Origin of the sequence: Paracoccus shanxieyensis (assembly GCF_009711265.1) — a bacterium.
In the GTDB taxonomy this organism is placed as follows: Bacteria; Pseudomonadota; Alphaproteobacteria; order Rhodobacterales; family Rhodobacteraceae; genus Paracoccus; species Paracoccus shanxieyensis.
In genome coordinates this window covers 115,344-222,299 of record NZ_WMII01000006.1, presented here as the reverse complement: position 1 = coordinate 222,299, position 106,956 = coordinate 115,344, and the positions used below count along the sequence as shown (strand labels likewise).

The 106,956-nt window shown below is 65.8% G+C and carries 105 protein-coding genes and 1 pseudogene (1 of these 106 cut by a window edge); 62 read left to right on the top strand and 44 right to left on the bottom strand.

From position 1 onward, the window contains the following. Positions 1 to 119, top strand: a pseudogene (gene purU, locus GL284_RS08560) (formyltetrahydrofolate deformylase); the annotation flags it as partial. A 903-nt stretch (positions 120 to 1,022) separates the two neighbouring features. On the opposite strand, the gene GL284_RS08555 reads toward purU, so the two are convergent. Then, on the bottom strand, positions 1,023 to 2,237 hold the full coding sequence (locus GL284_RS08555; RefSeq protein WP_155044181.1) for a Hint domain-containing protein: 1,215 nt from the start codon (positions 2,235 to 2,237) through the stop codon (positions 1,023 to 1,025). Positions 2,238 to 2,447: 210 nt separating this feature from the next. Further along, positions 2,448 to 5,858, bottom strand: a complete 3,411-nt coding sequence (putA, locus tag GL284_RS08550) for a bifunctional proline dehydrogenase/L-glutamate gamma-semialdehyde dehydrogenase PutA (RefSeq protein ID WP_155044180.1) — start codon at positions 5,856 to 5,858, stop codon at positions 2,448 to 2,450. Between the two features lie 109 nt (positions 5,859 to 5,967). Here putA and GL284_RS08545 point away from each other — a divergent pair, with 109 nt between their 5' ends. After that, positions 5,968 to 6,432: an Lrp/AsnC family transcriptional regulator gene (locus tag GL284_RS08545; protein WP_155044179.1), complete on the top strand. Its 465-nt coding sequence runs from the start codon at positions 5,968 to 5,970 to the stop codon at positions 6,430 to 6,432. Between the two features lie 197 nt (positions 6,433 to 6,629). Further along, a complete protein-coding gene (locus tag GL284_RS08540; RefSeq protein WP_155044178.1) occupies positions 6,630 to 7,586 on the top strand; it encodes an aldo/keto reductase in 957 nt (318 codons plus the stop codon). 60 nt (positions 7,587 to 7,646) lie between these two features. Here GL284_RS08540 and GL284_RS08535 read toward each other — a convergent pair whose 3' ends face one another. The 5 genes from GL284_RS08535 to GL284_RS08515 all read right to left on the bottom strand — a co-directional run bounded on the left by GL284_RS08535 (position 7,647) and on the right by GL284_RS08515 (position 12,720). Next, the gene (locus tag GL284_RS08535) at positions 7,647 to 8,576 is read right to left on the bottom strand and encodes an MYG1 family protein (protein ID WP_155044177.1); all 930 of its coding nucleotides are present in this window, start codon (positions 8,574 to 8,576) and stop codon (positions 7,647 to 7,649) included. Between the two features lie 85 nt (positions 8,577 to 8,661). After that, positions 8,662 to 8,889, bottom strand: a complete 228-nt coding sequence (locus GL284_RS08530; protein WP_155097796.1) for a hypothetical protein — start codon at positions 8,887 to 8,889, stop codon at positions 8,662 to 8,664. 271 nt (positions 8,890 to 9,160) lie between these two features. After that, positions 9,161 to 11,356 (bottom strand): catalase/peroxidase HPI, encoded by a 2,196-nt coding sequence (gene katG / locus GL284_RS08525; RefSeq protein WP_155044175.1) that lies wholly within the window; start codon positions 11,354 to 11,356, stop codon positions 9,161 to 9,163. Between the two features lie 138 nt (positions 11,357 to 11,494). Further along, the gene (locus GL284_RS08520; RefSeq protein WP_230382988.1) at positions 11,495 to 11,983 is read right to left on the bottom strand and encodes a DUF3016 domain-containing protein; all 489 of its coding nucleotides are present in this window, start codon (positions 11,981 to 11,983) and stop codon (positions 11,495 to 11,497) included. 104 nt (positions 11,984 to 12,087) lie between these two features. Further along, positions 12,088 to 12,720: a TetR/AcrR family transcriptional regulator gene (locus GL284_RS08515; protein ID WP_155044173.1), complete on the bottom strand. Its 633-nt coding sequence runs from the start codon at positions 12,718 to 12,720 to the stop codon at positions 12,088 to 12,090. A 114-nt stretch (positions 12,721 to 12,834) separates the two neighbouring features. On the opposite strand from GL284_RS08515, the gene GL284_RS08510 reads away from it, so the two are divergent. Both GL284_RS08510 and GL284_RS08505 read left to right on the top strand, forming a co-directional pair. Then, the gene (locus GL284_RS08510) at positions 12,835 to 14,025 is read left to right on the top strand and encodes an HlyD family secretion protein (protein ID WP_155044172.1); all 1,191 of its coding nucleotides are present in this window, start codon (positions 12,835 to 12,837) and stop codon (positions 14,023 to 14,025) included. A 4-nt stretch (positions 14,026 to 14,029) separates the two neighbouring features. Continuing rightward, positions 14,030 to 15,613: a DHA2 family efflux MFS transporter permease subunit gene (locus GL284_RS08505; RefSeq protein WP_155044171.1), complete on the top strand. Its 1,584-nt coding sequence runs from the start codon at positions 14,030 to 14,032 to the stop codon at positions 15,611 to 15,613. Here the strand turns inward: GL284_RS08505 and GL284_RS08500 are convergent. Further along, entirely contained in the window at positions 15,610 to 16,161 is a 552-nt protein-coding gene (locus GL284_RS08500; protein ID WP_155044170.1) for a cytochrome b, read from the bottom strand. The two genes, GL284_RS08505 and GL284_RS08500, sit on opposite strands and share 4 nt — an antisense overlap. Positions 16,162 to 16,290: 129 nt before the next feature. Between GL284_RS08500 and GL284_RS08495 the strand changes: the two genes are divergently transcribed. The 7 genes from GL284_RS08495 (at position 16,291) to GL284_RS08465 (ending at position 23,870) form a co-directional block, all read left to right on the top strand. Next, positions 16,291 to 17,028, top strand: a complete 738-nt coding sequence (locus tag GL284_RS08495; RefSeq protein ID WP_155044169.1) for a CDP-alcohol phosphatidyltransferase family protein — start codon at positions 16,291 to 16,293, stop codon at positions 17,026 to 17,028. After that, positions 17,025 to 18,521, top strand: coding sequence for a sulfatase-like hydrolase/transferase (locus tag GL284_RS08490; RefSeq protein ID WP_155044168.1), 1,497 nt, complete (start codon positions 17,025 to 17,027; stop codon positions 18,519 to 18,521). The genes GL284_RS08495 and GL284_RS08490 overlap by 4 nt, the downstream gene beginning before the upstream one ends. 73 nt (positions 18,522 to 18,594) lie before the next feature. Next, positions 18,595 to 19,584 carry an ABC transporter substrate-binding protein gene (locus GL284_RS08485; RefSeq protein WP_155044167.1) on the top strand — a complete coding sequence of 330 codons (990 nt, stop codon included), beginning with the start codon at positions 18,595 to 18,597 and terminating at the stop codon, positions 19,582 to 19,584. Beyond that, positions 19,574 to 20,332 carry an ABC transporter ATP-binding protein gene (locus GL284_RS08480; protein ID WP_155044166.1) on the top strand — a complete coding sequence of 253 codons (759 nt, stop codon included), beginning with the start codon at positions 19,574 to 19,576 and terminating at the stop codon, positions 20,330 to 20,332. Before GL284_RS08485 ends, GL284_RS08480 begins: the two co-directional genes overlap by 11 nt. Further along, positions 20,329 to 21,867 (top strand): ABC transporter permease, encoded by a 1,539-nt coding sequence (locus GL284_RS08475; protein ID WP_155044165.1) that lies wholly within the window; start codon positions 20,329 to 20,331, stop codon positions 21,865 to 21,867. The genes GL284_RS08480 and GL284_RS08475 overlap by 4 nt, the downstream gene beginning before the upstream one ends. Further along, on the top strand, positions 21,864 to 22,904 hold the full coding sequence (locus GL284_RS08470) for a glycosyltransferase family 4 protein (protein WP_155044164.1): 1,041 nt from the start codon (positions 21,864 to 21,866) through the stop codon (positions 22,902 to 22,904). The genes GL284_RS08475 and GL284_RS08470 overlap by 4 nt, the downstream gene beginning before the upstream one ends. Before the next feature lie 66 nt (positions 22,905 to 22,970). Beyond that, positions 22,971 to 23,870, top strand: a complete 900-nt coding sequence (locus GL284_RS08465) for a LysR family transcriptional regulator (protein ID WP_155044163.1) — start codon at positions 22,971 to 22,973, stop codon at positions 23,868 to 23,870. A gap of 2 nt (positions 23,871 to 23,872) precedes the next feature. Here GL284_RS08465 and GL284_RS08460 read toward each other — a convergent pair whose 3' ends face one another. Both GL284_RS08460 and GL284_RS08455 read right to left on the bottom strand, forming a co-directional pair. Then, entirely contained in the window at positions 23,873 to 24,817 is a 945-nt protein-coding gene (locus GL284_RS08460; protein ID WP_155044162.1) for a LysR substrate-binding domain-containing protein, read from the bottom strand. Then, the gene (locus tag GL284_RS08455) at positions 24,817 to 25,020 is read right to left on the bottom strand and encodes a hypothetical protein (RefSeq protein ID WP_155044161.1); all 204 of its coding nucleotides are present in this window, start codon (positions 25,018 to 25,020) and stop codon (positions 24,817 to 24,819) included. Before GL284_RS08455 ends, GL284_RS08460 begins: the two co-directional genes overlap by 1 nt. Here GL284_RS08455 and GL284_RS08450 point away from each other — a divergent pair. The 14 genes from GL284_RS08450 to GL284_RS08385 all read left to right on the top strand — a co-directional run bounded on the left by GL284_RS08450 (position 25,019) and on the right by GL284_RS08385 (position 39,152). After that, the gene (locus GL284_RS08450; protein WP_155044160.1) at positions 25,019 to 26,107 is read left to right on the top strand and encodes an ABC transporter ATP-binding protein; all 1,089 of its coding nucleotides are present in this window, start codon (positions 25,019 to 25,021) and stop codon (positions 26,105 to 26,107) included. The genes GL284_RS08455 and GL284_RS08450 overlap by 2 nt on opposite strands. Before the next feature lie 42 nt (positions 26,108 to 26,149). Then, positions 26,150 to 26,878 (top strand): HAD-IA family hydrolase, encoded by a 729-nt coding sequence (locus tag GL284_RS08445; RefSeq protein ID WP_155044159.1) that lies wholly within the window; start codon positions 26,150 to 26,152, stop codon positions 26,876 to 26,878. Beyond that, positions 26,879 to 28,177, top strand: a complete 1,299-nt coding sequence (locus GL284_RS08440; RefSeq protein ID WP_155044158.1) for an NAD(P)/FAD-dependent oxidoreductase — start codon at positions 26,879 to 26,881, stop codon at positions 28,175 to 28,177. A 34-nt stretch (positions 28,178 to 28,211) separates the two neighbouring features. After that, positions 28,212 to 29,249: an ABC transporter substrate-binding protein gene (locus tag GL284_RS08435; protein WP_155044157.1), complete on the top strand. Its 1,038-nt coding sequence runs from the start codon at positions 28,212 to 28,214 to the stop codon at positions 29,247 to 29,249. Positions 29,250 to 29,306: 57 nt separating this feature from the next. Beyond that, positions 29,307 to 30,167, top strand: coding sequence for an ABC transporter permease (locus GL284_RS08430; protein WP_155044156.1), 861 nt, complete (start codon positions 29,307 to 29,309; stop codon positions 30,165 to 30,167). A gap of 4 nt (positions 30,168 to 30,171) precedes the next feature. Continuing rightward, positions 30,172 to 30,954, top strand: a complete 783-nt coding sequence (locus tag GL284_RS08425) for an ABC transporter permease (protein ID WP_155044155.1) — start codon at positions 30,172 to 30,174, stop codon at positions 30,952 to 30,954. Then, entirely contained in the window at positions 30,954 to 32,600 is a 1,647-nt protein-coding gene (locus GL284_RS08420) for a GMC family oxidoreductase (RefSeq protein ID WP_155044154.1), read from the top strand. Before GL284_RS08425 ends, GL284_RS08420 begins: the two co-directional genes overlap by 1 nt. A gap of 4 nt (positions 32,601 to 32,604) precedes the next feature. Next, the gene (locus tag GL284_RS08415; RefSeq protein ID WP_155044153.1) at positions 32,605 to 33,639 is read left to right on the top strand and encodes a tartrate dehydrogenase; all 1,035 of its coding nucleotides are present in this window, start codon (positions 32,605 to 32,607) and stop codon (positions 33,637 to 33,639) included. Positions 33,640 to 33,641: 2 nt separating this feature from the next. Then, the gene (locus GL284_RS08410; protein WP_230382984.1) at positions 33,642 to 35,090 is read left to right on the top strand and encodes an NAD-dependent succinate-semialdehyde dehydrogenase; all 1,449 of its coding nucleotides are present in this window, start codon (positions 33,642 to 33,644) and stop codon (positions 35,088 to 35,090) included. Positions 35,091 to 35,096: 6 nt separating this feature from the next. After that, positions 35,097 to 35,900, top strand: coding sequence for a GNAT family N-acetyltransferase (locus GL284_RS08405; RefSeq protein ID WP_155044151.1), 804 nt, complete (start codon positions 35,097 to 35,099; stop codon positions 35,898 to 35,900). A 17-nt stretch (positions 35,901 to 35,917) separates the two neighbouring features. Next, positions 35,918 to 37,291, top strand: coding sequence for an aminotransferase class III-fold pyridoxal phosphate-dependent enzyme (locus tag GL284_RS08400; RefSeq protein ID WP_155044150.1), 1,374 nt, complete (start codon positions 35,918 to 35,920; stop codon positions 37,289 to 37,291). After that, complete coding sequence (locus tag GL284_RS08395; protein WP_155044149.1) at positions 37,291 to 38,199, top strand: 2-hydroxyacid dehydrogenase; 909 nt, start codon at positions 37,291 to 37,293, stop codon at positions 38,197 to 38,199. The genes GL284_RS08400 and GL284_RS08395 overlap by 1 nt, the downstream gene beginning before the upstream one ends. A gap of 81 nt (positions 38,200 to 38,280) precedes the next feature. Beyond that, positions 38,281 to 38,625: an ArsR/SmtB family transcription factor gene (locus GL284_RS08390; RefSeq protein WP_230382982.1), complete on the top strand. Its 345-nt coding sequence runs from the start codon at positions 38,281 to 38,283 to the stop codon at positions 38,623 to 38,625. Next, positions 38,622 to 39,152, top strand: a complete 531-nt coding sequence (locus GL284_RS08385) for an SRPBCC family protein (RefSeq protein ID WP_155044147.1) — start codon at positions 38,622 to 38,624, stop codon at positions 39,150 to 39,152. Before GL284_RS08390 ends, GL284_RS08385 begins: the two co-directional genes overlap by 4 nt. 11 nt (positions 39,153 to 39,163) lie before the next feature. On the opposite strand, the gene GL284_RS08380 is transcribed toward GL284_RS08385, so the two are convergent. After that, positions 39,164 to 39,739, bottom strand: a complete 576-nt coding sequence (locus GL284_RS08380) for a rhodanese-like domain-containing protein (RefSeq protein ID WP_196216745.1) — start codon at positions 39,737 to 39,739, stop codon at positions 39,164 to 39,166. Between the two features lie 127 nt (positions 39,740 to 39,866). On the opposite strand from GL284_RS08380, the gene GL284_RS08375 reads away from it, so the two are divergent. From GL284_RS08375 to GL284_RS08335, 9 genes are all read left to right on the top strand, one after another. Then, complete coding sequence (locus tag GL284_RS08375) at positions 39,867 to 40,643, top strand: quinoprotein dehydrogenase-associated SoxYZ-like carrier (RefSeq protein ID WP_155044145.1); 777 nt, start codon at positions 39,867 to 39,869, stop codon at positions 40,641 to 40,643. Next, complete coding sequence (locus GL284_RS08370; RefSeq protein ID WP_155044144.1) at positions 40,640 to 41,596, top strand: quinoprotein relay system zinc metallohydrolase 1; 957 nt, start codon at positions 40,640 to 40,642, stop codon at positions 41,594 to 41,596. The genes GL284_RS08375 and GL284_RS08370 overlap by 4 nt, the downstream gene beginning before the upstream one ends. Positions 41,597 to 41,810: 214 nt before the next feature. Beyond that, positions 41,811 to 42,488, top strand: a complete 678-nt coding sequence (pedF, locus tag GL284_RS08365) for a cytochrome c-550 PedF (protein WP_230382981.1) — start codon at positions 41,811 to 41,813, stop codon at positions 42,486 to 42,488. Positions 42,489 to 42,578: 90 nt separating this feature from the next. Beyond that, on the top strand, positions 42,579 to 44,432 hold the full coding sequence (locus GL284_RS08360; protein WP_155044142.1) for a PQQ-dependent methanol/ethanol family dehydrogenase: 1,854 nt from the start codon (positions 42,579 to 42,581) through the stop codon (positions 44,430 to 44,432). A 53-nt stretch (positions 44,433 to 44,485) separates the two neighbouring features. Continuing rightward, positions 44,486 to 45,106: a pentapeptide repeat-containing protein gene (locus GL284_RS08355; RefSeq protein WP_155044141.1), complete on the top strand. Its 621-nt coding sequence runs from the start codon at positions 44,486 to 44,488 to the stop codon at positions 45,104 to 45,106. Further along, positions 45,088 to 45,537 (top strand): hypothetical protein, encoded by a 450-nt coding sequence (locus GL284_RS08350; RefSeq protein ID WP_155044140.1) that lies wholly within the window; start codon positions 45,088 to 45,090, stop codon positions 45,535 to 45,537. The genes GL284_RS08355 and GL284_RS08350 overlap by 19 nt, the downstream gene beginning before the upstream one ends. 79 nt (positions 45,538 to 45,616) lie before the next feature. Next, on the top strand, positions 45,617 to 46,303 hold the full coding sequence (locus GL284_RS08345; RefSeq protein WP_155044139.1) for a response regulator transcription factor: 687 nt from the start codon (positions 45,617 to 45,619) through the stop codon (positions 46,301 to 46,303). 6 nt (positions 46,304 to 46,309) lie between these two features. Then, positions 46,310 to 47,467, top strand: a complete 1,158-nt coding sequence (locus GL284_RS08340; protein WP_155044138.1) for an FIST signal transduction protein — start codon at positions 46,310 to 46,312, stop codon at positions 47,465 to 47,467. Beyond that, positions 47,464 to 49,665 carry a hybrid sensor histidine kinase/response regulator gene (locus GL284_RS08335; RefSeq protein ID WP_155044137.1) on the top strand — a complete coding sequence of 734 codons (2,202 nt, stop codon included), beginning with the start codon at positions 47,464 to 47,466 and terminating at the stop codon, positions 49,663 to 49,665. Before GL284_RS08340 ends, GL284_RS08335 begins: the two co-directional genes overlap by 4 nt. A gap of 47 nt (positions 49,666 to 49,712) precedes the next feature. Here GL284_RS08335 and GL284_RS08330 read toward each other — a convergent pair whose 3' ends face one another. The 6 genes from GL284_RS08330 to GL284_RS08305 are packed head-to-tail and all read right to left on the bottom strand — an operon-like array spanning position 49,713 to position 54,170. Then, positions 49,713 to 51,263 carry a TerC family protein gene (locus tag GL284_RS08330; protein WP_341870332.1) on the bottom strand — a complete coding sequence of 517 codons (1,551 nt, stop codon included), beginning with the start codon at positions 51,261 to 51,263 and terminating at the stop codon, positions 49,713 to 49,715. A 13-nt stretch (positions 51,264 to 51,276) separates the two neighbouring features. Further along, positions 51,277 to 51,945, bottom strand: a complete 669-nt coding sequence (locus tag GL284_RS08325; RefSeq protein WP_155044135.1) for an exopolysaccharide biosynthesis protein — start codon at positions 51,943 to 51,945, stop codon at positions 51,277 to 51,279. Continuing rightward, positions 51,945 to 52,472: a DUF2076 domain-containing protein gene (locus tag GL284_RS08320; RefSeq protein WP_155044134.1), complete on the bottom strand. Its 528-nt coding sequence runs from the start codon at positions 52,470 to 52,472 to the stop codon at positions 51,945 to 51,947. Before GL284_RS08320 ends, GL284_RS08325 begins: the two co-directional genes overlap by 1 nt. A gap of 14 nt (positions 52,473 to 52,486) precedes the next feature. Further along, positions 52,487 to 53,233 (bottom strand): anti-sigma factor family protein, encoded by a 747-nt coding sequence (locus GL284_RS08315; RefSeq protein ID WP_155044133.1) that lies wholly within the window; start codon positions 53,231 to 53,233, stop codon positions 52,487 to 52,489. Next, positions 53,223 to 53,750 carry a sigma-70 family RNA polymerase sigma factor gene (locus GL284_RS08310; protein ID WP_230382980.1) on the bottom strand — a complete coding sequence of 176 codons (528 nt, stop codon included), beginning with the start codon at positions 53,748 to 53,750 and terminating at the stop codon, positions 53,223 to 53,225. Before GL284_RS08310 ends, GL284_RS08315 begins: the two co-directional genes overlap by 11 nt. 30 nt (positions 53,751 to 53,780) lie before the next feature. Continuing rightward, complete coding sequence (locus GL284_RS08305) at positions 53,781 to 54,170, bottom strand: winged helix-turn-helix transcriptional regulator (RefSeq protein ID WP_155044131.1); 390 nt, start codon at positions 54,168 to 54,170, stop codon at positions 53,781 to 53,783. Positions 54,171 to 54,269: 99 nt separating this feature from the next. Between GL284_RS08305 and GL284_RS08300 the strand changes: the two genes are divergently transcribed. Beyond that, complete coding sequence (locus tag GL284_RS08300; protein WP_155044130.1) at positions 54,270 to 55,364, top strand: NADH:flavin oxidoreductase; 1,095 nt, start codon at positions 54,270 to 54,272, stop codon at positions 55,362 to 55,364. 151 nt (positions 55,365 to 55,515) lie between these two features. Next, entirely contained in the window at positions 55,516 to 55,695 is a 180-nt protein-coding gene (locus tag GL284_RS08295; RefSeq protein WP_155044129.1) for a hypothetical protein, read from the top strand. Between the two features lie 15 nt (positions 55,696 to 55,710). On the opposite strand, the gene GL284_RS08290 is transcribed toward GL284_RS08295, so the two are convergent. Further along, positions 55,711 to 56,313 carry an autoinducer binding domain-containing protein gene (locus GL284_RS08290; protein ID WP_155044128.1) on the bottom strand — a complete coding sequence of 201 codons (603 nt, stop codon included), beginning with the start codon at positions 56,311 to 56,313 and terminating at the stop codon, positions 55,711 to 55,713. A gap of 386 nt (positions 56,314 to 56,699) precedes the next feature. Here GL284_RS08290 and GL284_RS08285 point away from each other — a divergent pair, with 386 nt between their 5' ends. Further along, the gene (locus GL284_RS08285) at positions 56,700 to 57,146 is read left to right on the top strand and encodes an NUDIX hydrolase (RefSeq protein WP_341870331.1); all 447 of its coding nucleotides are present in this window, start codon (positions 56,700 to 56,702) and stop codon (positions 57,144 to 57,146) included. Between the two features lie 49 nt (positions 57,147 to 57,195). On the opposite strand, the gene GL284_RS08280 is transcribed toward GL284_RS08285, so the two are convergent. Further along, positions 57,196 to 57,939, bottom strand: a complete 744-nt coding sequence (locus GL284_RS08280; protein WP_196216744.1) for a calcium-binding protein — start codon at positions 57,937 to 57,939, stop codon at positions 57,196 to 57,198. Positions 57,940 to 58,101: 162 nt separating this feature from the next. On the opposite strand from GL284_RS08280, the gene GL284_RS08275 reads away from it, so the two are divergent. From GL284_RS08275 to GL284_RS08265, 3 genes are read left to right on the top strand one after another with little or no spacing between them, the layout of a single operon-like run. Next, entirely contained in the window at positions 58,102 to 58,413 is a 312-nt protein-coding gene (locus GL284_RS08275) for a PepSY domain-containing protein (RefSeq protein WP_155044125.1), read from the top strand. Continuing rightward, positions 58,413 to 59,075, top strand: coding sequence for a response regulator transcription factor (locus tag GL284_RS08270; RefSeq protein WP_155044124.1), 663 nt, complete (start codon positions 58,413 to 58,415; stop codon positions 59,073 to 59,075). Before GL284_RS08275 ends, GL284_RS08270 begins: the two co-directional genes overlap by 1 nt. Beyond that, on the top strand, positions 59,072 to 60,415 hold the full coding sequence (locus GL284_RS08265) for a sensor histidine kinase (RefSeq protein WP_341870330.1): 1,344 nt from the start codon (positions 59,072 to 59,074) through the stop codon (positions 60,413 to 60,415). The genes GL284_RS08270 and GL284_RS08265 overlap by 4 nt, the downstream gene beginning before the upstream one ends. Here the strand turns inward: GL284_RS08265 and GL284_RS08260 are convergent, their stop codons facing one another. Then, a complete protein-coding gene (locus GL284_RS08260; protein WP_155044123.1) occupies positions 60,416 to 61,345 on the bottom strand; it encodes a LysR family transcriptional regulator in 930 nt (309 codons plus the stop codon). Positions 61,346 to 61,525: 180 nt separating this feature from the next. Between GL284_RS08260 and GL284_RS08255 the strand changes: the two genes are divergently transcribed. Genes GL284_RS08255 through GL284_RS08225 form a run of 7 tightly spaced genes read left to right on the top strand, consistent with a single transcriptional unit; the run spans position 61,526 to position 69,452 of the window. Further along, on the top strand, positions 61,526 to 62,305 hold the full coding sequence (locus tag GL284_RS08255; RefSeq protein WP_341870329.1) for an ABC transporter ATP-binding protein: 780 nt from the start codon (positions 61,526 to 61,528) through the stop codon (positions 62,303 to 62,305). Continuing rightward, the gene (locus GL284_RS08250) at positions 62,295 to 64,235 is read left to right on the top strand and encodes an AMP-dependent synthetase/ligase (RefSeq protein WP_155044122.1); all 1,941 of its coding nucleotides are present in this window, start codon (positions 62,295 to 62,297) and stop codon (positions 64,233 to 64,235) included. The genes GL284_RS08255 and GL284_RS08250 overlap by 11 nt, the downstream gene beginning before the upstream one ends. Further along, a complete protein-coding gene (locus GL284_RS08245) occupies positions 64,236 to 65,114 on the top strand; it encodes a branched-chain amino acid ABC transporter permease (RefSeq protein WP_155044121.1) in 879 nt (292 codons plus the stop codon). A gap of 3 nt (positions 65,115 to 65,117) precedes the next feature. Continuing rightward, on the top strand, positions 65,118 to 66,191 hold the full coding sequence (locus GL284_RS08240; protein ID WP_155044120.1) for a branched-chain amino acid ABC transporter permease: 1,074 nt from the start codon (positions 65,118 to 65,120) through the stop codon (positions 66,189 to 66,191). A 20-nt stretch (positions 66,192 to 66,211) separates the two neighbouring features. Beyond that, complete coding sequence (locus GL284_RS08235; RefSeq protein ID WP_230382979.1) at positions 66,212 to 67,447, top strand: ABC transporter substrate-binding protein; 1,236 nt, start codon at positions 66,212 to 66,214, stop codon at positions 67,445 to 67,447. A 4-nt stretch (positions 67,448 to 67,451) separates the two neighbouring features. Next, the gene (locus GL284_RS08230) at positions 67,452 to 68,240 is read left to right on the top strand and encodes an ABC transporter ATP-binding protein (RefSeq protein ID WP_155044119.1); all 789 of its coding nucleotides are present in this window, start codon (positions 67,452 to 67,454) and stop codon (positions 68,238 to 68,240) included. Between the two features lie 9 nt (positions 68,241 to 68,249). Then, the gene (locus GL284_RS08225) at positions 68,250 to 69,452 is read left to right on the top strand and encodes a phenylacetate--CoA ligase family protein (protein WP_155044118.1); all 1,203 of its coding nucleotides are present in this window, start codon (positions 68,250 to 68,252) and stop codon (positions 69,450 to 69,452) included. Positions 69,453 to 69,457: 5 nt separating this feature from the next. Here GL284_RS08225 and GL284_RS08220 read toward each other — a convergent pair whose 3' ends face one another. Continuing rightward, positions 69,458 to 70,216 carry an aspartate dehydrogenase domain-containing protein gene (locus GL284_RS08220; RefSeq protein WP_155044117.1) on the bottom strand — a complete coding sequence of 253 codons (759 nt, stop codon included), beginning with the start codon at positions 70,214 to 70,216 and terminating at the stop codon, positions 69,458 to 69,460. Next, the gene (locus GL284_RS08215) at positions 70,213 to 71,424 is read right to left on the bottom strand and encodes a pyridoxal phosphate-dependent aminotransferase (protein WP_155044116.1); all 1,212 of its coding nucleotides are present in this window, start codon (positions 71,422 to 71,424) and stop codon (positions 70,213 to 70,215) included. The genes GL284_RS08220 and GL284_RS08215 overlap by 4 nt, the downstream gene beginning before the upstream one ends. 96 nt (positions 71,425 to 71,520) lie before the next feature. Here GL284_RS08215 and GL284_RS08210 point away from each other — a divergent pair, with 96 nt between their 5' ends. Continuing rightward, entirely contained in the window at positions 71,521 to 72,387 is an 867-nt protein-coding gene (locus GL284_RS08210; protein WP_155044115.1) for a LysR family transcriptional regulator, read from the top strand. Positions 72,388 to 72,403: 16 nt separating this feature from the next. Here GL284_RS08210 and GL284_RS08205 read toward each other — a convergent pair whose 3' ends face one another. Further along, a complete protein-coding gene (locus GL284_RS08205) occupies positions 72,404 to 75,382 on the bottom strand; it encodes an NAD(P)-dependent oxidoreductase (protein WP_155044114.1) in 2,979 nt (992 codons plus the stop codon). Between the two features lie 218 nt (positions 75,383 to 75,600). Between GL284_RS08205 and GL284_RS08200 the strand changes: the two genes are divergently transcribed. Beyond that, a complete protein-coding gene (locus GL284_RS08200) occupies positions 75,601 to 76,542 on the top strand; it encodes an ornithine cyclodeaminase family protein (protein WP_155044113.1) in 942 nt (313 codons plus the stop codon). On the opposite strand, the gene GL284_RS08195 is transcribed toward GL284_RS08200, so the two are convergent. The 4 genes from GL284_RS08195 to GL284_RS08180 are packed head-to-tail and all read right to left on the bottom strand — an operon-like array spanning position 76,539 to position 80,383. Then, on the bottom strand, positions 76,539 to 77,339 hold the full coding sequence (locus tag GL284_RS08195) for an ABC transporter ATP-binding protein (protein ID WP_155044112.1): 801 nt from the start codon (positions 77,337 to 77,339) through the stop codon (positions 76,539 to 76,541). The genes GL284_RS08200 and GL284_RS08195 overlap by 4 nt on opposite strands. Before the next feature lie 2 nt (positions 77,340 to 77,341). Then, positions 77,342 to 78,370, bottom strand: a complete 1,029-nt coding sequence (locus tag GL284_RS08190; protein ID WP_155044111.1) for a FecCD family ABC transporter permease — start codon at positions 78,368 to 78,370, stop codon at positions 77,342 to 77,344. Then, positions 78,367 to 79,398: a FecCD family ABC transporter permease gene (locus GL284_RS08185; RefSeq protein ID WP_155044110.1), complete on the bottom strand. Its 1,032-nt coding sequence runs from the start codon at positions 79,396 to 79,398 to the stop codon at positions 78,367 to 78,369. The genes GL284_RS08190 and GL284_RS08185 overlap by 4 nt, the downstream gene beginning before the upstream one ends. Continuing rightward, positions 79,388 to 80,383, bottom strand: a complete 996-nt coding sequence (locus tag GL284_RS08180; protein ID WP_155044109.1) for an iron-siderophore ABC transporter substrate-binding protein — start codon at positions 80,381 to 80,383, stop codon at positions 79,388 to 79,390. Before GL284_RS08180 ends, GL284_RS08185 begins: the two co-directional genes overlap by 11 nt. A gap of 244 nt (positions 80,384 to 80,627) precedes the next feature. On the opposite strand from GL284_RS08180, the gene GL284_RS08175 reads away from it, so the two are divergent. Then, positions 80,628 to 82,733 (top strand): TonB-dependent siderophore receptor, encoded by a 2,106-nt coding sequence (locus GL284_RS08175; RefSeq protein ID WP_155044193.1) that lies wholly within the window; start codon positions 80,628 to 80,630, stop codon positions 82,731 to 82,733. A gap of 45 nt (positions 82,734 to 82,778) precedes the next feature. Here the strand turns inward: GL284_RS08175 and GL284_RS08170 are convergent, their stop codons facing one another. The 8 genes from GL284_RS08170 to uxaC form a co-directional block, all read right to left on the bottom strand. Next, the gene (locus tag GL284_RS08170; RefSeq protein ID WP_196216743.1) at positions 82,779 to 83,669 is read right to left on the bottom strand and encodes a helix-turn-helix transcriptional regulator; all 891 of its coding nucleotides are present in this window, start codon (positions 83,667 to 83,669) and stop codon (positions 82,779 to 82,781) included. A 165-nt stretch (positions 83,670 to 83,834) separates the two neighbouring features. Then, entirely contained in the window at positions 83,835 to 84,560 is a 726-nt protein-coding gene (kduD, locus tag GL284_RS08165; RefSeq protein WP_341870328.1) for a 2-dehydro-3-deoxy-D-gluconate 5-dehydrogenase KduD, read from the bottom strand. Next, a complete protein-coding gene (gene kduI, locus GL284_RS08160) occupies positions 84,557 to 85,381 on the bottom strand; it encodes a 5-dehydro-4-deoxy-D-glucuronate isomerase (protein WP_155044107.1) in 825 nt (274 codons plus the stop codon). Before kduI ends, kduD begins: the two co-directional genes overlap by 4 nt. An 11-nt stretch (positions 85,382 to 85,392) precedes the next feature. Continuing rightward, positions 85,393 to 85,674 (bottom strand): cupin domain-containing protein, encoded by a 282-nt coding sequence (locus GL284_RS08155; RefSeq protein ID WP_155044106.1) that lies wholly within the window; start codon positions 85,672 to 85,674, stop codon positions 85,393 to 85,395. Then, a complete protein-coding gene (locus GL284_RS08150; RefSeq protein WP_155044105.1) occupies positions 85,671 to 86,951 on the bottom strand; it encodes a TRAP transporter large permease in 1,281 nt (426 codons plus the stop codon). Before GL284_RS08150 ends, GL284_RS08155 begins: the two co-directional genes overlap by 4 nt. Positions 86,952 to 86,954: 3 nt before the next feature. Next, complete coding sequence (locus GL284_RS08145) at positions 86,955 to 87,488, bottom strand: TRAP transporter small permease (protein ID WP_155044104.1); 534 nt, start codon at positions 87,486 to 87,488, stop codon at positions 86,955 to 86,957. Between the two features lie 55 nt (positions 87,489 to 87,543). Then, positions 87,544 to 88,527 carry a TRAP transporter substrate-binding protein gene (locus GL284_RS08140; protein ID WP_155044103.1) on the bottom strand — a complete coding sequence of 328 codons (984 nt, stop codon included), beginning with the start codon at positions 88,525 to 88,527 and terminating at the stop codon, positions 87,544 to 87,546. Positions 88,528 to 88,546: 19 nt separating this feature from the next. Further along, a complete protein-coding gene (uxaC, locus tag GL284_RS08135; protein ID WP_155044102.1) occupies positions 88,547 to 89,953 on the bottom strand; it encodes a glucuronate isomerase in 1,407 nt (468 codons plus the stop codon). A gap of 85 nt (positions 89,954 to 90,038) precedes the next feature. Between uxaC and GL284_RS08130 the strand changes: the two genes are divergently transcribed. Together GL284_RS08130 and GL284_RS08125 are read left to right on the top strand one after the other, a co-directional pair. Then, a complete protein-coding gene (locus tag GL284_RS08130; protein ID WP_155044101.1) occupies positions 90,039 to 90,734 on the top strand; it encodes a GntR family transcriptional regulator in 696 nt (231 codons plus the stop codon). A 108-nt stretch (positions 90,735 to 90,842) separates the two neighbouring features. Beyond that, a complete protein-coding gene (locus GL284_RS08125; RefSeq protein ID WP_155044100.1) occupies positions 90,843 to 91,781 on the top strand; it encodes a pirin family protein in 939 nt (312 codons plus the stop codon). On the opposite strand, the gene minE is transcribed toward GL284_RS08125, so the two are convergent. Genes minE through minC form a run of 3 tightly spaced genes read right to left on the bottom strand, consistent with a single transcriptional unit; the run spans position 91,778 to position 93,658 of the window. Further along, the gene (gene minE, locus GL284_RS08120; protein ID WP_155044099.1) at positions 91,778 to 92,044 is read right to left on the bottom strand and encodes a cell division topological specificity factor MinE; all 267 of its coding nucleotides are present in this window, start codon (positions 92,042 to 92,044) and stop codon (positions 91,778 to 91,780) included. The two genes, GL284_RS08125 and minE, sit on opposite strands and share 4 nt — an antisense overlap. A 2-nt stretch (positions 92,045 to 92,046) precedes the next feature. Next, the gene (gene minD, locus GL284_RS08115) at positions 92,047 to 92,868 is read right to left on the bottom strand and encodes a septum site-determining protein MinD (protein ID WP_341870327.1); all 822 of its coding nucleotides are present in this window, start codon (positions 92,866 to 92,868) and stop codon (positions 92,047 to 92,049) included. A gap of 22 nt (positions 92,869 to 92,890) precedes the next feature. Continuing rightward, entirely contained in the window at positions 92,891 to 93,658 is a 768-nt protein-coding gene (minC, locus tag GL284_RS08110; RefSeq protein WP_341870326.1) for a septum site-determining protein MinC, read from the bottom strand. Between the two features lie 227 nt (positions 93,659 to 93,885). Between minC and GL284_RS08105 the strand changes: the two genes are divergently transcribed. Then, positions 93,886 to 94,149, top strand: coding sequence for a hypothetical protein (locus GL284_RS08105; RefSeq protein ID WP_155044097.1), 264 nt, complete (start codon positions 93,886 to 93,888; stop codon positions 94,147 to 94,149). Here the strand turns inward: GL284_RS08105 and GL284_RS08100 are convergent. The 3 genes from GL284_RS08100 to GL284_RS08090 all read right to left on the bottom strand — a co-directional run bounded on the left by GL284_RS08100 (position 94,094) and on the right by GL284_RS08090 (position 95,846). Beyond that, positions 94,094 to 94,330: a hypothetical protein gene (locus GL284_RS08100; RefSeq protein ID WP_155044096.1), complete on the bottom strand. Its 237-nt coding sequence runs from the start codon at positions 94,328 to 94,330 to the stop codon at positions 94,094 to 94,096. The two genes, GL284_RS08105 and GL284_RS08100, sit on opposite strands and share 56 nt — an antisense overlap. Positions 94,331 to 94,419: 89 nt before the next feature. After that, the gene (locus GL284_RS08095) at positions 94,420 to 95,379 is read right to left on the bottom strand and encodes a GlxA family transcriptional regulator (RefSeq protein WP_230382976.1); all 960 of its coding nucleotides are present in this window, start codon (positions 95,377 to 95,379) and stop codon (positions 94,420 to 94,422) included. 224 nt (positions 95,380 to 95,603) lie between these two features. Continuing rightward, on the bottom strand, positions 95,604 to 95,846 hold the full coding sequence (locus GL284_RS08090) for a hypothetical protein (protein WP_155044094.1): 243 nt from the start codon (positions 95,844 to 95,846) through the stop codon (positions 95,604 to 95,606). A 224-nt stretch (positions 95,847 to 96,070) separates the two neighbouring features. Between GL284_RS08090 and GL284_RS08085 the strand changes: the two genes are divergently transcribed. After that, on the top strand, positions 96,071 to 96,667 hold the full coding sequence (locus GL284_RS08085; RefSeq protein ID WP_196216742.1) for a Crp/Fnr family transcriptional regulator: 597 nt from the start codon (positions 96,071 to 96,073) through the stop codon (positions 96,665 to 96,667). A 15-nt stretch (positions 96,668 to 96,682) separates the two neighbouring features. Here the strand turns inward: GL284_RS08085 and GL284_RS08080 are convergent, their stop codons facing one another. After that, positions 96,683 to 97,435, bottom strand: coding sequence for an SDR family NAD(P)-dependent oxidoreductase (locus GL284_RS08080; protein WP_155044092.1), 753 nt, complete (start codon positions 97,433 to 97,435; stop codon positions 96,683 to 96,685). A 143-nt stretch (positions 97,436 to 97,578) separates the two neighbouring features. On the opposite strand from GL284_RS08080, the gene GL284_RS08075 reads away from it, so the two are divergent. From GL284_RS08075 to GL284_RS08055, 5 genes are all read left to right on the top strand, one after another. Continuing rightward, on the top strand, positions 97,579 to 98,469 hold the full coding sequence (locus tag GL284_RS08075) for an AraC family transcriptional regulator (RefSeq protein ID WP_155044091.1): 891 nt from the start codon (positions 97,579 to 97,581) through the stop codon (positions 98,467 to 98,469). A gap of 151 nt (positions 98,470 to 98,620) precedes the next feature. Next, positions 98,621 to 99,232, top strand: a complete 612-nt coding sequence (locus GL284_RS08070; RefSeq protein ID WP_155044090.1) for a TetR/AcrR family transcriptional regulator — start codon at positions 98,621 to 98,623, stop codon at positions 99,230 to 99,232. A gap of 444 nt (positions 99,233 to 99,676) precedes the next feature. Further along, positions 99,677 to 100,771, top strand: coding sequence for a Hint domain-containing protein (locus GL284_RS08065; protein WP_155044089.1), 1,095 nt, complete (start codon positions 99,677 to 99,679; stop codon positions 100,769 to 100,771). A 194-nt stretch (positions 100,772 to 100,965) separates the two neighbouring features. Beyond that, the gene (locus GL284_RS08060; protein ID WP_155044088.1) at positions 100,966 to 101,502 is read left to right on the top strand and encodes a biliverdin-producing heme oxygenase; all 537 of its coding nucleotides are present in this window, start codon (positions 100,966 to 100,968) and stop codon (positions 101,500 to 101,502) included. Continuing rightward, entirely contained in the window at positions 101,499 to 104,054 is a 2,556-nt protein-coding gene (locus tag GL284_RS08055) for an HWE histidine kinase domain-containing protein (RefSeq protein ID WP_230382974.1), read from the top strand. Before GL284_RS08060 ends, GL284_RS08055 begins: the two co-directional genes overlap by 4 nt. A 10-nt stretch (positions 104,055 to 104,064) precedes the next feature. Here GL284_RS08055 and GL284_RS08050 read toward each other — a convergent pair whose 3' ends face one another. Continuing rightward, a complete protein-coding gene (locus GL284_RS08050) occupies positions 104,065 to 104,346 on the bottom strand; it encodes a DUF6525 family protein (protein ID WP_230382973.1) in 282 nt (93 codons plus the stop codon). Beyond that, complete coding sequence (locus GL284_RS08045; protein ID WP_230382972.1) at positions 104,343 to 104,912, bottom strand: GTP-binding protein; 570 nt, start codon at positions 104,910 to 104,912, stop codon at positions 104,343 to 104,345. Before GL284_RS08045 ends, GL284_RS08050 begins: the two co-directional genes overlap by 4 nt. Positions 104,913 to 105,047: 135 nt before the next feature. Between GL284_RS08045 and GL284_RS08040 the strand changes: the two genes are divergently transcribed. Both GL284_RS08040 and GL284_RS08035 read left to right on the top strand, forming a co-directional pair. Beyond that, entirely contained in the window at positions 105,048 to 106,343 is a 1,296-nt protein-coding gene (locus tag GL284_RS08040) for a CYTH and CHAD domain-containing protein (protein ID WP_155044086.1), read from the top strand. A 109-nt stretch (positions 106,344 to 106,452) separates the two neighbouring features. Further along, positions 106,453 to 106,956 carry the 5' portion of an arginine/lysine/ornithine decarboxylase gene (locus GL284_RS08035; RefSeq protein ID WP_155044085.1) on the top strand. It continues 1,785 nt past the right edge of the window, so the window shows 504 of its 2,289 coding nt (coding positions 1–504); the start codon lies at positions 106,453 to 106,455; its stop codon lies beyond the right edge, outside the window.

Genomic DNA, 106,956 nt, shown 5'->3' with positions numbered 1-106,956 from the left:
GCCAGGTTCTGGCGCGGGCGATCCACGCCCATATCCACCGCCGCGCCTTCCTGAACGGCAACAAGACCGTGATCTTCCCGGCCTCGCCCGGCAGCTATGCCAGCGAACGCATGGGGTGAGGGGCTGGCCGACGGGATGACGGACGGGCGGACCGCCGCGCGGATGATGCGGGTTGGGGCGGGGGCCGCGTTCGGATGCGGCGGGGCGTTGGTGGTCCTGTGCCGTGCGGGGGAAGCGCGACAGCAAGGCCCCGGGCGGTAAAGGCGCGTTTCCGCCCGACGTTGTGGTCGCGGCGTAGAGAAGCGTGCCAGCAAAGGCGCTGGCGGACAGGGCGCGCCGTGATCGTCGGTGGCCGGACGCATCCGTGTGCCTCGCCAATATGCATGGGACCTGGGCAGGAATGCCGGAGCAACCCGCCAACGAGGCCGCGTTTCCGCCCGCCGCTGTGAAAACGACACACAGATGTCGCTCATGCGCGACATGTGCCGGATCGGCCATGGCCTGATCAGTTGGTCAGACCACCTATCCCCATGCCTTGCACGGGTGGGTTTGGGGGAGCTGTGCCAAGAGCAGCCCCTTGCGTGGCCGGATCGTGTCCCGCGCGGGCGGGGGTGGAAAAAGCGAGGCGACTGGAGCGGCGAAGCAGCGCGCCAGAAAAGCCGCGTTTCCGTCCGCCGCCATGGTATTGACGCACAGATGCCGCTCATGCGCGACATGCACACCAGATCGGCTATGACTACGATAAGTTGGTGGCGCCGCGCATCCCCATGCCTTGCACCGATGGGTTTTGGGGGAGTGGGCCAGAAGCAGCCCCTTGTGTGGCCAGCTCGCATCCCGCCCGCGCGGGTGGGGGCGGCAGCGCCGGAACAGCGCAAAGCTATCGCAAGAGGCCGAGCACACATCGACGCAAAACGCCAAGGCGCATGTGCGCTGCACGCGCAAGCGGCGATTATCAGTGGCGCGAGGCATCAGCGCGCTTTGTCCACGCAGGCGAGGCTGGAGGTAAACGCCAGAGCAGCCCGTCAAGACACCTGTTGCAGCGCCTTGCCGTTCTGCTGGTGACGCCGGATCAGGTGACGCCCCGAACGCCCGCCCGCAAAGACCCGCGCGGAAGGCGGATCCCCCGCCGCCGCCAGATCCGGAAAGATCGCGAGAATCTCCACAAGAGACGCAGGGGGCAGGCTGTCGCGCGTGACCTTGCCCAGATACAGCGTCTCGGCGGCGACGCCGTTGGCCAGAACGATGTCATGGCTGTCCGTCATCAAGTGGACATAGAAGAATGTCCCGGCGGGCAGTTCGCGGGACACGCCCGACAGTTCCAGAAACTCCTTGGCGGCGACCAGAACCTCGTTGGTGCCGAACATGCGCCGCGCGATGGGGCCGCTGACCAGCACGCGATGATGCGGCGACAAAAGCAACCTTTCGCCGGGCAGACCGGGACCAAGCGCGTCTGCCTCGAAGGCGATGGGCCAAAGCTGCGGCATCTGCTGCAAGGCGTCGGCCTCCATCCGGCGCAGACCGACCCAGCGCAGCGTGGCCACGCCGCCGCTTGCGGTGCAGACCTTGTCGCCGACGGTCAGGGTCTCGACCCGGCGCGGGCCGTCGGGCGTGCGGATCATCGCGCCAGAGACAAAGCACAGATTGGCCGCGCCGGGGGTCGGCGGGGTGGCATTGTCAAAAACATCGCCGCCATTCGGAATACGCTGGATGGACTGGCCGGGGATCAGCGGACCGAAATGCTCGCCCTCGCCGATCTGGACCGAGCCGGTCGGAAACGTCGCCAGCCCCGGCACCGGCGCGGGCGCATTCACCGGGTTTTGCGGATCGACCAGAGGCCAGTCGCCATAGCCCGTGACGGTGAATTCCCCCGCGACGGGATCATGCAGGATAATATTGTCACCCAGATTGTTCATCAGCGCCCCCGGCCTGCCGGCGCTGAAGGCCAGATCCGCCTGAGGCAGGCTGCCGCCCGAACCGATATTCGTCACAAGGATCGCAAAGCCGCCCGCAGGCAGCACCGAGCCTTGCGGGAAGGTGAACCAGTTGCCGACGCCGGGATCCCAAAGCTGCAGCCCGGACATGTCGATCGCGCTGTCCGAGATGTTGTGAAACTCGACGAACTCATCCGTGGCTGCGACGGAACCGTTCTGATCCGTGTCATAGCCCCCGCCTCCGGACACGACGGGCTGCGGGTGAATTTCGTTGATGATGAGGCCGCCTCGAAGTGCATCTGCCATGGGTCGCTCCCTGAATTATCTGTGTGCTTATCGTCCTTGAGTTGTCGGAAAAATTCGTTGCAGGCTGCTGGGTCCGGCAATGCTGCGCGCAGATATGATCAAAATCAACAAAATACGGCAAACGCAGCGGGCATCCCATTGCCCGCCGCGCCCAAGATCGCCGCCGTTCTGTTTCGCCGCCACAACTTGCGGCGGATCAGTGGGGCCCGATCAGCCCGCCAGCAGGGCGGCGTTGCCGCCTGCTGCCGTGGTATCGACGCACAGATGCCGCTCATGCGCGACATGCGCCAGATCGGGCATGGCGGTGATCAGTTGCACGATCTGTCCGTCGCGGGCGGCCAGCGTTTCGGCATAGGCGCGGCCCTGCATCTCGTCGCCCCACCACAGCACCGCGGCAATGCCCTCCAGATCGGCCAGCGCCGCCGGATCGACCGCACCATCGGCAGGAACGGCCAGCCCGCCCAGACGCTGCACCGCCGTGACCTGCGCCTGCGTGGCGGCACGGCCGGGACCAAGGCACAGGACCGGGCCACGGCTATGCGCGGACAGGCGGTTCAGCTCACCCGTGGGGCCGGGCATGATCCATTCGTCGATCTTGCGCGGCGTGGTGGCCTGCAGGGCGCGGGTCAGCCCGGCCAGATCGGCATCGCCTTTCCACGCCATCCCGATCGAGGACGGCTGGGACGGCGCAAAGAAGCGCGGCACATAGCGCGGCCCGCCCGCCTTGGGGCCGGTGCCCGACAGACCCTCGCCGCCAAAGGGCTGGCTGCCGACGACCGCGCCGATCTGGTTGCGGTTGACATAGATATTGCCGACATGGATCGCGTCCGAGACCTCCTGCACGCGACTGTCGATGCGGGTATGCAGACCGAAGGTCAGCCCGAATCCGCGCGTGTTGATATCGGCGATGACCTTTTGCAGATCGTCGCCCCGGAAGGTCGCGACATGCAGGACGGGGCCAAAGATCTCGCGCTCCAGATCGGCGATGCCACTGACGCGCAGCATGGTGGGGGCGATGAAACAGCCTTGCGCGGGCGTGGGCAGTTCATGCACCACACGCGCCTTGTTCGCCGCGATATAGGCGGCGATGTCGTCGCGGGCCTTGGTGTCGATGACCGGGCCCACATCGGTGCGCAGATCCCACGGATCGCCGACGACCAGCTCATCCATGGCGCCCTTGATCATCTGGATCAGATGCGGCGCGATGTCTTCCTGCACATAAAGGCAGCGCAGGGCCGAACAGCGCTGCCCGGCCGAGCGGAAGGCGCCATTGACGATATCGCGCACCGCCTGTTCCGGCAGCGCGGTCGAATCGACGATCATCGCGTTCAGCCCGCCGGTTTCGGCAATCAGCGGCGTGCCGGGGGTCAGGTTCTGCGCCATGCTGCGCGCAATCACCTGCGCCGTCGCGGTCGAGCCGGTAAAGACCACTCCGGCGATCCGCGCCTCGGCGCTCAGCGCCGTGCCGACGACGCGCCCCGCGCCGGGCAGGAATTGCAGGCTGGCCAGCGGCACGCCTGCCTGATGCAGCAACTGCACGCCCAGCATGGCGATGATCGGCGTCGCCTCGGCGGGCTTGGCGATGACGGCATTCCCCGCCATCAGCGCGGCGGCAATCTGGCCGGTAAAGATCGCCAGCGGAAAGTTCCACGGGCTGATCGCGCCGATCACGCCACGCGGCGCCTGCGGGCTGGCCTCGCCCTCGGCGGCGTAATAGCGCAGGAAATCCACCGCCTCGCGCAGTTCGGCCACGGCATCGGCCAAGGTCTTGCCCGCCTCACGGGCCAGCAGGTTGAAGATCTGGGCGTGCTGCTGTTCATACAGATCCGCCGCATGGCGCAGAACCGCCGCGCGCTCGGCTGCGGGGGCGGTCCAGATCCGCGCGTCGGCCACGGCGCGGGCGGCGGTGTCGCCATCCACCATCATGACCTGCGCAATGGCCGCGCCCGTGGCCGGGTTCAGCACGTCCTGCATCTGCCCCGAACCCGGCGAGACCGTCAGCGGCTGCGCATCGGGAACCGGTTGCTCCCGCGCCGCCATGATCCCCGCCAGCACCTGTTCGTCCGAGATGTCGAAGCCCATCGAATTGCGCCGCTCATCGCCATAAAGCGCGGCGGGGGCCAGCAGCGAGGCGGGGGGCCGCGCCTCGGCCAGTGCCTCGAACGGGTCGCGGGCGACCTCTTCGGGGGTGATGGATTCATCGACGATCTGGTTCACGAAGCTGCTGTTCGCGCCGTTTTCCAGCAGGCGACGCACCAGATAGGCCAGCAGGTCGCGATGCGCGCCGACCGGGGCATAGATGCGGCAGCGGCCCTTGGTTTCGCGCAGCACGATGTCGTGCAGCCGTTCGCCCATGCCATGCAGGCGCTGGAATTCAAAGCTGATGCCGCCCACCATCTCAAGGATCGAGGCCACGGTCTGCGCGTTATGCGTCGCGAATTGCGGATAGATGCGGTCGGCATAGCCGATCAGCTTGCGCGCATTGGCGACATAGCTGACATCGGTGGCGATCTTGCTGGTGAACAGCGGGAAATCCGGGTGGCCATCGACCTGCGCCCGCTTGATTTCGCTGTCCCAATACGCGCCCTTGACCAGCCGCACCATGATGCGGCGGTCCAGCCGATCCGCCGTCTGATACAGCCAGTCGATGGTCTGACCGGCACGCTTGCCGTAAGCCTGCACCACGACGCCAAAGCCGTCCCAACCCGCCAGCGACGGGTCCGACAGCACCGCCTCGATCACCTTCAGCGACAGAACCAGCCGGTCCTGTTCCTCGGCGTCGATATTCATGCCCATGCCGCCCGCCTTGGCGGCTTGCGCCAGTTTCAGCACGACCGGCACCAGTTCACGCATCACGCGGTCTTCCTGCGCCACCTCATAGCGGGGATGCAGCGCCGAAAGCTTGATCGAGATGCCCGGATTGGCCTCGACGCTGCCCTTGTCGCAAGCCTTCGCGATCGAGGCGATGGCATCGGCATAGGCCCGGTCATAGCGCGCGGCATCCGCGCTGGTCATCGCCGCCTCGCCCAGCATGTCATAGCTATAGGTGAAGCCCTGCTTTTCGCGGGTCCGGGCGCGGTCCAGCGCGGCGTCGATGGTCTGGCCCAGCACGAACTGGCGACCCATTTCCTTCATCGCGCGCCCCACGGCCGAGCGGATCACCGGCTCGCCCAGACGGCGGATCATCTTGCGCAGCGTGCCGGGCTGGTCGTCATCCAGAACCTTGCCCGTCAGCATCAAGGCCCAGGTCGAGGCATTGACCATGCTGGAGGTCGCCTCGCCCAGATGCCTGCCCCAGTCCGAGGGGGCGATCTTGTCCTCGATCAGCGCGTCGATGGTCTGGCGGTCGGGCACGCGCAGCATCGCTTCGGCCAGACACATCAGCGCCACGCCTTCGCGGGTGGACAGCCCGTATTCGGCCAGAAAATGCTCCATCATCGACGGGCGGGCCTCGGCGCGGATGCGGCGCACCAGATCGGCGGCGCGGGCGGCAATCGCCTTGCGCTGGCCCTGATCCAGCCCGGCCTGCGCCACCAAAGCTTGCAGCAGACCCGCCTCATCGGCAAATTTCGCGGCCGTGGAAAACACGGTGGGGCTGACAGTGCTATCGGCAAGGGCCATGGCGATCTCCTGATACGTTTCGGCCGTCATACAGAATTGCAACTAGTCCATGTGCCCAAACATATGCTAAAACCTAGGCCTAAGAAACAATTTCGGGGCATGTTTCAGGATGGAAGCCAAGCTTGACGCGCTGGACCGCAAGATTCTGGCCGAACTGACCCAGAATGCCCGCATTCCCATCGCGGAACTGGCGCGCAAGGTGGGGCTGTCAAAGACCCCGGTATCGCTACGCATCCGCCAGATGGAGGAGATGGGGCTGATCACCGGCTATCGCGCCATGCTGTCGCCGATGAAGCTGGGTCTGACCAATGTCACCTATGTCGAGGTCAGCATGAGCGACACCCGCGAAGCCGCCCTGCAGCAGTTCAACACCGCCGTCCGCGCCATCCCCGAGGTCGAGGAATGTTACATGATTGCGGGGGGTTGCGATTATCTTTTGAAAGTGCGGTCGCGCGACATGACGCATTTCCGCCAGATCCTTGCCGAGCGGCTGTCGGTGCTGCCGCATGTCAGCAACACCTCCAGCCATGTGTCGATGGAGGCGGTGGTGGAACAGAATTTCGCGCCGGGCTAAGCCCGGTGGCATGATCCGGCCGACTGGGGTCACGGCGGAACCTGCCCGCAAAACACCGCGTTGCGTGGGTATGGCCGACACCCGCGCACAAAGCCGAAATCGGGGCAGCCGCAGGCAGTGATCGCGGACCGTTCGCGCCTTGCCAATCCGCGGCCCGTCAGGCCACATTCCCCTTCCCAATACGCAAGGACGACATCATGCAGAAACGCGCGCTTGGTCAGACCGGCTTCGATATTGCGCCGCTGGTCTTTGGCGGCAATGTTTTTGGCTGGACGCTGGATCAGGACAAAAGCTTTCAGGTTCTGGACAGCTTCGTCGATCACGGCTTTGACACCATCGACACCGCCGATTGCTATTCCGCATGGGTTCCCGGCAACAAGGGCGGCGAATCCGAAACGATCATCGGCGCATGGCTGAAGGCCCGCTCCGGCATGCGCGACAAGGTGAAGATCTTTACCAAGGTCGGCTCGGTCACCGGCGCGCCGCATGAGGGCGGCCTGACCGAGGGCTATATCCTGCAAGCCGTCGACCGCTCGCTTGCGCGGCTGGGGGTCGAGGCCATCGACCTTTATTTCGCGCATTGGCCCGACCCGCTGGGCACGCCCTATGCCGAAACGCTGGGCGCGTTCGACAAGCTGAAACAAGCGGGCAAGATCAAGGCCGTCGGCGTTTCCAACGTGGATGCCACGCAGCTTGGCGCATCCATCGAGGCGGCGCGGGACGCGGGTCTGCCCGCCTATCAGGTGCTGCAGCCGGAATATAACCTTTATAAACGCGACGCGTTCGAGGGCCCGCTGCAGGCGCTGTGCATCTCGGAACAGATCGGCGTCGTGACCTATTTCAGCCTCGCCTCGGGGTTTCTGACCGGGAAATATCGCTCGGCCGAGGATTTCGGCAAATCGGCGCGCGGCGGCGGGATCGAGAAATATCTGAACCCACGCGGCATGGCGATCCTGACCACGCTGGATGAGGTGGCGCAAAAGCACGGCGCCAGCCCGGCGGCGGTATCCTTGGCGTGGCTGATGGCACGGCCCGGCGTCACCGCGCCGATTGCCAGCGCGACCAGCATATCGCAGATCGAGACCTTCGCGACAGCCGCCGCCCTGAACCTGAACGAGGACGACATGGCCCGGCTGGATCAGGCCGACGCGTAATTCGCAAAAGGCCGCCCTGCAACGCAAGGCGGCCTTTTTCAATTACTTGCAAGGCGTATCTTATGCCTTTTCGACCATTGCCTCGCGCACGGCCAGATCGGCCATGGCCAGCGCCGCCTCGCGCGTTGCGGCGGCGGCGATGAAGCGGGCATTGTGGCAGAATTTCGCGCCCGGCACGCCGGATGCGGCCTCCAGCTCGGCGCCGGTCAGCCCCGCCCATGCGGCAGGGAGATCGGCGCGCAGCTCAAAGCCTTCATCGCCCTTGCGGATGCCGCCCAGCGTCCAGTCCTTGTCGCGTGGGCTGACGACGAATAGCAGGTGATCGGCCCCGGCCTTGTCGATGGCGGCGCGGAACGGCATCCCCATCGGCAGTTCCAGCACATGGCCCGCGCCCGCCTTGGCAATCGCCTCCAGCGCCATGGCCTCGGCCCGCAGTTTCGCGCCGTAACGGGCGATGCGCGCCTCGACAAAGGCGCGGGCGATGCCAAGCGCTGTGTCAAAGGCCTGCGCCTCGGCCTCGGGGCCGCCGCGGTCGAAGACAGGCTTCAGCGTTTCCAGCAGCACCGGCAGCGTCATCCCGGCCAGCACGCCTGCCGAAGACGGCTCAAGCGCGCCGTTATCGACCAGATCGACCGGCAGCACGAAGCCTTCGTCGAACTTGGCGTGAAGCTGCGGCAAGGCGTCAGACGGCAACCCGAACGAGGCCAGATAATCCAGCCCGAAATGCCGCCAAACCAGCCCAAAGGAACTCAGCGGCTGGCCGTCATCGCGCAGGGGCGCACCGCGCTGGTGATGATCGAAGATCCGCGCATCGGCGTCATAAGCCCCGCCCACGTCATAAATGATGCGGTCCGGCCCCGGTGTGATCCACTCGGCCGCGCGGCTGCGCACAAGACGCGCCTGCGGAAACAGCCGGGTCAGGATGACGCTGGACAGCAGCTCATCGGCGTGAAAACCGCCCGAATGCGTGACCAGATATTCGATGCTCATGCCCTGCCCCTTCCGCGTCGTTGGCCGGGGCGTGATAGCGGGTGACGGCGCGCGGCTCAACCCGACTTGGAAGGTGGCCAGCTTATCAGGCGGCCGCGTGTTCGCCGCCGCGACGGATGGCGGTCATGCGCTGGCCGGTCCATGTCAGGAAAAACTCATCCGCGCCGACCCGCGTGACGTGATAGCCGCGATCCGTCCGCAGGCTTTCCGCGGCATTCCCGGCGCAGGGCTGATCGGAAAAGCGCAGCACATTCAGGATATCGCCGTCATCGGTCATGCAGGCGGTGATCTCTTGCAGGATCCTGGACATCATTTTCCCGATCTCCCTTGTTCGGCGCGTTTTCTGGAAAAGACCCCGCCGCGACAATTGCCCGGCAGCATCGTTATGGAGCAAACTCGTGACAGCACATGACGTTCCCAGCCTTATCAAAAATCATCCCAGCCGGGCTGGCCACAGGCAGGCGCGGAAATCGCGGCGATTCCGTGGTTGCTGCGCAAAACCCTGCACATGGCAACGGCGCCTGCCCAAGGGACAAGCGCCGCGATAATTGACAAGGAGGCCTGCGCCCCTGAGCCGTGCCGGATCAGCGCGCGTCGAAGCGGTCGGCGTTCATCACCTTGGACCATGCGGCCGCGAAATCCTTGACGAATTTCGCCTGCGCATCATCCTGCGCATAGACCTCGGCAATGGCGCGCAACTGCGAGTTCGAGCCGAAGACCAGATCCACGCGCGAGGCGGTATAGCGCGGCGCGCCGGTCTTGCGATCCGAGCCGTCGAACAGGTCCGACGCATCCGACTGCGCCTTCCAGACCGTGTCCATCCGCAGCAGGTTGACGAAGAAATCATTCGTCAGCACGCCGGGCCGGTCGGTCAGGATGCCATGGGCGGACTGGTCGTAATTGGCATCCAGCGCGCGCAGACCGCCGACCAGCACGGTCATCTCGGGCGCGCTCAGACCCAGCAGCTGCGCGCGGTCGATCAGCAGTTCCTCGGCGGGGACCGCGAACTGCTTGCGCTGATAGTTGCGGAACCCGTCGGCCAAGGGCTCCATCACGTCGAAGCTTTCCACATCGGTCTGATCCTGCGTGGCGTCGCCGCGACCCGAGATGAACGGGATCTGCACCGGAACGCCCGCCGCCTCGGCCGCGGCTTCGACCGCCGCATCGCCGCCCAGCACGATCAGATCCGCGATGGACACCGGCTTGCCGAACCCGGCCTGCACGTCTTGCAGAACGCCCAGCACGCGGGCCAGCAGCACGGGCTGGTTCGCCTCCCAGTCCTTCATCGGCGCAAGACGGATCCGCGCACCATTCGCGCCGCCGCGGAAATCCGAACTGCGGAAGGTCGAGGCCGAGGCCCATGCCACCGTCACCAGATCGCGCGCCGGGATCTTGGCCAGAAGGTCCCGCTTCAGTGCCGCCACGTCGTCCGCGTCAAGCTGCGGCCCGGCAGGGATCGGGTCTTGCCACAGCAGATCCTCGGCCGGAACCTCGGGGCCCAGATACAGCACCTTCGGCCCCATGTCGCGATGGGTCAGCTTGAACCACGCCCGCGCGAAGGCATCCGCGAACTGATCGGGGTTTTCATAGAAGCGGCGCGAGATCGGCTCATAGATCGGATCGAAGCGCAGCGACAGATCGGTGGTCAGCATCGACGGCGCGATGCGCTTGCCGGGAATATGCGCGTCGGGCACCGTGCCCTCGCCCGCGCCATCCTTGGGCTTCCACTGCCAGGCGCCCGCGGGGGATTTCGTCAGCTCCCATTCATATTCGAACAGGTTGCGGAAAAAGCCGTTGCTCCATTGCGTCGGCGTCTGGGTCCAGACAACCTCAAGCCCGCTTGAGATCGCGTCGCCGCCGATGCCGCTGCCATGCGTGCTGGCCCAGCCAAAGCCCTGCGCCTCGATCAGCCCGCCTTCGGGGTCGGACCCCACAAGCCCGGCATCGCCCGCGCCATGCGTCTTGCCGAAGGTATGGCCGCCCGCGATCAATGCGACGGTTTCTTCGTCATTCATCGCCATGCGGCCGAAGGTGTCGCGGATGTCGCGGGCGGCGGCCAGCGGATCGGGTTTGCCGTCGGGGCCCTCCGGGTTCACATAGATCAGGCCCATCTGCACGGCGGCCAGCGGGCTTTCCAGTTCACGATCGCCGGAATAGCGGCTTTGCGGCCCGCCCGACAGCGCCAGCCATTCGGTTTCCGAACCCCAATAGATGTCCTCAAGCGGTTCCCAGACATCGGGTCGGCCCCCGGCATAGCCGAAGGTCTTGAAGCCCATGGATTCCAGCGCGACATTGCCGGTCAGGATCAGCAGATCGGCCCAGCTGAGATTGTTGCCGTATTTCTGCTTGATCGGCCACAGCAGGCGGCGGGCCTTGTCCAGATTGACGTTATCGGGCCAAGAGTTCAGCGGCGCGAAGCGTTGCGCCCCGGCCCGCGCGCCACCGCGCCCGTCCGCGGTGCGATAGGTGCCAGCGCTGTGCCAGGCCATGCGGATGAACAGCGGGCCGTAATGGCCCCAGTCGGCGGGCCACCAGTCCTGACTGTCGGTCATCAGCGCGTGCAGATCGGCCTTGACCGCCGCCAGATCCAGCTTCTGGAAGGCCTGCGCATAATCGAAATCCGCGCCCAGCGGGTCGGGCTGGCCACCATGCTGGTGCAGGATCTTCAGGTTCAGCTGGTTCGGCCACCAGTCCCGGTTCGAGCGCGCATCGGTGCGCACGCTGCGGTTCGAGCCGTGCCCGAAGGGGCAGCCGCCTGCTTTCAGATTGTCGCCGTCCATGAGGTTTTCCTTTCGCCTGCTTGCGGCCATTGGCAGGGGGTCGCCTGCCGCCGGTGACGTGGGTCATGAAGAAGCTTAGCCTTGGCGCACGGATAACTGGAAATTCTATTTGCCTATCATCGCCATAACCATTGCTTATCACCCTGCCGCGGCGAATGTCTTGCGAAACCAGTCCCGCAGCAGCAGCTTTTCATGGATCAGCGGCGTGCCGTCGCCGCGCGCGCGGGGATCGGACAGATAGTTCATATCTCCCAGCTTCGCCTGCCCCTGCGCGATCAGACGACCGTCCTCAACAAGCTGATAGCGCAGCACGATCCGGGGCGGCGTGATGTCGCGCAGGATGCGCACATCCTGAAAGCCCGACCGCCACGGCTCATAATCCCCGGCAAGGTCGATCTGGGCGATCTGCAATTCAAGCGTCTGTCCGGGGCGCAGATAGCGGCGGCCCAGCTTTTGCAGGTCGCGGTCCAGTTCCGCCGCCACCTGCCTGCGGTCGCGGTCATGCCGCAGGCCAGCATCGCGCGAAGATGACAGCCCCGCATAATCGACGACGACATCGGCCAGAAGCGGCGGCGCGGACAAGGGCAGCGCCAGAAGCGCCGCAAGACAAACACAGCGCAGCAACATTGCCATCCTCCGTGCAGGGGTGCGATGCCGTCAATATGGGCCGGCACGGCCTGCACGCCAAGCCTTGCACGCAGGATTTCACCCGGCGCTTTCACCCTGCGAAGTCACCTTGGGCGGGATCCGGTCGCAAGCCGTCCGGTCAGGAAGCGGTCGACGCGCTGCGCGACAAAGGCATCCAGCATCTGCGGGGACAGCGGCGGCATCATCAGCAAGGCCCGGCGCTGCAGGCCCGACACGATCAGATCCAGAAATTCGGCGGCCGCCGCGTCGCAATCGTGAATGTCGACATCGCCCTGACGCGCCCGGCGGCCCAGATAATCCGCCAGCGTATGGACCGAGCGCATCGGCCCCGCCTCATAGATCCCACGCGCCAGATCGGGAAACTTCTCGCCCGCGCCGATCATCATGCGCATCGCGGCCAGCACCTCGGGTTGCAGCAGCGCCGCCAGCATCTGCCGGGCAATCGCCATCAGCTCATCGCGGATATCGCCGCTGCCCGAGGCGATGCGGCGCACCGTATCCTGCAAACGGCTGCATTCGCGCAGGACCAGCGCCTCGAACATCGCCTCTTTGCTGTCGAAATAGACGTAAAGCGTGCCTTTGGACACACCCGCCGCGCGGGCCACGTCCTGCATCGAGGCTGCTTCAAAGCCATGTTCCAGAAACATCCGCCTTGCGCCATCCAGGATCTGCTGGCGCTTGGGATTGTCTTCGGTGCTGGCGATTTCCTCGGTCATGACGGTCCTGTCGCATTCAACGGCATGTGTGATGGAATACATTGACCGAACCGTTCGGTCAATGTATGTCTGCGCATGCCCCGACAGGGGGATTCTTCAAAAAGGTTTCATCCAATGGCTTCGCAGGAAGATCAGGTCGCGGCCCCGTCCAAGGGTGGCAAGGCCAAGCGCATTCTGTTGGCTCTGGCCTGTGTGGCGGTCGCGGTTGCCGCCTATGAGGGCTGGCACTGGTACAGTTTCGGCCGGTTCCATGAAGAAACCGACGATGCCTATCTGCAAGCCGATCTGATTACGCTGCAGGCGCGGGATTCGGGCTATATCTCGGAAATTCTGGTCGGGCCGAATGCCGCGGTGCAGTCGGGTCAGATCATCGCCCGCATCGACCCCGAGGATTACCGGCTGGCGCTGGAAAAGGCGCAGAACAGCCTTGCCGCCGCCGAAAGCGCCGAGGCGCAGATTTCCGCGCAGATCACCTCGGGTCAGGCGGCGGTCGAACAGGCCGATGCCGCAATCGCCGCCGCATCCGCCACCAATGACGGTGCGCAAAAGACCTTCCGCCGCGCGCAGGAACTGCGGGCCACGACCGCCGGCACGCAGGCCGCGCTGGATCAGGCCGAAGCCACCGCCAAATCCGCCGAGGCGCAGGTGCAATCGGCCAAGGCCGCGCTGGCACAGGCAAAGGCGGAACTGGCCGTGCTGCACGCCAAGCAGGACAGCGCCCGGCTTGAGATCCGCTCGGCCCAGACCGGCGTGAAGCTTGCCGAACGCGACCTGACCTTCACCGAGATCCGCGCCCCCTTCGCAGGCATCCTGACCGAGCGTCAGGTCGAGGTCGGATCCTATGTCACCACCGGATCGCGCATCGGCACCATGGTTCCCGTCAGCGATGTCTATGTCGAGGCGAATTTCAAGGAAACCCAGATCGCGGGCATCCGCCCCGGTGCGCATGTCCGCGTCACGGTCGATGCCTGGCCCGATCAGGTGCTGAACGGCAAGGTCGAAAGCCTGACCGCAGGCACGGGACAGGTCTTCAGCCTGCTGCCCGCCTCGAACGCGACGGGCAACTTCACCAAGGTCGTGCAGCGCGTGCCCGTGCGCATCACCATCGATCAGGCGGACCGCAACCGCCTGCCCCTGCGCCCCGGCATGTCGGTTCTGGCAGAAATCGACCTGCGCACCGGCGATGACACGCAGCCGCTGGCCCCCGCCAACGCCCCGCCTGCCGACACCCAGCCCGCCGCACCGCAGGCAGAGCCGCGCGACGGGGCGACGGCCTCGACCCAGATGCCGCAAAGCGAGGGCTGATCCCATGGCCGCCGATATCGCGGCGCCCGCAGCCCCCGCATTGGACGAGGACCGGATCGACCCGCGCCGCCTGATCACCTTCCTGCTGATGGTGCTGGGCATGTTCATGGCGATTCTGGATATCCAGATCGTCTCGGCCTCGCTGCCGGAGATTCAGGCCGGGCTGGCGGCATCGGGCGATGAGATCCCGTGGATCCAGACCTCGTATCTGATTGCCGAGGTCATCATGATCCCGCTGTCGGGCTATCTGTCGCGAATGCTGTCGACGCGCTGGCTGTTCACCATATCAGCGGGCGGCTTCACGCTGATGAGCCTGCTGTGCGGCCTGTCGAATTCCATCGGCGAGATGATCGTCTGGCGCGCGCTGCAGGGCTTCATCGGCGGCGCGATGATCCCCACGGTCTTTGCCTGCGCCTTTACCATCTTCCCGCGGTCGAAGATGCATATCGTCTCGCCCATGATCGGGCTGGTGGCGACGCTGGCGCCGACGATCGGGCCGACGCTGGGCGGCTATCTGACCGAATATCTCAGCTGGCACTGGCTGTTCTTCATCAACATCATCCCCGGCATCGTCGTGACCACGGCGGCGTTTTTCCTGATCGACTTCGACAAGCCGGACCTGTCGCTGTTCGACCGCTTCGACTGGTGGGGCTTTCTGGGTCTGGCGCTGTTTCTGGGCGCGATGGAATATGTGCTGGAGGAAGGCGCGGGCGATGACTGGTTCGCCGATCACCTGATCGTCATGATGACGGCGGTGATGGTGGCGGGCGGTTTTCTGTTCTTCTGGCGCGCCTTCACGGCCGAGGAACCCATCGTGCGGCTGGATGCCTTTGCCGACCGCAACTTCGCCATGGGCTCGATCTTTTCCTTCGGGCTGGGGATCGGGCTTTATGGGCTGATCTATATCTTCCCGGTCTATCTGTCGGGGGTGCGCGGCTACAACTCGTTGCAGATCGGCGAGGCGATGATGGTTTCGGGCATCTCGATGTTTCTGACCGCGCCGATCGCGGGGCGGCTGTCGCAGACGGTGGATCCGCGCATCATGATGGGCGTGGGCTTTCTGCTGTTCTCGGGCAGTTGCTGGATGATGACCGGCCTGACCGAGGACTGGGATTACTGGGAGATCTTCATTCCCCAGATCATGCGCGGCGTGTCCCTGATGCTGTGCATGGTGCCGGTGTCGAATATCGCGCTGGGGATGCTGCCGCCGGACAAGGTCAAGAACGCCTCGGGCCTGTTCAACCTGACGCGCAACCTTGGCGGCGCGGTGGGGCTGGCGCTGATCAACACCATCCTGCGCAACCGCGAGGATTTCCACTATGCCCGGATCGCCGAAAGCGTGACCGCGGGCAGCGAACCCGCGATGCAGACGCAATCCATGCTGGAACAGGCCTATTCCGGGCTTGACGACGCGGCCTCGCAGGCGGCGCTGGCGACGATGACGAATATGGCAAAGCTGCAGGCGCTGGTCATGTCGCTGGCCGATATCTTCGTGCTGCTGACGTTCATCTTTGCCGGGCTGGCGCTGCTGCTGACGCTGGTGGCCAAACCCAAGGGCATGGGCGGGGGCGGGGGCGGCGGGCACTAGTCCCGCGCGCGCCATGGTGGCCAGATCCGCCGCCACACCCCATCATGGCGGATCAGCGCATGGTGCAGCGCCGCTGCGACATGCACCGCCAGCACGGCGATCAGCAACATCGCGGCGACGTAATGGAGCGCCTCGGCCCGCGCGGCCAGCGTGGGGGATTTGGCCAGCCACGGGCCAAGGCCCAGACGGTCCAGCAGCTCGATCGGGAACCCCCCGGCGCGCACGCGGATGAATCCGCTCAGCGGCATCACCACCAGCAGCGCGTAAAGCAGCAGATGCGAGGCCCCCGCCGCCGCGCGCTGCCATGCCGGGATCTGCGGCGGCAAGGGCGGGGGCGGATGCATCAGCCGATACAGGATGCGCCACACGATCAGCGGTATCAGCAGAACGCCCATGTTCTTGTGAAACAGGAACAGCCCATCGCCCAGCGATCTTGGCAGCCCGTCCTGCGTCATCACAAGGCCCGCCGGGATCATCAGAACCACGGCCGCTGCAATGCTCCAGTGCAGCAGGCGGGCGGGCGTTCGGTAACCATGGGCCGCAGTCATCGGACTGTAAATCGGGCTGGCGTCATCGGGCTGGCTCCTTTACCGCAGCATAGCCCGGATTGCCGCCGCAGCCCAGCTTTGCCGCCATATCGCGCTTGACGGGTGGCGGGCGTGGCGTAGCATCTGACGATGCAAGATCCCGATCATGGCCCTTTTGCGCAGCGCTCCCGGCAGGTCGTCGGACTGCCCGCGCAGATTGTGGCCTCGGCGCTTGGCGGGCTGGTAGGGATGCAGGTGCTGCGGCTGGGCGGCGTGCCGGGCATGGCCGCGGAATGGGCCGTCGCCAGCGCGGGCTTCGTGGCGCTTTCGGCGCTGATCCTTGGGCAGATGCGGCGCGCCTATCCCCATGCGCGGATCGGCGGCTGCAATGCGGTGACGCTGCTGCGTGCGGCCATCGTCTGCGCGCTGATCGCGCCCTTGCTGGCCGGACATGCCGCAGGCTGGACCGTGGCGGCAGCGGCGCTGGCCGCGCTGGCGCTGGACGGCGTGGATGGCTGGCTGGCGCGCCGCAGCGGCCTTGTGTCGGATTTCGGCGCGCGCTTCGATATGGAGGTCGACGCGGCTTTCGCGCTGGTGCTGGCGCTGCATGTCTGGCTGGGCACCGCGTTGGGGCCGCAGGTGCTGCTGCTGGGGCTGGCCCGCTATGGCTTCGTGGCGGCGGCGGCCTTGCTGCCATGGCTGCGCGCGCCCCTGCCCCAGCGGTTCCGCCGCAAGCTGATCTGCGTGCTGCAGATCGCGGCGCTGATCGGGTTGCAGACCCCCGTCCTGACCGGCGGCGCGGCGATGGTGCTGGCATGGGCCGCCTTGGCCGCCGTCATCTGCAGTTTCGCGGTGGATATCCGCTGGCTGTGGAGACGGCGGGCATGATCCGGTTGCTGCTGGCAGCCCTGCTGATGCAGGCGGCGCTGGCCCTGCCCGACGGTCTGTCGCTGGAACTGCCCGTGCTGTTGGCGGGGCTAAGCCTGGCCGGGCGCTGGCTGCGGCTGCCCGTTCTGGTGCTGCTGGTTGTGCTGGCGGTACAGAAGCTGGCCGATCTGGCGATGATGCACACTCTGGGCCGGCGCTTCGATGTCGTCGTCGATCTGCCGCTGGTCGATGCCGGGCTGCGGCTGATCGCGGGCAGTTTCGGGCGGCTCGCGGCCTTGGCCTGCATCCTTGCCGCGCTGCTGGCGCTGGCGGCGATCATCCTTGCCGCGCGATGGGCCACCGCGCAATGGAGCCGCACCGCACGCCTTGTCCCCAGACTGGGGCTGGCGCTGCTTCTGGCGGCTGTGCTGCTGCCCCTGGCCCAGCCGCGCGCGCTGAACCTGCAATTTGTTGCCGCGCATCTGTCCGGCAGCGCGCAGACCTTGGCCGCGCTGCGCGATCTGCGCGCGCGGGCGGCGCAGGACGCGATGTCGGGGCGATCCGATCTGCTGGCGGGCATCGACCGCGACGTGCTGGTGATCTTTGTCGAAAGCTATGGCCGCGCCAGTTTCGATGTGCCGCTTTATGCCGACCGCCACCTTGCCACGCTGCGCCGCGCGCAGGCAGCGCTGGCGCAGGCGGGGCTGGCGATGCGGTCGGGGTTTCTGACCTCGCCGACGCAGGGCGGGCAAAGCTGGCTGGCCCATGCGACCTTCGCCTCGGGGCTGCGCATCGCGGATCAGGCCGGCCATCGCGCCTTGCTGGCCAGCCCGCGCCGGGGGCTGTTTCACCACGCACAGGCGGCGGGCTTTCGGACGGCCGCCGTCATGCCCGGCATCACCCGCCCTTGGCCCGAGGCGGCGCGCATGGGCTTTGACCGGGTGCTGGCCGCCGCCGATCTGGGCTATTGCGGGCCGCCCTTCAACTGGGTGACGATGCCCGACCAGTTCACACTGGCCGCCGCCGACCGCCTGCTGACGCCGGGCGACCGTCAGCGGCTGTTCGCGCAGATCGTGCTGATTTCGTCGCACGCGCCATGGACGCCGGTGCCGCGCCTGATCGATTGGGCGGATATGGGCTGCGGCACGGTCTTTGCGGATATGGCCACGGCCGGGCCATCCCCGCGCGAGGTCTGGCGCGACAGGCAAATCGTGCGGGAATATTACCGCGATACGCTGGATTACGCGCTGCAAACGGTGGCGGCCTATGCGCTGCGCCATGCCGATGCCGCGCCCCTGCTGATCGTGCTGGGCGATCATCAGGCCGCGCCCGACATCGCGCTGGAGGACCGGCCTCAGGTGCCTTTGCACATCATCGGCCCCGCCGCCTTGGTCGATCAGACCGCCGCTTGGGGCCTGACGCCCGGTCTGATCCCGCCCCGCACCCAGCCCGCCATCCCGATGGAGCGGATGCGCGACCTGATCCTGACCGGCTTTCGGCCACCTCCCGCATGAGATCCGCGGATCGGAACGACTGGCCATGACGGATCGTTTCCCCATTCATGACCCCCCGCGAAAGGACCGCCTCATGACCCATGCCTATCCGACCCGGCGCGGCCTTTTGCTGGGCGCAGGTGCCGCAGTTGGGCTGTCCGCCCTGCCGCGCATGGCACGGGCACAGCAGGCGGTTGGGTTTCAACTGTCATGGCTGCATTCGGTGCAATTCGCGGGCAGCTATATCGCCCAGCAACGCGGCTGGTGGCGCGATGCCGGGTTGCAGGTCGCGCTGATGCAGGGCGGCCCGAACGCCCCGGTCGAGCCGCCGGTGGTCGCGGGCAGCGCGCTGGTCGGCATCTCGGCTGCGGATTACACGGCGGCGGCGGTGGCGCAGGGCGCGCCCTTCAGGATCATCGGCGTGGCGATGCAGAAAAACCCCTTCGTCATCGCCTCGCTGCCCGGAAATCCGATACGCACGCCCAAGGATCTGGCGGGCAAACGCATCGGCATGGCGATTGCCAATACCCCTGTGCTGCAGGCGCTGGCGGCGCTGAACGATGTGGATTTCAGCGCCATCCAGATCGTGCCGACGCAATATTCCGCCCAGCCCCTGATCGCCGGCGAGGTCGATGGCCTGTTGTGCTGGGAAACCGATCTGCCCGTCGCAATGACGATACAGGGCATCGAGTCGGTCACCATGCTGATGGCCGATCACGGATATGCCGTGCAGTCCCAGACCTATATCGCGACCGAAGACAGCATCGCCAACCGCCGCGATGCGCTGGTCGCGCTGATGGCGGGCGAATTGCGTGGCTGGGACGATTGCCGCGCCGATCCCGACGCCGCCGCGCAGATGACGGTGCAGATGTTCCCCGATGCCGGGCTGGATCTGGACACGCAGCAACTGCAACTGCGCCGGCAATTGCCGCTGATGTTTTCCGAGGACACCGACCGGCATGGCTTCGGCTGGTTCAGCGATGACAGCATTCAGGCCAATATCCGCACCCTTGCCCTGCTGGACCGCAAGGTGACGGCGGATCTGTGGGACCGCTCGATTCTGGATGCGGTTCATGCAGGATGATGCGGGCGTCACCTGCACGGCGCTTGGCAAGACCTATCCGGGCGGCGTGGCGGCGGTCCAGAGTGTCACGTTGCAGTTTGCGGCCGGGCAGACCACCGCGCTGGTCGGGCCGTCGGGCTGCGGCAAGTCGACCCTGCTGCGGCTGATCGCGGGGCTTGAGCGGCCCGACAGCGGCACGGTGCGCATCGCCGGGCTGACGCCCGCGCAGGCCCGCAGACAGGGCGTGATCTCGGTGGCGTTTCAGGATCCCTCGCTGCTGCCATGGCTGGACGCTGCGCGCAATGTGGCGCTGGCACGTAAGCTGGCGCGGCAGCCCCCCGATCCGCAGCGCGTGGCGCAACTGCTGGATCTGGTCGGGCTGCAGGGCTTTGCCGCCACACGCCCCGCGGCCATGTCGGGCGGGATGCGCCAGCGCACCGCCATCGCCCGCGCGCTGGTCACCGCGCCGCAGCTTTTGCTGCTGGATGAGCCCTTTGGCGCGGTCGATGAGCTGACGCGTCGACAGCTTGCGCGCGATCTGCCATCGCTGTGGCAGGGGGCGACGACTGTGCTGGTGACGCATTCCGTGGATGAGGCCGTGCTGCTCGCGCATCGCATCATCGTGCTGTCCGCCCGCCCGGCCCGCATCGTGGCCGATATCGCCGTGCCCTTGTCCCATCCCCGCAGCCCCGACCTGACCGAGACCCCGGCCTTTCGCCAGATCGCCGCCCACACCCGCGCGGCCCTTGCGCTGCCGCAGCCGACATGAGCCTGTGGCGGAACGCGCTGATCCTTCTGGCGCTGCTGGCCGCATGGCAGGCTTTGGCACTGCTGACGCAATCGCTGTTTCTGATCGCAGGCCCGGCGCAGATTGCGCTGTGGGCCGCACGGAATGCCGCGCTGCTGGCCCGCGCGCTGGTCGCGACCGGCGGCAATGCGCTGGCCGGTTTCATGCTGGGCAACCTTGCCGCGATGGCGCTGGCCGGCGTGGCGATGCTGCTGCCCCGGCTGGGCGGGGTGATTTCGGCTCTGGCGCTGGTGGTGTTCTGCCTGCCGCTGGTGGCGACCGGGCCGATCCTGCGGGTCTTGATGGGGCCGGGCAATGGCCCGCAGATCGCTCTGGCGGCGCTTGCGGTCTATTACACCACGCTGATCCCGCTGCTGGCGGGGTTGCGGGCCGCGCCCGCCGGATGGTTCGACCTGATCCATGTCCAAGGCCGCGGCAGATGGGCCGAGCTGCGCCATATCCGCCTGCGGGCCAGCCTGCCCTATCTGGCGACGGGATTGCAGATTGCAGCCCCCGCCGCGTTTCTGGGCGCGATGATCGGCGAATTCACCGGGGCCGAGCGCGGGTTGGGCGTGCTGACCATCCGCTTTACCCGCGCGCTGGATCTGCCCGCGCTATGGGCGGTGGCGGTGCTGGCCGCAGGGGTCTCGATGCTGGCCTATGCACTGATCGGCTGGGCTGCACGGAAGGGCGCCGGCCCCCCGCCCGAGGCGATCCTTGCGCCGCCCCTGCCACAGCGCCGGACAAGCGGCGTGGCGGCGACGCTGGTTGCGGGGGCCGTGATCTTGCTGGGCTGGTGGGCGTCGATGTGGCTGGCGGGGCTCAGCCCGTTTTTCGCAAAACGCCCGCTGGACGTGCTGGCCGCGCTGATCTGGGCACCGGATGCGCCGCAGACGCGGCGGGTGCTGGCGCAGGCCATGGGGCAGACCGCGATCTTTCTGCTGCCGGGATATGTGGCGGGGCTGGCACTTGGCGCGGGGCTGGCGATCCTGCTTGTGGCATGGCCCCGGCTGTCGGCGGTGCTGACACCGCTGGCCATTGCCTTGCGCGCCATTCCCATCGTCACCACCGCACCGCTGATCGTGCTGGCCTTGGGACGAGGCGCTGCCGGGACGATCACGCTGGTCGCGGTAATGGTGTTCTTTCCCAGCTTCGTCGCCTGTCAGCACGGGTTGCGTCAGGCGCCGGGCCAGATCCTTGATCTGTTCCGCGTCCATGCCGCCTCGGGCTGGCAGCAGATCCTGCGCGTCCGCATCCCTGCCATGCTGCCCGCGCTGTTCGCCGCGGCCCGCATGGCGGTTCCCGCAGCGGTTCTGGCCGTGACCGTGGTGGAATGGCTGGCGACGGGCGGCGGTATCGGCGGGCTGATGGCGCTTTCGGCTTCCGTTTCGGATTACGACATGCTGTGGTCGGCGGTGGTGCTGGTCACGCTGATCTCGGCCATGGGCCATGCCGCCATCGCCGCTGCCGAACGGCGGATCCTGTCAATCTATGCTCCGGAGCAGATGCGTCCATGACCCCCTGCGCCTTCGCCATTCCGGGCGACATCGCCACCCTGACCGGCGGCTTCATCTATGAACGCCGCCTGTTGCAGGGGTTGCGCCAACTGGGCCACGACACGCGCCACCTGCAATTGCCCGCAGGCTTTCCCGACCCCTCGCCCGCCGAGATGCAGGCGGCCATCGCCGCGCTTGCGGCCGAGGACCGCCCGCTGATCGTCGACGGGCTGGTCTTCGGCGCGATCGACACGCAGGGGCTGGCCCGCATCCGGGCGCCGCTGATCGCGATGATCCATCACCCATTGGCCAAGGAAAGCGGCCTGTCCGCCGCCCGCCGCGACCACCTGTTCCGGACCGAGCGCGACAATCTGCGCCTTGCCCGCCATGTTCTGGTCCCCAGCCCGCATACCCGGCAGATCCTGACGCAGGATTATGGCGTCCCGCCCGAACGCATCACCATTGCCCGACCCGGCACCGAACCCGCGCGGCTGTCCCCCGCGCCGATATCTCCGCCGCTGATCCTTGCCGTGGGCATCCTGCATCCGCGCAAGGGCCATGACGTGCTGATCGACGCGCTGTCGCAGCTTGGCGATCTGGACTGGCAGGCCAGAATCGTCGGCAGGGCGTGGGACGCCGATCATCCCGGCGAACTGGCCGCGCAGATCGCCGCAAGCCCGGTCGCCCATCGCATCGAACTGGCCGGAGAGATCAAGCCCGCCCCGCTGGAAACGCTGTATGCTCAGGCTTCGATCTTTGCGCTGGCGACGCGCTATGAAGGCCATGGCATCGTCTTCGACGAGGCGCTGGCCCAGGGCCTGCCCATCGTCAGCTGCGCGGCGGGGGCGGTGCCCGACACGGTGCCGCCCGTGGCCGGGCTGCTGGTCCCGCCGGGCGACGCCCCGGCCTTCGCCACAGCGCTGCGCCGGTTGCTGAGCGATCCCGCGCTGCGCGGCAGGATGGCGCGCGACGCCCTTGCCATCGGCAAGGCGCTGCCCAGCTGGGACGATACCGCGCGCACTGCCAGCCGCGTGATCGACATGATCGGCGCGCGCTGACCACCATTCGGCGCAGCACATCCGCAGCCTTGCGATGCGGGGCCTGATTTCATAAAATGAAACCAAATGCGGATCGGTTCTGAAAATCTGAACGTCAATCTGCGCCATGTCCATGCCGCGCATGCGATCTGGCGGCTGGGGACGTTTGCGCGCGCCGCGACAGAACTTGGCGTGGTGCCCTCGGCACTTAGCGAGACGATCCGCCAGATCGAAGAGGTCATCGGCGCGCCGATCTTTGATCGCAGCCAGCGCCCGCCCGCGCCCACGCCGCTGGGGCTGGACTTCCTGCACGACACCGCGCCCCTGCTGGAGGGGTTTCGTCTGGCCATCGGTCGCGCGCGCGCCGGGGCGGGGCTTGAAACCGGCACGCTGGCGGTGGGCGCCGCGCCCTCGGCCATCGGCGGGCTGGTCGGACCGGCGCTGGCCCGTTTCCGCGCCCGCCATCCCGGCATCCGCTGCCGCCTGCATGACGACATTGCCGAGCCCCTGGCCCGCATGGTCGTGGACGGCGCGCTGGATCTGGCCATCGCCGGCCGCGCGCGCCAAAGCCCGGATATCCGACACACTCTGCTGACGCGGGACCGCTTTGGCCTTGCCTGCAACGCGGATCACCCGCTGGCGGCGGCGGGTCAGGTGCGGCTGGACCAGATCGACCCCGCGCAGATCATTGCGCTGAACGACAGCACCGGCACCCGCCAATTGCTGGAGCTTTCGGGCAAGGTGCCGCACGATCTGATCGCCGGTCCGCTGCTGGCGGATTCCACCATCGCCCAGCTTGCGATGATCCGGGCCGGGCTGGGGGTGGGGCTTCTGCCGGAAAACGCGGTGAACCTGTTTGGCGACCCGCGCATCCGCTTCGTGGCGCTGGCGGATCTGGATCTGTGGCGCTCGACCTATCTGATGGAGCCTGCGCGGCGGGCACAATCGCATATCGCCCGCGCTTTCGTGGCCGAGTTGCAGCCCTAACGTTACCCCTCCGGCCCCAGCAGGGGCGGGATGCCCAATTCGGGAAACATCCGGCTGACCTCGCGGTAGTCGTTCTGCAATTCGGCGATGATCCAGTCGCGGACCTGACCGGCCACCGGACGCGGCGTCCTGCCCGAGGACTGCACGAAACAGCATTGCCGCGAGGTCAGCTGGCAGCGCGGGCGCGCAGGCACCAGATCGCCATGACGGATCCAGTGTCCCACCACCGACAACCAGCCCCATGCGATGCCCTGCCCCAGCAGCGCCGCCTGCACGACGATGGCATAATCGGCAAAGATCAACGGGTTGGCCCCCGCCAGATCATGCCCCGCAAGCAGGTTCTGCGGGGCATGCGGCTCGCCCTCGGACAGTTTGATCAGCGTCTCGCCCTCGGCGCCGTCGCTGCGCGAGGCGCCATAGGACGGGCTGGAAATCGGGATCAGCACCTCGGGCATGATGGAAAACACCCCCTCGCGCGTTTCGCTGGCGCGCAGGAAGCGCATGCCGAAATCCACGTCATCGACAGGACCGCTCAGCGGTCCCATGACCAGTTGAAAGCGCAGATCCACGCTGGGAAAATCCGCCTTGAACCGGGCCATGCGCGGCATCAGCCAATGCGTCGTGAACGCGGTCGAGACCGAGATCGTCACCGTATCGACGCCCTTGCTGCGATCCTCGATCTCGGCCACGGCGGACTCGATCTGGGTGATGGCGCGGCTGGTCGCGTCATGCAGCAACCGGCCATCCTCGCTGAGAACCACGCCCGCGCCGCTGCGCCGGAACAGCGCCGTGCCCAGATGATCCTCAAGCCGGCGCATCATGCGGCTGACGGCGGCGGGCGTCACGTTCAGCTCTTCCGAGGCGCGCGACAGATTGCCCAGCCGTCCCGCCGCCTCGAAGGCGAACAGGGCGTTCATCGACGGGATCTGGCGGCGCAGCGGTCTCATTACATGATGTAACAATCATCTCGATTTTTTTTCAATTGCCCGCCCGTCATTTTTTCGACACGCTGCAAACAACAGGCAAAGAATGCCGGAATTGACCAACAGGAAAAACACGCGATCAGCCAAGGCACATCACGCTGCCGCAGGATGTCTTTACATTTTTGCGCAAGGATGCCGCTGCCCTGACCGCCAGAGAGGTAACCCATGCCCGCGTCCCTGCGGCCGCAGAAAGTCGGCGTCAAGATCAGCAATGCCGTCAAGCGCTATGGCACATTCGCCGCGTTGAACGATGTCAGCCTTGATGTCGCGCCGGGTGAATTCCTGTCGATCCTTGGGCCCTCGGGTTCGGGCAAGACCACGCTGCTGGGGCTGCTGGGCGGGTTCGTGCAACCCACCTCGGGCAGCATCCATCTGGGCGACACCGACATCACCCATATGCCGCCGCACAAGCGCGACATCGGCATCGTCTTTCAGAACTACGCGCTGTTTCCGCATATGACGGTCGGCGAAAACATCACCTTTCCGCTGCGCGCCCGCCGGATGCCCAAGGATCAGTGGCTCGCCAAGCTGCAGGCCGCGCTGGAGATGGTGGAACTGTCGGGCTATGCCGACCGCGCCATCTCGGCGCTGTCGGGCGGGCAGCGCCAGCGGGTCGCATTGGCCCGCGCGATGATCTTCGAGCCGCGGCTGATCCTGATGGACGAACCGCTGTCCGCGCTGGACAAGCAATTGCGCGAAACCATGCAGCTGGAACTGAAACAGCTGCATGCCAAGCTGGGCGCGACGATCATCTATGTCACCCATGACCAGCGCGAGGCGCTGACCATGTCCGACCGCATCGCCGTGATGAAAAACGGCCGTCTGGTTCAGGTGGACAGCCCCCGCGATCTGCATGACCGCCCCTGCGACAGCTTCGTCGCCAGCTTCATCGGCGAGGCGATGCTGCTGCCCGTCACCCGCGACGGTGCGGGGCTGTCCTTGGGCGGGCGGGCGCTGCATTCGGCCCATCCGCTGCCCGCAGGCGATCAGCTTTTCCTGACCGTGCATTCCGAAAAGCTGGCTTTTGCCGATGCGCAGACCGCACCCGAGGCCAATCTGCTGCCGGGGCGTGTGGAAAGCTGCCTGTATCAGGGCGAAAGCGTGCGGATCTTCGTCACGCTGGAGGGCGGCCAATCGGTCAGCCTGCGCCTGCCCTCGAACCATTCCGGCTGGCAGATGATGCCCGAACGCGGCCAGTCGGTCACCCTTGCGCTGCATCCGCAGGACACGATCGTCGTGCCGAAGGCGGCCTGAAATCCCCACTGAAACGCCCAAATCTGATGAAGGAACGGCAACATGAAACTCACCGATTTCAAGGTGATGACCTTTGACGTGGTCGGCACGCTGATCGACTTTGAAACCGGCGTGCTGAACGCCATCCGCGAATTGGGCGGGCCGAAGGCGGCCGCCGCCAGCGATTACCAGATCTTTGAACCCTATCTGCGCGGGCGCGACAAGTTCTATGGCCGGTCGTCCTTTGCCTTCCGCGATGTCTATCTGTCCATCGCCGAAGAAACCGGCTTCGACAGTTCCGAGGCCGTGGCCAACGCGTTCCAGTTGTCGGTGCTGCGCTGGCCCGCCTTTGCGGATTCGGTGGATGCGCTGGCCCGGCTGCGCAAGAACTTCCGCCTTGTCGCCATGACCAATGCCGATCGCACCGCCTTTACCGCCTATGAACATACGCTGGGCCGCCCGTTCCACGACGCCGTGACCTGCGATGAGACGGGTTATGCCAAGCCCGCGCCGGAATTCTTTGCCTTCAACAAGGGGCGGCAATCGGCCTTTGGCTTCAAGCAGTCGGAAATCCTGCATGTCGCGCAAAGCCAGCATCACGATATCGGCGTGGCGCGCGAACTGGGCTATACAACCTGCTGGATCCAGCGCCGCGCGGGCCAGGAAGGCTTTGGCGCCTCGCCCATCCCGAAGGTGGTGACGACGCCGGATTACCATTTCACCACGCTGAAGGAACTGGCCGACGCAGTGGATGCGGAACTGGCGGCCCAGCGTCTGGGGGCTGCGGCGTAAATGACCCTGCCCCCGCTGCCCGATATCGACAGCCTGTGGCGCGACACCGCGCCTGCTGCACCCGCGCCGCATCCCGTGCCGGGCGATGTGCAGGCGGATGTCGCCATTGTCGGCGGCGGCTATACCGGCCTGTCCACCGCGCGGGCGCTGGCCGCGCGCGGGGTGGATGTGGTCGTGCTGGAGGCCAACCGGCTGGGCTGGGGGGCATCGGGGCGCAATGGCGGGGTGATCTCGGGCAAGTTCCGCCTGACCTTTGCCGAGATGGCGCGGCGCTGGGACATCGACACCGCCCGGCGGATGCATGATATCGGCGTCGAGGCGGCGCAGAATATCGGCGCGCTGCTGGAGGATTTCGGCATCGACGCGGATTATCGCGGCTCGGGCTCGCTGCGCTGTGCCCACCGGCCCGAGGCGCTGGAGGCGCTGCGCGCGGAATGCGACTGGCTGCGCGGCACGCTGGGCGATGATGCGGTGTCGATGATCGGCCCGGATCAGATGGCCGAGGAAACCGGATCGCGCGATTTCTGCGGCGGCATGCTGAACCTGCATGGCGGCGTGGTCCATCCGCTGAAACTGCATCGCGGTCTGGTGGCCGGGATGCGGGCGCGGGGCATCCGTCTGCACGATACCAGCCCCGTCACCGCGATCCGGCGCGTGCAGGACGGCCTGCATCTGCACACGCCCGGCGGCATCGTGCGCGCAGGGCAGGTGGTGATGGCGACCGATGCCTATGCCAGCCTGACCCCCGCCACCCGTCCGGTCGAACGTCGGGTGGTGCCGTTCCGCTCGGCCATGATCGCGACGCAGCCGCTGACCGGCACGCCGGGGCAGGCGCTGCTGTCGCAGGGCCGCAGCTATACCGAGACACGGCGCATGATGCGCTGGTTTCGCAAATCGGGCGACCGGCTGCTGTATGGCGGGCGCGGCGCCTTTGGCAAGGATGACAGCCCGGCGGCCTTCGCCGCGCTGGAACGCGCGATGCGGAGCCAGTTTCCGGAATTGCAGGGCCTGCAGATCACGCATCGCTGGTCCGGGCTTGTCGCCATGACCATGGACAGCCTGCCGCATCTGGGACGGCTGGACGACCGCATAACCTATGCCATGGGCTATAACGGCACGGGCGTCGCGCTGTCGAACTGGATCGGCCCGCATGTCGCAGATCTGGTGCTGGGCCAGACGCCCGATGCCGGGCTGATGGGCCGGCTGCCCCTGCCCCCCGTGCCGCTTTATCCGGTGCGCGAAATCGGCGTGCGGCTGGTCGCGGGCTGGTATCAGTTCCTTGACGCTGTTGGAAAATAATCAACCAAAACAAACATAACGGGAAGGTAAGACCATGAATACCGCATTCAAGACGACCACCCTGACCGCGCTGGCGCTGTGCCTTGCCGGGCCGGTCCTGGCCGAGGAAATCACCTTCGTGTCTCAGGGCGGCGCCTATCAGGAAGCCCAGACCAAGGCGATCCTTGATCCCGTGACCGAGGCGACCGGCATCACCATCAAACAGGACAGCAGCCCCGATGCGTGGCCCGTCCTGCGCACCCAGACCGCCACCGGCAAACCGATCTGGGACGTGATCGACACCCCCACCAAGGACTGCATCCGTGGCGGCGAACAGGGCATGATCGAGCCTCTGGACATGGCCAACATGCCCAATGTCGCTGCCATGCCCGAAGAGCTGCGCGACCAGTGGTCGGTGGCCTATGAATTCTATTCCAGCGTGCTGGCCTATAATGCCGATGCCTATGGCGACAACCCGCCCAAGACCTGGGCCGATTTCTGGGATGTGAAGAAATTCCCCGGCACCCGCGCCCTGCGCAATCACCCGCTGGCCACGCTTGAGGCCGCGCTGATGGCCGATGGCGTCGATCCCAAGGACATGTATCCGATGGATGTGGACCGCGCCTTCAAGAAGCTTGAAGAGATCAAGCCCTATATCAGCGTCTGGTGGACCTCGGGCGCGCAATCGGCGCAGTTGCTGGCCGATGGCGAGGTGGACATGACGATGGCATGGAATGGCCGCGTTTCGGCGATCAAGGCCGAAGGCGCGCCGGTCGATTTCACCTATAATCAGGGCATCCTGCAATATACCTCGCTGTGTGTGCTGAAGGGCGCGCCGAACGGGGCGACGGCGATGAAGTTCATCAACGCCGCCATGGCCCCCGAAATTCAGGCCAATTTCCCGGAATATATCGATTATGGCCCGGGCAACCCGGCCGCTTATGACACCGGCAAGATCAGCGCCGAGCGCGCCGCCGAAATGCCGAACTCGCCCGAGAACGCCGCCAATCAGGTGCTGAACTCGGCCGCGTGGTGGAGCAGCGCCGAAGGTGACAAGGCGCTGGAACGCTGGGCCGCCTTCGTCCAGCAGTAACGCGATCAGGGGCGGCGTCCGCGCCGCCCCGCAGCCCCAAGGCCGGAACGGACGACCATGACCGACACCACAACCCCCGAGGAGCGCCGGGAACGCCGGATGATCCTTGCCCTGCTGGCCCCGGCGCTGATCGTCGTCGGCCTGCTCTTGATCACGCCGCTGATCTGGATGGCGTGGCAATCCTTTCGCGGACCGGACGGGTTCACGCTGACGCATTACGCGCGCTTCCTGACGGACGGGGTCTATCTGTCGTCGTTTCTGCAGACCTTCCGCATCGCCTTTCTGGTGACCATCGCCAGCATCGTGATCGGCTATCCCATCGCCTATGTCGCGGCGAAATCGCAGGGCATCTGGCCGCCGATCATCCTTGGCATGGTGCTGCTGCCATTCTGGACCAGCGTTCTGGTGCGGGCCTATGCGTGGCTGATCCTGCTGCAACGGCGCGGCATCGTGAACACCGCGCTGACCAAGGCCGGGATCATCGACCAGCCGCTGATCCTTGTGAACAACGAATTCGGCACGGTCATCGCCACGCTGCATATCCTGCTGCCCTTCATGGTGCTGCCGCTTTACGCCACGATGAAGAAGATCCCGTCCGAGCTTGAGATGGCGGGCGCCAGCCTTGGCGGCGGCGGCGGCCTGGTGTTTCGCAGCGTCTTTCTGCCGCTGTCGATGCCGGGCGTCATTGCCGGGTCGGTGCTGGTCTTCGTGCTGACGCTGGGCTTTTACATCACGCCCGAGCTTCTGGGCGGCGGGCGCACCTTCCTTGTGTCGATGCTGGTGTCGCGCAATATCGAGATCTACAACGAATGGGGGGCGGCCTCGTCGATCTCGGTCGTGCTGATGGCGCTGGTCTTTGCGATCTTCCGGCTGGCCAGCATGATCATCCCCTTTGAACGCATCATGGGCACGAGGTAGCGCCATGCAACTGACCCCCGCAACCGTTGCGCTGCGCGTCTTTGTCATCATTGCGCTGCTGTGGCTGATCATTCCGGTGCTGATCATCGTGCCGATGTCGTTTTCCAGCGCGCGGTTTCTGGCCTTCCCGCCGCCCGGCTGGTCGCTGCGCTGGTATGAAAGCTATCTGGGCAATCCGGGCTGGATGGCCGCGACCCGCACGAGCCTGATCATCGCAGTCAGCAGTTCGCTGATCGCCACGGTCATCGGCACGGCCGCCGCCTATGCCCTGAACATGAGCCAGTCGCGCTGGGTCCGCAATCTGCAGATCGTGCTGCTGCTGCCGCTGGTCGTGCCCATCGTCATCATCGCGGTCGGGGTGTTTCTGGTCTATGCGCAGGTCGGGCTGATCGCGACGCTGACCGGGCTGATCCTGGCCAATGTCATGCTGGGGATGCCCTATGTCATCACCTCGGTGCTGGTGGGTCTGCGCAAGTTCGACCCGACGCAGGAAATGGTGGCGCGCAGTCTGGGCATGAACCGCTGGCGGGCCTTCTTCACGGTGGTGCTGCCGCAGATCCGGCCCTCGGTCATCACGGGGACGCTGTTCGCCTTCATCTCGGCGCTGGATGAGACGGTGGTGGCGATCTTCATTTCGGGCGGCGACAACCAGACCCTGACCAAGCGCATGTTCACCGCGCTGCGCGATGAGATCGACCCGACCATCGCGGCGATCTCGACCATGCTGACGGCGATTTCCTTCCTGATGGTGATCCTGATGGCACTGAACGCCCGCAAGTCGCGCTGATGCAGACCGATATCTTGATCCTTGGCGGCGGCTCGGCGGGCTGCGTTCTGGCCGCGCGCCTGTCCGAGGACGCGCGCCTGAACGTCACGCTGGTCGAGGCCGGGCGCGATCTGCTGCCCGAGACGCCCGCGACCATCTCGGCGCGGTATCCGGGGCGCGCCTATCTGGATCCGCGCAATCTGTGGCAGGGGCTGTCGGCGCGCTATGGCGGGGCCGCACGGCGGTATGAACAGGCGCGCATCCTTGGCGGCGGCTCGGCCATCAATGCGCTGATGTCGAACCGCGGCGCGCCTGCCGATTACGACGAATGGGCCGCGCTGGGGGCCGAAGGGTGGGATTGGGCCAGCGTCCTGCCCTATTTCCGCAAGCTGGAAACCGACCGCGATTTCAGCGGCGATCTGCATGGCGACAGCGGCCCGCTGAAGATCCGCCGCCCCGATGACGCGGCGCTGCAGCCTTTCGTGGCGGCGGTGATGCAGGCGCTTCAGGCGCAAGGCCATCCCATCCGCCCCGATCAGAACGGCCCTTGGCAGGATGGCGTCTTTCGCGGCGCGGTCGGGCAATCGGATCAGGGCACGCGCCAGCCGACATCGCTGGTCTGGCTGACGCCGCAGGTGCGGGCGCGACCGAACCTGCACATCCTGTGCGACCATCAGGCCCTGGACCTGCTGACCGAGGACCGCCGCGTGACAGGCGCCCGGATCGCCGGGCCGCAGGGGACCAGCCGCATCACCGCCGCTCGCACCATCCTGTCGATGGGCGCGGTCCACAGCCCGGCCATGCTGCTGCGCGCGGGCATCGGCCCGGCAGCCGAGTTGCAGGCCATGGACATCGCCCCGCTGGCCGATCTGCCGGTGGGCCGGAACCTGATGGAACATCCGTCGATCGCGCTTGGCGCGTGGCTGCCCCCGGCCCTGCGCATCCGCGACCCGGCCGAACATCACGAACAGGGCGTCTGGCGCTACAGTTCGGGGCTGGCGGGCACGGGCGACATGCATGGCGCGATCCTGTCGCGCTCGGGCTGGCATTCGGTGGGCAAGCGCATCGGCTCGATCTTCTTCTGGGTCAACAAGTCGTTTTCGCGCGGGCAGGTGCGGCTGGCATCGCCCGATCCGCTGGCCGCGCCGCAGGCCGATTTCAACATGCTGTCGGACCCGCGCGACCTGCAACGGCTGAAGGATGCCATCCGCATGGGCGCGCAGGCGCTGGCCGGTCACGCCACGGTCTTTCCCACCAGCTACACGCCGCGCGTGGCGCGTGTGGCGGGGCCGGGGCGCTGGAACGCCCTGCAGCGCGGCGCGTTGTCGGCCCTGCTGGACGCGGCGGGCCCCATGCGCGCCGCGCTGATCCACGGGCTGGTGACGCAGGGCGTGACGCTGCGCGGATTGCTGGCCGATGACGCCACGCTGGGGGCGTTCGTGCGCGCCAATGTCGGCGGCACATGGCACGCGTCGGGCACCTGCCGCATGGGGCGCGCGGGCGATCCCGCCGCCGTCACCGGCCGCGATGGCGCGGTGCATGGCATTGCCGGGCTCTATGTCGTAGATGCCTCGTTGATGCCGTCGATCCCATGCGCCAATACGAACATTCCCACGATCATGCTGGCCGAGCGCATCGCCGACCTGCTGAAGGCCCAGAAAGGATAATCCCATGCCCCATCGCATTGCTTTGATTCCCGGCGACGGGATTGGCGTTCCCGTGACCGATGCCGCGATGGCGGTTGCGGCGAAAGCTGCGCCCGGCCTGCTGGAGACCGTCAGTTTTCCATGGTCCTGCCAGACCTATCTGGAGACCGGGCGCATGATGCCCGAAGACGGGATCGAAACCCTGCGCGGCTTTGACGCGATCTTTCTGGGCGCGGTCGGCTGGCCTGCCAAGGTGCCCGACAGCGTGTCCTTGCACGGGCTGTTGCTGCCGATCCGCAAGGCCTTCGTGCAATATGCCAATATCCGCCCGCATCGCCTGCTGCCGGGGGTCGTCGGCCCCTTGCGCAAGGAAGACTTCGACATCCTGTGCATCCGCGAGAATACCGAGGGCGAATATTCCGGCGCGGGCGGGCGCGTGCATCAGGGCACGGCGGATGAGGTCGCGGTGGAAACCGCCATCTTTACCCGCGCGGGTGTCGAACGCATCCTGCGCTTCGGCTTTGAACAGGCGATGACGCGGCGCAGGAAGCTGGCCTCGGTCACCAAATCCAATGCGCAGAAATACTCGATGGTGTTCTGGGACGAGGTGACGCGCGAGCTGTCCGCCGAATTCCCCGAGGTAGAGGTCAGCCATTACCACGTCGATGCCATCGCCGCCCGCATGGTCATGGCGCCGGAAACACTGGATGTGGTCGTGGCCTCGAACCTGTTTGGCGACATCCTGACCGATCTGGGCGCAGCCATTCAGGGGGGTCTGGGCTTTGCGGCCTCGGCCAATATCGACCCGACCCGCAAGGGCCCGTCGATGTTCGAGCCCGTCCACGGCTCGGCCCCCGATATCGCACATCTGGGCGTCGCCAATCCCATCGCCGCGATCTGGTCGCTGGTGATGATGCTGGACCATCTGGGCGAAGCCGCGACCGCCGCCCGCATCATGGCCGCACTGGAGGCCACGACCGCGCAGGGCATCGGCACCGTGCCGGGCAAGAACACCACCGATGAAATCACCGCGGCGGTGCTTGCCGCATTGGAGGCATGAGGATGCTGGACGCGCTTGTCAGTCCCGATCTGCTGCGCCAGCAGGCGCTGATCGGCGGGGAATGGGTCGATGCGCAGGATGGCGCGGTGCTGGAGGTGACGAACCCCGCCACCGGCGCGGTCATCGGCACCGTGCCCGACATTCCCGCCGCCCAGACCCGCGCCGCGATCGCCGCCGCCGATGCCGCCTTTCAGGACTGGCGCAAGCGCCCGCATGCTGAACGCGCGGCACTTCTGGACCGCTGGCACGACCTGATGCTGGCCCATGCCGACGATCTGGCCCGCATCCTGACCATGGAACAGGGCAAACCCCTGTCCGAGGCCAAGGGCGAAATCGCCTATGGCGCCAGCTTCATCACATGGTTCGCCGAAGAGGCGCGGCGCATCGACGGCAGCGTGATCCCCGCGCCGGGCAATGACCGCCGCATCCTGACGCTGAAGGAACCCGTGGGCGTCTCGGCCATCATCACGCCGTGGAACTTCCCGAATGCGATGATCACCCGCAAGGTCGCGCCTGCGCTGGCGGCGGGCTGCACCGTGGTCATCAAACCCTCGGAAATGACGCCGTTTTCGGCGCTGGCTCTGGGCGTACTGGCCGAACGCGCGGGCATTCCTGCGGGTGTTGTCAACATCGTCACCGGCCTGCCCACCGCCATCGGGGCCGAGCTGACGGCCAGCCCTGTCGTCAGAAAACTCAGCTTCACCGGCTCGACCCGGGTGGGATCGCTGCTGATGGCGCAATCCGCGCCCACGGTAAAGCGGCTGTCGCTGGAACTGGGCGGCAATGCGCCCTTCATTATCTTTGACGATGCCGATCTGGATCGCGCGGTCGAAGGGGCGATTGCGTCGAAATTCCGCAATGGCGGGCAGACCTGCGTCTGCTCGAACCGGATTCTGGTGCAGGCGGGGGTGCATGACGCCTTTGCCGAAAAGCTGTCGGCGCGGGTGTCTGCGATGAAGGTCGGCCCCGGCACCGATCCCGGCACCGAGATCGGCCCGATGATCAACCGCGCCGCCATCGACAAGATCGACCGCCATATCGCCGATGCCGTGGCCAAGGGCGCGACCATTGCCGCGCAGGCCGCGACGCCCGCCGGGCAATATGCCGCGCCGACCGTGCTGACCGGCGCCACAACCGAGATGGAGCTGGCCAGCGAGGAAACCTTCGGCCCCGTCGCGCCCCTGTTCCGCTTCCAGACCGAGGACGAGGCCATAGCCCTTGCCAACGCCACCCCCTTCGGCCTTGCCGCCTATTTCTATACCGAGGACATCCGCCGCGCCTGGCGCGTGGGCGAGGCCCTGGAATTCGGCATGGTCGGGCTGAACACCGGCGCGATCTCGACCACCGTCTCGCCCTTTGGCGGCGTCAAACAATCCGGCCTTGGCCGCGAAGGCGCGCGGCAGGGCATCGACGAATACCTTGAAGTCAAGGCGTTCCATATGGGGCTGTGAGGGGCGATGACGATCTTTCAGCCGCTTGACCTGCGACATCTGGAGGGTGCGGTGCGGCTATCTCGGGCGGCGGGCTGGCCGCATCGCCGTGAGGATTGGAAGCTGGTGGTCTCGATCAGCAGGGGCGTCGTGGCGCTGGATGCGGGTCAGATCGTCGCCACCGGCATCGTCACGCCCTTTGGCGGCGTCGGCATGGTCAACATGATCATCGTCGACCAGAACATGCGCGGGCGCGGGCTGGGAAGGCAGATCATGGAACGCGCCATGGCGCAGATCCATCCCGCCCAGTGGCGACTGGTCGCCACGCCTGCGGGGCAGCCGCTATACGAAAAGCTGGGCTTTGTCGCCTGCGGACAGATCCGTCAGCATCAGGGCACGGTCACAGACCTGCCTGCGGTTCAGACGGTCCGCTGGGCCACGCAGGACGACATGGCCGGCATCGCCGATATGGACCGCGACGCGCTGGCCGCCGATCGCGGCAGCCTGCTGCGGGCCTTGCAGGGGCGGGGCCGGATCGCCATCCGCCCCGGCAAGGGCTATGGCGTGATCCGCGATTTCGGACGCGGGCGGCTGATCGGCCCGGTCGTGGCCAAGGACCTGGCCACCGCCAGGGATCTGATCGCATTTCTGGCACATGGCCTGACAGGCGGGTTCATTCGCGTCGATACGACAGAAGAATCGGGTCTTGGCCCGTGGCTGGCCGAAATCGGGCTTGCCGAGGCCGACCGCGCGGTTGCAATGCAGACGGACGACGCCCGGCCCACCGGCGCGTTCACCCGGTTTGCGCTGGCCGCGCAGGCCTTGGGCTGAGGGAAAAAGGAACTGACATGCTAAGCAATTCGCTGATCGAGCTGGACCGCGCGCATCTGGTCCATCCCGTCGCCTCATGGCGGGGACACGAGGCCTCGGGCGCACGGATGCTGGTCAAGGCCAGCGGCGCCACCGTGACGGATGCCGAGGGCAAGGAATTGCTGGACGGTTTCGCCGGTCTGTGGTGCGTGAATGCGGGCTATGGCTATGAATCGGTGGTCGAGGCCGCGGCGCAGCAGATGCGCGACCTGCCCTATGCGACCGGCTATTTCAGCCTTGGATCGGAACCCGCCGCGCGTCTGGCGGCGCGTCTGGCCGAACATGCGCCGGGCGATCTGAACCATGTCTATTTCACGCTGGGCGGCTCGGATGCGGTGGACAGCACGGTGCGCTTTGCCCGGTATTACTGGCACTCCAAGGGCCAGCCGCAGCGCGATCAGTTCATCTCGGTGGCGAATGGCTATCACGGGTCGTCGACGGTCGGCGCCGGCCTGACCGCATTGCCGCTGTTTCATGCGGGCTTCGGGATGCCCTTGGACTGGCAGCACAAGATTTCGTCGCATTACGCCTATCGCAACCCGGTGGGCCGCGATCCGCAGGCCATCATCGACGTCTCGGTGGCCGAGTTGCGCGCCAAGATCGCCGAGCTGGGCCCCGAGCGTGTCGCGGCCTTCTATGTCGAGCCGATCCAGGGCTCGGGCGGCGTGCTGGTCCCGCCCAAGGGCTGGATCGCGGCCATGCACGCGGTCTGCCGCGAACACGGCATCCTGTTCGTCGCCGATGAGGTCATCACCGGCTTTGGCCGCACCGGCCCGATCTTTGCCTGTATCGAGGAAGGCATCGTCCCGGACATGATGACCACGGCCAAGGGGCTGACCTCGGGCTATGTGCCGATGGGCGCGGTGTTCCTGTCGGATGGGGTCTTCAACACCATCGCGGATGGCGCGGGTGCTGCGGCGGTCGGGCACGGCTATACCTATTCGGCCCATCCGGTCAGCGCGGCGGTGGGTCTGGCGGTGCTGGATCTGTATGAGGGCGGGCTGTTCGACAATGGCATCGCCATGGGGCAGCGCCTGATGGCCGGGCTGCAATCCCTGGCCGATCACCCGCTGGTGGGCGATGTGCGCGGGCGCGGCATGCTGGCCGCGGTCGAACTGGTCGTGGACAAGGACAAGAAGACCCCGCTGCCCGCCGCAGCCGCCGCCGCGACCCGAGTGTTTGACCGCGCGTGGCAGAACGGTCTGGTCGTGCGCGCCTTTGCCCAGGGCGTCATCGGCTATGCCCCGCCCTTGTGCTGCTCGGAATCCGAGATCGACGCCATCGTCGCGCGCACCCGCAAGGTGCTGGACCTGACGCTGGACGATCCCGACGTGCGCGCGGCCATGGCCTGATGGCGCTGCTGTTTCTGTCCGATGCCGCGCGGGGCGAGGTGTTCCGCGCGGCCTTCGCCAAGGCTCTGCCGCAGGTCGCGTTCCATGTGCAGCACGCGCCCGATCCGGCGGCGGTGCGCTGGATCGTGACATGGACCTGCCCGGATCTGAGCCTTTATCCCAATCTCGAGGTGATCTTTTCCGTCGGCGCGGGCGTCGATCAGTTCGATCTGTCGGCGATCCCGCCGCAGGTACAGATCGTGCGAATGCTGGACCCCAGCATCGCCCAGCAGATGTGCGGCTATGTCACCATGGCCGTGCTGGCCATGCATCGCGACCTGCCGGGCTATCTGGCCCAGCAGGCGCAGGGCCTGTGGCAGGACCGCCCCGCCACCCCCGCCGCGCAGCGCCGCGTCGGCGTGATGGGTCTGGGCCAGCTGGGCCTTGCCGCGCTGCAGGCGCTGCGGCCCTTTGGCTTTGCGCTGTCGGGCTATAACCGCTCGGCCCGGCAGATCGAGGGCGTGGCGTGCTTTACCGACCTGCCCGCCTTTCTGGCGCAGACCGATATCGCCGTCTGCCTGCTGCCGCTGACGCAGGACACGCGCGGGCTGCTGAACCGCGAGTTGTTCGCAGCCCTGCCCGCAGGCGCGCGGCTGGTCCATGCCGGGCGCGGCGCGCAACTGGTCAGCAAGGATCTGATCGCCGCGCTGGACAGCGGCCATTTGGCGGGCGCGGTGCTGGACGTGACCAACCCCGAACCCCTGCCCCCCGACGCCCCGCTGTGGCGGCACCCGAAGGTGATCGTGACCCCCCATATCGCCACGCGCACCGACGATCATGCCGCAGCCGCGCATGTCGTCGCAGGCGTCGGCGCCAGTCTGGCGGGGCAGATCCCGCCCGGAGCCATCGACCGCAGCAAAGGATATTAACAAACCGCCTCATTTAACCTTTTTGTTTTATGATCCCGAGACTCGTGCTAATTTAACCTTATGGTTAATCGAGAATCGGCATTGGATGACATCTTTCAGGCGCTCAGCGACGCGACGCGGCGGCAGATGCTGCGCGACCTTGCACAGGGCGAACGCACGATCGGCCAGCTTGCCCAGCCGCACGGCATGTCTTTGGTCGCGGCATCGAAACATGTGAAGATGCTGGAACGCGCCGGTCTGCTGCGGCGCGAAATCCGCTGGCGCAGCCATGTCTGCCATTTGCAGGCCGCGCCGCTGGCTGCGGCTTACGCCGAAATCGGTGCATATGAACGCTTCTGGACCGGCGCGCTCGACCGGCTGGACCAGTTGCTGCGCGACGAAGACAGCACATCCGAAACATCCCCAAAACACGGAGATACGGCATGAACACCCGGCACATCACCGACGAATATGGCATGATGACCGACGACGCGACGCTGGTGATCCAGCGCTGGCTGCCCGGTCCCGCCGACCGGATCTGGCGCTATCTGACCGAGGAAGACCTGCGCCGCAAATGGCTGGCCTCGGGGCAGATGCCGCTGGTTGCCGACGCGCCCTTTACGCTGGTCTGGCGCAATGACGATCTGTGCCGCGCCCCCGACCATCGCGGCCCGGACCGGCCCGAGGAAGAAAGTCTGCAATCGCGGGTGATCGCCGTCACGCCGGGGCGGGAACTGACCATCGCATGGGGCCATGGCGACGTGACCTTTTTGCTGGAACCGCAGGGCGACAGGGTGCTGCTGACCGTGACCCATCGCGGACTGAGCGATCCCCGGACGCGCAATCAGGTCGCGGCGGGCTGGCACACCCATCTGGATATTCTGGTCGCGCAAGCGAACGGCAAGGCGGGCCCGTCCTTCTGGATCACATGGAACCGTCTGCAGGACGATTATGCCGTAAGGCTTGCCAGCTAGGCGACAGGGCGTCACGGCGGCGGGGGCGAACCCTTGTCACGGCGCAGGGGACGGGGCGTCACGGGTTGCAGGGGAAAACCTGCATCCTGCCACGCCTCGGCCCCGCCTGAAAACCAGTACAGTCGGGAATGCCCCATCTCATGCAGGCGTTTGGCCGTGTTCCAGCTGACCCAGCAATCCACCTTGCAAAAGACCACGATCGGCATGGCCTTGTCGCCATGGGTCAGCGCGGCAAGGCTGTCGTTCAGATAGTGCTGCTGCCACGGCTCCAGCTTGCCCCAGCCCACGACGGGCAGCCAGACCGCACCGGGCAGCGATTGCCTGCGTTCCGGCGTCAGCCATGTGCCGTCATCGGCAATGGTGTATTGCTGCAAGCCCAGCACGTCCAGCAGCAGCGCCCCCTGCGCGCGCAGTTGCTGAACCTGCCGGGCGGTGACGGTCTGTGCGCCGGGGGCCTGATCGGGCACCGGCGCGCGGTAGCTGGCGATGCGATAGCCTGCCGCATCGAACAAGGCCTGCGCCGCGGCGATGCCGGGGGCGGCCAGCAGCGCAGTCAGACACAGCGCGCGTATAAGACCATTGGACAATATATCGCCTCGTGTTTTCGCAGAAACCTGATCGCAGGGACCGATGGTCGCGACAGGGAGCGTGGCAGATGCTAGCAAACCGCAGGACGACGGCATATCCGACTGAAGTTCACCCCGGCACCGCGACATGAGCGGGCTGCTTTCGCATCTGCTGCCGGGAGAAGATGCCGGGCTGATCCGCCCGGCCTTCGGCAAGGCGGCGGTCGGCGGCGATGATTTCGGCGCCGGGATGTGGCCGCTGCATCTGGCGGAATATCTGGGCGATCCGACGCATTGGCGCCACGATCCGGGGATGGTCGTGCTGGCCCCCCGCGCGGCCGAGGATTCCAGCCATGTGCCTTTCCTGATCGACGCCACCGCCCTGTCCGGCCCGGTGCAGGATATCGTGGTGACCATTGATTACAGCCCCTTTGCCCATGCGCTGACCTTCCAGCCCGGCCGCGCGCTGCCCTTTCTGAGCTTCGGCGTGAAATACGAGGTCGCGGGCGCGCTGCGCGCCTCGGCCCGGATCGGACAGGGCTGGCATGTCGGCGCGGCCTGGGTCAGCGCGCTGGGGGGCGGCTGCAGCGCGCCCGCCACGGTGCATGCGCGCCCCGACTGGCAGCAGGGATTCGGCCAGATGCGCGCCCGGCTTTGGCCCGAAACCGGGCGGCTGGTGGTGAATATCCGCCACCCGCAGGATACCGGGCTGGCCGATGGCATCCCCGCCCATCACCTGACCGAACTGGAGCTTCTGGACACCGACGGCGCCCGGATCGCCCATCTGGAACTGCACGAACCGCTTGAGGAAAACCCCTCGTTGACCTTCATCCTGCCGCCGGAACTGGCGGCGCATCCGGTGACCATCCGCGCCCGCGACAATCTGGCGGATATGTTCACCGGCACCGTCAGGCCCGACACATGACCACCACACGCATGTCCCGCAGACAGGTTCTGGGTGCTGCGGCTGCGGCGGCGCTGCTGCCGGTTCCGGCCATGGCGCAGGCCCGGCGCTATGATCTGGCGCCAACGCAGGTTGCCGACGGGGTCTGGATGATCGAGGGCCTGCGCGAGGTCTTTACCCGCCAGAATGGCGGCGCGATGGTGAATGTGGCGCTGTTGCAGACCTTGGCCGGGGCGGTGGTCATCGACACCGGATCGACCGCCGCCATGGGGGCCGAGATCCGCGCCTTTGCCGATCAGCGCATGGGCGGCGTGGCGCTGGTCATCAACACCCATCACCATCCCGACCACTGGTTCGGCAACGCGGCCTTTGGCGACAGCCCCAGCATCGCCCCCGCCCCGACCATCGCCGCCTGCACGCAATTCGGCACGGATTTCGCGGCCTCGCTTTACGCGATCCTTGGCACATGGATGTCGGGCACCAAGCCGCAGCCCGCGCGGGACGCGACACAGGACGGCCCGCTGGTCATCGGCGGGCGCAGCCTGCACCTGACCCAGCTTCAGGGCCATACTGCGGCGGATCTGATCGTCTCCGACGCGGCAACCGGCACGCTGATCGCCGGAGACCTGCTGTTTCTGGACCGCGCGCCCAGCCTGCCGGATGCCGATTACACCGCATGGCTTGCGGCACTGGACCAGTTGCAGGCCCTGCCAGTCTCGGGGACGATCCCCGGCCATGGGCGCTATCACCGCGACGATGCGGCGCTGGTGCAGACCCGCGCCTATCTGCAACAGACCCGCGCGCGGCTGGATCTGGCGGCCCGTTCCGGCCTGACCCGGATCGAGGCGATGTCGGCAGGCCCCGTTCCGGAATATGCCCGGCTGGGCGCGAACCCGGAAGAATACCTGCGCTCGGTCGTGCGGCGCTGGGACGATCACGAAAGCGCCGCATTGCCACTGGTCGGCGGGCTGTAACGCGCGGCCATGACGCGGAAGGTATCACGCAGTCTCGCGCAATCGCGACTGCGCCATATTACTATATCCTGTTGAATACGCTGGGTTAAGCAATTTTCTGATCTGCGAAATGTGCCGCCTATTCGACCAATGGACAATTTATCGTGCGCAGATTTGTGGCGAAATGAATCCACTGACAGGGGCGTCACAGCCCGGCAACACCAAGGACAGAATCATGCTCCGCAAGCCCGCAACGCTCGCCGCACCGATGATCTTTGTCGCCGCCATGGCGTTCGCGCATGGCGATACGGCACCCCGCGCGGTCGACACGACCGGCCTGCCCGACCTGCCCGAGGAGATGGCCACCGAAAACCCGTGGCGCGGCGCCGAGGGCGATCTGCTGTTCAAGGCGGTCGAGATCGGCGGCAAGGGCTTCAACAGCAACTGCGCCCGCTGCCATGGCCTTGAGGCCATCTCGGGCGGTCTGGCCCCCGATCTGCGCTATCTGGAGGCCAATGAATTCGGCGACGAATGGTATCTGGACCGCGTTCTGCACGGCTATGAACAGAACGGCGCGGTGAAGATGCCGCCGTTTCAGGACATCCTCAGCCAGGAAGCGGTCTGGGCGATCCGCACCTATATCGAGACGCGCCCTGATGCCGATGAAATGGCCGAACGCAACAGCGACATCACCGCGCTGCGCGACCGGGTGAAGGCACTGCCTGCCACCGCCAGCGCCGAAGAGGTCGAGGCCGTCGCCGCCGATCTGGACAAGACCGGGGACGAATTTGAAACGCTGTCCGGAGCCCCCCGCTCGGTCAGCGCCTTGCAGCAGGCAGCGCATCTGCTGCGCACCGGCGCAAGCCACGCGCCGATGGCGACCGAGTTGATCTCGGGCCTGCTGCGCAACTGACCCGCGCCCTGCGCCGGAGGAGCGGCGCAGGGAATGCAGAAACGACAGGGACATGGCGCTAGGCCACCCGGAACGGAGGAGAACAGCCAGATGAACGCCTTTCTAAGAATGACGGCGGCCAGCGCGATTGCATTCGCCTGCGCGGGTGCGCTGCTGACGCCCGCCCACGCCAAGGATGTGACATGGGAAGACATCCTTGCCGACAGCGAAACCACGAATGACGTGCTGATGTATGGCATGGGCAACAACGCCCAGCGTTATTCGACCCTGACCCAGATCAACGCCACGAACGTCAAGCATATGCGCCCGGCATGGGCGTTTTCCTTTGGCGATGAAAAGCAGCGCGGTCAGGAAACGCAGGCCATCGTCCATGACGGGGTGATCTATGTCACGGGATCCTATTCGCGCATGTGGGCGCTGGACGCCAAGACCGGCAAGCGGCTGTGGAAATTCGAGGCCCGCCTGCCCGAAGACATCCGCCCCTGCTGCGATGTGGTCAACCGAGGTGCTGCCATCTATGGCAACAAGGTCTTTTTCGGCACGCTGGATGCCAGCATCTATGCGCTGAACAAGGACACCGGCAAGGTCGAGTGGCGCAAGAAGTTCGAGGACCACAAGATCGGCTATACCATGACCGGGGCGCCGACCATCGTGAAGGACAAGGAAACCGGCCGCGTCATGCTGATCCACGGCTCGTCGGGCGACGAATTCGGCGTGGTGGGCAAGCTCTATGCCCGCGACGTGGACACGGGCGAAGAAATCTGGATGCGCCCCTTCGTCGAAGGCCACAAGGGCAATCTGGAGGGCAAGGAAAGCACCGTCACCGGCGATCCAGCCGCACCAAGCTGGCCCAACAATCCCGATGGCAGCAAGGTCGAGGCATGGAACCATGGCGGCGGCGCGCCGTGGCAATCGGCCAGCTATGATCCGGACACCAACACGATCATCGTCGGCGCGGGCAACCCTGCCCCATGGAACACATGGGCCCGCACGCCGGGCGACAGCCTTTACACCTCGGGTCAGGCCTATGTGAACCCCAAGGATGGCGAACTGATCGGCTTTTACCAGCACACGCCCAACGACGCATGGGACTTCTCGGGCAATAACGAGATCATCCTGTTCGACTATACCGACAAGGACGGCAAGACCCACCGCGCCGGTGCCCATGCCGACCGCAACGGCTTTTTCTATGTCACCGATGTCGATGCGCTGTCCAAGCGTGGCGGCGATATCAACCGGCCCACGGCGCTGCTGAACGCCTTCCCCTTCGTAGACGGCATCATCTGGGCCAAGGGGATCGACCTGCAGACCGGGCGTCCCATCGAGAACGAAGGCCAGCGCCCGCCGCTGCCCGCCGAGGGCGAGGACAAGGGCGCGACGATCGAGGTCTCGCCGCCGTTCCTTGGCGGCAAGAACTGGAACCCGATGGCCTATAGCAAGAAGACCGGGCTGTTCTACGTTCCCGCGAACCACTGGAAGGAAGATTACTGGACCGAGAACGTGACCTATCAGGCGGGGGCCGCCTATCTGGGTCAGGGTTTCCGGATCAAGAAGCTGTTTGACGACCATATCGGCACGCTGCGCGCCTTCGATCCGGCGACGGGCGAAAAGAAATGGGAACACAAAGAGCAATTCCCGCTTTGGGCGGGGGCGCTGGCGACCGCGGGCGATCTGGTCTTTACCGGCACCTCGGACGGGTTCGTCAAGGCCTTTCAGGCCGAGACCGGCGAACAGCTCTGGGAGTTCAACACCGGCTCGGGGATCGTGTCGCAGCCGGTGACGTGGGAACTGGACGGCAAGCAATATCTGGGCATCGCCTCGGGCTATGGCGGCGCGGTGCCGCTGTGGGGTGGCGACATGGCCACGCTGACCACGCAGGTCAGTCAGGGCGGCTCGTTCTGGGTCTTCGAGATCCCTGATGAGCTGCTGACCGCCAGCAAGTGACACACGCGGCGGGGCCTGATCCGGGCCCCGCCCTTTGCCATCGGAGACAAGCCATGTCGAAACTTCTGACTGTTCTTGCGGCGCTGTTCGTGACCACCGGCATGGCCAGCGCCAATGATCCCATCGCACAGGGTGGCTTTCCCGTCATCGTCGATGAGCCGACCCCGCGCGAAGGCCCGCTGGTGATCGCGGGCTGCGAGATCAAGCCGGGCGCCTCGTGTCCCGGCGCGGATCTGCGCCATGCCGATCTGCGCGGGCTGAAGCTGAACGGCATCAACCTGACCGGCGCGAACCTGATGCGCGCCGATCTGTTCGGGGCCGAGATGAAGGGCGCGGACCTGTCCGGGGCGGACCTGCGCGGGGCCGATCTGGAAATGGGCCAGTTGCAGGGCGCGGTATTTCGCGATGCGAACCTGACCGGGGCCAATCTGGATTACACCCGCCTGTCGGGCGCGGATTTTTCCGGCGCCGATCTGACCGCCGCCACGCTTGAGGCGGCGATGGCACCCAAATCGAAATTCGTGGGCGCGACGATCATCGGCGCGAACCTGATGGAGACCAAGTTCTACAATGCCGATTTCGCCAATGCCCGGCTTGAGGGGAACCACATCCCCTATGCGATCTGGGAAGGCGTGCATATGGAGAATTGCACCGGATGCCCCGTCAACTGGTGATCGCCCTTGGGATCGCCGCGCTGGCCGGTCCGCTGACCTGTGCGCTGGCCGGTCCGGCCGACGCGCGCGATCTTGGGCAGTCTGTCGCCCGCTGTCAGGCGATTGCCAGCGACAGCCAGCGGCTGGCCTGCTTTGACGCCCTTGCCGCGCCGGGGGCCATCGCCAGCTTTTCGGGCAAGGGCAGCGGCATCTCGCAGCCGTTCCAGATCGACGCGCCTGCGCGGCTGAACTTCAGCAGTCAGGACGTGGTGATGGTGATCTATCTGCTGGATGCGGCAGGGGCGGTGGTCCAGAACCTGCACCGCGCGGGCGCGGGCGATGGCACATTCCTGATCCGCCAGCCGGGCCGCTACAGCGTGCAGGTCAACGCAACCGGGCTTTGGCAGATCCAGATCGTGCCGGAAACCGCCCCCGCCGAGGCGGGCGGATAAATCGGGTTTGTTTCGCACCGCACCCGGTGTCATTCTGATGACAGGCGCGCCCCACCGGCGCGAAGGAGGAGAAAACGCCATGCCCCAGTCCATCGCCAGGGCCGATCACGCGCAGGGATTCGCCCATGCGCTGATCGTCGACGATCACCCGCTGTTCTGTGATGCGCTGGCCATGACGCTGACCGGCCCCGTGGGCATCGCGCAGGTGGAGACCGCCCGCACGCTTGAGGCCGCGATCCAGCACATCGCGCAGCGCGGCATGCCCGATGTCGTGGTGCTGGACCTGAACCTGCCCGATGTGAACGGCATCGACGGCGTGGTGCGGATGCGCCAGATGGATGCGGAGCTGCCGATCATCGTCGTGTCCTCGATGACCGATCTGCGCGTGGTACGCGCGTCCCTGCAAGCCGGAGCCACGGCCTTTCTGCCCAAACATGCCGAGCGCGAGGAGATCCGCGAAGCCTTCGTCACCATCGCCAGCGGCGCGCCGCATTCCAGCCGCAAGGTGCTGGACAACAGCGCCGCCACGCCGTCGGAAGAAGCCGTGCAGCGGCTGGCGCAACTGACCCGCCAGCAGGCCTGCATCCTGCAACTGGTCTGCGCGGGGCTGATGAACAAGCAGATCGCCTATGAGATGTCGATCGCCGAAACCACGGTCAAGGCGCATGTCACCGCGATCATGCGCAAGCTGGGCGTGCAAAGCCGGATGCAGGCCGTGCTGCTGGCGCAATCGACCAGCTTCGCCGCCCTGTCGAAAGAGGGCTGAGGCCTGTTGACCGCCAGCCCGCCCCCCATCGCCCGCGCCTGCGCGCCTGCTGATGCCGCCGACGCGCTGGCGCAGCTTCGGCGCGGGCTGGGCGCGGGACCGTTTGCGCTGGTGCTGCTGTTCATCTCGGCCGAAGCGGATCTGTCGCGGCTGGCACGCGAGGCATCCGCCGCCTTTCCCGCCCGCCATGTCATCGGCTGCACCACCGCGGGCGAGATCTCGCAGGACGGTTACGATCAGGGCAGCATCGTGGCCTTCGGCTTTGCCGACGGGCCTTTCGCCGCCGAATGCCTGCTGGTTCCCGATTTGTCGCATCTGTCGCGGCAGGTGCTGACACAGGAACTGCTGCAGACCCGCCAAAGACTGGCCGACGATCACGCCGGTCTGCCCAGCGAATTCGCCGTGCTGCTGGTCGATGGCATGTCCGTGCGCGAGGATGAGCTGGCCGCCGCCCTTGCCGTCGGCGCGGGCACCATGCCGCTGATCGGCGGCTCGGCGGGGGATGGCATCCGCTTTCGCGAAACATGGCTGCTGCATGACGGCCGGCTTTTGCGCGATGCGGCGGTGCTGTGCGTGCTGCGCAGCGCGGGGCCGGTGCGGCCCATCAATATCGACCACCTGCAACCGACCGAATTGCGCATGGTGGTGACGCGCGCGGACCCGGCCTCGCGCACGGTGCAATGCATCAATGCCGAACCGGCGGCGCAGGAATATGCCCGGCTGCTGGGCAAGGATCCGATGCATCTGGACGCTTTCACCTTCGCCGCGCATCCCTTGGCCGTACGCATCGGCAAGCGTCACCACGTCCGGGCGATCCAGCGCGCCCTGCCCTCGGGCGAGCTGGTGTTCTTTTCGGCCATCGACAATGGCGTCGTGCTGACGATGACCCAGCCCGGCCATCTGGATCAGCATCTTGAGGCCGAGTTGCAGCGCCTGTCCGCGCCCGGCAAGCCCGATGCCATTCTGGCCTTCGACTGCATCCTGCGCCGGATCGAGGCGCAGGAGAAACAGATGACCGGCCGCATCTCGGCCTTGATGCGCAGCCATGGCGTGACCGGGTTTTCCACCTATGGCGAACAGTTCGGGCCGATGCATGTGAACCATACGCTGACCGGATACGCCTTTTATCCGCCCGGCACCGATATCGGGCCTGACCCGGCATGAGCGCGCGCATTTCCGACCCGCTGATCGACCCGGACGCCCCCGCATCGGCGAATGTCGAAAAGCTGCTGATCATTGCCGATGCGCTGATGCGCAACAGCGAACAGAACAACGGCGACCGCAGCGCCGCCTTCGAGGAATTCCACCGCGCCGCCGTGCTGGAGGACCGCGTGCGCCAGCGCACCCGCGATCTTGAGGCCACGCTGGAGCTGCTGAACCAAGCCAATGCCGCGACCGAACGCGCCCGCCGCGATCTGTCGCAAGCCATCGAGGCCATCGAGGAAGGCTTCGCGCTGTTCGATGCCGCGGGCGCGCTGGTGCTGTGCAATTCCCGCTTTTGCCGCGCCCTGCCGGATGTGCAGCCCTTTATGCGCGCCGGGCTGACCATGCGCGATTATATCCGCATCTGTTCGCTTTCGGCGCATCTGGCGCTGCCTGCGGGCGTCATGCCCGCCGATTGGGAACAGACCCGCCTGCGCCGCCATCGCCAGCGGCAGGTCTTCAATGTCGAACTGACCGGCGACCGCTGGTTGCAGGTCAGCGAACAGCATGTCGCGGGCGGCGGCACCGTCATCCTGCAGACCGATGTGACGCAGATGATGCGACTGGAGCGGTCCGAACGCGGGCGGTTGCTGGACGATCAGGCCCGCATGATCCGCGCCACGCTGGAACATCTGAATCAGGGGGTGGGGATCTTCGATGCCGGGCGGCGGCTGATCGGCTGGAACTGGCGGCTGGCGCAGATGCTGGCGCTGCCCTCGGCCATGCTGCGGCAGGGCACGCCGTTTTCGGCGCTGCTGGGCCAGTCGCGCTGGCAGTTCCAGCTTGCCGGTGGCGTGCATCATGCCGATCTGGTGGCATGGGTGCGCACCCGGTCGGGCCGCCCGGCGCTGTCCTTCGAGATGCGCCACGTCTCGGATATCGTGCTGGCGGTCTCGGCGCAGGAAATGCCGGGGCGCGGCTTCGTGCTGTCCTTGTCGGACGTGACGCGCGAACGCATGGCCATCCACGCCATGCTGCGCGCCAATGCCACGCTTGAGGCCCGCGTCACCGCCCGCACCGAAGAACTGGCCGAGGCGCTGGCCCATGCCGAACGCGCCAATTCGACCCGCGTGCGCTTTGTCGCCGCGGCCAGCCACGACCTGCTGCAACCGTTATCGGCGGCCAAGCTGTTCGTGGCGGGGGCGCGCGACGATGCCGAAACGCCCAAGCTGCACGCGACGCTGGTCAAGGCCCATAACGCGCTGACCAGCGTCGAGGCGATCCTTGGCGCGCTGCTGGATATCTCGCGGCTGGAAGGCGGCGGCAGCGAGGTCGAGATCACGCCCGTGCCGCTGGATGCGCTGCTGAAGCAGCTGACCGACGAATTCGCCCCCGCGGCCACAGCCAAGGGGCTGCAACTGGATATCCTGCCCAGCCGGATGGTGGTGCGCAGCGACGCGACATATCTGCGGCGCATCCTGCAAAACCTGATCAGCAACGCCATCCGCTATACCGCGCAGGGCCGCATTCTGGTCGGACCCCGCCGCGTTCCCAGCGGCGTGCGGATCGAGGTCCATGACACCGGCCCCGGTATTTCCCCCGACGAACAGGTGGCGATCTTTCGCGAATTTCACCGCATCAACGCCTCGGCCTCGGCAGCCGAGGGCATGGGGCTTGGGCTGGCCATCGTCGATCGTGCGTGCAAGCTTCTGGGCCACAAGCTGGTGCTGCAATCGCAACCGGGGCGCGGCACCTGCTTTTCGGTGGAACTGCCCATGGCCCCCGCGCATCTGCGCCCGGCCATGCCCGACACGCCGCCACAGATCCCCATCGAGCCCGGCGAACATGGCGGCCGCATCGTCCTGCTGGTGGAAAACGACGACGATCTGCGCGCGGCCATGTCGCAATCGCTGGACCGGCTGGGCGTCAGCGTGATCGAGGCCGAGAACGGCGAAGACGCCTTGGCGCTGCTGGATGAAATCGGCATCACGCCCGATATCTGCCTGATCGATTACCAGCTTGGCCCCGGCATGACGGGGGTGGCGCTGGCCGTGGCGCTGGCAGCCCAGCATGGCCCACGCCCGACGCGCATCATCACCGCCAACCGCTCGCCGCAGATCCGCGCCGCCGCGCGCGAGGTCGGGCTGGAGATCATCTGGAAACCCGTCGATCCCGAGGAACTGGCGGGGTTCGTGCTGGCCGATAGCATCGGCGCATAAGGGCTGCTTGGGACCGCCCCGCACCACCGGGCGGGGCGTCCCGGTCGTCACATGGGCTGGCGCGAGGCGCGGACCGTGTCGATGGCGCGGCCTTCCATCCGCACCACCTCAAAGGTCAACTCACCCGCGCGGATCACCTCGCCCTGTTCCGGCAGGCGGCCCAGCGTCCACAGGATATAGCCCGCCAGCGTCGAATAGCGTTCAGCCGAATCCTGCAGATCGGCGCGCAGCAGATCGGCGGCGCGGCGGATATCCATCCAGCCGCTGACCAGCCACGACCCGTCCGATGCCTCCTGGGCCAGCATCGGCTCTTCGCCCTCGTCAAGGAATTCACCGGCGATGGCCTCAAGGATATCGGTGGGCGTGGCGATGCCTTCCAACGCGCCAAATTCATCGACGATCACCGCCAGTTGCACGCGCGACTTGCGCAACTGTTCCATCAGGCGCAGCGCGCTGAGGCTTTCATGCACGACCAGCGGTTCGCGGACCGAGTTCTGCAGGTCGATATGGCCCTGGGCCATCAGGTCGCGCAGAATGTCCTTGGCCAGCGCCACGCCGACGAACTGTTCCAGACTGCCGCGCGCCAGCAGAAAGCGCGAATGGCCCTGCGTCAGGATCTGTTCGCGCAGGCTGGCCTCATCGGCATCCAGATCCAGCCAGTCCACCTCGCCCCTCGGGGTCATGACCGAGGTGGCGGGCCTGTCGGCCAAGGTCAGGACCGAGCGGATCATGTCCTTTTCTTCGGGGCCAAAGATCGCCTGCTGCTCGACCTGATCGGCCATGGTATCGGCGGCCCCGCCCAGATCCTCGCCCCGGCGGCCGCCCAGCATGCGCAGCACCGCGCCCGCCGTGCGGTCGCGCAGATCGCCGGTGGTCAGCACGCGTTCGCGGTTGCGCCGCGCGATCTGGTTCAGCGCCTCGATACCCACAGAAAAGCCGATGGCCGCGTAAAGATAGCCCTTGGGAATGTGGAAGCCGAACCCTTCGGTGATCAGCGAAAAGCCGATCATCATCAGAAAGCCCAGACACAGGATCACCACCGTCGGATGGCGCGAGACGAACGCCATCAGCGGCTTTGCCGACAGCATCATCACGCCGACAGCGACGATCACCGCGATCATCATCACCGACAGATGTTCGACCATGCCGACCGCCGTGATGACGCTGTCCAGCGAAAACACCGCATCCAGCACCACGATCTGCACCAGCACCTGCCAGAAAACGGCATGAACGGGGTTGGCTTCCTTGTGTTGCGTGGCCCCCTCCAGCCGCTCATGCAGCTCCATCGTGCCTTTGAACAGCAAGAACAGCCCGCCAAAGATCAGGATCAGATCCCGCCCGGAAAAGGCATGCCCGAACAGGCTGAACAAGGGCTGCGTCAGCGTGACGATCCATGCGACCGATGCCAGAAGTCCCAGCCGCATCAGCAGCGCCAGCGTCAGGCCGATCATCCGCGCGCGGTCGCGCTGATGCGGCGGCAGCTTGTCGGCCAGAACCGCGATGAACACCAGATTGTCGATGCCCAGAACGATCTCAAGCACGATCAGCGTGGCCAGTCCGGCCCATGCGGCGGGGTCGGACATCCATTCGAAAAACACGGGAAACTCCATCTCAGGACAGCAGGCGCAGCAGGAATTGCGCAATCAGGTTCAGGGTCGCGATGGTCACACCGGCCAGCAGCACGATGCACAGCACCGAGGCGATCCAGCCCAGCACCATCCACAGCCCGTCTCGCGCCACGGCGGCCAAGGCCAGCAGGCACATGCAGGCGGCGGGCGGGATATTGCCCAGCGGGATCGGCAGGATCAGGATGACGGACAAAAGGACGCAGAAGACGCCCGTGACCCGCAGCGCCGGGCCCGAGGCGAATGCCTCAAGCCGCGGATGCAGGATCCGCTCGACGCGGCGCAATGTCGGCAGCGAGTGGCGGGCGATGGTCTGGAACATGCCTTGCGACAGGCCGCGCCGGGTGATGACGGCGGGAAAGCGCGGCGGTCTGGCCAAGACCAGCGCCGCCGACAGATACAGCATCGGCAGCCCCAGCACCGCCGATGATCCCGGCGGGTTGGGCAGGATGTTCAGGATGCCGAACACCAGCAGCAGCGCCAGCGTGGCGCGGCCTTCAAACCATGCGATCATCCGGGCGACGGAAATGCGTTCCTCGCCCGGAGCCTGTGCCAGCCGTTCGATCAGAACGGACAGCGGCAGCCGACTTCGGTCCTCCTCCGCAGTCGGCGAGGAGGACGCGCCGTCAGATGCGGAAAGCTGCGTGTCCCGCATCAGAAATCATCGCCACCGAAATCGTCGCCGCCGAAATCACCCTCGTGCTCTGCGGGATCTTCCTGCGGCATGAATTCTTCGGCCGAAGCCTCGCCCGCGAACATCGAGCCGATGGCATTGCCCAGCAGCACACCGCCCGCAACGCCCATCGCGGTCTGCGCCGCACCGGCCAGAAACCCGCCGCCCTGCGCCTGCTGCATCGGGGCCGCCGCGCCCGGCTGCGGACGCTGCACGCGCGGCACCGACGATGCGCCACCGCCGCCCATCAGCCGCGACAGGAAGCCGCCCTGCGGTTGCTGGGCCTGCGCGGCCTCGGCCTCCAGCGCCTGAATGCGCTGCTGCGCCATGTTCAGCGCGTGTTCCTGCATGATGACGGTCTGCGCCATGTAATAGGGCGCCGAGGGCTGGCGGGCCACGGTGTCGCGGATGAACGCCTCGGCCTCGCCATCACGGGCGGGCGTCTGCCGCTCGACCTGTGCAAGCTTGCCGAACAGGTCCTGGATGGCCTGGCGATCATTGTGATCCATAGGGAAATTGTCCTTCAGTTGTGGGGAATTGAACCGAGCATCCGCTCGGCAGTGTCGGCCAGACGGGCGGGGTCATCCCGCGCGCCCAGCACATGGGCCACGCCGTCCTGCGTGAACCATGCGATGCCGGTGTCACCGGCAAGCACCGTGCCGCTGCTTTCGCCGCCGCCGACCCGGACGACGAACATCGACAGGCGGCCATGTTCGGGCGTGTCCAGCACCATCTCGACCCCCGGCCCCTGCAGGGAAGGGAATACCTGCACATCGCGCGGCACCCAGCCTTCCGGGATCTGCGGCAGCACAAGGCCGGTCAGCGCGCGGATTTCGGCCGGATCGACATCGGGCGCTTCGGGCTGGGACAGCATGGCCAGCCGCAGATCGCTGGCATCGCGGGCGGCAAGGGCACTTTTCACGAAGGCCGGTGGCGGGGTCGAGGCCGCGCCTTCGCGCAGACCCACCGGCCCCAGCGCCAGCCACAATGCGGCCACGGTCGCCGCGATCGCCGCCGAGGGCAGCCCAAGCCGCAACCCGCGCGGAGCGATGGCGCGGTCCAGCCGGCGCGCGGCCTTCAGGTCGCGCGGGCGTTCCCCCGGCAGGGCCAGCGCCAGACGCAACTGGTTGCGGCGGTGCAGATCGGACATGACGCGGGCGGCCTCGGCGGGATGCGCGCCCAGCCATTCCTCGACCGCATTGCGCTGCCATGGGTCAAGCTGATTGTCGACATAAGCGTCCAGATCGTCCTGATTGACATCAGCCGTCATGCCTGTCTCCTCCTCCGACCAGCCGCAGGGGTGGTATCGCGCCATCCTCATAGGCCCGCAACGCGGCGCGGGCGCGGGCCAGACGCGACATCAGCGTGCCTTGCGGGATATGCAGAAACGCCGCCGCGTCGGCATAGGACATCTCTTCGATGGCAATCAGGTGCAGCACCTCGCGCTGTTCGGCGGGCAGGCGGAAAAAGGCGGCGCGGATCTGGTCCAGCCGCACCGCGACCTCTTGCGCGGCGGGAACCTGCATGTCGATGAAGGCGGCGAAATCCGCCTCGCGCCGCGACCGGGCGCGCTGGCTGCGCTTGCCGTCGATAAAGGCGTTGTGCAGGATCGACATCAGCCAGCCACGCGCGGGGCGCGACGGATCCAGCGTGGCGCGGCGTTCATGGGCGCGCAGGAAGGCTTCCTGCAACAGATCGTCGGCATCGGCCTGATTGCGCGCCAGAACCAGCGCATAGCGCCGCAAGCGCGGCAGCAATTCCAGAATTTCCCGAGTTCGCTTTGGCATCTTCCCCCATATACGAAGCCGGGCGCGCATTTAATCCATGGCGGCGTGGATTTTTTCCGGCTGGGTCCGGCGGTCGAAATCCTGACGCGCCGCCTCGACGCTTTTCATATTGTCGCATGTCCAGCGATAAAGCGCGCGAAACGGCTGCAACAAGGTGACGCCCAGCGGGCTCAGCGAATATTCCACCGCGACCGGCATCCCGTCCAGCACGCGCCGGTTGACCAGCCCGTTCCGCTCAAGCCGTCGCAGGACGGTGCTGAGCGATTTCTGCGAGATCCCCTCCAGCCTGCGGCGCAATTCGTTGAATCTGGCCGGTCGTTCATCCAGCACGGTCAGGATCATCATCGACCATTTATCCGCGATCTGTTCAAACAGCAGACGCGAGGGGCAATCGACATGAAACCGTGTGGCGCCGTCCATAAGGTATCCTTCGGGTAACCTGGTGCGGTGAAGGTGTCTTATTGACACTTGGTATCCAAGATATACCTGTTCACGACGATCAACAAGAAGGATGCCCCCATGTCCACAGATACGCTGTTCCGGCCATTCCAGCTGAAGGGCCTGACGCTGGCCAACCGGATCGTCATGGCCCCGATGACCCGCGCGATGGCGCCCGAAGGGATTCCGGGCAAGGCGCAGGCCGATTACTACAGCCGCCGCGCGGCGGGCGAGGTCGGGCTGATCCTGACCGAAGGCACGGTGATCGACCGCCCCGCCGCGCGCAATCTGCCGGGCATTCCGTTCTTTCACGGCGATGCGGCATCGGCGGGCTGGGCGCAGGTGGCCCGTGCCGTCCATGAGGCGGGCGGCAAGATCGGCCCGCAGATCTGGCATACGGGTTCGACCCGCGCGGGCGAATGGCAGCCCGCGGCGCCGGTGGAAAGCCCCTCCGGGCTGGTCGGTCCCGACGACCCGCGCGGCGTCGCCATGACCGAGGAAGACATTGCCGACACGGTGGCGGCCTTTGCCAAAGCCGCGCAGAATGCCAAGGCGCTTGGCTTCGATGTGGTCGAACTGCATGGCGCACATGGCTATCTGATCGACCAGTTCTTCTGGAGCGGCACGAATCTGCGCCACGATGCCTTTGGCGGCGCCTCGATTCGCGAACGCGCGCGCTTCGCGGCCGAGGCGGTGCGTGCGGTGCGCGCGGCCGTGGGGCCGGATTTCCCGCTGCTGCTGCGCGTCAGCCAGTGGAAGCAGCAGGATTACGGCGCGCGGCTGGCCACCACCCCCGAAGAGATGACCGACTGGCTGCTGCCGCTGGTCGAGGCGGGCGTCGACGTGCTGCACTGCTCCCAGCGGCGCTTCTGGGAGCCGGAATTTGCCGATCTGGACCCGGTGCTGAACTTCGCCGGATGGGCCAAGAAACTGACCGGCGCGGCGACGATCAGCGTGGGCTCGGTCGGGCTGAATTCCGATTTCCTGTCGGCCTTTACCGGCAAAAGCTCGGAACAGTCATCGCTGGACGATCTGATCGCGCGCATGGACCGCAACGAGTTCGATCTGATCGCCGTGGGCCGTGCGCTGATCTCGGATCCGAACTGGGTGCAGAAGGTCCGTCAGGGCGACCAAGTGCAGGGCTTCGATGCCGCTGATCTGAAGGAACTGGCCTGACCGAAGCAGGTGGCGGGCGGCAAGATCTGCCCGCCCGCCATCTTTCCCGTTCTGATTGATTAAATTATTAAGCTTATTTCATCTAGGTTGCTTCAAACGCCTTTAGCGTGTATTTATGGGTTTCCCCTCGCGTTAGCTAAAAGTGTCTTTCATGCCGATGCTGATAATGGGGTGCATGGTCGGTGCATTCTGCGCGCTATGCGCCTATCTTCTGGACGGATCCTTGGGTCGGATTGCGCTGACCTATATCGGCTGTGGCACCATCGGAACGCTGGCCAACGCGGCATTCGTTGCAATGACGGGTGGCATTTCCAGCCGGTCCGAAAGTTGACAGGCCGACAGCCGATCAGATGATGTTCTTGCTGCGCGCCTGCTGCAGCGCCTCGGCGACGGTGCGGGCGTTCAGCCGGTTGCGCGCCGATGCCAGCCGGGCGCGCAGCGCGCTTTGCGAAATTCCCAGCATATGCGCGGCAATGGCATAGGGCTTGCCCTCGGCGATCAACCGCAGAGCCTGCAATTCCCGAAACGTCACCGCATCCGGTCGGGCATGTTGATGGATGCGGCGGACGGCTGCTTGCAGCCAGTCGACCTCGGCTGCGGTAAAGGCGCGGTCCGGGCGCGCGAACCCCGCCAGTGTGCGCTTGGCAAGCTCACCCGTGCCGATGATCAGGCCATGCGCCAGCCCGTATCGTGCGGCATCCGGAAAAATGCCCGCTGTGTCCAGATCCGCAAGGTCTTTCCAATGCGCCGCACCCTTGTTGGCATAGGCCCAGGCGATCGTCGGATCGCGCAGACGATAGGACATCGCCAGATAGCGCTGCCGCCATTCCTCGGGATAGGTGTTGTAGACGATATCCGCGCGGGCTTCGCGGATCCGGACGCCGATGTAATAGCCAGAGGGCGCAATCACCTGCATCGCGCGAAGATAAGTCTCCGTAGTCGCTGACACGTTCGGTTACCCCTGCTAACGAGCAGGCTTCGGCTATCCGAGCCTTGTGTCCTCGTCAAGCGACCAGCGGTCCCTGTCGCGCCGATGTGCAGACCTGTGCCGCAACGGAACAGCAAGGCAGCCCGATTGCAGGCAGGTTTGGCGTCGGACACAGCAAAGAACATCCGGGTCAGGCAACCGACGCGCGGCCTGAAACCCCGTGGACCGCGCGGCCAAGCGCCGCCCGAAAACCGCTTGGTTCGCAAATTTGCCCAGAAATTCAGCCTTTGTTTACAAAGCTCGGTCAATCTGCGGCGCAAAGCGGCGGTCGGGGTATATATCGCTGGCATCGCCTGGCCATGAATGCCAGCTTTTCGACATTCTTGTATGAGCTTTTGGATTTTCGGGTGCCCAAGAAACTGCTGAATTTTCTGAAGAAAGATCTTTCCCCGCCGCCGCCCAAGCGTCAGGTCGCCGCCTTGTGCCGCCATTCGGAAAATGGCGACGTGCTGCTGATCACCAGCCGGGACAGCGGGCGCTGGGTGGTGCCCAAGGGCTGGCCCATGCAGGGGCGCAGCATGGCCGAGGCCGCGCGCCGTGAAGCGTGGGAAGAGGCGGGCGTGCGCGGCACCATCGGCAAGGACCACATCGGCACCTATCACTATGCCAAGATGCTGCCCAAGGGTATTCTCGTTCCGCTGGAGGTGCAGGTGTTTCTGATGAGCGTCGAGAAGCTGTCGAAGGGCTTTCCCGAACAGGGCCAGCGCCGCCGCGGCTGGTTCGCGCCGCATGTCGCGGCCAGCATGGTCGAGGAAGAGGGGCTGAAACAGATCCTGCTGCAACTGGAAAGCTGACAGCGATGCAGCAGCCCCGGCGCATGGCCGGGACCGCCGCGATGGCGTGTCAGATCAGGAAATCGCTGGCATCCAACTGGGCCAGACGGAAGTTCTGCAGCGTGACGCTGGTATCCGCCGACAGATCCAGCACCACATCATTGCCGACCTGACGGGCATTGTTGATGACGCTGTTCAACTGGCCACGGCTGAAATCGTCCAGATCAATGCGGTCGACCCCGTTCTGGAAATCGGTGATGCGGTCGCGCCCGTCGCCACGCTCGAATTCGAACACGTCGGCACCTGCGCCGCCCGACAGCACGTCATTGCCGCGATCGCCCTCAAGCCGGTCATTGCCCGCACCTGCGGACAGCAGGTCATTGCCCGCGCCGCCTTCCAGCGTGTCGTTGCCCGAACCGCCATACAGGCTGTCATTGCCGTCGCCGCCTTCCAGATCGTCATTGCCGTCGTGACCGGCCAGAATGTCGTGGCCGCGCCCGCCCTCAAGCTCATCATGGCCCGCGCCGCCTTTCAGGTGGTCGTTGCCGTCGCCGCCTTCCAGTTCGTCATTGCCGGCGCCGCCATCCAGCACGTCATTGCCCGCGCCGCCTTCCAGATCGTCATGGCCGTCGCCGCCCAGAAGATGATCGTTGCCAAAGCCGCCATACAGCTTGTCGTTGCCCGCGCCGCCCTGCATCGTGTCATTTCCGCCATAGCCGTAAAGGCTGTCATTGCCGCCCAGACCGGACAGCCAGTCAGCCAGTTGCGTGCCGTCGATCCGTTCGGCGACCTGCGTGCCAATCTTGCGTACCATCTGCATCATTCCTTTGCTTAGCGGCATCTTCTGCCGGGTTTCCACAGGCCAGCGCACCACGACGCTGCCGCCTTCCTGCGAATCATTACATCATAAGCGCTGACAGCGATCTGATCCGGGCTGTCAGGGAAATGTCAGGGCTGCGGCGCTATATCCCGGCCCATGACACGCACGCTTTTTCTTGCCATCGCCCTTGCCACCCTGCCGCAGATCGCGGGCGGGGACCGCAGCCTTCAGGATGTCGAACTGGCGCGTGATCTGGTCGAACGCGGCCAGATCATGCCGCTGGCGCAGGTGCTGACGCGCCTTGCCGAACAGCATCCCGGACAGGTGGTCGAGGTGGAACTGGAATACAGCGACGGCATTCTGGTCTATGAGGTGGATCTGATCACCCCCGATGGCCGCATGATCGAGGTGGACATGGATGCCTCGACCGGCAAGATCGTGGACATAGACGAGGACGACGACAACTGATGCGCACCCTGCTGGTCGAGGATGACCCTCGAATCGCCGAGGATCTGACCCGGGCGCTGACCGCCTCGGGCTTTCTGGTCGAGTCGGCGACGGATGGCGAAACCGCGTGGTTCCGGGGCGGGACCGAACATTACGACCTGATCGTTCTGGACCTGAATCTGCCGCGTCTGGACGGGCTGACCATCCTGAAACGCTGGCGCAATGAGGGCTGCGAAAGCCCGGTCCTGATCCTGACGGCACGCGGTGGCTGGACCGAGCGGGTCGAGGGGATCGACGCGGGCGCCGACGACTATCTGCCCAAGCCCTTCCGCATGGAGGAGCTGATCGCCCGCGCCCGCGCGCTGGTCCGCCGCGCAGGCGGGCGCAGCACCGGGCAGCAGCAATTCGGGCGGCTGGCCGTGGACCTGAACCGCATGAGCGCCAGCATCGACGGCATCCCCGTCAAGGTCACACCCTTGGAATTCCGCCTGATCGCGCATCTGGCGCTGAACCGCGACCGCGTGGTGCCGCCGACCGAATTGCTGGAACGGCTGTATGGCGACGACGACGCCCGCGAAGCCAATGCGCTTGAGGCCATCGTGGCCCGCCTGCGGCGCAAGCTGGGGCCGGGCATCATCGGCACGCGGCGCGGCTTTGGCTATTATCTGGAACAGGACGGGTGAAAGGCTCGATCCGCTGGCGGATGATGCTGGCAGGCGCGGGGGCGATTCTGGTCGCGCTTGCGCTGTCGGCCTTTGGCCTTGCCATCCTGTTCGATCGCCATGTCGAACGCATCGCGCAGGCCGATCTGCGGTCGCGCGCGATTGCGGTGGCGGCGATGATCGAACCGCGCCCGAACGCCACCCCGACCGTGCGCAACGTGCCGCTGGATCCGCTGTATGAGCAGATCTTTTCGGGCCATTACTGGCAGTTGCAACTGGGCAGCGAAACGTTGCAGTCGCGGTCCTTGTGGGATTTCACGCTGCCGATGTTCAAGGGCCCGCCCGCGCCGGGCACCACGCGGATGCTGACGCTGAGCGGCCCCAAGGGCGAGCCGCTGATGGCCTATGAACAGAACCTGCTGATCGGGGATGGCGACACGGCGGTGCCTGCGCAGATCCTTGTGGCGCTGGACCGCAGCGAACTGGCCATGGCGCGGCGCGGCTTCATGGCCGATCTGCTGCCCTATATCTCGACGCTGGGGGTGCTGCTGCTGGCGGCGTCTTTCGTGCAGGTCACGGTCGGCCTGCGGCCCTTGGCGCAGGTGGCCGCGCGGGTGGCGCAGCTTGGCTCGGGGCAGCGGCCGCGCATCGGCAATGACATGCCCGCCGAGGTGGTGGCGCTGGCCACGCAGATCGACCAGCTTCTGGATGCCCGCGACCACGAATTGTCGCGCGCCCGCCACCGCGCCGCCGATCTGGCGCATGGGCTGAAGACCCCGCTGCAGGCGCTGCTGGGCGACGCGCGGCAATTGCGCGACCGGGGCGAGGATGAGCTGGCCGACAGCATCGAAAACATCGCCGCCGCCATGCGCCGCCATGTCGATCGCGAACTGGCCCGCGCCCGCATTCAGACCGAACGCGCCAGCACCGGCGCCGAACCCGCCACGCTGATCGCGAAGCTGGTCGAGGTGCTGACCCGCACGCCGCTGGGCGCGATGATCGACTGGCAGGTCAAGGCCGCCCCCGGCCTGCGCGCCCGCATCGACGCCGATGATCTGACCGAGGCGCTTGGTGCCTTGCTGGAAAACGCCATGCGCCACGCGAATGAAACCGTCTGGGCGACCGTCGAACGCGCGGCCGACCAGATCCGCATCACCATCCGCGATGACGGGCCGGGCGTGCCGGAAGCCGATCTGACCCGCCTGACGCAGCGCGGCCTGAGCCTTGATCCCGATGGCGAAGGTCAGGGCATCGGGCTGGCCGTGGTTGCCGCCGTCGCCGATGCCGCGCAGGGCCGCCTGCACATGCGCAATGCAAAGCCGGGGCTGGAGGTGACGCTGACCCTGCCCGCCGCCGCCTGATCACGCCCCGCTTCGGGACTGGCCCCCGGACTGGGCCCCGGACTGGCCCAGCCCCAGCGTCAGCGCATCCAGCATCTGCTGGCCCAAGGGACCGGGCAGGCGATGGGCGGGCCATGCGACGACGACCGTGCGGGCGGGGTGGAACTGCATATCCTCGCAGGTCAGGCGGACCACCTCGCCGCGCTGCATTTCATCGGCGAATGTGCGGGCCGCCGAAAAGCACCAGCCCAGCCCCGACACCACCATCGACTTGATGGCGTCCACATCGTTCACCGTCCAGACATCGGACGAGAACAGCCACCCCACCCGCTCCATGTCGATCAGCGGAGAGCCGACGTAATAGATCTGCCGTTCCCGGTCGAAGGCGCGCATCGGCAGCGGTTGCGGCATCTGCGCCAGCCTGTGCTGCGCGGCACAGACCGGAGCCAGCACCTCGGAGGCCAGATGCCGGGCCGAGATATCCGAGGGGATGGCCGCGGCCAGGGTCAGCGCGAAATCGAAATCCCCATCGCGCAGATCATCCCAAAGCGTCGCCAGCGACGAATTGAAGAACTGGCAGCGCGCATGGGGATGGGCTGCGGAAAACGCCCGCAAGGCGCGGTTAAGATCGGCGCGCGGAAACAGCACATCGACCAACACGCGCAGATGGGTTTCCTGCCCGCGCTCCAGCGATTGGGCATGGGTGGTGAAACTGCGGGCGCGTTCGACGACGCTGCGTGCCTCGGCCAGCAGCACGCGGCCGCGTGGTGTCAGTTCGGCCCGGTTGGTGCCGGTCCCCAGCAGGGCAAAGCCGCATTGCGTCTCAAGCTGGGTCAGCGAATAGCTGACCGACGAAATCGGCCTGCGCAATTCCCGCGCCGCCGCTGTCAGGCTGCCTTGATCGACGACGGCGCAGAAGGCTTGCAGATGATCGACAAGATTGGGGTGCATTTCAGGATTCTCGAAAGAACTTTGCCATTCTTTTCGTTTTACCCAAAACACCAAGCGATGCTAGCCTGATCCCAAGCTCCGTGGTCGGGGGAGGAACCGACCAGCAGAACTGTTTGGGAGGACAGCTATGCACGGTTCTTTCACGCCTTCCGGGCGTCCGAACGTCTTGCGGGTGCGCCCGTGACGGATGTGGTTCTTGAATGCCGCGACGTGACGCGCCGCTTTGGCGGTGTGGTCGCGCTGAAAGATGTCTCGATCGCGGTGGCGCGGGGCGAGATCTTCGGGCTGGTCGGGCCGAACGGCTCGGGCAAGACCACGCTGGTCAATGCCATCACCGGATTTTATCCGCCGCAGCAGGGCCAGATCCTGCTGGACGGTCAGCCGATCAACGGCATGAAGCCGTTTCGCATCGCCGCCAAGGGCGTTGCCCGCACCTTCCAGAACGTCGCGCTGTTTCATGGCATGAGCGTTCTGGACAACATCCTGATGGGCCGGCACATCTATATGAAGCCCAACCCGCTGGCCTCGCTGTTCTATCCGTGGTGGGCCGAAAAGGAAGAAATCGCCCATCGCCGCAAGGTCGAGGAAGTGATCGACCTTCTGCAACTGGCCCCTGCCCGCGACGCCCATGTCGACGTGATCCCGCTGGGCCTGCAAAAGCGGGTTGAACTGGCCCGCGCGCTGTGCGCCGAGCCCCGCCTTCTGGTGCTGGACGAGCCGATGGCGGGGATGAACCAGGAAGAAAAGGAATACATGGTCCGCTTCATCCTGGATGCGCAGGACGCGCTGGGGCTGACGGTGCTGATCATCGAACATCACATGGATGTCGTGACCGCGCTGTGCGACCGGGTTCTGGTCCTGAACAATGGCCAGCAGATCGCGCAGGGCCCCGCCCGCGAGGCCATCGCCGATCCGCGTGTGGTCGAGGCCTATATCGGAAAGCCCCGCGATGCAGCATGATCCCATCGACACCGCCGCCGCGCTGCATCCCGACTGGCAGCCGGGCGACACCATTCTGGCCCGTCTGGCGCGCAATGCCGCCGAACATCCCGGCGAAATCGCCATGCGCGAACGCGACCGGGGCATCTGGCAGGAATATGACTGGCGCGCCTATCTGGCCGCCGTCACCGAATTCGCCGCGGGCCTTGAGGCGCAGGGCATCGGACCCGGCGATGTCGTCATGGTCATCGGCGACAACCGCCCGAACCTGTATTTCGCCATGCTGGGCATCGCCTGCCTGCGGGCAATCCCCTCGCCCGCCTATGCCGATGCCCCGACCGAGGAACTGGCCGCGCAGATGGCGCGCGAAAACATCCGCACCGCCATCGCCGAAGATCAGGAACAGGTCGACAAGATGCTGGAGGCCCGCGAAAGCTGGCCTGCGCTGGGGCTGGTGGTCTATGACGACCCGCGCGGCCTTGCGGGACGCGAGCCTGCGGGCGTCATGGGCTTTGATGCGATCCGGGCCGCCGGGGCGGCGCGTCTGTCGGTCGATCCGGGGTTGCGCGATGCGCTGATCGCGCGCCCCTCGGTCCATGACATCGCGGTGCTGATGCATTCCTCGGGGACCACGGGCGCGCCCAAGGGCATTCCGCTGAAACACGGCCATGTGCTGTCAGGCGTCAGAAACGCCGCCGCCGCCGGATATTTCCGGCAGGGCGAGGTGCATATGGCCTATCTGCCGATGGCATGGGTCGGGGATTTCATCTTCTCAATCGGCGCCGCGACCGAGCTGCGCTTCAGCGTCAACATCCCCGAGGCGCAGGAAACCGCGCTGCATGATCTGCGCGAAATTGCGCCTTCGCTGTATTTCGCCTCGCCCCGGGCATGGTCGGCGATGCTGACCCGCGTGCAGGTGGGCATGGCCGAAACCAGGGGGGTGAAGCGTTGGCTTTACGACTGGTTCATGCCCCGCGCCATGGCTGCCGAACGCGCAAGGCTGACGGGCAAGCCCGGTCAGGGCGGGCTGACGCGCTGGCTGGGCGAATGGCTGATCTGCGGCCCGATCCGCGACCAGCTGGGCCTTGCCCGCGTCCAGCGCGCCTATACCGCAGGCGAGGCCATCGGCGAGGACGTGTTTCTATGGTTCCGCGCGTTGGGACTGAACCTGCGCCAGTTCTATGGCCAGACCGAAAACTGCGCGCTGGCCGTGGCGCAGGGGCCGGACGACATTTCCCTGACCACCGTCGGCCGTCCCTTTCCCGGCATCGACATGCGCATCGACGAAACCGGCCAGATCCTGCTGCGTGGCGACAATATCTTTGACGGTTATTTCCAGAACCCCACAGCGACCGCCGAGGCGCTGGTCGATGGCTGGCTGCAGACCGGCGACGCGGGCCAGATCGAACCCGACGGCCAGCTTGTGGTGCTGGGCCGCGTGTCCGAGGTGGTGGAAAAGCGCGACGGCACGCGCTTCATCCCGACCTATATCGAAAACCGGCTGAAGTTTTCGCCCCATATCAAGGACGCCGCCGTTATCGGGCGCGGGCGCGACATGCTGGTGGCGATCGTCTGCATCGATTTTCAGGCGGTGGGGCAATGGGCGCAGGAAAACGGCGTGGCCTATACCTCCTATGCCGAACTGTCGCAGTCGCCACGCGTGCATGACCTGATCGCGGGCCAGATCGCGCAGGTCAATGCCGGCCTGCCGCACGGCCTGTCTGTGGCGCGTTTTGCCAATCTGCACAAGGAATTCGACCCCGATGACGGCGAGGTGACGCGCACCCGCAAGCTGAAGCGCAACGTGATCGACGACCGCTATGGCCCGATCATCGAGGCGCTGAACGCCGGGGCGGACCAGATCGATTTCCGGGCGCAGATCACCTATGAGAACGGCCAGACCGGATCCTTGGACCGGGTGCTGCGGCTGGCCGATGTGGAGGCCGCGTGAATGGCATATTTCCTTGAACTGCTGATCTCGGGCGCGCTGACGGGGCTGATGTATGCGCTGGTCGCGCTGGGGTTCGTGCTGATCTACAAATCCGCGGGCGTGCCCAATCTGGCGCAAGGCGCGCTGGTGATGACGGCGGGCTATGCCGTGTGGCTGGTCATGTCATGGGGGCTGCCGGTCTGGGCCGCGATCCCCGTCGCCGCCGCGATCATGTTCGGCTTTGGCCTGCTGGTCGAACGCGTGCTGCTGCGCCGCATGGTCGGCCAGCCGATCATCATGGTGGTGATGCTGACGCTGGGGCTGGAGATCCTGCTGCGCGGCCTTGTGCCGGGCATTCTGGGATCGGCGCCCAAGCCCATCGACCTTGGCATCGGCTTTGCGCCCATCATCATCGGCGATGTGTTCATCAACCGCACCTCGCTTTATGGCGGCATCGCGGCGCTGGTGCTGGTCGGCGCGGCGCTGGCGTTCTTCCGCACCCGGCTGGGCACCAAGCTGCGCGCCGTGTCCGACGATCACGTCTCAAGCTGGGCGGTGGGCATTTCCGTCGAACGCGCCATCGGCATCTCGTGGGGTCTGGCGGGGGTGGCTGCGGTGATCGCGGGCGCGCTGTGGGGGTCGTCGCAGGGCGTCGACTGGACGCTGTCGGCGCTGCTGTTTCCCGCCGTCGCCGTGGTCATTCTTGGCGGCGTCGATTCCATTCCCGGCGTCCTGCTGGGCGGCATTCTGGTCGGTGTCGCCGGGACGGTGATCCCCGGCTATCTGGACAGCATCGCGGGCGGATCGACGCGCGATGTCGTCACCTCGCTGATCATCCTTCTGACCATCATGATCCGGCCCTTCGGCATATTCGGCCGTGAAGACATCGAAAGGATCTGACCCATGTTCTATCGCCTTTCGGGAACCTATCATACCAGCTACCGCGCCGATCGCAGGCTGTGGAAAGTGCCCGCCGACCGCTGGCTGGTGATCGCGCTGCTGCTGCTGGCGCTGCTGGCCCCGCTTTATGTGTCGCCGCTGTATCTGGGCAGCTATGTGCTGCCATGGGTGATCTGGTCGGCGGCGGCGCTGTCGCTGACGCTGCTGATGGGGCTGGCGGGACAGCTGCATTTCGGCTTTGCCGCCGTCATGGCCATCGGGGCCTATGCCTCGATCCACCTGACCCGCGCGGGCATCCCGTTCGAGATTTCGCTGCTGCTGTCGGGCCTGATCGCGGCGGTGATCGGCGCGGTCTTTGGCGGCGCGGCGCTGCGGGTCAAGGGGCTGTATCTGGTGATGGCGACGCTGGCCATGCAGTATCTGGTCGATTGGGTCGTGGTGAACGTGCCGTGGATCTCGGGCGGGGCGCATGCCACCTTGCGCACGCCTGCGGTCAGCTTCCTGCTGCTGCCCTTGGACAGCCTTGCCGCGCGCTATTGGCTGGCGCTGGGATGGGCGGTGCTGCTGACGGTGTTTTTCATGAACGTCAAGCGAAGCTTGTTCGGGCGGGCGCTGGTCGCGATCCGGGACAAGGATTTCGCCGCAGCCGTCATCGGGGTCGATCCGTTCCGGACCAAGCTGATGGCGTTTTTCACCTCGTCCTTCATGGGCGGCGTGACGGGGGCGATCCTTGCGTTCTGCTTTTACCGCGCCGTGACGCCGGAACAGTTCGGTTTCAACGTCTCGATCCAGCTGGTGGCGATGGTGCTTGTGGGCGGGCTGGGTTCGGTCATCGGATCGTGGCTGGGCGCGGGCTTTGTGCTGCTGGCGCCGATCTTTCTGACCAACCTCGTCTCGGACCTTGCCGCGGCGGGCTGGGTGCCGGTCAGCCAGAACTTTCTGTCGCACCTGCCTTTGGTGATCTATGGCGCGATGATCATCGGCTTTTTGCTGCTCGAGCCGCTGGGCTTGGCGAAAATCTACGACAATATCCGCAAATATCTGCTGGTCTGGCCGTTCCGGCACGCCAGAAGCTGATCCTTGGGAGGGGGTCTGACATGATGCAAGGACGTATGAACTGGATGCGCAAGCTGGCCCTGACCACCGCCGTGGTGGTGGCCACCGCAGGACCGATCCATGCCGAGGAGATCAAGTTCGGCCTGCTGCAGGATTTCACGGCGGTCTATACCTTCGTGACCGGGCAGTACAATCAGGGCCAGCGCGATTACCTGACGCTGGTGAACGAAGAAGGCGGCATCGGCGGCAATACCTTCACCGCCATCGTCCGCGACACCGGCAACCAGCCCCAGCGCGGGATCGAGGCCTATAACCGCGCCAAGGAAGAGGGCGCGATCCTGTTCGACTTCCTGTCGACGCCGGTATCTGCCGCCATTCTGGATCAGGCACAGGCGGACAAGAACATCGTCATCACCCCCGTGCATGGCCGGGGCGATGCCTCGGACGGCACGGTCTTTCCCTATATCTTCCCGGTCATGGCGACCTATTGGGCGCAGGCGGCGAACCTTGTCGAATACATGAAGCAGACCGGCGGGCTTGAGGGCAAGAAGATCGCCATCGTCCATATCGACAGCCCCTTTGGCCGCGAACCCGGCCCGATCCTGCAGGCGCTGTCCGAACAGGAGGGCTTCGAGTTCCGCGCCTTCCCCTATGCCAGCCCCGGCAACGAACAATCGGCGGCATGGTCCGAGGTGCGCCGCTATCGTCCCGATTACGTCATGATCTGGGGCGCGGGCGGCGGTCAGGCCGTGTCCGTGCGCACGGCGATCCAGAACGGCATCCGCCCCGAACAGATCCATTCCGTGATCTGGCTGGCCGAAACCGATGCCGCCAATGTCGGCCCGCAGATGAAGGGCGTGAAACGGTTCGAGGCCACCGCCTCGGGGATGGATCACCCGATCATCCAGCGCATTCAGGAAAAGGTCATCACGCCGGGCAAGGGCGCGGGCGAAACCGCCAATGTCGGCAACAGCTATTACAACCTTGGCGTCGCCACCATGGCCGTCGCGGTCGAGGCCGCACGGCTGGGCGCGGAAGCCGGCGGGCCGATGAACGGCGATGCGCTGAAGGCGGGGTTTGAAAAGATCTCGGGCTATGACGCGGAAGGGCTGATGCCCGCCGTCACCATCACCGCGACCGACCATCAGGGCGGCGGCGCGGGCCGCGTGTCGGAATGGGACGGCGAAAAATGGGTCCCTGTGTCCGAATGGCATGCCGCCTACCCCGAGATCGTCCGCAAGGTGATCGAGGATTCCGCCGCGCATTACGGGAAGTGACGCCATGCCCGCGCTGGTTCTGGAAAATGTCGAGGTGATCTATGACAAGGTGTTCCTTGCCATCAAGGGCGTCTCGCTGGAAGTGGGCGAAGGCGAAATGGTCGCGCTGCTCGGCTCGAACGGCGCGGGCAAATCGACCACGCTGAAATCGGTCTCGGGGCTGCTGGGCCCCGAACGCGGGCTGGTGACGCGGGGCGATGTGCGCTTTGGCGATCGGTCCATTCTGGGCCTTGGCGCGCCCGAACGGGTGGGGCTGGGGCTGGTGCATGTGCTGGAGGGGCGGCGCATCTTCGGCCATCTGACGCCGGACGAAAACCTGATCGCCGCCTATCGCGGGCGCAATATCGCGCGGTTCAACGAATTGCGCGAACAGGTCTATGCCTATTTCCCGCGCCTGCGCGAACGCATCAAGTCGAAATCGGGCTATCTGTCGGGGGGCGAACAGCAGATGCTGGCCATTGGCCGCGCGCTGATGACCGAACCGCGGCTGATCATGCTGGACGAACCGTCGCTGGGCCTGTCGCCGCTGCTGGTGCAGGAAATCTTTGGCATCATCCGCGACATCAACGCCCGCGAAAAGCTGTCGGTGCTGCTGGTCGAACAGAACGCGGCGGCGACGCTGGACATCGTGGACCGCGCCTATCTGATCGAACAGGGGCAGGTCGTCATGTCGGGCGCAGCCGAGGTGCTGAAGTCCAACCCCGATGTGCAGGACTTCTATCTGGGCGGCACGGATCATGTCGATTACCGCAACGTCAAACACTATCGCCGGCGCAAGCGCTGGCTGGCCTGAGGAAAGCCCATGACCGCCGATCACTACGACCAGACCGAGACGCGCAGCGACACCGACCGCGCGGCGGACCAGCTTGCCCGCCTGAACGCGCAGATCGGGCGGATGCGCGCGACGCAGCCACTTTGGGCCGACCGCCTGCCCGAACGGCTGCGGGATCTGGCCGATCTGGCCGCCCTGCCGGTGCTGCGCAAATCCGATCTGGTCGAATTGCAGGCCCGCCACGCGCCTTTCGGCGGCCTGCTGGGCGGCCCGGCGCAGGGGCTGCGCAGGCTGTTCGTGTCGCCCGGTCCGATCTTTGACCCCGAAGGCTGTGCGCCCGACTGGTGGGGTTCTGCCCGCGCGCTGTATGCGGCGGGGGTGCGCAAGGGGGATGTGGTGCTGAACACGTTCTCATACCACCTGACGCCCGCCGCCTTCATCTTCGAGGCGGGTGCGCAGGCCATCGGCTGTCCGGTCATTCCCGCAGGTCCGGGCAATACCGCCGACCAATTGACCGCCATCACGCAATACCGCCCCCGCGTCTATGTCGGCGTGCCGGATTTTCTGAAGATCCTGCTGGACAAGGCCGATGAGGCAGGCGTGGACCGCAGCGCGTTGCAGATCGGCATGGTGACGGGCGCGGCGCTGCCCGAAAGCCTGCGCGCCGAACTGGCCGGGCGCGGTGTGGCGGTGCGGCAATGCTACGGCACCGCCGATCTGGGCATCGTCGCCTATGAGGATGGCGGTCCGGGCATGGTGCTGAACGAAGGCGTCATCGTCGAAATCCTGCGCCCCGGTACCGGCGATCCCGTCCCCGATGGCGAGGTCGGCGAAATCGTCGTGACGCGGCTGGATGCCGATTACCCGCTGCTGCGCTTTGCCACCGGCGACATGTCGGCGATCCTTCCTGCCTCGGGCCCCCGCACCAACCGCCGCATCAAGGGCTGGATGGGCCGCGCCGATCAGGCCACCAAGATCAAGGGCATGTTCGTGCGCCCCGAACAGATCGCCGCCATCGCCCGCGCCGTGCCCGGCTGCCAGCGCCTGCGTCTTGAGGTCAGCCGCAGCGGCGAACAGGACCGCATGCATCTGCTGGCCGAGCATCCCGATCAAGGCGCGGTCGAGGCCCTGACCGGCAAGCTGGCCGAGATCACGCGCCTGAAAGGCTCGGTCCAGATCGTCGCGCCGGGCAGCCTGCCCAATGATGGCAAGGTCATCGCCGATCTGCGCTAGCGCGGTCAGACAATGCAGATGCCGCGCTGGCCCAGAATGCGGTCGACCGATCCTGTCGCCGATTGCGGCGTATAGGCCCCGGTGACGCCCCCCAGCGACGGCGAACTGGCGTCGATGGTCCATGCCAGCCCCTGCCCGGTCACCTCGATCCGGTGCATGTTCGCACCTTGATGCGGCACGGCCACGATGCGGCTGACGGTGCGGTCCAGACCGATCCCCGCCACGGCAACTGCCGCATGCACGTTCACATTGCGCGGAAAGCGCAGGCAGGCCCCGCGCGCCGGACCTTCATAGACCGTGCCGCTGGTCAGGGGGTCCAGCCCAAGGCTTTTGCCGCTTTTCGTCGTGGTCACCGTCACGCTGTCGATCAGGCCGCGCCCGTCGCGCAAGCCGTCCAGCCCCAGAACCGCGCCATGCGGCACGAAAAAGCGCCTGCCGCTGGCAGAGGTGGCCGCAAGAATGGCCTGTTCGACGCCCTGATCGGCCAGGGCGGTGGCGCTGAAGGCGCAGAAATCCGCGTGATCCAGAAACCGGGGCGCAAGATCGGCGGTCAGCTGCGGCATCGCCGCCTCGACCACCAGATCGACACCGCAGGCCAGCGCGGCCCCGGCATCATCCGTCAGCAGCGCGCCGGGCAGATCCAGCGCCGCAAGCTTCTGGCGGTCGCGCGCCAGAACAAAGCCGATCTGCACATCCGGGCGGGCCTGCAGATGCCGGATGATCGCCTGCCCGATGGTGCCTTGCCCGATGATCCCGACCCTCATGCGCGGTAACGCTGGGTCAGGGTGGCGATGCGCTGGACGGCCGCCAGCGCCGCGCCATGGTCTTGCGAGAAGTTCAGCCGGATGCTGTCGCCCGCATCCGGGCTGAATTCCGTGCCCGGCGTCACCACCACCCCGGCCTGCAGGCGCAGCGCGCGGATGAACTGCAAGGGCGCGATCGCCAAGGGCGGCAGGCGCGGGAACAGATAGCTGCCGGCCTGCGGCTGACGCACGGTGCAGCCGGGGATCTGGCGGAAGGCCGCGACCAGATCGTCTCGGATCGCCTGATGGCGGGCGATGCGGTCCTCCATCCAGCCCTCGGGTTCGGCAAACCAGCAGCGCAGCACCGCCTGCGCATAGCCCGCCGCCCGCAGCGACACGATGGCCTGCAGCTTCTCCATTCGCGCGATGATCTGCGGCGCGCCGAAGGCCACGCCCAGCCGGTAACCGCTGAGCGATTCCGTCTTGGACGGCCCCATGATGGTCACGACATTCGCGGGCAGATCGGCTTCGGCGCGCAGATGCGTATAGCTGACGCCGGAAAACAGCAGCCGCGAATACAGCTGATCCACGATCACCGTGGCGTCATGGCGCGCAGCCAGCCGGGCGATCCGGGCAATTTCATCCGCCGAATAGACCACGCCCGCCGGATTGTTCGGGTTCGAGAACAGGAACACCCGCGCCCCGGCCTTGAACGCGGCCTCAAGGCCCGACAGATCCAGCCCCGCCTCACCCGCGACAGCCGTGTCATAGGACAGCGCGACGGGGATGATCTCGCCCTCGAAGAACTCGACCAGCTTGCGATTGGCGAAATAATCGGGCCGGACGATGGCCACCTTGTCACCCCGCGCCACGGTCGCGGCGACGGCCAGAAACAGCGCGCCCTGCGTGCCGGGCGTGACGATCAGCCCGTCGCGCGCATCGACCGCGGCCCCGGTGAATGCCGCCAGCCGGTCGGCCAGCCCCTCGCGGATGCCGATATCGCCACGATATTCGGTATAGGCCTGCGCGCCGCCCTTGGCCACGCCTTCGGCAAACAGCTGAAACGCGCCCGGCGTCGGGTCATGGGCATCGACATCGCCATGCGAGAAATCGACCGGCTGGCCCGGCAGCACATCGCCGATCAGGAAATCGGCACTGGCGCTTTGGCGGACCTCTTGCCCCGGGGCGTGATCGGTGCCCAGACGGGCGAATTTCTGTGCGACGGTCATGTTTCCTCCATGCGGCCAGCCTGCCTGCGCTTGAACCTAGCGCGTCGGCAAAGCATAGAAAAACTGATCTTTGTAATTTCAGACGATACGAATTCCATGGATACGCGCTTTCTTGAGACCTTTCTGACCGTGGCCGATTGCGGCTCGATCGCCGAGGCGGCGCGGCGGCTGAACCTGACGCCTGCGGCCCTGGCGCAGCGCATCAAAGTGCTGGAGCAGGATCTGGGCCTGCAACTTCTGCGCCGGTCTGGCCGCCGGGTGCAGCCGACCGATGCGGGGCTGCGGGTCATCGACCATGCGCGGGGGCTGGTCGAAAAAGTGCGCGACCTGCGCGCCATCACCGGCGACGGCTCGCCCGGCGGGCAATTGCGGATCGGCGGCACGGCCACGGCGCTGACCGGGCTGATCCCCGGCATCATCGCGGAACTGGGCGCGCGGCATCCGGCCATCGACTATTTCCTGCAACCGGGATCCTCTGCCGATCTGTATCACCGCGTCATCTCGGCCGAGCTGGACGCCGCCATCATCGTGCGCCCGCAATTCGCCATCGCGAAATCCGTCAACTGGATGACCCTGCGCGATGAGCCGATGGTGCTGATCGCATCGCGGCATCATGGCGATGCAGATGCCGGTGCGCTGCTGCGCAGCCAGCGCTTCATCCGCTATGACCGCGCGCAATGGGGCGGCCAGATCGTCGACCGATACCTGCGCGACCGGCGCATCGCCGTGCGGGAATGGCTGGAGCTGGACGCGCTGGACGCCATCGCCGCCTTGGTGGATCGCGGGCTGGGCGTGGCCATCGTGCCGGACTGGGCGCCGCCTTGGCCGCAGGGTCTGGACCTGCGCAAGCTGCCCTTGCCGGGGGCCGAGGCCCGCCAGATCGGCGTGTTGTGGCAAGGCGCGGGCGCGCGCCAGCCTGCCATCAGCGCCTTTGTCGCGGCCTGCGCGGCGACGACGACCTGAACGCCCGGCGCGGGCGTCAGTCCTTGTCCGCAGGCGCGACCAGCCCCGCTTTCTCCAGCAGGGCTTTCTGCGCAAGGATGCTGTCGGCAAGCTGTTTGCGGCAGCGGGTGACGATCCTTGCGCGGTGCCGGTCGTCGCTGACCGCATCCAAAGCGCCCACGATTGCCGCGATGGTTTCGGATGCCTGCCGCAACTGGGCCATCAGCGCGCCATCTCTTGCCACCTGCATCAGATCGCTGGCCGAAACCAGCCCGACGCCCACCGGCGCAACCGTGCCGCCCAAGGTATATCCCGCCGGCAGATCGCCCTTGATATTCGTCACCTGACGCTGCCGGATGGCGCGGATCACCTGATCGACGGCCTGTTTTGCGCCCGCGACGCGGGTCGGGTGGTCGGTATCGGCGGCGGCATGGGGCAGCAATTCCAGCTTGCCCGCATGTCGGGGCAGCAGCGACAGATAGGGTGCCATCGGCCCGGTCACCTGCCCGCCTGCCTGCCCCTCTGCCGTGAACATATCGGCGTCGATCGCCGCATGACGCAGCTTGCCCGAGGCCAGCGCGCCGTCCAGCGCGTCGATCCGCACCAGCTCGCCCCGGTCATAATTCAGCAGCACCGCCCCATCGTTCAGCGCCGACAGCACCTGCGCGTCGATCAGCCCCGCATTGGCATAGGTGCCGGTCGTCGCATCCTGACGGCCCAGCCCCAGATGCACCGACAGCACATCGGCCCCCAGCGCCGCCGCGACCGGGGTTTCGGCATAGTGGTAACCCTCGGCCAGAATATTGTCGCGATGGGCGGGGCGGGCATAGATCACCACATCCATGTGGAACGCGCGGGCGATCCGCGCCAGTTCGCGCCCGATATTGCCATAGCCCAGAATGGCGATGCGTTTGCCCTCGAGCTTGGCGGTCGGATATTCGGCCAGGTTGCGGCCGGTGTCGAAATCCCCCGCTGCCACGCGGTCATGCAGGACATCGACCGGCAGATCGGGCGTGACCTTCAGCAGCGCCTTGGCCGCCATCTGCGCAGTGGCGCGGCTGTTGATGCCGGGCGTGTTCATCAGCGCCGCATCGCCGCCTTCGCCATTCGGCCCGCCCCATGAGGCCGAGCCCATATTGCCGGTCCCCGCCCCGATCCGGACGCCGCCAAAGCGGAATTGCGTCTGCGCCGGGATGAAGGTCGCCGCCGCGATCACCGCGTCATATTGTCCGTCCCCGGCCTCGGCCAGAAGCGCGTCGGCGGTGCTGAGATGCGGCTGGTAGAAGAAATGGATCCTGCCATCATCATCCGGCCTCCCCGCATTGACCGAGCCGCGGTGAAAGACGCCGCCCTGTGCGGCGATGTAATCGGCGACCTCGGTTGGGTCGGGCTGGCCGTCGGGACCAAAGCGCAGGCCGATGGCGTCGGCGATCAGCACCTTGAACGTGCCGTCGCGCGTTTCGGTCTTGGGTCTCTGCTGCGGGGAATGGTCGAATGCGGCACCCCGGCGCTGCAACTCTTCCTCGATCACGGCGATCTTGGCGCGCAGATAGGCGTATTGCAGGTTGTCCAGCAAAGCCGTCACATCCTGGGGCGCGCGGATGCCGCCGATCCAGGCGCGGTAATCGCCGGGGGTGCCGGGAAAGGCGTTGACATAGCGGGCGGCGTCCAGACCTGGCTCATGCGTGCCATCGGCATGGGTGATGCCGGCATAGCCCAGCAGGTCCTTGGACCGCGCGATGATCTTCGGATGCAGGTCCGAGCCCGAGATTTCGCCATCCGTCACCTGCAACAGCGTGACCGCCGCCCCGCGCCGGTCCTTGTCCTGCACCACCAGATCCAGCAACGCGCTGCCCGCCACCCAGTCATCGACCAGCTTGCGGTTCGCGGCCGAGCGTCGGTTCATCTGCGACACCGGCCCCACACGCCGTTCGGCCTGCAACAGCCCGAAGGTGGTTTCGGCAAAGGCCAGCGCGCTGAAGGTGTTGATGACACCGCCCAGCATCCGGTCCTGCTGCGCATCATAGAACGGCCCCGCATCGACCGAACGCTGACCGCTGAGCGGTTGCTTGGCATCCAGCGGCGGCGCGATCTTCAACTGGCGCGGAATGGCCCATGCGGGGTTTTTCTGGTTGCGTTCGACCAGCGCCAGCGCCTGAGGTGTAAAGGCCGCCACGAAATAGCCCGAGATCCCGCCGATGGCCTTCTGGAACGGCATGAACAGGCAGCACTTCGCCATGACGGCACGCACGGTGTCCTCCGGCCACGGCATCGCGCCCAGCATCGAGGTCGCGTCAAACACCGCGTGGCGGTGTTCGGGATCGCCAGCCAGCCAGTCCAGCAGATGCGCGATATCCTGCGCGGTATAGGCATTGGCCCCGGTGGTTTCGTGGCCGACGCCGACAAAGACGGAAATGCCAAGCGCCTCCAGTTCGCGGGCGGGCGGGATCGTGCCTTCGGTCGGGGCAAAGTGGATGCGGGCTTCGTCGCCCTGTCTGGCGAAGCGCTGCATCTCGATCAGTTGCGTGGCCCAGGACTGGCGGAAAAACCCCGCGCCGCCCGCCGCCGCCTGTTCCGGGCGCGGCGTGTCGACATAGACGCGCTGGCTGGCATCATTGGCGTTCAGCAGATGCTGGACGCAGACGGTAAAGCCGCTGTGGCCGCCGCCCAGACCGACGGCCATGCGGTTCGTCGCGGGAAATTCAAAATAGCGGTGGATGGTGCGCATCATGTCCAGCAGGATCGCATCCGCCGGATAGCCGCGATGCATGCTGCGCGACAGCTCGGCCGTCGAGAACGGCCCAAGATCCTTGCCGGTGTCATCAAGCTTGCGATAGCTTGCCTCGATCCAGTGGTCGAATTCGACGCGGCGCAGGCGGCTGTCGGCCTCATCCAGCGTGGCGTCGGTGATCGGCCCCACGCCAAAGAACGGGTTGCCGGGCGCGGTGGGCGGTCCGTTGCGCGTCTGTTCAAGCGCCGCATCGCGCGCGGCGATCAACTGGCCATCCGTCATCATCCCAAGACCCTCCATCCCTGTCCTGCATTGCGCAAAACCTTAGCCAAAGGTCTTGGCGGGGCGCAGAATGCCCGCGCGGCTTGTATATCCGATTTGCGACATTTGGCCACCGGGGGGCCGTTGCCCGCAGCACGGCCGCGCCGGAAATCAGGGTTGACGCCAAGGCCCAAGGCTTTCCTATTGGCCCACCCGATGCCCAATCTGCCCCGAGGATCCCGATGCAACCCAGACCGATCACCCCAAGCGACACCGATGGCCTGCTTGACTGGCCGGGGGCGATCCACGCGCTGCGGTCCGGGCATCTTCTGCCGCGTGCCCAGATCGCCGATCTGTTCCTTGGTCCGGCGACGGCCACCTTGCTGAACCGAGCCGCATGGATCGAGGGGCTGGGCTTTGGCGTCAAGGCCGTGACGGTCGTGGATGCGAATCCCGTGCGCGGGTTGCCCACGGTGCAGGGCAGCATGATGGTCTTTGACCCCGATCTGGGCCATCCCTCGGCCATCATCGACGCGCCGCTGATCACGGAATGGAAAACTGCGGCGGATTCCGTTCTGGGTGCGATGCTGCTGGCGCGGCCCGACAGCCGCAGCCTGCTGATCGTCGGCGCGGGCACCTTGGCCCGCAGTCTGGTCCGCGCCTATGCCGCGATGTTCCCCGGCCTGCGTGACATCGCCATCTGGGCGCGCCGCGGCGAACAGGCGGCGGCGCTGGTGGCGGAACTTGGCCCGCACTATCCGGCGCTGCGCGTGGCCGAGGATCTGCCGCAGGCCGTGGGGCAGGCCGATATCGTCAGCACGGCCACCATGGCGCGGGCGCCCGTCCTCTTGGGCGCATGGGTCCGCCCCGGCACGCATGTCGATCTGATCGGCGCCTACAAGGCCGACATGCGCGAGGCGGACGACGCCCTGATCGCCCTGGGCAGGCTGTTCGTCGACAGCCGCGACACCACCATCGGCCATATCGGAGAGCTGATGATCCCCATGGCCAGCGGCGTCATCGGCCCCATAGATGTTCTGGGCGATCTTTACGATCTGGTCGGCGCAGACGCGCCGGGGCGGCAGGATCCGCAGGACATCACCATCTTCAAGAATGGCGGCGGCGCGCATCTGGATCTGATGATCGCGACCTATATCGCGCAGGCGATCAAGGCCGGCGCCTAGCCTGCCATCCGATGCCGGCCCAAGGGCAGCATGATGGGCCGCCCCGAGGTCGGGTCTTCGATGATCCGGCTTTCAAGGCCGAAGACATGGCGGATATTGGCTTCGGTCAGCACGGCTTCGGGCGGGCCCTGCACATGCAACTGGCCCGCCGCCATGGCGACCAGATGATCGGCATAGCGTGCGGCAAGGTTCAGGTCATGCAGCACCATGACGATGGTGGTGCCGCGCGCATGGTTCAGATCGACCAGCAGATCCAGCACCTCGATCTGATGGGCGATGTCCAGAAATGTCGTCGGCTCATCCAGCAGCAGAATGTCGGTCTGCTGCGCCAGCGCCATGGCGATCCAGACGCGCTGGCGCTGACCGCCCGACAGCTCATCCACCGGACGCTCGGCCAGTTCCAGCGTGCGCGTGGCCTCCAGCGCCTGCGCCACGGCCTCGTCATCGCGCCTGCTCCAGCGCGAGATCAAACCGTGATGCGGATGGCGGCCCCGGCTGACCAGATCGGCCACGGTGATGCCTTCGGGCGCGATGGGCGATTGCGGCAGCAGGCCCATGACGCGGGCCAGTTCGCGCGGGGGCGTACGGTGGACCTGCTTGCCGTCCAGCAGGACCTGACCCGCACGCGGGGCCAGCAGCCGCGACATGGTGCGCAGCAGCGTGGATTTGCCGCAGGCATTGGGACCGATGATGACCGTGATCCGGCCCGGCGGCACCTGAAGGTCCAGCCCGGTCAGGATGTGGCTGTCGCCATAGCCCGCCGTCAGATCCTGCACCGAAAGGGTATGAGAGGTCATGCTCAGGCTCCGTTGCGATGGGCGCGGATGATCAGGAACAGCAGATAGGGTGCCCCAAGCGCCCCCGTCACCACGCCCACCGGATAGCGCGAGGGCAGCAGGAACTGCCCGCAATAATCGCCCGCCAGCACCAGCACCGCACCGACCAGCGCCGCGGGCAGCAAAAGCGAGCCGTCGCGGCCAAAGACTCGCGCGGCGATCGGCCCGGACAGGAATGCGACGAAGGCGATGGGTCCGGTGACGGCGGTGGCGACCGCGATCAGACCGACGGCGGCCACGATGACGATGATGCGCGTGCGCGCGACATCCGTGCCAAGCGCCGCTGCGCAGTCATCGCCCAGCCGCAGCGCCTGCAGATCGCGCCCACGCGCCAGCAGCACCCCGCCAAAGATCAGCAGCGACAAAAGGATCGGCATGGCCTGCGCCAGTTGCGCGCCATTGACGCTGCCGGTCAGCCAGCGCACGGCCTCTTGCAGATCCCATGCGGGCGCCTTCAGCAGGATATACGAGATCAGGCTTTCCAGCATCGCCGACACGCCGATGCCCACAAGGATCAGCCGTGCCCCCGCCACGCCACCGCGCCATGACAGCGCATAGATCGCCAGCGCCACGCCCAGTCCCGCCAGCACGGCAAAGACCGACACGACCGGACCGTCCAGCCCCAGCACGATGATGGCAAAGACCGCCGCCGCGCTGGCGCCGGAACTGATGCCGATGATGTCGGGGCTGGCCAGCGGGTTGCGCAGCATGATCTGGAAGGCCGCGCCGCCAAGCCCGAAGCTCAGACCGGCCAGCACCGACATGACAGCGCGCGGCAGCCGCAACTGGCCGACGGTGAAGGACGCGCCCGCGACCTCATGGCCCAACAGCACGCGCAGCACATCGCCGGGCGGGGTGAAGGACTGCCCCAGCATCAGGGTCAGCGCAAAGGCCACGACCAGCAGCGCCAGCAGGCACAGCACCACCCGGCGGCGGCGGGCCCTGCGGCGCTGTCGGCCATCGGCAACGATCTGAAATGCGGTCGCGGTCATAGCTCGCGCACCTTCTGGCGGCGGACGATCCAGATGAAGAACGGCGCGCCGATGAAGGCGGTGACGACGCCCACGTCCAGCTCATTCGGGCGGGCGACCAGACGACCGGCGATATCGGCGGCCAGCAGCAGCGACGCCCCGGCCAGCGCCGAAAACGGCAGAAGCCAGCGATGATCCACGCCAACCAGCAGGCGGCACAGATGCGGCAACATCAGCCCGACGAACCCGATCGGGCCGCAGATCGCCGTGGTCGCGCCGCACAGAAGGATCGCGGCCAGCGCCGCCGTGGCGCGCGCCAGCGCCACGCGCTCGCCCAGACCCGCGGCCAGATCGTCGCCAAGCGCCAGCGAATTCAGCCGCCGCGCCGTGCCCATCGCGATCAGCAGCCCCGCGCCCAGAAAGGGCAGCACCAGCCAGATGCGGGCGAAGGTCGCGCCGCCGACGCCGCCGACCTGCCATTGCCGGATGCCGCCCGCGATGTCGCCGCGCGTCAGCACGACCGCGATCACCAGCGACGAAAATGCAACCGAGGTCGCCACGCCCGCCAGCGCCAGCTTCAAGGGTGTGGCGCCGCCGCGCCCCAGCGAGCCGATGACATAGACAAAGACCGCCGTAACCCCTGCGCCCAGAATGGCCGTCCAGATGAACGCGCCCGAGGTCTGGATGCCGAACCACGCGACGCCCACGGCAATCGCCAGCGAGGCGCCCATGTTGACCCCAAGGATGCCCGGATCGGCCAGCGGATTGCGCGTGATGCCCTGCATGATCGCCCCCGACAGCCCCAGCGCCGCCCCGGCCAGCAGCGCCATCAGTGTGCGCGGGATACGGGCCCAGACCGCCGCCTGCGCCACGGTGTCCACCTGCCCCGACAGCGCGGCGCGAATGTCGGCCCAGCCGGTGCTGCGCGTGCCGATGGCGACGGATGCGGCACATAGCGCGCCCAGCACCAGCACGGCCACCAGCAGCCAAAGCGCGCGCCGCCGCCCGGCGCGCGCGAATTGCGCCGGGATCGCCGCGTTACTGGCCATCGGCCTTGCGCGCCGCCCCGGCCAGCAGATCGACGTAATCCTCCAGCACATAGGGGATCGAGAGCGGCGTGGGATTGGCCGCCGTGCCTAAGGGATCGGATCCCAGCATCACCAGCGAGCCGTGCTGCACCGCAGGCATATGCGCCATCAGCGGATCGGCCTTGATCGCCTCCCACAGCGGCTGGCCGCCATAGGTCACGACGATATCCACATCGTCGAAAGCGTCGATCCGTTCGGCGCTGATCCCGCCCGAGAACTGGCCGGGACGCGTCGCCTCTTGCACGCTTTTGGGGGCGGTCAGGCCCAGATCGGCAAAGAACTTCACCCGCGTGTCATTGGCGGTATAGAAATTCACCCGGCTCAGATCGGTCGTGTCCAGATGGGTGATGAACATGGCGGATTTGTCGTGCAGCTCGGGGTGGCGCGCGACGGTTTCCGCGATCTGGGCGTCGATGCTGGCGATCAGCGCATCGCCCTGCGCCGCCATGCCAAGCCCCGCGCTGTTCAGCCGGATCGTGTCGCGCCAATCGGTCGCCCATGCGCTGTCGGGATAGGCGATCACCGGCGCAATCTGGCTGAGCGTGTCGTATTCCGCCTGCGTCAGCCCGGAATAGGCCGCAAGGATCACGTCGGGCTGCGTCGCCGCCACCGCCTCGAAGTCGATGCCGTCGCCTTCGTCGAACAGGACCGGCGTCTCGGCCCCCAGCTCCTTCAGCTTCTGCGACACCCATGGCAGCAGCCCGTCGCCGTCATCATCGCCGAAATTGGCGCGCGCAAAGCCCACCGGCACGATGCCAAGCGCCAGCGGCACCTCTTGATTGGCCCAGGACACCGCCGCGACACGCACCGGCTTTGCGGGGATCGTCGTGGTTCCCAGCGCATGGGTGATGGTCATCGGATAGCCGGGCTGATCGGCCCGCGCCGGGACGGCCAGAACCACGGCAAGGCTGATCGCGGCAAGAGTGGCAGATATGCGCAGACGCATCGAAGGGCCCCTTTCTGACGGTTCGGCCCGGAATTTTCAGGTCTGCGGCGCTGGGTCAACCCTGCCCGACTGTTTCAGTCACCGATTTCCGTGGATTCCGACAAAAACAGTTGGAACCTTCAATACAGCCGCAGCCGATCCCGTTATCAGACGCCCGGAATCATGCGGGGCCAGTCCGACCGGCGGCACGCCAAGGGCACCAGCCAACCGCATACAGAACAAGAAAAACGGATGGAACGTGGCGATGCCAAGGAATGAATTCGCAATGACGCAGGGCGCGGCGCGCTGCATGAAACTGGCCCTGCTGGGCTGCACGGCGCTGGTGGCCTTTGGCCCGCAGGCGATGGCGCAGCAGGCGGTGGTGCTGGATCAGGTGGTGATCGACGGCACGGCAGGCGATAACGACGCCAATTCGATCGTCGCCGTCACCACCACGGCCGGCAGCAAGATGGCCACGGATATTCTGGACACGCCCGCCTCGGTTTCGGTCATCACGGCCAAGGACATGCAGGCGCGTGGCGCGAATACCGCCGAACAGGTGCTGCGCTATACCGCTGGCGTCGCCACGGACTTCTATGGCGGCGATGACCGCTTCGACTATTACAAGATCCGCGGCTTCGATGCCTCGGTCTTCCGCGACGGGCTGCCGATGCAAAAGGCATTCGGCGGCATCCGCGAGGACACGTTCCTTTATGAGCGCGTCGAGGTGGTGAAGGGCGGCAACTCGACCGTCACGGGCCCGACCGAGCCGGGCGGCATGGTGAACTATGTCACCAAACTGCCGCGCACCATGCGCTTTGGCGAAGCCTATGCCACGGTCGGATCGTTCAACCATACCGAGGCGGGCGTCGATTTCGGCGATAACCTGACGGCGGATTCCACGCTGTCCTATCGCCTGACCGCGCGGGTGCAAAAGGCCGACAAGGAAACCGATTACAGCCAGGACGATGCCGCGCTGCTGATGGGCGGTCTGACATGGCGGCCCAGCGATGCAACCAGCCTCAGCCTTGTGCTGGACCACATGAAGCGCGACGGCAGCACCGGGTCGGGCTATCCGCTGGGCACGGATTACGACCGCGACGTGTTCTTCGGCGAGCCGGATTTCAACTATCTGGACAATGAACGCAATTCGGCCAGCATCCTGTTCGACCACGATTTCGGTGGCGGGCTGAAGCTGAACGCGAACCTGCGCTACAGCGATGAGGATCGCGGCTTTGGCTATGTCTATGTCGGCGACGACACCTATCTGCCGCCCGCCGGCCAGACGCCCTATATCGACCGCTTCTATTTCGCCTCGGACGGCTCGGCGCAGAAACTGCTGGCGGATGCGAACCTGCAATACGACCGCAATTTCGGCCAGTTGACCAGCCGCACGCTGGTCGGCCTGCAATATCGCGACGAACAATCCGACGGCAAGATATGGTGGGCCCCCGCCGAGGGCGTCCCCTATGGTTCGGGTCCGATCCGCACGGGCGGCATCGATCTGGATACGCTGACCCCGCTGCAGACGACGGAAAACGACGATCAGATCACCTCGCTTTATGTGCAGCAGGAACTGACCTATGACCGCTTCATCGCCACGATCGGTCTGCGCAATGACTGGATGGACCTGTCGCGCAACAATTCGGGCACCCCGTCGCAGGCCGATTTCAGCAAGACCACCGCGCGCCTTGGCCTGACCTACAAGATCACGCCGCAGGTCTCGACCTATTTCAGCTATGCGGAATCGGTGCTGCCCGCTGGCCTGACCGTGGAACCGGAAGAGGGCGAACAATATGAGATCGGCGTGAAATACCGCCCCGAAGGCATGAACGCGCTGTTCACCGCCGCGCTCTATGACCTGAAAAAGACCAATATTACCCGCACGGATACCACAACCACCCCGCCCATTCCGCGCACCATCGGCGAAATCCGCGCCCGCGGCGTCGAGCTTGAGGCCCGCGCCGAACTGACCCGCGCGCTGAACCTGACGGCCTCGTATTCCTATACCAATACCGAGATCACGGACAGGCTGTCGCCCAATCAGGGCAACCAGCTGGGCAATGTGCCGACGCATCTGGCCTCGGTCTGGGTGGATTACACGCTGGCTGGCAACGATACGCGCGGCGACATGAACTTCGGTCTGGGCGCGCGCTATCAGGGCACGTCCTTCGGCGGCGATGACAATGCGCAGAAATACCCGGCGGCGCTGATCTTCGATGCGGCCTACAGCTATGATGTCACCAAGAACACCTCGCTGACGCTGAACGTCACGAACCTGTTTGACGAAAAGCACGAACAGGCCGCATCGGGTGCGATCACCTATAACCCCGGCCGGGAAATCGACCTGACGCTGCGCCGCACCTGGTAACAGCGCACATGACCCCGCCGCGCGATCTGACGCGGCGGGATCGGATCATCCCGCCTGCTGCATGCGCCGCCATGCGGCAGGCGTTTCGCCTGCGACCTGCCGAAAGGCGCGCGTCAGATGCGCCTGATCGGAAAAGCCAAGTCGTGCGGCGATGTCGGGCAGGCTCATGCCGCCTTGCAGCAGAAAGCGCTGCGCCATGTCGATGCGCTGGCACAGCTGCCATTGCAGCGGCGTCTGGCCGGTGGTTTTCTTGAAGACGCTGGCAAACCAGCTTTCCGACAGCCCGACGGTCGCGGCCATCTCGGCCACGGTCAGGCGGTGTTCGCTGGCCTGATCCATGCGCGCGGCCAGCTTGTTCAACTGCGCGGGCGTCAGGCCGCCAATGGCGCGGTCGTCGCTGTCGCCGCCGATTTCCAGCAGCCCTGCGGCAATGCTGCCGACCAGACTTTCGGCGTAAAGCCCGTGCCGCTTGGGGGTGGAAAGCTCATCAACCAGCAGGGCGGCCAGCGCCTCGATCGCATCGACATTCTGGATCTCGACCGGGCGCCGCACGGTGGCCAGCGCCGCCGACCGCCCGATCGATGGCGTCAGGAAGCGCAGCAGCCGGTTCTGTTCGATATGCAGATCCAGATGCGAGAAGCGATGCGCCGAGGTGAAGCTGGTCCACATCGGCACGCCCGCCGGCACATAAAGCGCCCGCGTCATCGGGCGGCAATGGCGATCCATATCCTCGGACCGGTCCGACATGCGGATATGTGGCGACACATCGTTGAAGAAGATCATGATGCGCGGATCGGGCGACAGGTAATAGGCATGCGCGCCCGAATGCCCCTCGGCCTGCCAGAACACGCCGACCATGCCATCCAGACTGCGCCATTTCGGCAGCGCCGCCTGAATGCCATGGGTATAGCAGGTCATCGAATGCCGAAAGCTCATGCCCGGACCACCGCCTTAGTTCATCGGATGAAAGACAGCGTGCCTGGCCGGGCGGGATTTTCGCCGACTCTGGGGAGCGATCCGGGTTGGGATATTGCGCCATCTGCCCCAAAGGCGCAACCAAGCCAAAAAGGCAGGTCGGGGCGGCGTTGCAATCCTGCCGCTTTAGCGGGCCATCCAGCCGCCATCGACCGTCAGAACCGTGCCATTGACGTAATCCGAGGCAGGCGCGGCCAGATAGACCGCCGATTGCCCGATATCCTGCGCCTGCCCCCAACGGCCTGCCGGGATCCGCTCCAGAATGGCGCGGCTGCGGTCGGGATCGGCGCGCAGGGCGGCGGTGTTGTTCGTCTGGATATAGCCGGGCGCAATGGCGTTCACATTCAGCCCCTGCCCCGCCCATTCATTCGCCAGAAGCCGCGTCAGACCGGCCACGCCATGCTTGGCGGCGGTATAGCTGGGCACGCGGATCCCGCCCTGAAGCGACAGAAGCGAGGCGATGTTGACGATTTTGCCCCGCCCGCGCGGAATGGCCGCGCGCGCAAAGGCCTGACAGGTGAAAAACAGCGCCTTCAGGTTCACGTCCATCACGTCATCCCAGTCGGCCTCGGTGAAATCGACGGCATCGGCGCGGCGGATGATGCCCGCATTATTCACCAGAATGTCGATGCGCTCGGCGGCAAAGACATCGCGTGCGGCCATCGGATCGGCGAAATCCAGCCGCATCTGCCGACCGCTGCCCATCAGGGCCAGCGTCTCGTCGCAATCGCGGCGGCCTGCGGCGATGACATCGGCCCCGGCCTGAGCCATCGCGACGGCGATGGCCTGACCGATGCCGGTATTCGCGCCGGTGACCAGGGCGGTCTGACCTTGCAGCGAAAACGGGTTCACCGCAGATCCTCCGGCTGGACGAAATCCATGTCGGTGTAATCCACGTTGTCGCCCGCCATGGCCCAGATGAAGGTATAGCCGCCGATGCCCGCGCCCGAATGGATCGACCATGGCGGCGACAGCACCGCCTGTTCATTGGCCACGAAGATATGCCGGGTTTCCTGCGGCTCGCCCATCAGATGCAGCACGCGCGATTGCGGCTGCATGCCGTGATACAGATAGGCCTCCATGCGCCGGTCATGCACATGCGCGGGCATGGTGTTCCAGACCGAGCCATCCTCAAGCGTGGTATAGCCCAGCACAAGCTGGCAGCTTTCCATCACCAGCGGGTGGATGAACTGGCGGATGGTGCGCTTGTTCGAGGTCTCGGTCGCGCCGGTCTTCATCTCTTTGGCATCGGCCACGGTGACCAGCCGCGACGGCAGCGCGCGATGCGCCGGGCACGAGGTGATGTAGAACCGCCCCGCGCCGGAAAACGTCACCGGCCCCGCGCCCATGCCCAGATACAGCACATCGCCATATGCCATGTCCCAGTCCTGACCCGCCGCCTGAACGCGGCCGGTATCGCCGATATTGACGATGCCCATCTCGCGCCGTTCCAGAAAGCTGGCGGTGCGGGTTTCGGCGATCTTGTCCAGCACCAGATGGCCGCCCGCAGGCACCGCGCCGCCGACGATGAAGCGGTCGTAATGCGTATAGGTCAGGCGGATTTCGCCGTCGCGGAACATGCCTTGGGTCAGGAAATGCGCGCGCAATGCGGCGGTGTCCATCGTGCGGGCATGGTCGGGATGCACCGCCTGTCGGGTGTCCACATGGATCATGGCTGGTCCTTTCACAGAAAATCGTCGCGGCGCGGGGTAAAGCTGTCGATCAGCACGCCGGGTTCAAGACAGGTGCAGCCGTGCCGGGCATCCGAGGCGATGACGAAGGCATCCCCCGGCCCGACCTGAAAGCTGCGCCCGTCCACGGTGAAGTCGAAACGGCCCGACTGCACATAGGTCGATTGCACATGCGGGTGGCTGTGCAGCGCGCCCGCATCGCCTGCGGCGAACTGGAAGCGCACCACCATCAGCTCGGGCGCATGCGCCAGCACGGTGCGGATGGGATCGGTCATCTGAACACTCCGGGCAGCCACAGCGACAAGGCGGGGATATAGGTCACCAGCATCAGCACGATCAGCCCCGCGGCATAGAAGGGCCAAACGCTGCGCATCGCCTCCCAGATGCTGATGCGCGCCACGGCGGCGGCGACGAACTGCACCGGCCCCAGGGGCGGCGTGTTCAGCCCGATGCCAAGGTTCAGGATCATGATGACGCCGAAATGCACCGGGTCGACGCCGAAGGCCGACACCACCGGCAGAAAGATCGGCGTGGTGATGATGATCAGCGGCGACATGTCCATGAACGTGCCCAGAACCAGCAGCACGATGTTGATCATCAGCAGGATGACCAGCGGATTGCTGGACACCGACTGCATCCACTCCAGCGAGATCTGGGCCACATGCAGATAGGCCATCAGCCAGCCAAAGGCCCCCGCCATCCCGATGATCAACAGCACCATGGCCGTCGTGCGCACCGCTTGCTGGGTGGCATGGACGAAATCGCTCCAGCTGAGGCTGCGATAGACCAGCGCCGTTACCAGAATGGCATAGACCACCGCGATGCAGCTGCTTTCCGTCGCCGTGAAGATGCCCGAGCGGACGCCGCCGAAGATGATGGCGATCAGCAACATGCCCGGCAGCGATTGCAGCAGGAAATAGCCGACGCGGGCGAAACCGGGAAAGGGCTCGGTCGGATAGCCGCGCCGCACCGCGACGATCCACGCGGTGATCGACAGCGCCAAGGCCAGCAGCAGGCCCGGAATGATCCCCGCCGTGAACAGATCGGCAATCGAGATCCGCCCGCCGCCCGAGATCGAATAGATGATCATGTTGTGGCTGGGGGGCAGCATCAGCGCGATCAGCGCCGACATCGAGGTCACGTTGACGGCGTAATCCGCGCCGTAACCGCGTTCCTTCATCTGCGGGATCATGATGCCGCCCACCGCCGCCGCCTCGGCCACGGCCGAGCCGGAGATGCCGCCGAACAGCGTCGAGGCCGCGATATTGACCTGTCCCAGCCCGCCCCGGACATGGCCGATCAGCGATCCGGCAAAGGCCACGATGCGCGCCGCGATGCCGCCCCGCACCATCAGATCGCCCGCGAAGATGAAGAACGGGATCGCCATCAGCGTAAAGACCGAAATTCCCGATGACACCCGCTGAAACACCACCAGCGCGGGCAGGCCCAGATAGCCCACGGTCGCCATGCTGGCGATGCCAAGGCAAAAGGCGATGGGCGTGCCGATCAGCATCAGGATCGTGAACACGCCAAACAGGATCAGATATTCCATGGCTCAGACCTCGCTTGCCAGAACGTCGTCGGCATCGGGGCGGGCTTCTTCGGTGCGACCGGCGATGCGGTTCAGCAGATGCTCGACCACGAACAGCACGATCAGCACGCCGCCCACGAACAGCGGCAGATAGCTGACGCCGCCGGGCAGCCGGATGATGGGCAGCGTGTTGCCCCATGTCTTGGCCATCAACTGCCAGCCATAGACCACCATGCCGATGCCAAAGACCAGCACCGCCGTGTCGGACAGCCCGCGCAGCCAGCTTCCGAAGCGTTCCGGCAGAAAGAAGATCAGCACGTCGAAGCCCAGATGGAACTTCTCATGCACGCCCACGGCCGAGCCCAGAAAGATGAACCAGCTCATCAGCAGGATCGCCACCGGCTCGACCCACAGCAGGCTGTAGCCCATGACATAGCGCGCAAAGACCTGCGCGAAAACGATGACGGTCATCGCCACCAGACCGATCCCCGCCAGCCACAGGCTGAGCCGGGTCAGCAGGTTGTTCAGCCGCGACAAAGCCGTGATGACAGCTTGCATGGTGCCCCCCAAATTTCCGGAAAGGCCCGCGCGCATGGGGCGCGGGCCGCTGTCGTCACTCTGTCGCCTGAATGCGCTTGACCAGATCCTGCGCCTCGGGCGTGGTCACATATTTTTCGTAGACCGGGACCATGGCCTCGACGAAGGCGGTCTTGTCCACGTCCTTGATGATCTCGGCACCCGCCGCCGTCACCTTGTCTTCCGAGGCCTTTTCCTGTTCGGCCCACAGCTTGCGCTGCAGCGTGGCCGAGTTGCGGGCAGCGTCGCGCAGGACCGCCTGATCCTCGGGGGTCAGCTTCTCCCAGCTGGTCTTGGACACCGCCACCAGTTCGGGGACCATCAGGTGCTGGTCCAGCGTGAAATATTTGGCGACTTCGGCATGGCCCGAGCTGTCATAGCTAGGGAAGTTGTTTTCCGCCCCGTCGATCACCCCGGTCTGGATCGAGGAATAGACCTCGCCATATGGCATGGGCGTCGCCGAGGCGCCAAGCGCCGACATCATGTCCACGAACACGTCGTTCTGCATGACGCGGAACTTCAGGCCCTTCAGATCCTCGACGGTGCGGATCGGCTTTTTCGAGTTGTAGAAGCTGCGCGCGCCGCCATCGTAATAGGCCAGCGGCACCAGATCCTTTTCCTCGAAGGCCTTGGCGATCTCCTCGCCGATGGGGCCGTCCATGACCTTGTGCATGTGTTCGTCGGATTTATACAGATAGGGCAGCGACACGGTCTGGGTGATCGGCACGATGTCGTTAAACGATCCGAAGCTGGCGCGGATCATGTCGATGACGCCGAACTGGGTCTGTTCGATGGTGTCCTTTTCCTCACCCAACTGGGATGAGGGGAAAACCTCGATGCAGATGCGGCCTTCGGTCTTTTCCTTGACCTCGGCGGCCATGGCCTTGACGCCCTCGACCGTGGGATAGCCATCGGGATGCGTGTCCGAGGACCGCAGCCGGATGTCGCATTCCGCGCTTGCCGCCCCGGCAAGTGCTGCGGTGGCCAGTAACGCGGCCAGCGTGGTGTTCAGAAGTTTCATGATATCCTCCCAGATATGCTCACAAGCGATAGGCCTTCTTGGCGAGGCCATAGGTCAAATCATGCGCCAGCCCCGCCGCCTCGTCCTCGGCAAGGCGTCCGGTGGCGACCAGATCCGCCAGAAAGGCGCAGTCCACGCGACGGGCCACGTCATGACGCGCCGGGATCGAACAGAAGGCCCGCGTGTCGTCGTTGAAGCCCACGGTGTTGTAAAAGCCCGCGGTTTCCGTCGCCATCTCGCGGAAGCGGCGCATGCCTTCCGGGCTGTCGTGGAACCACCATGGCGGGCCAAGGCGCAGGCACGGCCAGACGCCCGCCAGCGGCGCAAGCTCGCGCGAATAGCTGGTCTCATCCAGCGTGAACAGGATCACGGTCAGATCGGCGCGCATGCCCACGGCGTTCAGCAGCGGGCGCAGCGCGGTGACGTAATCGGTGCGGCGCGGGATGTCGAAGCCCTTGTCGCGGCCGAACTGCGCCAGCACCTGCGCCGAGTGATTGCGCGCAGCGCCGGGGTGGATTTGCAGGACCAGCCCGTCCTCAAGGCTCATCCGGGCCATCTCGGTCAGCATCTGGCCCCGGAAGGCATCGGCTTCGTCCGGCGTGCAGGCGCCGCGCAGGGCCTTTTGGAACAGCGCCGCGGCATCGGCCTGCGCCATGTCCTCGGTCCGGGCCGAGGGGTGGCCGTGATCCGAGGAGGTCGCGCCGAATTCCTTGAAATAGGCCCGCCGGGCACGGTGCGCATCCAGATAGCCGGCCCATGTCAGCGTATCGAAGCCGGTCTGCTGGCCCAGCAATTCGACATTCTGCGCCAGCCCCGGCATGTCGGGGTCGATGACGGCATCGGGGCGATAGGCGGTGATGACGCGGCCATCCCAGCCGCTGTCGCGGATCATCCGGTGCCAGCGCAGATCGTCGGTCGCGGCCTCGGTGGTGGCGATGGCTTCGATATTGAAGCGTTTGAACAGCGCGCGGGGGCGGAATTCGGGACGGCTCAGGCAATCGGCGATGTGGTCGTAATACCAATCCGCAGTTTCGGCATTCAACCGGCGGTCGATGCCAAAGACATGCTGAAAGCTGTGATCCAGCCAAAGCTGGCAAGGCGTGCCCAGAAACAGATGGTAATGCGCCGCAAACAGCCGCCAGATCTTGCGGCCATCGGTCTCGGTCGGGCCTCCATCGGCGCGCGGCACGCCCAGATCGGTCAGCGCCACGCCCTGCGAACACAGCATCCGGAAGACGTAATGATCGGGCGTGACGAAAAGCTGCGCCGGGTCGGGGAACGGCTGATCTTCGGCGAACCAGCGCGGGTCCGTATGGCCATGCGGGCTGAGGATCGGCAGATCGCGGATGCTGTCATAAAGCGCCCGCGCGATGCCCCGCGTGCCGGGGTCGACCGGAAACAGCCGATCATCCTTCAACAAAGCCATGCGCCGCATTCCTCCCCGAATCGCGCTTGCGTTACTTCTGGCAAACTAATATGCTAGATTAGTAGTTTGTCAACACGGGTCCGTCATGCCCTCTGCCACCGCCAGCCTGCCCAGCCTTGAGGATCTGCGGCCCCGCAGCACCACAGATCATGTGTTCGAGGCGCTGTATGACCGCGTGGTGAACCTGACCCTGCCGCCCGGATCGCGCCTGTCCGAGGCCGAGGTCGCCTCGCAGATGGGCGTATCGCGCCAGCCGGTGCGGGATGCGTTTTACCGCCTGTCGCAGCTGGGCTTTGTGCAAATCCGCCCGCAGCGGGCGACGACAGTGACGCCGATTTCGGAAGAAGCGGTGATGCAGGCGCATTTCATCCGCAGCTCGCTGGAAGAGGCATGCATGCGTGTCGCGGCCACGCGGCTGACCAAGGATCAGCTTGTCACGCTGGACCAGCTGATCGCCCGGCAAGAGGCCGCCGCCAGCGCCGGGCTGCGCGATGAATTCCACGCGCTGGACGATGAATTCCACCGCCAGATCTGCGAGTTTTCGGGCTTGGGTTTTGTCTGGACCTTGGTCAAGGACAACAAGGGCCATATGGACCGCGCGCGTTATCTCAGCCTGTCGTATAACGCCGGGCACGCCATCGCCGAACATCGCCAGATCATCGCCGCCCTGCATCAGCATGACCCCGAGGCCGCTGCCGCAGCGATCCGTCAGCACCTGATCCGCATTCAGGATATTCTGGCCCGCATCCGCACCGAACAGCCCGAAGTGTTCGCCCCTTAGGCCCGCGCCGGCCACCGGACCTGTGACAAAACTGAAAAAGCGTTCCTATATAAAGGGCAGCAAGGGCGGCACGCGCCGCCAGCCTTACCGTCCCGAAAGGAACCTGTCATGAGCTGGAACCCCACGCAGAACCCCGAAAATCCTCAGGATCTTGGCGCGATCGAAACGCTGATCATCCCGCGCGCCCGCGATATCGGCGGCTTCGAGGTCCGCCGCGCCCTGCCCGCCCCGCGCCGCCAGATGGTCGGGCCGTTCATCTTTTTCGACCATATGGGCCCGGCGGAATTCCTGACCGGCGGCGGCATCGACGTGCGCCCGCATCCCCATATCGGGCTTGCCACCGTGACCTATCTGTATCGCGGCGAATTCCAGCACCGCGATTCCCTTGGCACCAACCAGATGATCTATCCCGGCGAGGTGAACTGGATGATCGCGGGCAATGGCGTCACGCATTCCGAACGCACCTCGGCCGAGATGCGCCGCCGCCCCGGCGCGCTGCACGGCATCCAGACATGGGTGGCGCTGCCCGAATCCGCCGAGGATGGCAATGCCGCCTTTGAACATCACGGCCGCGAAGCACTGCCGATGCTGTCCGAAGGTGGCAAGCAGGTGCGGCTGATCCTTGGCAGCGCATGGGGCGAAACCGCGCCGGTCAAGACCTTTACCGACACGTTCTATGCCGATGCCGTGCTGGAACCCTATGCGCAGCTGCCGCTGCCCGACAATCACGAAGACCGCGGTGTCTATGTCACCGAAGGCCAGATCACCGTGGCCGACCAGACCTTTGATGCGGGCCGCATGATGGTGTTTCGTCCGGGCGATGCGATCAGCCTGACCGCAGGCCCGATGGGGGCGCGGCTGATGGTGCTGGGCGGCGAGACGCTGAACGGCCCGCGCTATATCTCGTGGAACTTCGTCGCCTCGTCGCGCGAACGCATCGAGGCGGCGAAAGAGGCGTGGCGGCAGGGGGACTGGGCGCATGGGCGCTTTCAGCTGCCGCCGGGCGACGACGCCGAATTCATCCCATGGCCCGAGAACCTGCGTTAAAGGCGCGTCGGCGCCTTCTGCGAGGGCATTTCGATATTGATCTCGAGGCTGGACAGATCGTCGCTGCGCTCAAGCTTGATATCCACGGCATCGCCGTCGATCTGCATGTGACGGCGCACCACCTCAAGGATGTCGCGCTGGAGCAGCGGCAGAAAGTCGGGCGTGTCGCCGCTGGCGCGCTCATGCGCCAGCAGGATCTGCAACCGCTCTTTGGCGGTCTGGGCCGTCGAGGGCTTTTTCTGGCGGAAACTGAAACCGAACATGCTTATGCCGTCCGTCCCAGCAGCCTCTGGAAGAAGCCGCGTTTCTGTTCGCCCGAATTGACGCGCATTTCGATCTGTTCACCGATCAGACGGCCCACGGCATCGACATAGGCCTTGCCCGCGCCCGATGTCTCGTCAAGGATCACCGGCTGGCCCTCGTTCGAGGCTTTCAGCACCGAGGTGCTTTCCGGGATGATCCCCAGAAGCGGGATGGCCAGAATTTCCAGCACGTCCTGCACGCTCATCATCTCGCCCGCGGCGGAACGGTTGGAATCGAACCGCGTCAGCAGAAGCTGCGCCTTGACCGCGCTGCCATCGCCCTTTTCCGACAGGAAGGTCTTGGAGTTCAGCAGACCCAGCACGCGGTCGCTGTCGCGGACCGAGGACACTTCCGGGTTGGTGACGACAACGGCTTCGTCGGCGTAATACATCGCCAGATGCGCGCCACGCTCGATCCCCGCCGGGCTGTCGCAGACGATATAGTCGAATTCCTGACGCAGTTCGTCCAGAACGGCCTTCACGCCTTCCTTGGTCAGCGCATCCTTGTCGCGGGTCTGCGAGGTCGGCAGCACATACAGGTTTTCAAGGCGGCGATCCTTGATCAGCGCCTGTTTCAGCTTGGCATCGCCCTGAATGACGTTGATGAAGTCGAACACCACGCGGCGTTCGCAGCCCATGATCATGTCAAGGTTGCGCAGGCCCACATCGAAGTCGATGACGACCGTCTTGTGGCCCCGCATGGCGAGACCGGCGCTGATCGCGGCCGACGAGGTCGTCTTGCCGACGCCGCCCTTGCCCGATGTGACTACGATGACCTTGCTCACGAAACGCTTCCTTTCGACCGGTTCATTTCAGGGATTCAACGCGCAGCTTGTCGCCTTCCAGAAAGGCCTGCACATTGTCGCGGGGCGTGTCTGGCCCCAGATTTTCGCTGGTCAGGTAAAGACCGGCAATCGCCAGCAGCTCGGCATCCAGCGCATGACAGAAGATCCGCGCCGAGGTGTCGCCGTTCACCCCCGCCAGCGCGCGGCCACGCAGGCGGCCATAGATATGGATATTGCCCGCAGCGATCACCTCGGCCCCGGAACTGACCGGACCGACAATGACCAGATCGCCGCGATCGGCAAAGATCGTCTGACCCGAGCGCACCGGCTGGGTGATCGTGCGCGTCACGGGCGCGGGCGCTTCCTTCTCGGCGGTTTCCGCCTGCGCGGCGGGCCGGTCGCCGGGGCGTTCGGTGCGCGTCACACGTTCAAGCCCGACGGCCTTGCCGCTGGGCAGCGCGATCAGGCCAGCGGCGGCGGCGGCTTCCGCCTGCGCGCGGGTGGCGCTTTGCACGCCAAAGACCGACAGGTGGCGGCGGCGCAATTCGCCGACCAGATGCTGCATCTCTTTGGTGGTTTCCAGCCCTTGCGCCAGTTCAAGGTCGATCACCAGCGGCGCATGTTCAAAGAACAGCGGGGTCTGGCGCAGCTTGGCGTCCAGCACCTCGAAAAACGCGGCATTGGCGGGGCCGCCCATATGCAGGGCCACGGCGGTGAAGGTGCGACCGCGAATCTGTAAGGCCTTTACGGTCGCGACATCGCGTGTCGCGCTGTGATTGAGTTCCTGCACGTCTTTTCTGCCCGGCTTGCGGCGCGCGAGAGGGAATCCACGCGGCGGTGTTTTCCGACTCCTTATTATGACGGCCGCGTTTCGTCCATCAGCAATCCCCCGCCGACGGCATTTCGGCGGGGGATCGCCGCAGGCCGCGCGGGCCGGACCCGCGATCCGGGGCCGCGGGGGAACGGGCGGGCCGGACAGGCGTTTGCCCGCAGTACAAGCTGAACAGGGGAACCGCAATGGCACCATCCAGGGATACCGACATCGAAGGCCGTCTGATGGCCCATCGCAAGCTGCTGGTGCGGCTGATCGACATGCTGCCGCCTGCGCAGCGCGATGAACTGGCCGAGTGGCTGGCCAGCGCCAGCCAGATGCATGACGGTCAGGAAGATCCCGGCGCGGTCGAGGATCCGGCAGCCGCGCTGCAACTGGCCGAGGCGGATGAAATCAGGCTGCTGTCGGACCGGCTGCATCTGCGGCTTGGCCAGTCGCAGCCCGGCTGAGCGAGTTGACATTCGCCGCCTCGACAAGCTGGAAAGACGCGGCCAGCAGATCGTCCATCGCCATGCCCACATCAGGGCCAAGGGCGGCACGCAGCTGATCCGAAACCTCCTGCGGCGCGGCGCCCAGATCCTGCAAGGCGGCGCGCAGGGACTGGATCATGTCATTCGGTATCTCGGCCATTTGCGGCTCTCCTGATCTGCTCGCCCGCATAACGCGGGCCTGCCGGATCGGGTTGCCACGACGGCCGCGCTTTTCGCGCGGGGCCGAGGTCAGTCCACAGGCTCTGCCGCGCCCTTCTGGCGATAGGGCGTGCGGCCATAGGTCGCGCGATAGCATTTCGAGAAATGCGCCGCCGAGGCAAAGCCGCAGGCCAGCGCCACCTCCATGACGTTCATTTCGGTCTGAAGCAGCAGGTTGCGCGCGCGTTCCAGCCGCAACTCCATGTAATAGCGCTTGGGCGAGCGCCCCAGATAGCGGGCAAACAGCCGCTCGAGCTGGCGCGGCGACATATCGGCATCCAGCGCCAGCCGCGCCGGGCTGATCGGGTCTTCGATATTGGCCTCCATCCGGGCCACGACCTGCGCCAGCCGGGGGTGGCGCGCGCCGATGCGGGTGGGGATGGACAGGCGCTGGAAATCGTCCTCGGACCGGATCGAGGTATGGATCATCTGATCCGCCACCCGGTTGGCCAGATCCGCGCCGTGATCGCGGGCAATCTGGCGCAGCATCAGGTCGATGGCCGCCGTTCCCCCGGCCGCGGTCAGGCGGCTGCCATCTTCGACAAAGACCGTGCGGATCAGTTCGACATCGGGAAATTCCTCGGCAAAGCCATCCTGATTTTCCCAGTGGATCGTCGCGCGCCGCCCGTCCAGCAACCCGGCCTCGGCCAGCACCCAGGCGCCGGTGCACAGCGCGCCCATGCGCGGACCGCGCCGGGCCTCGCGCCGCAGCCATGCCAGCACGGGCCGCGTCGCCGCGCGCGCCACATCGACGCCGCCGCAGACCAGCACGGTGTCGCCGCGCTGGGTTTCGCCCAATCCGCCATCCAGCACCAGCCGCGTGCCGTTGGAACACACCGCCGTCTCGCCGTTTTCGCCGATCAGCCGCCACGCATAGATCTCGCGCCCGGCGATGCGGTTCGCCAGCCGCAACGGCTCGATCGCTGCCGCGAACGAGATCATGGTGAACCGGTCAAGCAGTAGGAAGATGTAACGGACGGGCCGTGTCATGTCGGTCTGGACGGGCTGAGAGGGGCTGGGTTCTGGCATCTGGCTGGGGCACGCGGTCACGTTGCGACTAGCATCGCCATGTCACCGATGCCGGTCAATCCGGCCCGTGAACGATCCATCTGCTTCTCTCCGGCAAGACATGCCCTGCGGGGCCATGCTTGGGGGCTTCAGGCCGCGTCCGCAATGCTGCGGGCGCTGATCTTCCATCCGGCTGTCGTGCGCGTTCAGGACCGGCGCTGCGCGCTTTGCAGATCGCCCAGTGCCAGCAGGGCGCCCTTTGCCATTTCCGGCGTGACGCCGCCCTGATGGCCATTGCGCACGATATCGGCCAGTCGCCAGTGGATCTGTTCGGTCGAGACTTCGACACCCGATTGCATCAGCTGCAAGGTAATCCGGCCGACCGTGAAGGCAATCATGTCCGGGTTCTTGGTATGCGGCATCTCCTTTTTCAACTCCTGTTGGGCCAATCCGCATCTCCTTGTCTCGCAGCTAGGCGGTTTTAAGGGTGTGATCGCTTTTCCGATTGTTGGAAAACCGACAATTGCCTAGACTAAAGTGGCGCTCGATAGATTATTTTCTCATGAAAAACCAGATTAATGCAGAATCGGCCCGACGACTACTTCAGTCGCAGGGCTGGCTGACGCAGCGACCTCAGCAATTCCAGATTGATATTTTGCAATATGCGCAACTTTTGGCATATGACACAGGCAGTTACACCCACCATATCGGCGATGAGCCGGGCGGCGTCTTCGCGGTGGTGCAGGGCAGCTTCGGCGTTCTGGGTCCAAATCTGGCCAGTGGCGTGGTGATGGGGCATGTCCATCGCGCGGGCGCGTGGTTCGGGGAAGGCCCGCTGATCTTCGGCACGCGCCGGCTGCTGGAATTCCGCGCGCTGGAGCCGTCAACCGTGATGCATGTGCCCTTGGTGGCACTTGAACGGTTGCAGCATCGCGACCCGGATTTCCGCAACCAGATTATGACGCTGGTGGCCCACAGTTCGCTTTTGGTGTCGCGCGCGGTGTCGGATCTGCTGATCCGCCGGTCCGAGCAGCGGATCGCCGCTGTGCTGCTGCGGGTCAGCGGCGCGGATGGGTTGACCGGCCCCAGCGTGACGGGGCCGGTGCATCTGACGCAAAGCATCATTGCCGAACTGTCCAACTGCTCGCGCCACACCGCGAATGTGACGCTGAAAGCCTTTGAGCAGCGCGGCTGGCTTGAGATCGGCTATGCCACCCTGACCATCCACAGCCCCGACGGCCTTCGCAGCTTTCTGACCGAGGAAAACTAGGGCGGCGCGTCCCGGCTACAGGTTCTGCCCGCCCGAAACCTCGATGCGCTGGCCCGTCATCCAGCCGTTTTCGGGCGCAAGAATGGCGGCGACGGCTGCGCCGATATCGTCGGGCAGACCGGCGCGGCCCATCGCGGTCGAAGCGGCGATCATCCGGTTCACCTCGGGCAGATCGCGCACCCCGCCGCCGCCGAAATCGGTTTCGATGGCGCCGGGCGCGATAGTGTTGACGGCGATGCCGCGCGGGCCAAGCTCTTTCGCCAGATAGCGGCTCAGCACCTCGACCCCGCCCTTGACCGAGGCATAGGCTGCATAGCCCGGCAGGCTGAAGCGCGCTAGCCCGGTCGAGACATTCAGGATGCGCCCGCCATCCGCCAGCAGCGGCAGCAAGGTCTGGGTCAGGAAGAACACGCCCTTCAGATGCACGTCGACAAGGCCGTCGAAATCCGCCTCGGTCGTTTCGGCAAAGGGCTTGTGAATGCCATAGCCCGCATTGTTCAGCAGATAGTCGAAGCTGTCGCGGCCAAAGATATCCTTCAGCGCAGCGCGCAGGTCTTGGGCAAATTGCGCAAATCCGGCGATCTGCGCCGTGTCCAGCGGCAGCGCATGGGCGGTGCCGCCCTGCGCGCGGATCTGGGCCACGACTTCGGCAGCCGCATCGGCATTGCCGCGATAGGTCAGCACGACGCCATGGCCCGCCTTGGCCAGATGCAGGGCAGCGTTGCGCCCAAGGCCGCGGCTGCCTCCGGTGATGATGGCGATTTTCATGGTTTTCTCCTGTTCCTGATGACACCCAAGATAGGCGGCCATGTCTACGGCTGCCTGCCGCATCCTCCGCAGGATCTGCCCGATCCTCCGAACCGTCGGAAAATTGCAAGACGCGACGGACCGCGCGCGCTATCACATCTGTCATGGATCACATCGCCCCCGACCTGATCGCGCGCTGCGCGGCACTGGCCCTGCAGAACGGCCCCGACAGCCGCCCCGGACCCACGGGCGTCGAGGGGCTTTCGGTCGTGCGGGCGCAATCGCCGCAGGCCATGCTGCCGACGATCTATCAGCCGATGATCTGCCTTGTGCTGCAAGGCGCCAAGGAAATCCGGCATCGCAGCAGCGCCGTGGGCTTTGCGGCGGGGGAAACGGCCATCGTCTCGCATGAATTGGTGACATCGGCCCGGATCACGACGGCCAGCGGGGCGCTGCCTTATGTGGCGCTGGCCGCGACCATCGACCCCGAGATCCTGCGCAGCATTCAGGCCGAACTGCCGCCCGAGGCGCTGCAGGCCGCCCGCAGCGAAGCCGTGGCCTCTGGCGCGGCGGGGCGCGGGGTCGTCGATGTCATGACCCGCCTGCTGGATCTGGCCGGGCGCCCGCATGAGGCGCGGATCCTTCTGCCGCTGATCCGGCGGGAACTGCATCTGCGCGCGCTGATGTCGCCGCATGGCGGGATGCTGCGGGAACTGTCCGTGCCCGGCAGTCCGGCCAGCCGGATTGCGCGTGCGGTCGCGCATATCCGCGCGAACTGGAACACGCCGCTGCGCACGCAGGATCTGGCCGAACTGGCAGGGATGAGCCCGTCCAGCTTCCACGAACATTTCCGCGCGGTGACCGCGACCTCGCCCATTCAGTATCAGAAGGCGCTGCGGCTGCATGCCGCATATCAGCAACTGCCCGGCGATCATTCGGTGTCGGCCGTGGCCTTTGCCGTCGGATATGAAAGCCCCACGCAATTCGCCCGCGACTATCGCCGCGCTTATGGCGCGACTCCGCGCGACCGAATGGCTGCGAAAATATCCGGGTAAATTTTTACCTCAAATTCGCACAAGTCATCGGCTGAGTTCAGCGAAGTTTGCTTGTGCAAATACAGTCTTAAGTAGTATGGTATCGGTAGGCTCTCCGTTTTTCGTGTATGTTACGTCGTTCCGAGGCCGTATCTGGATCACGGAGGCCAAAATGCCCCATACCGGCCAGCAGGGCCGCACGCTTCATTCCCGCGCGGTGATCGCCGCGACCGAGTTTCTGACCGACAGTGGCCGCATCCCGCCGCTGCCCATCGTGGCCGAACATCTTGAGGTGACGCCCGAGGCACTTTTCGGCATCTTCAGTTCGGAACAGCATCTGCTGGAGGCGGTGGCCGAAAATGCGCTGATGCGGCTGCACGATCAATGCGTGCGCACCGTCGTCGCCGTCGAAGGCGAAGACCCGGTGGCGCAGTTTCATGCGCTGGCCGATGCCTATCTGGAATGGGCCTATCTGCACCCGCGCGAATTCCGCATCATCGGCCTGATGCCCGACGCGGAATTCCGCGAGAATGAACGCCTGATCCGCTATGAGAACTCGATTCACGAACTGATGCTGCGGCTTCTGACGCGGGCCAAGGCGATGGGACGACTGTCCCCGGACGAAAACCTGCCATTGCTGATCGCTGTGGCCCACGCCTATTCTTATGGCGTGGCCAGCAAGATGCTGCTTGGCGATATGTCCAGATGGGCACCGGGGATCAACGCGCTGGAGATCGCGCGCGCGGCGATGCACATCTTTACGCAGAAGGTTTTGCGGCCCTGAGGGCCCCTGGCAATGTTAATTGACGCCGGATCGGTTGACGCTGTGTCAATTCACCATTTGCGGGTGAATGTATAATTCATTCACCCGCAAGTTGAAAACCTCGATACCACTTAATCACAAAACACAGCACTGACTGACAACACCTGCGTTATGCACCCATCTGCCGCGCTGCGGTAGTTGACTATATGGTCAGCTTTGCGCGCTTTCCGCGATCCCTGTCCTGTCCAAAAAGACATGACATGACATCTTGGCGAAACCGTTCCGTTGTTTTAGAAGCACTTGTAGCCGGTCGCGTGTTGTTTGCGGCGGGCGAGATGGTCGAATTTATCCGGTTGCCTTGTTCGTCAGTTCATAACGACAATCTCGGATTATTTTCTCCATCGGCTTTTTCGGTGCCTCAATGTTTTGGGGCGTCTGTTACTTTTAGTTTGATGGGTCTTAACGATGTCCACATACTCCTTCTATGTTCTGCCGCCGGAAGCCTTTACTGTATCCGACGGATCCGACCTTCCCATTCGCGATGCCTTCACGGCGCAGGATGGTTCGGCCTGGAAAGACGCTCAGGGCAGCTTCACCTATTCGCGCGATGCGCTGATGCAGGTGAATGTCCATGACGCGGACGACCAGAACCAGACGCTGAACGATTACAGCAATGGCGAAAAAACCCAGACGCTGATCGACGCGGTTGGTCCCTTCCCCGCCGGCACCCCGATCGAGAATGAGTTCGAGATCTCGCTGAAGCTGAAAAACGGCGTTGATGACAAGGAATACCGCCTTGTCGCGCTCAGCTCGGACGGCAAGATCGTCGGCTATACCTTCGACGGCGAATGGCCCCCGACCGGCACCCGCCTTGAGCCGATCTGGAAAGGCACCGAGGACAGCGACAACAATACGCTGGAAAAATGCGGAATGCAGGCCCCCTGCTTCACCCGCGGCACGCTGATCGCGACGCCGAAAGGTCACGTCGCCATCGAAACGCTGGCCGAAGGCGATCTGGTGATGACCCGCGACCGTGGCGCGCAACCGATCCGCTGGATCGGCTCGGCGGAACTGGATGCGCAGGCGCTGCACGCCAATCCCAAGATGCAGCCGATCCGCATCCGCGCCGGTGCCTTGGGCCAGGGGCTGCCCACACAGGATCTGCTGGTCTCGCCCCAGCATCGCGTGCTGCTGCGCTCGCGCATTGCCGCCAAGATGTTCGGCGCCGATCAGGTTCTGGTCGCGGCCAAGCAGTTGCTGCAGATCGACGGCATCGACATCGCGGTCGACGAAACGCAGGTCGAATATTTCCACATGCTGTTCGACCGGCACGAGATCGTCATCTCGAACGGCGCCGAGACGGAATCGCTGTATCCCGGCCCCGAGGCGCTGAAATCCGTCGGCCCCGAGGCGCTTGAGGAAATCTATGCGATTTTCCCCGAACTCGCCGTGCTGGAATATGCCCATGAAGGCGCGCGCCTGCTGCTGTCGGGCCGCCAGTCGCGCAAGCTGGTCGTGCGTCACGCCCAGCACGCGCGTCCGCTGGTTGCAGCCGCCTGAACCTTGCAGACAGCGCCGGTCCTGTGCCGGCGCTGTTTCGCCTGTTTGCCGATCTTCGCATTGATATAAATTAAGTTTCGTCGGAAAATTCCTGGCAAAGTCCAAAATGTGAACATTCCGGCCTTGTGTTTTTACCCCGGTCTGTTCAGCGTCTTAGGGCGGTTCTTCTTGCCGCGACTAACGGCAGAATCGTGTTGAACCTGACATCCCAGACATTGCGTCACGCGCTGAGCAGCGGCACCCGCGACCTTCATGACGCGCTGGACAGCGGGATGGGGAATTTCGATCATCCGCAGGATTATCGCCGCTATCTGCGCGGAACCTATGCCTTTCGTCAGGCGGTCGAACCCATGCTGTCGCAAGGCAAGTGGCAGGTGCAGCCCTTGCTGACCGAACTGGCTGCCGATCTGCACGATCTGGACGAACCGCTGCCCCAAGCCGTGCCACGCCCGGCGCTGGACGGCCCGGCTGCGCTGGTGGCTGCGGCCTATGTGCTGGAGGGTTCGGCACTGGGCGCGCGGCTGATCCAGCGCCGCGCGGCAGCCCTGGGGTTCGACGCCACGCATGGCGCGCGCCACCTTGCCCGGCAGACCGGCGATGCCGGACGCTGGCCGCGCTTTCTGCAATGGCTGGAGGAAAGCCGCGATCTGGCGGCACCTGCGGTGACATCCGCCCGGGCCGTGTTCCGCACCGCCCTTGACGCCTATGGCCAGCAGGAGGTCAGGGCATGACACGCATTGCCGTATCGGACGCCTCGCTGGCCGGGCAGCCCATCGACCTGACCAATTGCGACCGCGAGCCGATCCATATTCCCGGCAGCATCCAGCCGCATGGTTGCCTGCTGGCCTGCGATGCCGCCGCCCGCACCGTCCAGCGCCATTCCGCGAATGCCGCCAGCATGCTGGGCCTGAGCGGCGATCTGATTGGCCAGCCGCTGGTCGACCTGATCGGGCCGGAAAACCTGCACACCTTGGGCAATGCGCTGGCCGTCGCCGGGCATGAGCCGCGCCCGGCGCTGATCTTCGGGCTGCAGATCAATGGCCGCAGTTTCGACGTGACCGGGCACCGCTATGAAGGTCACGCCATTCTGGAATTCGAGCCCGCCGCCCAGAACCTTGGCGCTGTGATGAGCATGGCCCGCACCGTCGTCGGACGGCTGCGCGGCATGGACAGCGCCGAGGCGCTGATCCAGCACGCGGCGCATCTGATTCAGGCGCAACTGGGTTATGACCGCGTGATGATCTATGAGCTTGGCGCCGACGGCGCGGGCAAGGTCGTCAGCGAGGCCAAGCAGCAGGAACACGAAAGCTTCCGCGGCCAGTATTTCCCGGCCAGCGACATTCCCCAGCAGGCCCGCGCGCTGTATCTGCGCAATCCGATCCGCGTCATCAGCGATGCCTCGTATCAGCCCGTGCCGGTTCTGCCGGTGCGCGACAGCATGGGCGCGCCGCTGGATCTGTCCTATGCGCATCTGCGCAGCGTGTCGCCGGTGCATTGCGAATATCTGCGCAATATGGGCGTGTCGGCCTCGATGTCGGTGTCGATCATCATCAACGGCCAGCTTTGGGGGCTGATCGCCTGCCATCACTATGCGCCCAAGGTGCTGACCATGGCCGACCGCGCCGCAGCCGAAATGGTGGGCGAGTTCTTCTCGATGCATCTGGACGCGCTGACCCGCCGTCATGCCCGCAAGGCCGAGGAACTGGCCCGCCGCGCGCTGGACGATCTGATGGTCGATGCCAGCCGCAACGAAGACGTGCGCAACGCGCTGGAAAACCGCCTGCCCGATCTGGCCAAGCTGATCGACGCCGAAGGCATCGCGCTGTGGTTCGACGGCACATGGAGCACGGTGGGCCACGCCCCCAGCCAGACCGCCGCCGAGCCGTTGCTGCGGCTGGCCGAAACCTCGCCCGATGGCCAGATCTTCCACACCGATCAATTGTCGGCGGTCCTGCCCGATGCGGCCGATCTGACCCGCAGCGTGGCGGGCGCGTTGATCATCCCGCTGTCACGCAGACCGCGCGATTTCCTGTTCTATTTCCGGCGCGAGGCCGAGCAGACGCTGGACTGGGCGGGCGATCCCAACAAGACCTATGAGACCGGCCCGCTGGGCGACCGGCTGACGCCGCGCAAAAGCTTCGCGATCTGGAAGGAAACCGTGCGAGAGAAATCGCATCCGTGGTCCGAAGCCGATTGCCGCTTTGCCGAGGCGCTGCGGATCTCGGTGGTCGAGGTGCTGCTGTTCAACTCGGAATTGCTGGCCGATGAACGCAGCCGCGCCGCCGTGCGCCAGCGGGTGCTGAATCAGGAACTGAATCACCGCGTCAAGAACATCCTTGCGGTGATCCGCAGTCTGGTCAGTCAGAAACAGCAGCCGGGCGACACGCTGGAAAGCTATACCGAGGCGCTGCGCGGCCGCATTCAGGCGCTGGCCCATGCCCATGATCAGGTGATCCGCGACGAAAACGGCGGGTTGCTGCGCGATCTGCTGCGCGCCGAGCTTGGCCCCTATTCCGCCAAGCGCGAGGGGATCCACCTGACCGGCCCCAATGTGGCGCTGGATTCGCGGGCCTTTTCCGTGATGGCGCTGGTGCTGCATGAAATGGCCACGAATGCCGCCAAATACGGCGCGCTGTCGCAGCGCGGCGGCGCGCTGTCGGTCAGCTGGACGATCCTGCCATGCGGCGACTGCCAGATCCGCTGGCAGGAAACCGGCGTGCCGGGCGTCCGCGCGCCTGAAACCACGGGCTTCGGCTCGGACCTGATCCGCCGCTCCTTGCCCTTCGATCTGGGCGGCGAAAGCGAGCTGAGCTTTGCCTCGGACGGGCTGCTGGCGCAGTTCCGCCTGCCCGCCCGCTTCGCCCGCGCCCTGTCCGATACCGGCGCCCCCGAGGAAACCGCGCTGCCTGCGGCCCTGTCCGGCCCGTCCGGCATGCTGGAGGGCCGCCGCGTTCTTCTGGTCGAGGATCAGGTGCTGATCGCCATGTCGCTGGAAGCCGAGTTGACCGATCACGGCATGGTGGTTCTGGGCGTCGCGCCCAGTGTGAAAAAGGCGCTGGCGATGATCGAACAGGATGCGCCGGATCTGGCGGTGCTGGACCTGAACCTGCGGCACGAAACCTCGGTCCCGATCGCCGAGGCGCTGATGGCGCGCGGCATCCCCTTCGTCTTTGCCACCGGCTATGGCCGCGACATCGACCTGCCCGACAGTTTCGATGCCGTGCCGGTGGTGCAGAAACCCTATCAGGTGCAGGACATCCTGAAAGCCTTCCGCGCGCTTTAAGGCTTGGGCTTCAAGGCTTGGGACTGGGATAATCTCTGCCCCAGATGCGCCCGGCATCGCGGCCAAGCAGCCGCGTTTCGGCGGCGCTCAGCATTTGCAGCGCATGGGCGGTATCGGCGGGGCGGTCACGCATGGCCCGCCGCCACAGCCGCAGGGCGGAATGCGCGCTCCATGGCAGGGCCGCGCCCGCCAGCCAGCGGCGCAGGTCCAGGGGCAGTCGGTCATAGGCGGCCATGGGGCTGGTGCTGCCCCGCCGCCGCAGGGAACTGCGCAGATTGCCCGGCGCGCTCATGCGGCAGTCCGGTGCCATTCGGGGAACGGGTCGGACGGCCCCTGCCAGTCCCAAGGCGTGAAGTCATCGCCGCCAATCAGTGCTGCGTCCAGCGCCGCGATGATCGCCGACGGATCCATCCCCGCGCCGATAAAGACCAGTTCCTGCCGCCGGTCGCCCCGTGGCTCGGCCCAATAGCGTTCGATATGCTGCATGGCCTCGGACTGCGCCGGCCAGCGTTCGGGCGGGACGCTGGCCCACCACTCCCCCAACGGCCAGATGGTCGAGATCGCGCCCGCAAGGCTGAACGCGGCCGCCCAATCCGGTCGCGTCGTCAGCCAAAACTGGCTCTTGGCGCGGATGACGCCCCGCAGATCCCCGCTCAGCACCGATTGGATGCGCGCCGGATGAAACGGTCGGCGCGCGCGATAGACGAAGGATGCAAGGCCGTATGCCTTGGTCTTGCAGGTAGGGTCGGCCAAATCGCCGAGCGCCTTGGCCCATTGCGGCTGCCTCTGGGCCCGGTCGATATCGGACAGCACCGTGACAGGCAGACGAGGGTCGGGTGGCATGGCGATCTGTTCCATTGTAATATTATCACATAACATACCGCGACAGCCGCCGGCTCTGCAAGCCCGCCGCGGTGCCAGTTATCTTAATGCGATGTGGAACGCGGCGCGGGGTCTGCGCGCTAAGCCTCAGATGACAAAAGGGACAGACGTTTGCCGAATACCGACCTAAGGCTTTACACGACCGCCGCCGGGGCCAATGCCATCGGCAGCGCCAGGCTTTTGACCACCGACCCGCAGATCACCCAGCAGCGCAGGCGCTATGTCTTTCGTGGGGGGCTGTTTCTGGCCGTGCCTGAGGGTCAGGATGACGGCCCCGGACCCTATGCCTTCACCGTCGACATCAACCGCCAAAGCTGGACCATCGAGCATGCGGGGGCGGTCATCGGCCTCGCCATCGACACGGGCCAGATTTCGGCGGGCGACCGGTTCAGCCCGGTCAGCGAAATCGGCCTGCGGCTTTCCTCCGGCAGCCCGGCTGCGCTGTTCGATCTGGCCCGCAGGCTGGGCCAGATCGCGCCCCTGCGGCTCGGCGTGCAGACCAAGGCCGAATGCGGCGCGGCGCTGCTGGCCAGCCTGCCGGGGCATTTCAAATCCGATCCCGTGGCCCTTGGTCGTGACATGAGCGCGGGGCAGGCGTTCCAGACCATCGTGCTGAACTGTCTGCGGCATTACCGCCTGAACGAAGACGTGCTGCTGACCAACCCCTCGGCCGAGGCGGTGCATCAGGCACGCGTGGCGCTGCGCCGGGCGCGCTCGGCCTTCTCGGTGTTCAAGCCGATCCTTGGCGCGGATGATGCGCCGGGCCTGCGGGACGGGCTGCGCGATCTGGCCGCCGGGCTGGGTGAGGCGCGCGAAATCGACGTGATGCTGGACGCCGCCAGCGATGCGGCGCTGCGCGACAAGCTGACGGCGGCGCGACAATCGGCCTATGCGCGGATGGCCGAGCTGCTGGCATCGCCGCAGGTCCGGCTGCTGATGCTGGATCTGACCGAATGGCTGCATGACGGGCCATGGTGCCGCGATCTGGGCACGGCACCGCTGCGCAACCAGCCCGCCGCCGACTTTGCCGGGCAGGCGCTGCGCCGTTTCACGCGCAAGGTCCGCAAGGATGGCCGCGACCTGCTGCACATCCCCGATGCGCAGCGGCACGACTTGCGCAAGGATGCCAAGAAGCTGCGCTACGGCGTCGAATTCTTTGCCGGGCTTTACGGCCACAAAAAGCGCAAGAAGCGGTTTCTGTCGGCGCTTGAGGCGATGCAGGACATTCTGGGCGACCTGAACGATCATGCCACCGCGCCCGAGGTTCTGGCCCGGCTTGGCCTGCAAGATGAACATGGCGGCACGGCGCTTGCCACGGCCCCCGCCAAAGCCGACCAGCTTTCCAGGGCCGCCGCGGCATATGACAAGCTGATCGCTGCCAAACCGTTCTGGAAAGTCGCGGGCTGATCCGGCCCGTCGCGCGGCGGGGTCTTGACGACGCCCGCGACTGCATGAACAACCATGCTCCGAGCCCATCCCCGTCCTGCGGTCCCCCGCCCCCCGAAAGGAGACCTAGATGAAATTCCGCTTTCCCATTGTCATCATCGACGAGGATTTCCGCTCCGAGAATTCCTCGGGTCTGGGTATCCGCGCCTTGGCAGACGCCATCGAAACCGAAGGTTTCGAGGTGCTGGGCGCCACCAGCTATGGCGATCTGTCGCAATTCGCCCAGCAGCAGTCGCGCGCCAGCGCCTTCGTTCTGTCCATCGACGACGAGGAATTCACCCCCGGCCCGGATCTGGATCCCGTCATCAGCGACCTGCGCAACTTCATCGAGGAAGTGCGCTGGAAAAACGCCGATGTGCCGATCTATATCTATGGCGAAACCAAGACCTCGCGCCATCTGCCCAATGACATCCTGCGCGAATTGCACGGCTTCATCCACGCCTTCGAGGACACGCCGGAATTCGTCGCCCGCCACATCATCCGTGAGGCCAAGACCTATCTGGAAGGCATCCAGCCGCCCTTCTTCAAGGCGCTTCTGGATTACGCCGAGGACGGATCCTATTCGTGGCACTGC

Coding starts and splice junctions, on each gene's coding strand:
- GL284_RS08370 (WP_155044144.1), top strand. CDS start 40,640: ATGACCACCACACGCATGTCCCGCAGACAGGTTCTGGGTGCTGCGGCT.
- GL284_RS08075 (WP_155044091.1), top strand. CDS start 97,579: ATGGATCACATCGCCCCCGACCTGATCGCGCGCTGCGCGGCACTGGCC.
- GL284_RS08345 (WP_155044139.1), top strand. CDS start 45,617: ATGCCCCAGTCCATCGCCAGGGCCGATCACGCGCAGGGATTCGCCCAT.
- GL284_RS08470 (WP_155044164.1), top strand. CDS start 21,864: ATGACCCCCTGCGCCTTCGCCATTCCGGGCGACATCGCCACCCTGACC.
- uxaC (WP_155044102.1), bottom strand. CDS start 89,953: ATGGCTTTGTTGAAGGATGATCGGCTGTTTCCGGTCGACCCCGGCACG.
- GL284_RS08050 (WP_230382973.1), bottom strand. CDS start 104,346: ATGAGCGCGCCGGGCAATCTGCGCAGTTCCCTGCGGCGGCGGGGCAGC.
- GL284_RS08360 (WP_155044142.1), top strand. CDS start 42,579: ATGAACGCCTTTCTAAGAATGACGGCGGCCAGCGCGATTGCATTCGCC.
- pedF (WP_230382981.1), top strand. CDS start 41,811: ATGCTCCGCAAGCCCGCAACGCTCGCCGCACCGATGATCTTTGTCGCC.
- GL284_RS08270 (WP_155044124.1), top strand. CDS start 58,413: ATGCGCACCCTGCTGGTCGAGGATGACCCTCGAATCGCCGAGGATCTG.
- GL284_RS08400 (WP_155044150.1), top strand. CDS start 35,918: ATGCTAAGCAATTCGCTGATCGAGCTGGACCGCGCGCATCTGGTCCAT.
- minE (WP_155044099.1), bottom strand. CDS start 92,044: ATGTTCGGTTTCAGTTTCCGCCAGAAAAAGCCCTCGACGGCCCAGACC.
- GL284_RS08405 (WP_155044151.1), top strand. CDS start 35,097: ATGACGATCTTTCAGCCGCTTGACCTGCGACATCTGGAGGGTGCGGTG.
- GL284_RS08140 (WP_155044103.1), bottom strand. CDS start 88,527: ATGAAACTTCTGAACACCACGCTGGCCGCGTTACTGGCCACCGCAGCA.
- GL284_RS08385 (WP_155044147.1), top strand. CDS start 38,622: ATGAACACCCGGCACATCACCGACGAATATGGCATGATGACCGACGAC.
- GL284_RS08505 (WP_155044171.1), top strand. CDS start 14,030: ATGGCCGCCGATATCGCGGCGCCCGCAGCCCCCGCATTGGACGAGGAC.
- GL284_RS08215 (WP_155044116.1), bottom strand. CDS start 71,424: ATGACCGTCGCACAGAAATTCGCCCGTCTGGGCACCGATCACGCCCCG.
- GL284_RS08070 (WP_155044090.1), top strand. CDS start 98,621: ATGCCCCATACCGGCCAGCAGGGCCGCACGCTTCATTCCCGCGCGGTG.
- GL284_RS08420 (WP_155044154.1), top strand. CDS start 30,954: ATGCAGACCGATATCTTGATCCTTGGCGGCGGCTCGGCGGGCTGCGTT.
- GL284_RS08205 (WP_155044114.1), bottom strand. CDS start 75,382: ATGATGACGGATGGCCAGTTGATCGCCGCGCGCGATGCGGCGCTTGAA.
- GL284_RS08410 (WP_230382984.1), top strand. CDS start 33,642: ATGCTGGACGCGCTTGTCAGTCCCGATCTGCTGCGCCAGCAGGCGCTG.
- GL284_RS08325 (WP_155044135.1), bottom strand. CDS start 51,945: ATGCGGGACACGCAGCTTTCCGCATCTGACGGCGCGTCCTCCTCGCCG.
- GL284_RS08415 (WP_155044153.1), top strand. CDS start 32,605: ATGCCCCATCGCATTGCTTTGATTCCCGGCGACGGGATTGGCGTTCCC.
- GL284_RS08235 (WP_230382979.1), top strand. CDS start 66,212: ATGATGCAAGGACGTATGAACTGGATGCGCAAGCTGGCCCTGACCACC.
- GL284_RS08300 (WP_155044130.1), top strand. CDS start 54,270: ATGTCCACAGATACGCTGTTCCGGCCATTCCAGCTGAAGGGCCTGACG.
- GL284_RS08055 (WP_230382974.1), top strand. CDS start 101,499: ATGACACGCATTGCCGTATCGGACGCCTCGCTGGCCGGGCAGCCCATC.
- GL284_RS08350 (WP_155044140.1), top strand. CDS start 45,088: ATGCCCCGTCAACTGGTGATCGCCCTTGGGATCGCCGCGCTGGCCGGT.
- GL284_RS08530 (WP_155097796.1), bottom strand. CDS start 8,889: ATGATGTCCAGGATCCTGCAAGAGATCACCGCCTGCATGACCGATGAC.
- GL284_RS08200 (WP_155044113.1), top strand. CDS start 75,601: ATGCAACCCAGACCGATCACCCCAAGCGACACCGATGGCCTGCTTGAC.
- GL284_RS08485 (WP_155044167.1), top strand. CDS start 18,595: ATGACCCATGCCTATCCGACCCGGCGCGGCCTTTTGCTGGGCGCAGGT.
- GL284_RS08100 (WP_155044096.1), bottom strand. CDS start 94,330: ATGGCCGAGATACCGAATGACATGATCCAGTCCCTGCGCGCCGCCTTG.
- GL284_RS08195 (WP_155044112.1), bottom strand. CDS start 77,339: ATGACCTCTCATACCCTTTCGGTGCAGGATCTGACGGCGGGCTATGGC.
- GL284_RS08210 (WP_155044115.1), top strand. CDS start 71,521: ATGGATACGCGCTTTCTTGAGACCTTTCTGACCGTGGCCGATTGCGGC.
- GL284_RS08555 (WP_155044181.1), bottom strand. CDS start 2,237: ATGGCAGATGCACTTCGAGGCGGCCTCATCATCAACGAAATTCACCCG.
- GL284_RS08455 (WP_155044161.1), bottom strand. CDS start 25,020: ATGGGTTACCTCTCTGGCGGTCAGGGCAGCGGCATCCTTGCGCAAAAA.
- GL284_RS08490 (WP_155044168.1), top strand. CDS start 17,025: ATGATCCGGTTGCTGCTGGCAGCCCTGCTGATGCAGGCGGCGCTGGCC.
- GL284_RS08335 (WP_155044137.1), top strand. CDS start 47,464: ATGAGCGCGCGCATTTCCGACCCGCTGATCGACCCGGACGCCCCCGCA.
- GL284_RS08495 (WP_155044169.1), top strand. CDS start 16,291: ATGCAAGATCCCGATCATGGCCCTTTTGCGCAGCGCTCCCGGCAGGTC.
- GL284_RS08520 (WP_230382988.1), bottom strand. CDS start 11,983: ATGTTGCTGCGCTGTGTTTGTCTTGCGGCGCTTCTGGCGCTGCCCTTG.
- GL284_RS08305 (WP_155044131.1), bottom strand. CDS start 54,170: ATGGACGGCGCCACACGGTTTCATGTCGATTGCCCCTCGCGTCTGCTG.
- GL284_RS08310 (WP_230382980.1), bottom strand. CDS start 53,750: ATGCCAAAGCGAACTCGGGAAATTCTGGAATTGCTGCCGCGCTTGCGG.
- GL284_RS08180 (WP_155044109.1), bottom strand. CDS start 80,383: ATGCGTCTGCGCATATCTGCCACTCTTGCCGCGATCAGCCTTGCCGTG.
- GL284_RS08245 (WP_155044121.1), top strand. CDS start 64,236: ATGGCATATTTCCTTGAACTGCTGATCTCGGGCGCGCTGACGGGGCTG.
- GL284_RS08250 (WP_155044122.1), top strand. CDS start 62,295: ATGCAGCATGATCCCATCGACACCGCCGCCGCGCTGCATCCCGACTGG.
- GL284_RS08375 (WP_155044145.1), top strand. CDS start 39,867: ATGAGCGGGCTGCTTTCGCATCTGCTGCCGGGAGAAGATGCCGGGCTG.
- GL284_RS08475 (WP_155044165.1), top strand. CDS start 20,329: ATGAGCCTGTGGCGGAACGCGCTGATCCTTCTGGCGCTGCTGGCCGCA.
- GL284_RS08240 (WP_155044120.1), top strand. CDS start 65,118: ATGTTCTATCGCCTTTCGGGAACCTATCATACCAGCTACCGCGCCGAT.
- GL284_RS08460 (WP_155044162.1), bottom strand. CDS start 24,817: ATGAGACCGCTGCGCCGCCAGATCCCGTCGATGAACGCCCTGTTCGCC.
- GL284_RS08540 (WP_155044178.1), top strand. CDS start 6,630: ATGCAGAAACGCGCGCTTGGTCAGACCGGCTTCGATATTGCGCCGCTG.
- GL284_RS08130 (WP_155044101.1), top strand. CDS start 90,039: ATGCCCTCTGCCACCGCCAGCCTGCCCAGCCTTGAGGATCTGCGGCCC.
- GL284_RS08155 (WP_155044106.1), bottom strand. CDS start 85,674: ATGACCGATCCCATCCGCACCGTGCTGGCGCATGCGCCCGAGCTGATG.
- GL284_RS08280 (WP_196216744.1), bottom strand. CDS start 57,939: ATGGTACGCAAGATTGGCACGCAGGTCGCCGAACGGATCGACGGCACG.
- GL284_RS08220 (WP_155044117.1), bottom strand. CDS start 70,216: ATGAGGGTCGGGATCATCGGGCAAGGCACCATCGGGCAGGCGATCATC.
- putA (WP_155044180.1), bottom strand. CDS start 5,858: ATGGCCCTTGCCGATAGCACTGTCAGCCCCACCGTGTTTTCCACGGCC.
- GL284_RS08535 (WP_155044177.1), bottom strand. CDS start 8,576: ATGAGCATCGAATATCTGGTCACGCATTCGGGCGGTTTTCACGCCGAT.
- GL284_RS08435 (WP_155044157.1), top strand. CDS start 28,212: ATGAATACCGCATTCAAGACGACCACCCTGACCGCGCTGGCGCTGTGC.
- GL284_RS08480 (WP_155044166.1), top strand. CDS start 19,574: ATGCAGGATGATGCGGGCGTCACCTGCACGGCGCTTGGCAAGACCTAT.
- GL284_RS08510 (WP_155044172.1), top strand. CDS start 12,835: ATGGCTTCGCAGGAAGATCAGGTCGCGGCCCCGTCCAAGGGTGGCAAG.
- GL284_RS08080 (WP_155044092.1), bottom strand. CDS start 97,435: ATGAAAATCGCCATCATCACCGGAGGCAGCCGCGGCCTTGGGCGCAAC.
- GL284_RS08095 (WP_230382976.1), bottom strand. CDS start 95,379: ATGACACGGCCCGTCCGTTACATCTTCCTACTGCTTGACCGGTTCACC.
- GL284_RS08175 (WP_155044193.1), top strand. CDS start 80,628: ATGCCAAGGAATGAATTCGCAATGACGCAGGGCGCGGCGCGCTGCATG.
- GL284_RS08315 (WP_155044133.1), bottom strand. CDS start 53,233: ATGACGGCTGATGTCAATCAGGACGATCTGGACGCTTATGTCGACAAT.
- GL284_RS08170 (WP_196216743.1), bottom strand. CDS start 83,669: ATGAGCTTTCGGCATTCGATGACCTGCTATACCCATGGCATTCAGGCG.
- GL284_RS08260 (WP_155044123.1), bottom strand. CDS start 61,345: ATGCACCCCAATCTTGTCGATCATCTGCAAGCCTTCTGCGCCGTCGTC.
- GL284_RS08065 (WP_155044089.1), top strand. CDS start 99,677: ATGTCCACATACTCCTTCTATGTTCTGCCGCCGGAAGCCTTTACTGTA.
- GL284_RS08230 (WP_155044119.1), top strand. CDS start 67,452: ATGCCCGCGCTGGTTCTGGAAAATGTCGAGGTGATCTATGACAAGGTG.
- GL284_RS08225 (WP_155044118.1), top strand. CDS start 68,250: ATGACCGCCGATCACTACGACCAGACCGAGACGCGCAGCGACACCGAC.
- GL284_RS08190 (WP_155044111.1), bottom strand. CDS start 78,370: ATGACCGCGACCGCATTTCAGATCGTTGCCGATGGCCGACAGCGCCGC.
- GL284_RS08125 (WP_155044100.1), top strand. CDS start 90,843: ATGAGCTGGAACCCCACGCAGAACCCCGAAAATCCTCAGGATCTTGGC.
- GL284_RS08545 (WP_155044179.1), top strand. CDS start 5,968: ATGGAAGCCAAGCTTGACGCGCTGGACCGCAAGATTCTGGCCGAACTG.
- GL284_RS08445 (WP_155044159.1), top strand. CDS start 26,150: ATGAAACTCACCGATTTCAAGGTGATGACCTTTGACGTGGTCGGCACG.
- GL284_RS08320 (WP_155044134.1), bottom strand. CDS start 52,472: ATGGATCACAATGATCGCCAGGCCATCCAGGACCTGTTCGGCAAGCTT.
- GL284_RS08150 (WP_155044105.1), bottom strand. CDS start 86,951: ATGGAATATCTGATCCTGTTTGGCGTGTTCACGATCCTGATGCTGATC.
- GL284_RS08105 (WP_155044097.1), top strand. CDS start 93,886: ATGGCACCATCCAGGGATACCGACATCGAAGGCCGTCTGATGGCCCAT.
- GL284_RS08275 (WP_155044125.1), top strand. CDS start 58,102: ATGACACGCACGCTTTTTCTTGCCATCGCCCTTGCCACCCTGCCGCAG.
- GL284_RS08515 (WP_155044173.1), bottom strand. CDS start 12,720: ATGACCGAGGAAATCGCCAGCACCGAAGACAATCCCAAGCGCCAGCAG.
- GL284_RS08500 (WP_155044170.1), bottom strand. CDS start 16,161: ATGACTGCGGCCCATGGTTACCGAACGCCCGCCCGCCTGCTGCACTGG.
- GL284_RS08355 (WP_155044141.1), top strand. CDS start 44,486: ATGTCGAAACTTCTGACTGTTCTTGCGGCGCTGTTCGTGACCACCGGC.
- GL284_RS08045 (WP_230382972.1), bottom strand. CDS start 104,912: ATGGAACAGATCGCCATGCCACCCGACCCTCGTCTGCCTGTCACGGTG.
- GL284_RS08440 (WP_155044158.1), top strand. CDS start 26,879: ATGACCCTGCCCCCGCTGCCCGATATCGACAGCCTGTGGCGCGACACC.
- GL284_RS08145 (WP_155044104.1), bottom strand. CDS start 87,488: ATGCAAGCTGTCATCACGGCTTTGTCGCGGCTGAACAACCTGCTGACC.
- GL284_RS08425 (WP_155044155.1), top strand. CDS start 30,172: ATGCAACTGACCCCCGCAACCGTTGCGCTGCGCGTCTTTGTCATCATT.
- GL284_RS08465 (WP_155044163.1), top strand. CDS start 22,971: ATGCGGATCGGTTCTGAAAATCTGAACGTCAATCTGCGCCATGTCCAT.
- GL284_RS08185 (WP_155044110.1), bottom strand. CDS start 79,398: ATGGCCAGTAACGCGGCGATCCCGGCGCAATTCGCGCGCGCCGGGCGG.
- katG (WP_155044175.1), bottom strand. CDS start 11,356: ATGGACGGCGACAATCTGAAAGCAGGCGGCTGCCCCTTCGGGCACGGC.
- GL284_RS08295 (WP_155044129.1), top strand. CDS start 55,516: ATGCCGATGCTGATAATGGGGTGCATGGTCGGTGCATTCTGCGCGCTA.
- GL284_RS08450 (WP_155044160.1), top strand. CDS start 25,019: ATGCCCGCGTCCCTGCGGCCGCAGAAAGTCGGCGTCAAGATCAGCAAT.
- GL284_RS08430 (WP_155044156.1), top strand. CDS start 29,307: ATGACCGACACCACAACCCCCGAGGAGCGCCGGGAACGCCGGATGATC.
- kduI (WP_155044107.1), bottom strand. CDS start 85,381: ATGATCCATGTGGACACCCGACAGGCGGTGCATCCCGACCATGCCCGC.
- GL284_RS08395 (WP_155044149.1), top strand. CDS start 37,291: ATGGCGCTGCTGTTTCTGTCCGATGCCGCGCGGGGCGAGGTGTTCCGC.